115 protein-coding genes and 1 pseudogene (1 of these 116 only partly in view) are annotated in these 112,263 nt (G+C 62.0%); 70 read left to right on the top strand and 46 right to left on the bottom strand.

The window, feature by feature from the left end; translation table 11 throughout:
- Positions 1-870, bottom strand: partial view of a helix-turn-helix domain-containing protein gene (locus tag ACFRJ8_RS19685; RefSeq protein ID WP_377988061.1) — the 5' portion only. 132 nt of this gene lie to the left of the window's left edge; 870 of the gene's 1,002 nt are visible here — the first part of the coding sequence; its start codon is at positions 868-870; its stop codon lies beyond the left edge, outside the window.
- Between the two features lie 133 nt (positions 871-1,003).
- On the opposite strand from ACFRJ8_RS19685, the gene ACFRJ8_RS19680 reads away from it, so the two are divergent.
- A complete protein-coding gene (locus ACFRJ8_RS19680; protein WP_090582409.1) occupies positions 1,004-1,372 on the top strand; it encodes a VOC family protein in 369 nt (122 codons plus the stop codon).
- Positions 1,373-1,573: 201 nt separating this feature from the next.
- Here the strand turns inward: ACFRJ8_RS19680 and ACFRJ8_RS19675 are convergent, their stop codons facing one another.
- Positions 1,574-1,951, bottom strand: a complete 378-nt coding sequence (locus ACFRJ8_RS19675) for a hypothetical protein (RefSeq protein WP_377988060.1) — start codon at positions 1,949-1,951, stop codon at positions 1,574-1,576.
- Between the two features lie 396 nt (positions 1,952-2,347).
- Here ACFRJ8_RS19675 and ACFRJ8_RS19670 point away from each other — a divergent pair, with 396 nt between their 5' ends.
- Entirely contained in the window at positions 2,348-2,539 is a 192-nt protein-coding gene (locus ACFRJ8_RS19670; RefSeq protein ID WP_377988059.1) for a hypothetical protein, read from the top strand.
- Between the two features lie 63 nt (positions 2,540-2,602).
- Here ACFRJ8_RS19670 and ACFRJ8_RS19665 read toward each other — a convergent pair whose 3' ends face one another.
- A complete protein-coding gene (locus ACFRJ8_RS19665) occupies positions 2,603-3,010 on the bottom strand; it encodes a hypothetical protein (protein ID WP_377988058.1) in 408 nt (135 codons plus the stop codon).
- 245 nt (positions 3,011-3,255) lie between these two features.
- Between ACFRJ8_RS19665 and ACFRJ8_RS19660 the strand changes: the two genes are divergently transcribed.
- From ACFRJ8_RS19660 to ACFRJ8_RS19640, 5 genes are all read left to right on the top strand, one after another.
- Positions 3,256-3,702, top strand: a complete 447-nt coding sequence (locus ACFRJ8_RS19660; protein ID WP_377988057.1) for an SRPBCC family protein — start codon at positions 3,256-3,258, stop codon at positions 3,700-3,702.
- 643 nt (positions 3,703-4,345) lie between these two features.
- Positions 4,346-4,951 (top strand): helix-turn-helix domain-containing protein, encoded by a 606-nt coding sequence (locus tag ACFRJ8_RS19655; RefSeq protein ID WP_377988056.1) that lies wholly within the window; start codon positions 4,346-4,348, stop codon positions 4,949-4,951.
- Positions 4,944-5,684 carry a B3/4 domain-containing protein gene (locus tag ACFRJ8_RS19650; RefSeq protein ID WP_377988055.1) on the top strand — a complete coding sequence of 247 codons (741 nt, stop codon included), beginning with the start codon at positions 4,944-4,946 and terminating at the stop codon, positions 5,682-5,684. The genes ACFRJ8_RS19655 and ACFRJ8_RS19650 overlap by 8 nt, the downstream gene beginning before the upstream one ends.
- Positions 5,685-5,804: 120 nt before the next feature.
- Positions 5,805-6,662, top strand: a complete 858-nt coding sequence (locus ACFRJ8_RS19645; RefSeq protein WP_377988114.1) for a DMT family transporter — start codon at positions 5,805-5,807, stop codon at positions 6,660-6,662.
- Positions 6,663-7,205: 543 nt separating this feature from the next.
- The gene (locus tag ACFRJ8_RS19640; protein WP_377988054.1) at positions 7,206-7,898 is read left to right on the top strand and encodes a hypothetical protein; all 693 of its coding nucleotides are present in this window, start codon (positions 7,206-7,208) and stop codon (positions 7,896-7,898) included.
- A 519-nt stretch (positions 7,899-8,417) separates the two neighbouring features.
- On the opposite strand, the gene ACFRJ8_RS19635 is transcribed toward ACFRJ8_RS19640, so the two are convergent.
- The 3 genes from ACFRJ8_RS19635 to ACFRJ8_RS19625 form a co-directional block, all read right to left on the bottom strand.
- Positions 8,418-8,960: a hypothetical protein gene (locus tag ACFRJ8_RS19635; protein ID WP_377988053.1), complete on the bottom strand. Its 543-nt coding sequence runs from the start codon at positions 8,958-8,960 to the stop codon at positions 8,418-8,420.
- A 625-nt stretch (positions 8,961-9,585) separates the two neighbouring features.
- Complete coding sequence (locus ACFRJ8_RS19630) at positions 9,586-9,789, bottom strand: hypothetical protein (protein ID WP_377988052.1); 204 nt, start codon at positions 9,787-9,789, stop codon at positions 9,586-9,588.
- 737 nt (positions 9,790-10,526) lie between these two features.
- Complete coding sequence (locus ACFRJ8_RS19625; protein WP_377988051.1) at positions 10,527-11,144, bottom strand: GntR family transcriptional regulator; 618 nt, start codon at positions 11,142-11,144, stop codon at positions 10,527-10,529.
- A gap of 288 nt (positions 11,145-11,432) precedes the next feature.
- On the opposite strand from ACFRJ8_RS19625, the gene ACFRJ8_RS19620 reads away from it, so the two are divergent.
- From ACFRJ8_RS19620 to ACFRJ8_RS19570, 11 genes are all read left to right on the top strand, one after another.
- A complete protein-coding gene (locus tag ACFRJ8_RS19620; RefSeq protein ID WP_377988050.1) occupies positions 11,433-12,203 on the top strand; it encodes an HpcH/HpaI aldolase/citrate lyase family protein in 771 nt (256 codons plus the stop codon).
- Between the two features lie 56 nt (positions 12,204-12,259).
- Entirely contained in the window at positions 12,260-13,060 is an 801-nt protein-coding gene (locus ACFRJ8_RS19615) for a carbon-nitrogen hydrolase family protein (protein ID WP_377988049.1), read from the top strand.
- 370 nt (positions 13,061-13,430) lie between these two features.
- On the top strand, positions 13,431-14,765 hold the full coding sequence (locus ACFRJ8_RS19610) for an ABC transporter substrate-binding protein (RefSeq protein ID WP_377988048.1): 1,335 nt from the start codon (positions 13,431-13,433) through the stop codon (positions 14,763-14,765).
- A gap of 8 nt (positions 14,766-14,773) precedes the next feature.
- Positions 14,774-15,721 carry an ABC transporter permease gene (locus ACFRJ8_RS19605; protein WP_377988047.1) on the top strand — a complete coding sequence of 316 codons (948 nt, stop codon included), beginning with the start codon at positions 14,774-14,776 and terminating at the stop codon, positions 15,719-15,721.
- Positions 15,721-16,587 carry an ABC transporter permease gene (locus ACFRJ8_RS19600; protein ID WP_377988046.1) on the top strand — a complete coding sequence of 289 codons (867 nt, stop codon included), beginning with the start codon at positions 15,721-15,723 and terminating at the stop codon, positions 16,585-16,587. Before ACFRJ8_RS19605 ends, ACFRJ8_RS19600 begins: the two co-directional genes overlap by 1 nt.
- Positions 16,588-16,589: 2 nt before the next feature.
- Entirely contained in the window at positions 16,590-18,260 is a 1,671-nt protein-coding gene (locus tag ACFRJ8_RS19595) for an ABC transporter ATP-binding protein (RefSeq protein WP_377988045.1), read from the top strand.
- Between the two features lie 326 nt (positions 18,261-18,586).
- Positions 18,587-19,969, top strand: a complete 1,383-nt coding sequence (locus tag ACFRJ8_RS19590) for a glutamine synthetase family protein (RefSeq protein ID WP_377988044.1) — start codon at positions 18,587-18,589, stop codon at positions 19,967-19,969.
- A complete protein-coding gene (locus ACFRJ8_RS19585; RefSeq protein ID WP_377988043.1) occupies positions 19,950-20,711 on the top strand; it encodes a gamma-glutamyl-gamma-aminobutyrate hydrolase family protein in 762 nt (253 codons plus the stop codon). The genes ACFRJ8_RS19590 and ACFRJ8_RS19585 overlap by 20 nt, the downstream gene beginning before the upstream one ends.
- Entirely contained in the window at positions 20,692-22,059 is a 1,368-nt protein-coding gene (locus ACFRJ8_RS19580) for an aldehyde dehydrogenase family protein (RefSeq protein ID WP_377988042.1), read from the top strand. The genes ACFRJ8_RS19585 and ACFRJ8_RS19580 overlap by 20 nt, the downstream gene beginning before the upstream one ends.
- A 26-nt stretch (positions 22,060-22,085) precedes the next feature.
- Positions 22,086-22,865, top strand: coding sequence for a 3-oxoacyl-ACP reductase (locus ACFRJ8_RS19575; RefSeq protein ID WP_377988041.1), 780 nt, complete (start codon positions 22,086-22,088; stop codon positions 22,863-22,865).
- 411 nt (positions 22,866-23,276) lie between these two features.
- Positions 23,277-23,624, top strand: a complete 348-nt coding sequence (locus tag ACFRJ8_RS19570; RefSeq protein ID WP_377988040.1) for a DUF6221 family protein — start codon at positions 23,277-23,279, stop codon at positions 23,622-23,624.
- A 549-nt stretch (positions 23,625-24,173) separates the two neighbouring features.
- On the opposite strand, the gene nagA is transcribed toward ACFRJ8_RS19570, so the two are convergent.
- From nagA to ACFRJ8_RS19520, 10 genes are read right to left on the bottom strand one after another with little or no spacing between them, the layout of a single operon-like run.
- Entirely contained in the window at positions 24,174-25,400 is a 1,227-nt protein-coding gene (gene nagA / locus ACFRJ8_RS19565) for an N-acetylglucosamine-6-phosphate deacetylase (RefSeq protein WP_377988039.1), read from the bottom strand.
- A 25-nt stretch (positions 25,401-25,425) separates the two neighbouring features.
- Positions 25,426-26,442, bottom strand: coding sequence for a zinc-dependent alcohol dehydrogenase family protein (locus ACFRJ8_RS19560; RefSeq protein WP_377988038.1), 1,017 nt, complete (start codon positions 26,440-26,442; stop codon positions 25,426-25,428).
- Between the two features lie 20 nt (positions 26,443-26,462).
- Positions 26,463-27,467 (bottom strand): Gfo/Idh/MocA family protein, encoded by a 1,005-nt coding sequence (locus tag ACFRJ8_RS19555; RefSeq protein ID WP_377988037.1) that lies wholly within the window; start codon positions 27,465-27,467, stop codon positions 26,463-26,465.
- Entirely contained in the window at positions 27,468-28,463 is a 996-nt protein-coding gene (locus ACFRJ8_RS19550) for a Gfo/Idh/MocA family protein (RefSeq protein WP_377988036.1), read from the bottom strand.
- Positions 28,460-29,335, bottom strand: coding sequence for a sugar phosphate isomerase/epimerase family protein (locus ACFRJ8_RS19545; RefSeq protein WP_377988035.1), 876 nt, complete (start codon positions 29,333-29,335; stop codon positions 28,460-28,462). Before ACFRJ8_RS19545 ends, ACFRJ8_RS19550 begins: the two co-directional genes overlap by 4 nt.
- Before the next feature lie 15 nt (positions 29,336-29,350).
- The gene (locus ACFRJ8_RS19540) at positions 29,351-30,964 is read right to left on the bottom strand and encodes a GMC family oxidoreductase (protein ID WP_377988034.1); all 1,614 of its coding nucleotides are present in this window, start codon (positions 30,962-30,964) and stop codon (positions 29,351-29,353) included.
- Positions 30,965-31,018: 54 nt separating this feature from the next.
- Positions 31,019-31,864, bottom strand: a complete 846-nt coding sequence (locus tag ACFRJ8_RS19535; protein WP_377988033.1) for a sugar phosphate isomerase/epimerase family protein — start codon at positions 31,862-31,864, stop codon at positions 31,019-31,021.
- Between the two features lie 8 nt (positions 31,865-31,872).
- Positions 31,873-33,096 carry a sugar ABC transporter permease gene (locus ACFRJ8_RS19530; RefSeq protein ID WP_377988032.1) on the bottom strand — a complete coding sequence of 408 codons (1,224 nt, stop codon included), beginning with the start codon at positions 33,094-33,096 and terminating at the stop codon, positions 31,873-31,875.
- Positions 33,093-33,845, bottom strand: coding sequence for an ATP-binding cassette domain-containing protein (locus tag ACFRJ8_RS19525; RefSeq protein ID WP_377988031.1), 753 nt, complete (start codon positions 33,843-33,845; stop codon positions 33,093-33,095). The genes ACFRJ8_RS19530 and ACFRJ8_RS19525 overlap by 4 nt, the downstream gene beginning before the upstream one ends.
- 37 nt (positions 33,846-33,882) lie before the next feature.
- Entirely contained in the window at positions 33,883-34,998 is a 1,116-nt protein-coding gene (locus ACFRJ8_RS19520) for a sugar ABC transporter substrate-binding protein (RefSeq protein WP_377988030.1), read from the bottom strand.
- Positions 34,999-35,270: 272 nt separating this feature from the next.
- On the opposite strand from ACFRJ8_RS19520, the gene ACFRJ8_RS19515 reads away from it, so the two are divergent.
- From ACFRJ8_RS19515 to ACFRJ8_RS19505, 3 genes are all read left to right on the top strand, one after another.
- Positions 35,271-36,326: an ROK family protein gene (locus ACFRJ8_RS19515; protein ID WP_377988029.1), complete on the top strand. Its 1,056-nt coding sequence runs from the start codon at positions 35,271-35,273 to the stop codon at positions 36,324-36,326.
- A 171-nt stretch (positions 36,327-36,497) separates the two neighbouring features.
- Positions 36,498-37,388 carry an ROK family protein gene (locus ACFRJ8_RS19510; protein WP_377988113.1) on the top strand — a complete coding sequence of 297 codons (891 nt, stop codon included), beginning with the start codon at positions 36,498-36,500 and terminating at the stop codon, positions 37,386-37,388.
- Positions 37,389-37,491: 103 nt separating this feature from the next.
- The gene (locus ACFRJ8_RS19505) at positions 37,492-38,268 is read left to right on the top strand and encodes a glucosamine-6-phosphate deaminase (RefSeq protein WP_377988028.1); all 777 of its coding nucleotides are present in this window, start codon (positions 37,492-37,494) and stop codon (positions 38,266-38,268) included.
- 189 nt (positions 38,269-38,457) lie between these two features.
- On the opposite strand, the gene ACFRJ8_RS19500 is transcribed toward ACFRJ8_RS19505, so the two are convergent.
- A complete protein-coding gene (locus ACFRJ8_RS19500) occupies positions 38,458-38,787 on the bottom strand; it encodes an Lsr2 family protein (protein ID WP_377988027.1) in 330 nt (109 codons plus the stop codon).
- 2,024 nt (positions 38,788-40,811) lie between these two features.
- On the opposite strand from ACFRJ8_RS19500, the gene ACFRJ8_RS19495 reads away from it, so the two are divergent.
- From ACFRJ8_RS19495 to ACFRJ8_RS19485, 3 genes are all read left to right on the top strand, one after another.
- Positions 40,812-41,582 (top strand): ParA family protein, encoded by a 771-nt coding sequence (locus ACFRJ8_RS19495; protein ID WP_377988026.1) that lies wholly within the window; start codon positions 40,812-40,814, stop codon positions 41,580-41,582.
- Positions 41,579-42,049 (top strand): hypothetical protein, encoded by a 471-nt coding sequence (locus ACFRJ8_RS19490; RefSeq protein ID WP_377988025.1) that lies wholly within the window; start codon positions 41,579-41,581, stop codon positions 42,047-42,049. Before ACFRJ8_RS19495 ends, ACFRJ8_RS19490 begins: the two co-directional genes overlap by 4 nt.
- Positions 42,050-42,233: 184 nt before the next feature.
- Complete coding sequence (locus ACFRJ8_RS19485; RefSeq protein WP_377988024.1) at positions 42,234-42,563, top strand: XRE family transcriptional regulator; 330 nt, start codon at positions 42,234-42,236, stop codon at positions 42,561-42,563.
- On the opposite strand, the gene ACFRJ8_RS19480 is transcribed toward ACFRJ8_RS19485, so the two are convergent.
- Together ACFRJ8_RS19480 and ACFRJ8_RS19475 are read right to left on the bottom strand one after the other, a co-directional pair.
- The gene (locus tag ACFRJ8_RS19480) at positions 42,547-44,226 is read right to left on the bottom strand and encodes a MarR family transcriptional regulator (RefSeq protein WP_377988023.1); all 1,680 of its coding nucleotides are present in this window, start codon (positions 44,224-44,226) and stop codon (positions 42,547-42,549) included. The two genes, ACFRJ8_RS19485 and ACFRJ8_RS19480, sit on opposite strands and share 17 nt — an antisense overlap.
- Before the next feature lie 364 nt (positions 44,227-44,590).
- Entirely contained in the window at positions 44,591-45,208 is a 618-nt protein-coding gene (locus ACFRJ8_RS19475; protein ID WP_377988022.1) for a hypothetical protein, read from the bottom strand.
- Between the two features lie 106 nt (positions 45,209-45,314).
- On the opposite strand from ACFRJ8_RS19475, the gene ACFRJ8_RS19470 reads away from it, so the two are divergent.
- The 4 genes from ACFRJ8_RS19470 (at position 45,315) to ACFRJ8_RS19455 (ending at position 48,459) form a co-directional block, all read left to right on the top strand.
- Complete coding sequence (locus ACFRJ8_RS19470; RefSeq protein ID WP_377988021.1) at positions 45,315-45,845, top strand: hypothetical protein; 531 nt, start codon at positions 45,315-45,317, stop codon at positions 45,843-45,845.
- The gene (locus ACFRJ8_RS19465; RefSeq protein ID WP_377988020.1) at positions 45,845-46,831 is read left to right on the top strand and encodes a hypothetical protein; all 987 of its coding nucleotides are present in this window, start codon (positions 45,845-45,847) and stop codon (positions 46,829-46,831) included. Before ACFRJ8_RS19470 ends, ACFRJ8_RS19465 begins: the two co-directional genes overlap by 1 nt.
- Positions 46,832-47,400: 569 nt before the next feature.
- The gene (locus tag ACFRJ8_RS19460) at positions 47,401-47,982 is read left to right on the top strand and encodes an alpha/beta hydrolase family protein (RefSeq protein ID WP_377988019.1); all 582 of its coding nucleotides are present in this window, start codon (positions 47,401-47,403) and stop codon (positions 47,980-47,982) included.
- Between the two features lie 81 nt (positions 47,983-48,063).
- Complete coding sequence (locus ACFRJ8_RS19455) at positions 48,064-48,459, top strand: hypothetical protein (protein WP_377988018.1); 396 nt, start codon at positions 48,064-48,066, stop codon at positions 48,457-48,459.
- Between the two features lie 116 nt (positions 48,460-48,575).
- Here ACFRJ8_RS19455 and ACFRJ8_RS19450 read toward each other — a convergent pair whose 3' ends face one another.
- Positions 48,576-48,890, bottom strand: a complete 315-nt coding sequence (locus ACFRJ8_RS19450; RefSeq protein ID WP_377988017.1) for an ArsR/SmtB family transcription factor — start codon at positions 48,888-48,890, stop codon at positions 48,576-48,578.
- 101 nt (positions 48,891-48,991) lie between these two features.
- Here ACFRJ8_RS19450 and ACFRJ8_RS19445 point away from each other — a divergent pair, with 101 nt between their 5' ends.
- The 13 genes from ACFRJ8_RS19445 (at position 48,992) to ACFRJ8_RS19385 (ending at position 61,889) form a co-directional block, all read left to right on the top strand.
- Positions 48,992-50,044: a CHAP domain-containing protein gene (locus ACFRJ8_RS19445; RefSeq protein WP_377988016.1), complete on the top strand. Its 1,053-nt coding sequence runs from the start codon at positions 48,992-48,994 to the stop codon at positions 50,042-50,044.
- The gene (locus ACFRJ8_RS19440; protein ID WP_377988015.1) at positions 50,041-50,565 is read left to right on the top strand and encodes a hypothetical protein; all 525 of its coding nucleotides are present in this window, start codon (positions 50,041-50,043) and stop codon (positions 50,563-50,565) included. The genes ACFRJ8_RS19445 and ACFRJ8_RS19440 overlap by 4 nt, the downstream gene beginning before the upstream one ends.
- A 35-nt stretch (positions 50,566-50,600) precedes the next feature.
- A complete protein-coding gene (locus ACFRJ8_RS19435) occupies positions 50,601-52,013 on the top strand; it encodes a chromosome partitioning protein ParA (RefSeq protein WP_377988014.1) in 1,413 nt (470 codons plus the stop codon).
- A 35-nt stretch (positions 52,014-52,048) separates the two neighbouring features.
- Positions 52,049-52,663: a DUF6668 family protein gene (locus ACFRJ8_RS19430; protein WP_377988013.1), complete on the top strand. Its 615-nt coding sequence runs from the start codon at positions 52,049-52,051 to the stop codon at positions 52,661-52,663.
- A gap of 11 nt (positions 52,664-52,674) precedes the next feature.
- A complete protein-coding gene (locus ACFRJ8_RS19425; protein ID WP_091254934.1) occupies positions 52,675-52,944 on the top strand; it encodes a TrbC/VirB2 family protein in 270 nt (89 codons plus the stop codon).
- A 26-nt stretch (positions 52,945-52,970) separates the two neighbouring features.
- Positions 52,971-53,723 carry a hypothetical protein gene (locus ACFRJ8_RS19420; RefSeq protein ID WP_377988012.1) on the top strand — a complete coding sequence of 251 codons (753 nt, stop codon included), beginning with the start codon at positions 52,971-52,973 and terminating at the stop codon, positions 53,721-53,723.
- A gap of 1 nt (position 53,724) precedes the next feature.
- Positions 53,725-55,035, top strand: a complete 1,311-nt coding sequence (locus ACFRJ8_RS19415) for a hypothetical protein (protein WP_377988011.1) — start codon at positions 53,725-53,727, stop codon at positions 55,033-55,035.
- On the top strand, positions 55,022-56,530 hold the full coding sequence (locus ACFRJ8_RS19410) for an SCO6880 family protein (protein ID WP_377988010.1): 1,509 nt from the start codon (positions 55,022-55,024) through the stop codon (positions 56,528-56,530). The genes ACFRJ8_RS19415 and ACFRJ8_RS19410 overlap by 14 nt, the downstream gene beginning before the upstream one ends.
- Positions 56,530-58,119: a helicase HerA domain-containing protein gene (locus ACFRJ8_RS19405; protein WP_377988009.1), complete on the top strand. Its 1,590-nt coding sequence runs from the start codon at positions 56,530-56,532 to the stop codon at positions 58,117-58,119. The genes ACFRJ8_RS19410 and ACFRJ8_RS19405 overlap by 1 nt, the downstream gene beginning before the upstream one ends.
- A 28-nt stretch (positions 58,120-58,147) precedes the next feature.
- Positions 58,148-59,917 (top strand): type IV secretory system conjugative DNA transfer family protein, encoded by a 1,770-nt coding sequence (locus ACFRJ8_RS19400; RefSeq protein ID WP_377988008.1) that lies wholly within the window; start codon positions 58,148-58,150, stop codon positions 59,915-59,917.
- A complete protein-coding gene (locus ACFRJ8_RS19395) occupies positions 59,914-60,345 on the top strand; it encodes a DUF4913 domain-containing protein (protein ID WP_377988007.1) in 432 nt (143 codons plus the stop codon). The genes ACFRJ8_RS19400 and ACFRJ8_RS19395 overlap by 4 nt, the downstream gene beginning before the upstream one ends.
- Before the next feature lie 48 nt (positions 60,346-60,393).
- Positions 60,394-61,452, top strand: a complete 1,059-nt coding sequence (locus ACFRJ8_RS19390) for a YhcG family protein (protein WP_377988006.1) — start codon at positions 60,394-60,396, stop codon at positions 61,450-61,452.
- A gap of 134 nt (positions 61,453-61,586) precedes the next feature.
- Positions 61,587-61,889 (top strand): DUF4193 domain-containing protein, encoded by a 303-nt coding sequence (locus ACFRJ8_RS19385; protein ID WP_377988005.1) that lies wholly within the window; start codon positions 61,587-61,589, stop codon positions 61,887-61,889.
- 37 nt (positions 61,890-61,926) lie between these two features.
- Here ACFRJ8_RS19385 and ACFRJ8_RS19380 read toward each other — a convergent pair whose 3' ends face one another.
- Positions 61,927-62,163, bottom strand: coding sequence for a hypothetical protein (locus ACFRJ8_RS19380; protein ID WP_377988004.1), 237 nt, complete (start codon positions 62,161-62,163; stop codon positions 61,927-61,929).
- Between the two features lie 494 nt (positions 62,164-62,657).
- Positions 62,658-63,425 (bottom strand): DeoR/GlpR family DNA-binding transcription regulator, encoded by a 768-nt coding sequence (locus ACFRJ8_RS19375; protein ID WP_377988003.1) that lies wholly within the window; start codon positions 63,423-63,425, stop codon positions 62,658-62,660.
- 343 nt (positions 63,426-63,768) lie between these two features.
- On the opposite strand from ACFRJ8_RS19375, the gene ACFRJ8_RS19370 reads away from it, so the two are divergent.
- The 8 genes from ACFRJ8_RS19370 (at position 63,769) to ilvC (ending at position 71,153) form a co-directional block, all read left to right on the top strand.
- Entirely contained in the window at positions 63,769-64,866 is a 1,098-nt protein-coding gene (locus ACFRJ8_RS19370) for an ABC transporter substrate-binding protein (RefSeq protein WP_377988002.1), read from the top strand.
- Complete coding sequence (locus tag ACFRJ8_RS19365; RefSeq protein ID WP_377988001.1) at positions 64,867-65,943, top strand: ABC transporter ATP-binding protein; 1,077 nt, start codon at positions 64,867-64,869, stop codon at positions 65,941-65,943. It begins immediately after the preceding gene.
- A gap of 38 nt (positions 65,944-65,981) precedes the next feature.
- A complete protein-coding gene (locus ACFRJ8_RS19360; protein ID WP_377988000.1) occupies positions 65,982-66,671 on the top strand; it encodes an RraA family protein in 690 nt (229 codons plus the stop codon).
- Positions 66,661-67,578: an ABC transporter permease gene (locus tag ACFRJ8_RS19355; RefSeq protein ID WP_377987999.1), complete on the top strand. Its 918-nt coding sequence runs from the start codon at positions 66,661-66,663 to the stop codon at positions 67,576-67,578. Before ACFRJ8_RS19360 ends, ACFRJ8_RS19355 begins: the two co-directional genes overlap by 11 nt.
- The gene (locus ACFRJ8_RS19350; RefSeq protein ID WP_377987998.1) at positions 67,578-68,372 is read left to right on the top strand and encodes an ABC transporter permease; all 795 of its coding nucleotides are present in this window, start codon (positions 67,578-67,580) and stop codon (positions 68,370-68,372) included. Before ACFRJ8_RS19355 ends, ACFRJ8_RS19350 begins: the two co-directional genes overlap by 1 nt.
- Before the next feature lie 39 nt (positions 68,373-68,411).
- The gene (locus ACFRJ8_RS19345; RefSeq protein WP_377987997.1) at positions 68,412-69,224 is read left to right on the top strand and encodes a carbon-nitrogen hydrolase family protein; all 813 of its coding nucleotides are present in this window, start codon (positions 68,412-68,414) and stop codon (positions 69,222-69,224) included.
- A gap of 67 nt (positions 69,225-69,291) precedes the next feature.
- The gene (locus ACFRJ8_RS19340; RefSeq protein WP_377987996.1) at positions 69,292-70,131 is read left to right on the top strand and encodes a creatininase family protein; all 840 of its coding nucleotides are present in this window, start codon (positions 69,292-69,294) and stop codon (positions 70,129-70,131) included.
- The gene (ilvC, locus tag ACFRJ8_RS19335) at positions 70,128-71,153 is read left to right on the top strand and encodes a ketol-acid reductoisomerase (RefSeq protein ID WP_377987995.1); all 1,026 of its coding nucleotides are present in this window, start codon (positions 70,128-70,130) and stop codon (positions 71,151-71,153) included. The genes ACFRJ8_RS19340 and ilvC overlap by 4 nt, the downstream gene beginning before the upstream one ends.
- A 460-nt stretch (positions 71,154-71,613) precedes the next feature.
- Here the strand turns inward: ilvC and ACFRJ8_RS19330 are convergent, their stop codons facing one another.
- From ACFRJ8_RS19330 to ACFRJ8_RS19290, 9 genes are all read right to left on the bottom strand, one after another.
- Positions 71,614-71,835 carry a hypothetical protein gene (locus ACFRJ8_RS19330; protein WP_377987994.1) on the bottom strand — a complete coding sequence of 74 codons (222 nt, stop codon included), beginning with the start codon at positions 71,833-71,835 and terminating at the stop codon, positions 71,614-71,616.
- 22 nt (positions 71,836-71,857) lie between these two features.
- A complete protein-coding gene (locus ACFRJ8_RS19325) occupies positions 71,858-72,538 on the bottom strand; it encodes an HAD family hydrolase (RefSeq protein WP_377987993.1) in 681 nt (226 codons plus the stop codon).
- Positions 72,513-72,899, bottom strand: coding sequence for a RidA family protein (locus tag ACFRJ8_RS19320; protein ID WP_377987992.1), 387 nt, complete (start codon positions 72,897-72,899; stop codon positions 72,513-72,515). Before ACFRJ8_RS19320 ends, ACFRJ8_RS19325 begins: the two co-directional genes overlap by 26 nt.
- Positions 72,900-72,938: 39 nt before the next feature.
- Positions 72,939-74,192 (bottom strand): NAD(P)/FAD-dependent oxidoreductase, encoded by a 1,254-nt coding sequence (locus ACFRJ8_RS19315; RefSeq protein WP_377987991.1) that lies wholly within the window; start codon positions 74,190-74,192, stop codon positions 72,939-72,941.
- Positions 74,189-75,631 carry an NAD(P)/FAD-dependent oxidoreductase gene (locus tag ACFRJ8_RS19310; protein ID WP_377987990.1) on the bottom strand — a complete coding sequence of 481 codons (1,443 nt, stop codon included), beginning with the start codon at positions 75,629-75,631 and terminating at the stop codon, positions 74,189-74,191. Before ACFRJ8_RS19310 ends, ACFRJ8_RS19315 begins: the two co-directional genes overlap by 4 nt.
- A 14-nt stretch (positions 75,632-75,645) precedes the next feature.
- Positions 75,646-77,061 carry an FGGY family carbohydrate kinase gene (locus ACFRJ8_RS19305; RefSeq protein WP_377987989.1) on the bottom strand — a complete coding sequence of 472 codons (1,416 nt, stop codon included), beginning with the start codon at positions 77,059-77,061 and terminating at the stop codon, positions 75,646-75,648.
- Positions 77,058-78,599, bottom strand: coding sequence for an amino acid permease (locus ACFRJ8_RS19300; protein WP_377987988.1), 1,542 nt, complete (start codon positions 78,597-78,599; stop codon positions 77,058-77,060). Before ACFRJ8_RS19300 ends, ACFRJ8_RS19305 begins: the two co-directional genes overlap by 4 nt.
- Before the next feature lie 292 nt (positions 78,600-78,891).
- The gene (locus ACFRJ8_RS19295) at positions 78,892-79,668 is read right to left on the bottom strand and encodes a DeoR/GlpR family DNA-binding transcription regulator (protein WP_377987987.1); all 777 of its coding nucleotides are present in this window, start codon (positions 79,666-79,668) and stop codon (positions 78,892-78,894) included.
- 136 nt (positions 79,669-79,804) lie between these two features.
- Positions 79,805-80,701, bottom strand: a complete 897-nt coding sequence (locus ACFRJ8_RS19290; RefSeq protein ID WP_377987986.1) for a LysR family transcriptional regulator — start codon at positions 80,699-80,701, stop codon at positions 79,805-79,807.
- 185 nt (positions 80,702-80,886) lie between these two features.
- Between ACFRJ8_RS19290 and ACFRJ8_RS19285 the strand changes: the two genes are divergently transcribed.
- The 8 genes from ACFRJ8_RS19285 to ACFRJ8_RS19250 all read left to right on the top strand — a co-directional run bounded on the left by ACFRJ8_RS19285 (position 80,887) and on the right by ACFRJ8_RS19250 (position 89,610).
- On the top strand, positions 80,887-81,726 hold the full coding sequence (locus ACFRJ8_RS19285; protein WP_377987985.1) for a polysaccharide deacetylase: 840 nt from the start codon (positions 80,887-80,889) through the stop codon (positions 81,724-81,726).
- Positions 81,727-81,758: 32 nt separating this feature from the next.
- Complete coding sequence (locus tag ACFRJ8_RS19280) at positions 81,759-82,757, top strand: sugar ABC transporter substrate-binding protein (protein ID WP_377988112.1); 999 nt, start codon at positions 81,759-81,761, stop codon at positions 82,755-82,757.
- A 65-nt stretch (positions 82,758-82,822) separates the two neighbouring features.
- Positions 82,823-84,325, top strand: coding sequence for a sugar ABC transporter ATP-binding protein (locus ACFRJ8_RS19275; RefSeq protein ID WP_377987984.1), 1,503 nt, complete (start codon positions 82,823-82,825; stop codon positions 84,323-84,325).
- Positions 84,322-85,314, top strand: coding sequence for an ABC transporter permease (locus ACFRJ8_RS19270; RefSeq protein ID WP_377987983.1), 993 nt, complete (start codon positions 84,322-84,324; stop codon positions 85,312-85,314). Before ACFRJ8_RS19275 ends, ACFRJ8_RS19270 begins: the two co-directional genes overlap by 4 nt.
- A complete protein-coding gene (locus ACFRJ8_RS19265; protein ID WP_377987982.1) occupies positions 85,311-87,614 on the top strand; it encodes a penicillin acylase family protein in 2,304 nt (767 codons plus the stop codon). Before ACFRJ8_RS19270 ends, ACFRJ8_RS19265 begins: the two co-directional genes overlap by 4 nt.
- Positions 87,611-88,345: an SDR family NAD(P)-dependent oxidoreductase gene (locus ACFRJ8_RS19260; RefSeq protein ID WP_377987981.1), complete on the top strand. Its 735-nt coding sequence runs from the start codon at positions 87,611-87,613 to the stop codon at positions 88,343-88,345. The genes ACFRJ8_RS19265 and ACFRJ8_RS19260 overlap by 4 nt, the downstream gene beginning before the upstream one ends.
- A gap of 17 nt (positions 88,346-88,362) precedes the next feature.
- A complete protein-coding gene (locus ACFRJ8_RS19255; protein WP_377987980.1) occupies positions 88,363-89,073 on the top strand; it encodes an SDR family NAD(P)-dependent oxidoreductase in 711 nt (236 codons plus the stop codon).
- A gap of 330 nt (positions 89,074-89,403) precedes the next feature.
- Complete coding sequence (locus ACFRJ8_RS19250) at positions 89,404-89,610, top strand: hypothetical protein (RefSeq protein WP_377987979.1); 207 nt, start codon at positions 89,404-89,406, stop codon at positions 89,608-89,610.
- Between the two features lie 76 nt (positions 89,611-89,686).
- Here the strand turns inward: ACFRJ8_RS19250 and ACFRJ8_RS19245 are convergent, their stop codons facing one another.
- On the bottom strand, positions 89,687-90,469 hold the full coding sequence (locus ACFRJ8_RS19245; protein WP_377987978.1) for a hypothetical protein: 783 nt from the start codon (positions 90,467-90,469) through the stop codon (positions 89,687-89,689).
- Positions 90,470-90,589: 120 nt separating this feature from the next.
- Between ACFRJ8_RS19245 and ACFRJ8_RS19240 the strand changes: the two are divergent.
- Positions 90,590-90,725: pseudogene (locus ACFRJ8_RS19240) on the top strand (PDDEXK nuclease domain-containing protein); the annotation flags it as partial.
- A 447-nt stretch (positions 90,726-91,172) separates the two neighbouring features.
- Here the strand turns inward: ACFRJ8_RS19240 and ACFRJ8_RS19235 are convergent.
- From ACFRJ8_RS19235 to ACFRJ8_RS19220, 4 genes are all read right to left on the bottom strand, one after another.
- Positions 91,173-91,574: a nuclear transport factor 2 family protein gene (locus ACFRJ8_RS19235; protein ID WP_377987977.1), complete on the bottom strand. Its 402-nt coding sequence runs from the start codon at positions 91,572-91,574 to the stop codon at positions 91,173-91,175.
- Positions 91,575-91,816: 242 nt separating this feature from the next.
- A complete protein-coding gene (locus ACFRJ8_RS19230; RefSeq protein ID WP_377987976.1) occupies positions 91,817-92,227 on the bottom strand; it encodes a nuclear transport factor 2 family protein in 411 nt (136 codons plus the stop codon).
- A gap of 86 nt (positions 92,228-92,313) precedes the next feature.
- On the bottom strand, positions 92,314-93,312 hold the full coding sequence (locus ACFRJ8_RS19225) for an alpha/beta fold hydrolase (RefSeq protein WP_377987975.1): 999 nt from the start codon (positions 93,310-93,312) through the stop codon (positions 92,314-92,316).
- Positions 93,313-93,362: 50 nt separating this feature from the next.
- Positions 93,363-94,100 (bottom strand): SDR family NAD(P)-dependent oxidoreductase, encoded by a 738-nt coding sequence (locus ACFRJ8_RS19220; RefSeq protein ID WP_377987974.1) that lies wholly within the window; start codon positions 94,098-94,100, stop codon positions 93,363-93,365.
- Positions 94,101-94,238: 138 nt separating this feature from the next.
- On the opposite strand from ACFRJ8_RS19220, the gene ACFRJ8_RS19215 reads away from it, so the two are divergent.
- On the top strand, positions 94,239-94,769 hold the full coding sequence (locus tag ACFRJ8_RS19215; protein ID WP_377987973.1) for a TetR/AcrR family transcriptional regulator: 531 nt from the start codon (positions 94,239-94,241) through the stop codon (positions 94,767-94,769).
- A gap of 502 nt (positions 94,770-95,271) precedes the next feature.
- Here the strand turns inward: ACFRJ8_RS19215 and ACFRJ8_RS19210 are convergent.
- Positions 95,272-95,883 (bottom strand): TetR/AcrR family transcriptional regulator, encoded by a 612-nt coding sequence (locus tag ACFRJ8_RS19210; protein ID WP_377987972.1) that lies wholly within the window; start codon positions 95,881-95,883, stop codon positions 95,272-95,274.
- A 365-nt stretch (positions 95,884-96,248) separates the two neighbouring features.
- Between ACFRJ8_RS19210 and ACFRJ8_RS19205 the strand changes: the two genes are divergently transcribed.
- From ACFRJ8_RS19205 to ACFRJ8_RS19165, 9 genes are all read left to right on the top strand, one after another.
- A complete protein-coding gene (locus tag ACFRJ8_RS19205) occupies positions 96,249-97,061 on the top strand; it encodes an ABC transporter ATP-binding protein (protein WP_377987971.1) in 813 nt (270 codons plus the stop codon).
- Positions 97,062-97,069: 8 nt separating this feature from the next.
- Positions 97,070-97,732, top strand: coding sequence for an ABC transporter permease (locus tag ACFRJ8_RS19200; protein WP_377987969.1), 663 nt, complete (start codon positions 97,070-97,072; stop codon positions 97,730-97,732).
- On the top strand, positions 97,729-98,391 hold the full coding sequence (locus tag ACFRJ8_RS19195) for an ABC transporter permease (RefSeq protein WP_377987967.1): 663 nt from the start codon (positions 97,729-97,731) through the stop codon (positions 98,389-98,391). Before ACFRJ8_RS19200 ends, ACFRJ8_RS19195 begins: the two co-directional genes overlap by 4 nt.
- 78 nt (positions 98,392-98,469) lie before the next feature.
- A complete protein-coding gene (locus ACFRJ8_RS19190) occupies positions 98,470-99,387 on the top strand; it encodes an ABC transporter substrate-binding protein (RefSeq protein WP_377987965.1) in 918 nt (305 codons plus the stop codon).
- Between the two features lie 326 nt (positions 99,388-99,713).
- Entirely contained in the window at positions 99,714-100,985 is a 1,272-nt protein-coding gene (locus tag ACFRJ8_RS19185) for an MFS transporter (protein WP_377987963.1), read from the top strand.
- Between the two features lie 318 nt (positions 100,986-101,303).
- Positions 101,304-101,807 carry a flavin reductase family protein gene (locus ACFRJ8_RS19180; RefSeq protein ID WP_377987961.1) on the top strand — a complete coding sequence of 168 codons (504 nt, stop codon included), beginning with the start codon at positions 101,304-101,306 and terminating at the stop codon, positions 101,805-101,807.
- A 136-nt stretch (positions 101,808-101,943) separates the two neighbouring features.
- A complete protein-coding gene (locus tag ACFRJ8_RS19175; RefSeq protein ID WP_377987959.1) occupies positions 101,944-103,251 on the top strand; it encodes an NtaA/DmoA family FMN-dependent monooxygenase in 1,308 nt (435 codons plus the stop codon).
- A 357-nt stretch (positions 103,252-103,608) separates the two neighbouring features.
- Positions 103,609-103,824, top strand: a complete 216-nt coding sequence (locus ACFRJ8_RS19170; protein WP_377987957.1) for a hypothetical protein — start codon at positions 103,609-103,611, stop codon at positions 103,822-103,824.
- Positions 103,825-103,983: 159 nt separating this feature from the next.
- Positions 103,984-104,358, top strand: a complete 375-nt coding sequence (locus ACFRJ8_RS19165; protein ID WP_377987955.1) for a DUF427 domain-containing protein — start codon at positions 103,984-103,986, stop codon at positions 104,356-104,358.
- 676 nt (positions 104,359-105,034) lie between these two features.
- On the opposite strand, the gene ACFRJ8_RS19160 is transcribed toward ACFRJ8_RS19165, so the two are convergent.
- Positions 105,035-105,277 (bottom strand): hypothetical protein, encoded by a 243-nt coding sequence (locus ACFRJ8_RS19160; RefSeq protein ID WP_377987953.1) that lies wholly within the window; start codon positions 105,275-105,277, stop codon positions 105,035-105,037.
- Here ACFRJ8_RS19160 and ACFRJ8_RS19155 point away from each other — a divergent pair.
- The gene (locus ACFRJ8_RS19155; RefSeq protein ID WP_377987951.1) at positions 105,276-105,518 is read left to right on the top strand and encodes a hypothetical protein; all 243 of its coding nucleotides are present in this window, start codon (positions 105,276-105,278) and stop codon (positions 105,516-105,518) included. The genes ACFRJ8_RS19160 and ACFRJ8_RS19155 overlap by 2 nt on opposite strands.
- A gap of 254 nt (positions 105,519-105,772) precedes the next feature.
- Here ACFRJ8_RS19155 and ACFRJ8_RS19150 read toward each other — a convergent pair whose 3' ends face one another.
- The 8 genes from ACFRJ8_RS19150 to ACFRJ8_RS19115 form a co-directional block, all read right to left on the bottom strand.
- Positions 105,773-105,895 carry a hypothetical protein gene (locus tag ACFRJ8_RS19150; protein WP_377987949.1) on the bottom strand — a complete coding sequence of 41 codons (123 nt, stop codon included), beginning with the start codon at positions 105,893-105,895 and terminating at the stop codon, positions 105,773-105,775.
- A 267-nt stretch (positions 105,896-106,162) separates the two neighbouring features.
- Complete coding sequence (pdxS, locus tag ACFRJ8_RS19145) at positions 106,163-107,071, bottom strand: pyridoxal 5'-phosphate synthase lyase subunit PdxS (RefSeq protein WP_377987947.1); 909 nt, start codon at positions 107,069-107,071, stop codon at positions 106,163-106,165.
- A 176-nt stretch (positions 107,072-107,247) separates the two neighbouring features.
- On the bottom strand, positions 107,248-107,445 hold the full coding sequence (locus ACFRJ8_RS19140; protein ID WP_377987945.1) for a hypothetical protein: 198 nt from the start codon (positions 107,443-107,445) through the stop codon (positions 107,248-107,250).
- A gap of 60 nt (positions 107,446-107,505) precedes the next feature.
- Positions 107,506-107,715, bottom strand: a complete 210-nt coding sequence (locus ACFRJ8_RS19135; RefSeq protein ID WP_377987943.1) for a hypothetical protein — start codon at positions 107,713-107,715, stop codon at positions 107,506-107,508.
- Positions 107,716-107,925: 210 nt separating this feature from the next.
- Positions 107,926-108,405, bottom strand: a complete 480-nt coding sequence (locus ACFRJ8_RS19130; RefSeq protein ID WP_377987941.1) for a GNAT family N-acetyltransferase — start codon at positions 108,403-108,405, stop codon at positions 107,926-107,928.
- Positions 108,405-109,790 (bottom strand): APC family permease, encoded by a 1,386-nt coding sequence (locus tag ACFRJ8_RS19125; RefSeq protein ID WP_377987939.1) that lies wholly within the window; start codon positions 109,788-109,790, stop codon positions 108,405-108,407. Before ACFRJ8_RS19125 ends, ACFRJ8_RS19130 begins: the two co-directional genes overlap by 1 nt.
- A 4-nt stretch (positions 109,791-109,794) precedes the next feature.
- The gene (locus ACFRJ8_RS19120) at positions 109,795-110,766 is read right to left on the bottom strand and encodes a carbon-nitrogen hydrolase family protein (protein ID WP_377987937.1); all 972 of its coding nucleotides are present in this window, start codon (positions 110,764-110,766) and stop codon (positions 109,795-109,797) included.
- A gap of 409 nt (positions 110,767-111,175) precedes the next feature.
- Positions 111,176-111,799 (bottom strand): TetR/AcrR family transcriptional regulator, encoded by a 624-nt coding sequence (locus tag ACFRJ8_RS19115; protein WP_377987935.1) that lies wholly within the window; start codon positions 111,797-111,799, stop codon positions 111,176-111,178.
- A 101-nt stretch (positions 111,800-111,900) separates the two neighbouring features.
- Here ACFRJ8_RS19115 and ACFRJ8_RS19110 point away from each other — a divergent pair.
- On the top strand, positions 111,901-112,263 hold a 363-nt coding region (locus ACFRJ8_RS19110), incomplete at its 3' end, for a carbon-nitrogen hydrolase family protein (RefSeq protein ID WP_377987933.1).

The following is a 112,263-nucleotide window of genomic DNA, read 5'->3' as shown; positions in this document are numbered from 1 at the left end:
GAACGCCTTGCCGCCTCGGATCCTCCGCTGTGCCTCCAACGCGGGCAAGACAAGCGAGTCTTCGCCGGTGTGGAGCCGAAGCTTCCGAATATTGCGATCTACCGACTGAGCATTCTGAGTCATCTCTCTGCCGCTGTCGGTGTCCACCCATTCGATCCAATCGCGCTGCTTCCACTCTTGGCCAGTGCTCGACATGACCAGGATCTGCATAGTGTCTGCCCAGCGGTTCCCCGCTTGCACGAGGTCTGTGACAATGTCTCGCAGCTCGCTCTTCCTTGTGGCCTCACCCAACGCGGCGCCCTCTGCCTCGGAGCCGCTGAGCAACCGATCCTGCAACATCTCCAATTCGGCACGAGAAGCACGCTCGGTGGCTCCTGGCCGCCGCACAAATATCGTCCCTTCTGAAACCATGGGCCCCTTCGCCGCCTGATACGACTTCTGCAACAAGGCGATGCGGTCACCATCGCGCGGTGGCTCCACCGTTACTACGAGCACTGTCACATCGTTGAACGTCAGAGTTCGAGCGTCCCAATAAGGCCACCCGTGCCCCGTGTAACGATGAATGGCGTTTAGGAGCTCTGCACTGTCGGGGACTTGTTGTCCTTCAAGCGACCCTGGTTCGACTCCGACTAAGACGTAACCCACGCCCTCGAATGAGGCGGCCGCGACGGCGACGGGACGATTCGCCAACCCGAGAATCGCGCGACTAATGGCGAACGAGGCTTCTGCGCTAGTGAGGTCGGTGTATGCCGACTTCCATTCGATGGATCGACTCTCGTCCTCGGGCGCTGCCTCGAAGACAGCTTGAATGAGCGACTGTACTTGGTCGGGGGTGCGGAGCGCACGAGAGGTGTCAATTGAAAGAACCACATCACGATCCTGCCAGTCATTCTGTGAAGTCGGTAGCCGAGCTGACCGTCCGTAAACCGGTGGTTCAGCGGACGCCCTGGTGACCGCACGGATTCTTCACCGGGCAGGGGTCCGGCTCAGTAGAGTGGAACGCATGAGTCTTGAATGGGAACAAGTAATTGTCGATTCGGCACGACCGGCTGAGCTTGGACTTTGGTGGGCCAAAGCTTTGGGTTGGGTCGTGACTTTGGAAGCTGACGATGAGTTCGAAATTCGTTCTGCACCGGACCGGTTGCCAGGGTTGGTCTTCGTGCCGGTGGCAGATTCGAAGGTAACAAAGAATCGTCTTCACCTCGATTTTCGGCCAGACGATCCAGCGGCCGAGGTCGAGCGGATGGTCGCTCTGGGTGCCCGCAGGGTCGATGTTGGTCAAGGCGAGCGGCCGTGGACTGTACTTGAGGATCCAGAAGGCAACGAGTTCTGCGTTCTGGGAGCCCGAAAGAAGGCCAGTACCGACAGTTGAAAGTTCGGACAGACCACGGGGGCGCCCGTCAGCGAATCCTTTACCGGGCGCCGCCGAGAGTGAGCGTGACCAGTAACGGTCGTATTCGTGCGCTGGCCACACCGCATTGTCCGCGCAGCCGCACGTGAGCAGAGGCGCATCTCATTACCGCCGATACGAAACGCCGAGGCTAGTCGACGCACCGGATCGCGTCGCAGACGTTCACGGCTGGGCGTGACGCTCCAACGCGTCCAGAGTCGTCTCGGGCGATGTGTTGAAGCAGAAGGTGATTCCGGGCGATTCCGCATTGCACACGTTGATGATCCGTTCGAAGAGCTCGGTGTACTCCGGGATCATCCTGATGCCGCCCCCGATCATCACGAGGCCGAAACGATCACGACCGAACGCCGAGCGAATCTCTGCTTCGGCCTCGTCCGCGGAGGTGCCGATGAGGCAGTTGACGGCGTCGAAGCCGGCGGCCGTAGTGGCCCCGAACCCCGCTTCGATCCGTTCGGTCATCGTGGCCTCGTCGAGGCCAGGAGGCAGCTTGCTATAGTCGAGGGCTCGCGCGTGGATGCCGATCATGAGGATTCGAGTCATGGGCCTCATTGTGGCATGCACGCCTCACCAACGAATTAGCCAAACCGCACCACCAATCAGGCGGGCCCGCTGGATCCTTGCTCGACCCGCCCCGCCCCAGATGAGCTGTTCCTGTAGTGCAGAGGACTGCTGACGTTCCGTGCAGACGACTTCGAAAAATGACATCGGTGGGGCCGGCCCCAGGTTGCGACCGCCCGTTAGACGGTCCCCCACCGCGACACCCTCAACGTGCTCCCCCGCCGCGAAAAATCCCATACAGATACTCAGGTTCCAGATTCGCGTATACCCCGCCCGAAAAACTATCGCGCTTTGGTACCTCAACTGCATCACTTTGGAAGTGCAGAGGCCTGCGGGCGCGAGCGGGCGATGAAACGGTGCGGGCAGCATGGGGAAAGCATGGACCAGAGAACGAGAATATTGATCGCCGTCGCCGGCATTGCCGGTCTGAGTGCGCTCATACAGCTGCCGTTCGTGATCACCAAGCTCTCGGTCATTTTCTGGCCAGATCTTCTTGGCGGAATCATCGCCGCTGTAGTCACAGCCATTGTGGTGGTCTTTCTCCGCCGGCATCTTCGGCGTCCGGTATGACCGACGAGGAGTCAGACCGCCGCAGACATGGGCGGCTCTCCGGAACCGCCGGCCTAGCCTCGATTAAGCTGATGCGCTCTCGTCGGTCCGGCTGAACACCCATCGCACGCCGCCTCGCGCGAGCATGAGAACGATGATGAGTGCAGTCACTTGAAAGAAGCCGCCGAGACGGACAGCGTCGCCGAATGCCAGGTCAACCAGTCCGAGCACCATGAATTTGCTCCCCGGGAGCACCAGCAACAGGGTGATCGCGCTGACGATTCGAACCCGTCGAGTATCAGCCGACCGTATCCGCCCAACGATCTTCTTCTTCGCCCACAGCACGACTTCAAGGACGACCTTCAGCAGAATCGCCGTCAAGAGCGACAACAGGAATGTTTCGGATATGACGTCGGGAAACAGCTGGATGAACACTCCCAGTACCACGAGATAGACCAGCACGTCGACGAGATCTATCGGGCGGATCCGCATCCAGCGAGTATATCGATAGCGCCCGGACCGCCGTCCTGCCCGCGCGTGACACGCTGCACTGCGGCTGGACGATCCCGCGGATCAGCAATTAGTCCTTTGGGCGAGCCAGCCGGGTTTTAGCGGAAACGGTCGATTTGGACAGGTTCATTCGTAATTAGCGGTGCGGCCGTTTTCGCGGAGCATTCTGGAAACCCGACCTAGGCGAGCAAATCGCCGACAACGTAGGGGGCTGTCATAATCTGAGGATGGCCGTCTCCTTCGAATGCACAACGCGGACAAACACACCCAAGTCGGAATTGTTTGATCTTGCCCGCAACATCGATGCCCACAAAGACTCGATGGCGCGATCACGGGAGGATGCCGTCGCCGGCGTCAGGTCCGGCCTCATCTCCTTGGGCGAAGAAGTGACCTGGCGGGCGTGGCATTTCGGGATCCCGATTCGGATGACGAATCGGATCACCCAGATGGAAGCGCCAGATCATTTCGTGGATGAGCAAGTCAAGGGACCCTTCCTCCGGTTCCGGCACCTCCATGAGTTCAGCGAGGATTCGGAGGGAACCACGATGGTTGACCGGATCGAGTTCGCGGCGCCGTTCGGACCCGTTGGCCGACTGGCCGAGAAACTGGTTCTGGCCCGATATCTCCAGAAGCTCATCGAGAAGCGAAACCAGCACCTCACGGCAAGGCCGTAGCGCGGATGATCAATATCCGCACTGTTCACTATCCCGTAGGCTGCGCAGATCGTTGTGGAGCCTGGCGAGGCTCGTCTATCGAAGCACTACGTGGTTGTCACAAAATCCGTTTCAGATAGGACAACGAGTACCAGCGGCCACGGCAATGGTGGGTACGTACGGACGCACCCAACCGCCTCCGCGACCTGTAAGCATGAACGCCGCGAGAGATGCCGAGACCACGCGTGTTCTGACCCGTGAAATCCGGTGCACGGTGGCCGGCGTTCAGGAAGCTTCCCCTAGTGGTGCAAAAAGGGTCGTATTTGACCTGCCCGCGCGATACGTTCCCTTAGACAAGTCCGAGCGCTAGGCTCTCGCCCATGAAGCCTCGGGCAATCCTCGCTACGGCCCCTGCAGATGGTCGTTGTTGTTGTTGCAATAATCGTTGCTTGGATCCTTTGGCAGCCCGCCGTGGAACTGTTGTGACGCTCACTCATGCGAGTACGGGGGACGGAATCGGTCGTTATTGAAGTGCCCAGGCGAGAAACGCTAGCCTCGCCGTCGGTGCCCGGCAGCGAACGTAGCGTCCGTTTTGGTCCGCTTGATATTCCACGCCGAACGAGATCCGTAGTCCAATGCACTAATAGTGCACTATGATGCACTTATGGATGAGAGTACAACGACCTTGGCGTTGGCAATCGGCGCCAGGGTTAAGCAGGAGAGGCAGTCGCGGGGCTGGACGCTTGATCAGCTGGCGGAGTCTGCCGGGGTAAGCCGCAGGATGGTGGTCAACGTGGAGCAGGGTGCCGCGAATCCCAGCGTGGGAACCCTGCTGAGGATCAGCGACGCGCTCGGTGTGGGGCTGCCGGCGTTGGTCGAGCCGCCGCGGCCGAAGCCGGTGAAGGTCACCCGCAGTGGTGAAGGCGCTGCTTTGTGGATCGGTGAGTCCGGCGGCCGCGGGGTGTTGGTGGCAGGCACCGAGTCGCCTGACGTGGTTGAACTGTGGGACTGGACGCTGGGTGCGAGAGACCGTCACGTGAGCGAGGCCCACACCTCGGGCACCAAGGAGCTCTTGCAGGTCCAGCAGGGCACGGTCACGGTGGAGATCGCGGGCCAATCGGTCAGCCTCGATGCCGGCGATGCGTTGACGTTCCCGGGCGACGTGGCACACTCTTATGCCAATCCGGGCACGGAGCCGGCGAGGTTCTCCCTGGCCGTCTTCGAGCCGGGCGTGGCGACAGGACACCGGCCGGAGGCGTCCGATGCCTGAGTCGGGCATGCTTCAGGAATTCCTCGACGGCGGCCAGGTTGACCCCGCCGTTTTCGCGCTGCGGCCCGGCTACCGGGCGTTGCTGCTGGCCGTTGACGGACTCGTCCCGGGCCCGAGTGACCAGACCAGTGACGAGATGCTCCAGGCGGCGGAGACCTCAGCCCGCCAGCTGCTCAGCGACGGGCCGGTCGAGCAGCTTCCGCACGTCGCAGCCTGGCGCGAGGCTTACCAGGGCTTCGGAGCCAAACCCAGCCGAACGCGTAACAGCCTGGAGGCGCTCCTGCGCCGTGCGGTGTCTGGGTTGCCCCGGGTGAACCGTCTCACCGACTTCTATAACGCGGTTTCGGTGCTCCATCAGATCCCGCTGGGCGGGGAGGACCTAAACCGCTACAGTGGTGCGCCCCGGCTGGTCCGCGCCACGGGCAAGGAACCCTTCGATACCGCCGCCGACGGCGCCGCGGTGATCGAACACCCGGAACCTGGCGAGGTCGTGTGGTGCGACGATGCCGGGGTGACCTGCCGGCGCTGGAACTGGCGCCAGGCACGCCGTACTCAGCTCGGCGAGGACACCACCGCCGCACTGTTCATCCTCGACGCTCTCGAACCCATGACCGATGAGGCGCTCCACACCGCAGCCGAGGACCTGGCCGCCAGGCTGTCCCTGCTCGGTCCCGACGTCCGCGTCGCCCGCCGCCTGATAGCCGCCGGCACGCCAGCCAACGAAAGAGACTGACATGCTCATCCACCCCCGGATACACGCGATCGCTGACCGGCTGGCCCAAGGGGACCAGTCGTGAGCCAACGTGTCCCCAAGAATGTCCCGGTGCCGCCGTGGGGGCTGGCCGTTGCCGCCATGCTCTCGGTCCAGCTGAGCTCCGCCCTGTCAGTAAATCTCATTGCCGCGGTGGGGCCGGCCGGAACCGCCTGGCTCAGACTCAGCGTGGGAGCACTCATCTTCCTCGCCATCGCCCGCCCCCCGTTGCGCACGCTTCGCCGCCCCGACATCCCCGTGCTTCTGGGGCTGGGTGTCGCCACCGGACTGATGACCATCGCGTTTCTGGCCTCCATCGAACGCATCCCGCTCGGCACCGCCGTCGCGATCGAGTTCCTCGGTCCGCTGACCGTCGCCGCGGTTCGCGCCCACAGCGCACGGGTGCTTATCTGGCCAGCCCTGGCGCTGCTCGGCGTCGTCCTGCTGACCGAACCCTGGGCCGGTGCTATCAACCTCGCCGGTATCGGGTTCGCTGGGCTCGCGGCCATCGGGTGGGCCGCCTACATCCTGCTCACCCAACGGATCGGCGACCGCTTCACGGGCATCGGTGCACTCTCACTCACCGTTCCCGTCGCCGCTGCCACGGCAGCGGTCGTCGGCATCCCGCAGTCCGCCGGACACCTCACCCTCGGTGTCCTCGCAGCCGCCTTCGGACTGGCCGTCCTGATGCCGGTGCTGCCGATGGCGCTCGAGATGCTCGCCCTGCGCAGGATGACGCCCACCGCGTTCGGCACCCTGATGGCCCTCGAACCCGCCTTCGGCGTGCTCCTCGGGCTGCTCGTGCTCCACCAGCAACCCTCGCTAGTCCAATTCGGCGGCATCACGCTCGTCGTCCTCGCCGGCGCCGCCGCGCAACGCGGCGGCCGACGGCAACCGCACTCCCGCGAACACACCGGACCCCGCATGGACCCAGCACTCATCGACCAAGGGCCGAAGTAGGCGACAGTTCTCCAGCCAGGCCGGTCCGCCAGACTGTCGCTGCGCGAGAATTCCGAGATTGAGGTGCCCGCGCAGCCCAGCCCGCCCAGGCAGCGGCCGGCGCCTCAGACTTCGCTTCCCTGTAACCTCCCTGTAAGCAGCAGAGACGGTGGTTGAACAGATCCATGGGTACCGGCGAACTCCACCGCGGCCCATTAAGGTCCGCGGCGACATCGCAGATTCCGGCGCTGGCGGGCAACCCGAACAGGACCTCGCCCGTCGTGGACAACAACCAAAAGATGTCGCAGACACAGGCAAGGCAGAGATGGCCCGAACCCTGCGACGGACCACATCGGAACCCCTCGGCCGGCAGCGCCAACAGACCCCGTCAGTCGCTGCGGCGCGGAAACCCGCATCTGACTTCTGGGGGAGTGTCCTGCGTCGGCCTCTCGCAACGGAGTTGGGCGACCTGACCCGACGTTCCCGCAAACCAAACGTCCATCTGCTCTCGGCTCAGTGCGCGCCCAGGCCGGGATGGACCGCAGCCCTGCCTAGACTCGGTGGATGTCTAAGACTGCAAACCTGAAGGACGGCGCCGAACACCGCTGGCCGGCCGTAATCGGGCTGCTCATCGCACTGGGCCTCTATGCCGCCCTTCCGAGCGCCTTCCTGCCGGCCATCCGCTACACGGTGGTGGGAATCGGACTTGTGATGCTGATTCCCCTGCTGATCCTCAACCCCCGCCGCCTGCATAAAGAGACACGCTGGTCCAAACGATTAGCCACGGGCCAGGCACTCCTCCTCGTCGCCGCCAACGGCGTCGCCCTGGTGCAGCTCATCATTTTGCTGACCGACTCCAGCGGCGGCGACGGGCGCACACTCCTTTTGGCAGCACTGCAGATCTGGGTAACGAACGTCATCGCGTTCGCCCTGGTCTTCTGGGAGCTGGACCGCGGCGGACCGGTCGCACGGCGCAACACCCACCGGGACAACCTCCCGGCCGCGGACTTCCGGTTCCCCCAAGACGAAGACCACGACGCCGTCACGGAAGTGGCGACACGGTCCTCAGTCAAGAGCGGCTGGGTCGCTTCCTTCGTGGACTACACCTATTTCTCCCTGTCCAACTCCATGGCCTTCAGTCCCACCGACACCATGCCCCTGTCCCCCCGAGCCAAAATGATGATGGGACTCGAAGCCGCCGGAGGATTCGTGCTCCTGGCCCTCGTGATTGCCCACGCCGTCTCCCTGCTGGGCTAAGCCTCGGCCCGAGACGCTTCCCGCCCTCCCGCGCTGGACCCCGGCGGCCGCCCGCGCCAGCGAACGGCCCAAAGGCTGGGCGTGTGGTCCCCGGTGAGAACAGGCTGAACTGGAGCGCCGGGAAACCGTGAAAGTCGTCTGCGGTGCAATCATCGGACCGATGCCGGGCCCTCCGAGGTCGCCACCGGCCTGGTTCTGGACAGCGAACTGCGGATCGTCAGCCGGTCCTCCGTCAGCTGCGGGAGTGTGAAGCGATCGCCCGCACAGACTCCCTCACTACGGTTTTCGCTTGCCCAACGGCGTACCTCTCCATGTGAGGCATCGATCCGCTCGGGCGGGCACAACTGGTAACGCACCGCGCCGATTGAGACCGCCATCAGGCTTAGGCCTGCTGGCGTAGAAGCAACCTTCGTCATGGGGCTTACCCTAGCGCCCACGACAGGACGCACGGCGACCGATCCCTGATAGGACGTCCGTTCAGGGATCCTTCACCGGCACCGTTCTCGCATGGACGTCCACCTATGCCGGGCTAAGCTCAATCAGCTGCGGGGCCAGGCGAAAGACAAACCGGTCATCGGCGGACCACGGATGCTCGTCGTCACATCGAAAGCCACGCAGCCACGCTTGTCCGTCAACGACGCGAAGATAGAAGCCCTTGGGATAGTCGTCGTCTTCACTCAGCGCTTCGGCGCCCACCGTAAGGGCGCCGATGGGCGCCCTCCCTGAGGACATCACCGAACCAAGAGATGTCGCCTGCTCGCTCAGAGCCATGCGTAAATAGGGCCCCGTATCCGCCGGGCAGAGCAACAAGCCCTGTTGCTGCGCACTGTCGAGGATCTGGGGAAGAGTCACCCCATCAGGAAGCCCCAAGTCGGCGACCGTACGCTCGGTGACCACAATGGCGCGTATGGCCCTCTTGTCGAAGATGGCGTCCTCCAACAAGGTTTCAGCGTGCGCGTTGAGAAGGACACCTCGCGAGCCCAGCCTACTCATCAACTCAGCTCGGGATAGCCCCCCCCCGACAGAAACCCCAAGCCGTTCAATGTGAGCTGTCTCTGCCATGGCTTTCCTATCCGTGAGGGTGTGCTGCGAACGGACCCGTGAACTCTACAGGTAGGCAGGGTTCAGCGCGGAGCGAGGCACGGCCGGCGGCGCCGCTCAGACTCGAATCGCCCCGCCCGTAAGCCGGACCTCATCCGCGCCCGCACCCGCGAAGGCATGCAGGTCGCCCGGAGCACGGTGTACCGCATCGTCCAACGCACCCCGTAGTCACCGCGTCAATCAAAACCTCAGCAGTCCCATTCTTGAGGACACCCTCGAAAGAGCCCCCAGCACTTCACAGCGGCGTTGACCAAGGCGATGCACTAAAGGACAGGACTGCTTATTCAGCCGGATAGCCAGGCTGCCGCTCAAGGAACGCCTTCACCCGTTCAACATACTGTCGGCAGTAGAGCCTGTGCTGCTGTTCATATTCGTGGAAATATCCGGCGGCCCCGGCTGGCAACGTGAAGTACTGCCCGTGTTCGAGGACCGTTGCACCACCGTCACCATCACGCAGTGACGTCCGTCCCCGCGCAGCTGGATCCTCTCCCCCCAGGGTCCTGGTGATCGCCAGCTCCTGCGGAACCTCTTCCGTCACTTCCAGGGCTGAGACACGTTCCAGTCCGTCCCGGATCGAGATGAAAACTTAGACCTCTCCCGCACCCTCTATGCCCGGCGCCTTGAAGCCGCGCACAATGTCTGGGTCCATGAGAACACTGTTCTCCGGCGGCTTGATGAATTCCCAAACCTGCCGACGTGTGGCAAAGATTGCGGTACAAGCCGATACGTAATGCATGGCAGATTCTGCCGTTGGCGGGGTGACCTTCTTGCGTTCGAACAGAGGACTCATGGCGAGAGTGTTTCACCGTCCGGACTGTCCAACAACGCGACCCGCTGGGGTGTCATTCGGACGGCGTCAACAACGATCGTTTGACTAGCTGCCTTGAAGGGGCTTCCAGGGGCCTCTGACTGCCGAGGGAGTAAGCACGAGAACCCGGATATCCCATCACAGCCGGCAACTCTCCGTATTCTCTCAATCCCGAACAATTGGCTGTTGTGAGACAGTCCCTTTGTTGGACGGCATTTCGAGACAGCGCCGGCCCTTGTGGTGCCGAGAACTCCTCAGGCCCCCGGCGATCCGCCGCCAGTCTCATTAATCGATCGTTTGTGAGACTGAGGTGCGCCAAGGATTGCGCCAAGGATGTGCGACAGTGCCTGCCACTGGCCCGCTGGGAACACGACGAGCATCCCCGAGGTTATTCTGCAGGTTTTGGGGAACATCTTCATTGAAGATAGCTCCGGAACGAGGGCGCCCGCGTGAGTCGCCGCATCCGAAGAACTGATCCTGGCGTTCCACCACCTAGGAACTGCGATGCCAAACTCAACTGGAGCGCCGCACCGCATTTTCACCACGCTGGGGGAACTTGGCCGTAACTGCGAGTGGGGTCAGAGACAATTGTCATACCGGGGCCGCCAAACCTGTCACCGTCAGAGGGCGCCGCAGCCCCAGTCGTCCACACCCAAGCTAGGCACTCCCGTACACCGGTCTGACGCTAGGGCAGCTACACCTGCATGCTGCGCTCACCATCAGTCGTCGGCGGGTAGAGCAGACATGATTTCAGAGATTGGCCGAAGGTGGAGCTCCAACAGACGGAGCCCGGACTCCGCATCGTGACTTGAGATGGCATCGACAATCGCGCGGTGCTGCTTGTTGATGATCTCGACCCGCTCCGGTCGAGCCGTCAGTGCCCGGACGGCCACTCGCTGTTGGCGGGAGCGGAGAGTGTCATAGAGTTCTGTCAGAACTGTATTCTCAGCCGCGGCCACGATTGCCCGGTGAAAGCGCCGGTCGAGGAACGATACGGTGAACCAATCCAAAGCGTCACTGGCCTGCTCCATCTGCTCGATCAGGCCTAACATCTCGACCGGCACTCTGCGCCCTAATGCACACATCACAGTGAGGGCGTGGCCTTCTATGAGTAGCCGAGTACGGTAGACCTCCTCCAGTTCCCGCGAGGTCACTGTACGAACTTGGGCGCCCTTGCGCGGCAGCAAACTTATGAATCGCTCAGCCGCCAGCTGGTGGAACGCCTCGCGGACCGGCGTACGGGAAACGCCGACAGCCTCACAAACCCACTGCTCATCTAAAAAACGACCAGCTTCTATGCTGCCCCTGATGATTTCATCACGCAGCCACTCGTACACACGGATCCTGGCAGGGCCAGCGGTTGTGGGAGGAGGTGCCTCAAAAGTCGTCATCGTTACCTTCTCCTTTAGTGGGAGCCTCGCTTGTATACGCGTCGTATGCGCAGCTCACAAACCGAGGACATGGCCTGTGCCACATTGACCCAACCCCCTTCCCCCTCCTACTAGATTGACACCAAACCGGTCATATCTCAAGTATCCCTTGTGTATACGTGGCGGATATGTTCTTCTTTAGTGACTGCAGATGTGGCGTAGAACACGCACATTCTTTTGATGAGGAGATATTAAATGCATGTTGTTCCCGCCAACCGACAGTTCGCCATCTGGCTGTCAGACCCAAGCTTTGCGGCCGCCGAGATAGCTCGCGGAATCGGTTACGGGGCCGTCGTGCTGGACATTGAACATGGCTCTTTCGACCTCGCTGACCTTGAGCGCTTCATTCCTTTCCTTAAGTCCATCGACATGGATGTCATCGCGAAGGTCCTGGGTCCAGAGCGGGGACCGATCCAGCAGGCGCTCGACTTCGGTGCCAATGCGGTCGTCATTCCACACGTCGAGAATCTGGCCCATGCAAGGGCCGTAACGGCTTTCGCGAAGTTCCCCCCGCTCGGGGACCGTAGTTTCGCCGGTGGCCGGACCAGCTCCTATGGCGGCTTTACGGACGAATGGGTGACCCTGCAGGACGTACAGACCCGCTGTTATCCCATGATCGAGGACGCCGGCGCGCTGGAGGACGTGGAAGCCATTCTCGCTCTGGATACAGTCGACGGCGTCTTTGTTGGCCCGTCCGATCTGTCTCTGCGTCGAGAGCGTGGGGCGTATTCACGCACCGAGGGCGACTTCGCGGATCTGGAGCGGGTGGCCAGGGCTGCGGCAGCAGCTGGCAAGGCCTGGGTTCTGCCTGCCTGGAGCCTCGAGGAAAAGGAATTTGCGCTCCGGAACGGTGCAGATCAGCTGGCACTGATGATGCAGCACGGCGCCCTCGTTGCCGGTTTTACAGCTCCGTATGAGCAGGCTCAGGCTCTTGCCCACTCGCTCGTCGCCCGGGCTGCCGTCTAGGCAGAATGCCACCCGGTTCTGATACGCACTGGGTTTCGCACAAAAGGAGAATTTTCATGGTCAACATTGCAGTAGCCCAGTTTGCTCCTGGCTTGGACAAACAGCAGAACGAAAAAGACATTGCGGAACTCGTCAGCGAGGCCGCCCAGCTGGGCGCCCGTCTGGTGGTATTGCCTGAGTACGCGATGTTCACCGCACCGTCCATGGACGGGAGCTTCCTGGACACGGCAGAACCTCTGTCAGGACCTTTCGTCACCGGCCTCTCTGAGTTGGCCCGTGAACTCTCCATCTTCGTTGTTGCGGGGATCAACGAAGAGCTTGAGGGCGGAGAGCAGATCTCCAACACTCTGGTTGCGGTCGGACCCCAGGGTGGGGTGGTCGCGATCTACCGGAAATTGCACCTTTACGACGCGTTCGGTTACCAAGAATCCGCTCTTGTGCGCCCTGGCGAGATAGAAGCGCCGGAAACCTTCGAGATCGATGGTATTAGCTTCGGAATGCAGACCTGCTACGACCTTCGGTTCCCCGAAGTCACCCGCAGGATCGTCGACGCCGGCGCGCAGGTGCTTCTACTTCCGGCCGAGTGGGTGCCTGGTCCTCTGAAAGAAGACCACTGGACCACGCTGCTTCGGGCAAGGGCCATCGAGAACACAATCTATGTCGCCGCCGCCGATCAGTGTGCACCAACAGGGGCCGGCAACAGCATGATCGTTGACCCAATGGGTGTTGTACTCGCGTCATTGGGCGAACAGAAGGCCGTGGCAACCGCTGAACTCACCGAAGAGCGTCTGCGGACCGTCCGGCTAAAGAACCCGGCACTCGAACTTCGACGATTCACGATCGCAGCCAACTCCTGAGACGTCTCGTCATCGTCCCCCGACACCGCAGTTTGAGACACGGGGAAAGACCATCCGAACCGGACCCGTTCGTCCGTTTCAAAACTTGAACCTTCCGGAGGCATACATGTTTGGAAAGAAGTTTGTTCGGCCGGCCACAGCCAGCCATGGCACTACGCGGCGCGCTTCGCGTACAGCCAGCCTGACCGCGTTGGCCGCTGCCAGCGTGCTTGCCCTGAGCGCCTGCGGGGGTGGCCCCAGCGCTGATAGCAGCGGTGGAGGGATTCAAACGCTGCGGTTTGGAATATCGAATGAACCAGCCAGCCTGATCACGGGCGTTGACCAAGGCACCGTCGGCAACACCATGATGACGCTTATTCATCGCGGCCTGATGACATACGACAAAGACGGCAAAGTCATCGAAGGCCTCGCAGAGTCAGTCGAAATGACCGCACCCACCACGTACACGTTCAAGTTGCGCCCCAACCTCACGTTCCATGACGGGTCTCCGGTCACTGCCGGCAACGTCAAGGCATCCCTGGAGTACTACGCGAACAAAGCCAACGGCTCCACGCTGTACGTCGGCCTGCAGGACATCAAGAACGTCGAGGTCCTCGACGACCGGTCCGGCGTCATCCACTTGGCTGGCCCCAACTCGGCCTTCCTTGAATACCTGGCTATTCCCACTGCAGCCATCGTCCCGGACAAGTCGCTGGCCAAGGACGTCCCGAACCAGATCGGCGCAGGACCTTTCGTCCTTGGTGAACACAACCGCGGCGTCAACCTCGTGCTGAAGAAATTCGACAAGTACTACGGTGCCAACGACGTCAAACTCCCCGGCATCGACATGTCCTTCTACAGCGACGGCTCTGCCCGCAGCAACGCCCTGCTGGGCGGAGACGTCGACATCATCGACTACGTTCCGTGGCCCGACTATGACAGGGTCTCCGGCACGTCCGGCATGACACTCGACGCCCAGACCGGGCCGCTGCAGTTCATCCAGTTCAACGTCACCAAGGGTCCCTTCGCCGACGCCAAAGTCCGTCAGGCCGTCGCCTACGCCCTGAACCGGGAGAACGCCGTCGAGGCAGCGTTCCAAGGACACGGCGAACCACTCACCGGCGTGAAAATTCCGGAAAGCAACCCCGCCTACGACCCGGCCAATACGGGACTATTCAGCTACGACGTCTCCAAGGCCAAGAAGCTACTGTCCGAAGCCGGGTACCCGGACGGCTTCGAAGCCAAAATGCTGACGACCTCGCAATACACGTTTCTGCAGGACACGGCCCTGTCCGCCCAGGCAGACCTGGCAGCCATCGGCATCAAAGTCACCTTGGACGCCCCCGACTGGTCCACCCGCGTAGCCAAGGGCAACACCGGTGACTATGATCTCGCGGTGGCCGGCGGGGCCGGAATCGTCGCCGACCCCACCTACATCAAGGGCCTGGTCTCCGGGCCTAACAGCTTCCTGCGCAGCTTTGGCTACGACAATCCGGCACTGAACGCCAAACTGGACGAAGGCCTGCGGGCAACCGATGACGCGGCTAAGAAGTCCGCCTACAACGACGCGCTGAAGATCATGCAGGCGGATGTGCCCTACGCACCGATCAACACCCGCGAACAGGCGTTCGCCTACAACTCAAAAGTCAGCGGATTTAAGAACCTTCCCGGCTTCCTAAGCTTCTACAGCGGGTACACCTTCGCCGATATTTCCCGCGCCGAATAGGAGCCAACGTGACGTCGTTTATCCTGCGCAGGGCGGGTATGGGAGCCCTGCTGGTCTTCCTTGTCCTGACCCTCATCTTCTCCGCAATTCGGCTGATTCCCGGGGATCCGGTCGAGCTGCTGCTGTCCAGCGGAAACACCAGCGCGGACCCGGCAACCGTGGCGCGCATGCGCGAGCAGCTGGGACTGAACGGTTCACTGCCGATGCAGTACTGGAACTTCCTGACGGGGATCCTTACCGGTGACCTGGGCCAGTCCATCCGCACCGGCGACGCCGTGGCCGACTCGATCGCACAGCGTCTCCCCAGGACTCTTGAACTGGTCATCTTCGCCACGGTGATCTCCATGGCGGTCGGCATTCCGCTGGGAGCATGGGCGGCCGCCAAAGGCGGCTTCGTTGACAGCGTAGCGACTGTCCTGACCAGCCTTGGCGTAGCCCTTCCCGTCTACGTCCTCGGCACACTCCTGATTCTTGTCTTCTCCCTGACGCTCGGGTGGTTCCCCGCCGGCGGCTTCACCACCTGGCAACAGAATCCGGGCAGGCACTTCCAACTGCTCATCCTGCCAGCCATTGCACTGTCACTCGGTTTCACCGCCATCATCGCCCGGATGACCCGATCCGCAGTTCTTGAAACCATGGACCAGGACTGGGTTAGAACCGCCACCGCCTTCGGGCATACACCCCTTAAAGTCTTTCGCCGACACGTGCTCCGGAACTCCATGACGCCGGTGACAACCGTCATCGGGCTGGGATTCGGCACGCTCCTCGGCTCGACCGTCCTGGCGGAGCGAGTGTTCAACTATCCGGGCCTGAGCAGCCTTCTGGTCGAATCGGTCTCCAACCGTGACTACGCCGTAGTGCAAGGGATCGTGATCATCATTGCCCTGCTGTTCATCCTCATCAATATTGTGGTCGATGTTATCTACGGCCTCCTCGACCCGAGAGTGAGGCACTAATGGCAACAGCACAACTGGAAGCCCCAGGAATGCGGGCCGCCAAACTGCGGCAGGTCATGGGTCCCCTGCGGACGGCAGCCCTCGTCTATGTCGTCGCCATCGTCGCCGTGATGATCTTGGCACCTGTCATCGCACCCGCAGATCCGCTGGCCCAGGACATTGCAAACAAGCGGCTGTCGCTGTTCGCTCCGGGGCACCTGCTCGGCACAGACGAACTGGGCAGAGATGTCCTGTCGCGCATCATGTATGGCGCCAGGATCGAGCTGTTCATCGCCCTTGGCGCCACGGTCTTCGCAGCGACCGCCGGCACATTCATGGGTATTGTGGGCGGATTCTTCGGAGGAGTAGCCGAGACCGTCACCATGCGACTGGTCGTCGACGTCATCCTTGCGTTCCCGCCTATCATTCTCGCCCTTCTCGCCGTCACCATCTACGGGCCGGGCCCCCTAACCCTGATCTTGGTGATGGGGGTCCTGTTCGCCCCCACCTTCGCCCGCATCACCTACGGCCAGACGCTGTCAGTGAAGCGGGAGGAGTACGTGGAAGCAGCACGGGCTTTCGGAGCGAAAACGCCCGTAACCCTGTTCAAAATTGTCCTGCCGAATGTGTCGGCACCCATAATCGTCCAGTTCTCCCTGACCATGGCCCAGGCAATTCTCCTCGAATCAGGGCTCAGTTACCTGGGCCTCGGCGTCGTCCCGCCTGAGCCGTCGTGGGGGGCGATGGTTGCCGAGGGGCAGCGCTTCATCACCAGCGATCCCATGGGCCTTCTCGTGCCAAGCGCCGTCCTCGTTCTTACGATTCTGGCGTTCGGCCTACTCGGTGATGGTCTCCGTGCCTACCTCGATCCGAAATCAAGGAAGTAATCATGAGCGCTCCCATACTGGAAATCTCCAGTCTGTCGGTTGAATTTCGGAACGGCAACGGTTGGAAAGCTGTCACATCCGACGTTTCGTTGTCGATCAACCGCGGCGAAACAGTCGCCCTTGTCGGGGAATCAGGCTCAGGCAAGTCGGTTACCGCAATGTCCGTCCTGGACCTCCTGCCCAGGAACGCCAGACGGGTGGGATCCATAAAGTTTCACGGCGAGGACCTACTCACCGCAACTGAGTCCAGGATGCGCCAGTTGCGGGGTCAGGGAATCTCCATGATTTTCCAGGAGCCAATGACTGCACTCAACCCGGTGTACACCATTGAAAGCCAGCTTTGCGAGGCAATCCTCAGCCATAGGAATCTGTCCCGACAGGAAGCTGCCGAGCTGGCGTTGAAGCTTCTGCAGCAGGTTCATATGCCAAACCCAGAGACCAAGCTCAAACACTACCCACACCAATTGTCGGGCGGCCAGCGGCAACGAGTGATGATTGCCATGGCGATCTCTGCCGAACCAGAGCTGCTGATCGCGGACGAGCCCACCACTGCGCTGGATGTTACCGTGCAGGCGGAGATCCTGGACTTGCTGCTGGAACTTCAGCAGAAAATGGGGATGGCTATCCTTCTGATCACTCACGATATGGGGGTCGTGGCAGACGTCGCTGAACGCGTCTTCGTTATGTCCAACGGCCACGTCGTAGAGCAAGCCACAACTGAACAGCTCTTTGCGGCCCCCCAGGCGCTATACACGCAGGACTTGCTAAGTGCCGTGCCTTTCCTTGGCCGGGGCAATAACAGGAGTGCGGTGATCCAGGAAGTGGAGACCACGCCAGAAGAGATGCCTTCCGGCAGCGTCCTCGAGTTCAAGAACGCTGTCGTCGAATACCCGGGCCACCGGCGGCAGACGGCGTTCCGGGCTGTGGACGACGTTTCGTTCAGTCTCAAGCCCGGTGAGATCCTCGGACTCGTCGGGGAGTCAGGCTCCGGCAAGACCACCATTGGCAGGGCTGCCATTGGGCTGATTCCCTCCTCCGGGGGGTCCATCCTGATCAACGGAGAAGACATCGGATCTGCGGACGCCAGGAGGAAGCGGGAAATACGAAAGAGTGTTTCGATCGTATTTCAGGATCCTGCCTCGTCGCTAAATCCACGTGTCACCATCGGTCGAAGCGTGACGGATCCCCTTCGCTGGACAGGAACCGAACTGAACGGCAAGCAGCTCGACCAAAAGGCCAAGGACCTGCTGGACAGCGTCCGGATTCCCAGTGACTGGTCCAGCAGGTATCCGCACGAGTTATCTGGCGGTCAGCGACAACGCGTCGGCATAGCAAGAGCCATCGCCATCGATCCGCTGCTTATGGTGGCCGATGAGCCGACCTCCGCACTTGATGTTTCCGTTCAGGCGTCCGTGCTGGAACTCCTCTTGGAGCTGCAGAGGACAATGGGTTTTTCCTGCCTGTTCATCAGCCACGACCTGTCGGTCGTCGAGAGGCTTTCGAACAGAGTGGCGGTGCTAAGTAGAGGAACAGTCGTAGAAATCGGCGATACACAAAGGATCCTTCACAACCCGCAGCACCCCTATACCCAAAAGCTTCTTGCTGCGGCGCCTGTTCCTGATCCAGTGGTCCAACGCCAGAAACGCCTCGAGCGAATGTCACTCGTGAGCTAGCCGCTCACCGAAATACTCCAGAGAAAGACCCAAGTCTCGCCAGGGATGAGGGACACCGGGCGTCATCACCACGAACTTGATCGAGCCGTCACGGCATACACGACGTCGGTCGCCGAGGACTCCCACCAACCACACTGGCGGCAATGTTCGGCGCCTAACAGGGCTGGTCCTGAAGTCGCCACCGAGGCGTTCGCGCACTCCCGCAGAAGATCGCACGACCGTTGCCCAAGAAGCGGCGACGAGCTATGAACCACGCCCGCCGACCGTCGCCGTCGGCGCACACTCATTCCCCTCCATGACCGATAGATGGAAGTTACGGAAGCAAAATGACAAATCAAACAATCGGAACATCCGTGCAAGGCCAACTGAGTGTCGAGGAACTGCGGGCCCTCGTCGCAACGGGCGAGATTGACACAGTTGTTGTCGCAATCACCGACTCCATGGGTCGTCTGCAGGGTAAGCGCTGTGGAGCCCGGTCCTTCCTTGAAGATGTCCTGGGTCACGGGGCGGAAGGCTGTAATTACCTCCTCTCCGTAGATGTGGAGATGAATACCATCGAGGGATACACCATGTCGTCCTGGGAGAACGGCTACGGGGACATGGTCATGCGCCCGGACGCGTCCACTCTGCGGCTCGTGCCGTGGCTGGAGGGCACGGCCATGATCCAGTGCGACATCCTCTGGCTCGACGGCAGCCCCGTTAGCCAATCGCCGCGGCAGATCCTTCTAGGCCAGATCGAACGCCTAGAGGCGCTGGGTTACCGCGCTCACATCGGCACAGAACTTGAGTTCATCATGTTTGATGACAGCTATGAGGAAGCTTGGGACAAGAAATACGAAGGGTTGACGCCTTCAACCCGCTACAACGTGGATTATTCACTACTGGCCACGGCAAGGCTGGAACCGGTGATCCGCAGCATCCGGACCGGAATGGAGAAAGCCGGCCTGATCGTGGAATCTTCCAAAGGCGAATGCAACCTTGGCCAGCAGGAGATCACCTTCCGCTACGCGGAAGCGCTGGCTGCCTGTGACAACCACGTCTTTTACAAGAACGGGGCCAAGGAGATTGCTGCCCAGCACGGGAAGAGCATCACGTTCATGGCGAAGTACAACGAGCGGGAAGGCAGTTCATGCCACATCCACTTCAGCCTGACTGATTTGGATGGCAAGCCCGTGCTTGCAGGCGACGGCGAGCACGGCTTCAGCCCTGTCATGGGACACTTCGTCTCCGGCCAGTTGGCGGCGATGAAGGAAATGGCCTACTTCGTGGCGCCAAACATCAACTCATACAAGCGATTTGTCGAGGGCAGCTTTGCTCCGACAGCAATCGCGTGGGGCCTGGACAACCGCAGTTGCGCACTGCGGGTGGTTGGGCGCGGCCCTAGCCTCCGCGTTGAAAATCGCGTCGGAGGCGGAGACGTCAACCCTTACCTGGCAGTTGCGGCACTTATGGCTGCAGCAATCCATGGCATCGAGAACAAGCTTCCCCTCGGGCCGATTGTGGCCGGTAATGCATACGAGTCCGATGCAGACCGCATTCCCACCACCCTGCGCGACTCCCGTGCCCTGCTGGCTGATAGCGAGATCGCCCGAAAGTCCTTCGGCGATGAAGTGGTCGATCACTATGTCCACGCCGCTGGGGTCGAACTGAAGGCTTTTGATAGCGCCGTCACGGATTGGGAGCGCAAGCGTGCCTTTGAACGTCTCTGATACTTACCGCCCCCGGATCGGGTTGACCACTTACTATCAGGAAGCTGCCTGGGGTGTCTGGAGGGCAGATGCTGCCATCCTTCCAGGAACGTACGTGCAGGCCGTGGTAGCAGCAGGCGGCACTCCGGTTCTCCTACCGCCCGTGGGTACGGACCCGACCGTCGTCGACCTCCTCGACGGCCTGATCATTTCCGGCGGCAGCGATGTTGACCCGGAACAATATGGCGCAGAACCGCATGAGTTGACTCGTGCACAGCCTGCCCGGGACGAGCACGATATCGCCCTGACACGTGCAGCACTGGCTGCGGGGTTACCGCTCTTCTCCATCTGCCGGGGAGTTCAGATCCTAAACGTGGCACTGGGCGGGTCCCTCGTCCAGCACATACCCGACGTAAACCCCGAGGCCACCTACCAGCCGGCGCCAGGTGTCTTCGGCAGCGTGGAATTCACGACGGTCGCGGGAAGCATCAGCCGCTTCCTGCTGGGACCACGTGCCAGCGCGCCCTGTTACCACCATCAGGCCGTGGATCAGATCGCAAACGGGCTTCGCGTCACTGCCTCTGCCGATGACGGCACGATCGAGGCGCTTGAGACGACGTCAGGAGGATGGGCACTTGGGGTGCAGTTCCACCCGGAGCAAGACCCTGCCGACCTCCGGCTCTTCAAGGGGTTCATCGAAGCCGGAATTAATTATCGCAATGAACGAATGGAGAACGCTGCCAATGTCCCCCAGCACGTTTGACGTCCTAAATCCGGCAACGGAAGAGGTCATCGCCACAATAGACCTCGCCACGCTTGAAGATACTGACAGGGCTATCGAAAAGGCTGCCCGGACTTTCGAAACCTGGCGCCACGTGGCCCCCGCCGACAGGGCCCTGCTGCTCCGCCGTTTCGCTGCGGCAGTTGACGCGGATTTGGAAAACCTAGCCCAGCTTGAGGTACTCAACGCCGGCCACACCATCGGTAATGCCCGTTGGGAAGCCGGAAACGTCCGGGACGTCCTCACCTATTATTCTGCCGCACCGGAACGCCATCTCGGCCAGCAGATTCCCGTGGCAGACGGGATCAACATGACTTTCAACGAACCCCTCGGTGTTGTGGGAGTCATCGTCCCCTGGAATTTTCCCATGCCAATCGCGGCATGGGGTTTCGCCCCCGCCCTGGCTGCCGGCAATACGGTCGTTCTGAAACCAGCTGAACTGACCCCGATGACCGCAATGCGGATCGGGCAGCTTGCCCTGGAAGCTGGACTCCCCGACGGAGCACTTCAGATCATCCCCGGCAAAGGGTCAGTAGTGGGCGAACGGTTCGTCACCCACCCGGCAGTACGAAAAGTGGTATTCACGGGTTCCACCGCTGTAGGAAAACGCATCATGGCCGGCTGCGCTGAACAGGTGAAACCCGTCACCTTGGAGCTCGGGGGCAAGAGCGCGAACATCATCTTCGCGGACGCGGACCTCGAACAGGCTGCCGCCGCGGCCCCCGGAGGGGCCTTCGACAATGCCGGCCAAGACTGCTGCGCCCGCTCTCGAATCCTTGTCCACCACAACGTGTACCAGAAATTTCTCGAGCTCCTGGAACCCGTCGTGAAGTCTCTGGAGGTTGGCGATCCCCGCAACGAATCATCTTTCATGGGTCCCCTGATTTCAGCCGCGCAGCACCGCACGGTGTCGGGCTTTGTCCCCGACGGATCACCCATCGCATTCCAAGGGACGGCCCCCGCCGGCAAAGGATTTTGGTTCCCGCCCACCGTCCTGACGCCTTCTCCAGAAGACAGAGTGATGCGGGAGGAGATCTTCGGACCCGTCGTGGCTGTCATTCCGTTCAAGGACGAAGCCGACGCCCTTCGCCTGGCCAACGATTCTATCTATGGCCTTTCGGGATCAATTTGGACCAGAGACGTGGCACAGGCCCTGCGAATGGCGCGCGGCCTGGAATCGGGAAACCTCTCGGTCAACTCCCATTCATCCGTCAGGTACTCCACGCCATTCGGAGGCTTCAAACAGTCCGGACTCGGCCGAGAGCTCGGACCCGATGCCTTGAACGCCTTCACCGAAACAAAGAACGTCTACATCTCGACCCGCCCATGACCCACCGCCAACCTAAGGAAGTCAAAATGAGGGAAGTCATATCCAACCGTCTCAAGGATCGCAGCGCCGTCATCACCGGTGGTGCCAGCGGCATCGGCTTGGCAACCGCCCGCAGATTCGCCGCGGAGGGGGCGAATGTCGTCATCGCCGACGTTGAACCCACCGCTGGCCTCCGCGCTGCCGAAGAAGTCGGCGGCATCTTTGTTAAAGTCGACGTGACTAGCGAAGAAGACGTCAAAAACCTCTACGCAGTGACAAATGAGACCTACGGCCGCGTTGACATCTCCTTCAACAACGCCGGAATCTCCCCCGCAGACGACGCATCGATTCTCGATACCGGCATCGATGCCTGGCGGAAAGTCCAGGAAGTCAACCTCACCTCCGTGTTCTACTGCTGCAAATACGCACTGCAATACATGCAGGCCCAGGGCAAGGGGTCCATCATCAACACCGCGTCCTTCGTGGCTGTCATGGGGGCCGCCACCTCGCAAATCTCATACAGCGCCTCCAAGGGTGGCGTTCTCGCCATGAGCCGCGAACTTGGCGTCGAATTCGCCCGCCAGGGGATCCGCGTTAACGCCCTCTGCCCGGGCCCCGTCAACACCCCGCTCCTGAAAGAGCTCTTCGCGAAGGACCCCGAGAAGGCCGCCCGCCGACTCATCCATGTTCCGCTTGGACGTTTCGCTGAACCCGAAGAGCTGGCCGCCGCTGTGGCGTTTCTGGCCAGCGACGACTCATCGTTCATCACCGCCTCAACCTTCTTGGTCGACGGCGGTATCTCCGGCGCATACGTCACCCCCGAGTGATGCGGTGCCCGCCTTGCGACGTCCAGGGGCCTGGAAATCGCACGGCGGGCCCACCATTCCAGCATTCCTGAGCTGATAGGGCAGGCCGCAGCATATTTTGAAAGCCAGGACCCAACGCCAGCGTGCTGTGCGGTCTGCGCGAAGCTCCGGTTGGAAGCGGCGACCTCCGGGTAACCGGCGCGGAACACGACGCGGACAAAGAACACCGGAATCATCGCTGCGCGTGCTGCCGTGATCGCACGCCCAGCGCCGCCTGCGTGCCAGCGCGTTCGACAATGCCGCCCTGAAAATCCATAACGAGAAGAACGGTTCGGGGAGAAGTCATGCGTAACAATAGACAGCCCAACCTCCACGGCGGAGCGAGCGAGCATCGGATCCATTGCCGGCGGACGCAGGTGGAAGACTGTCAGCATGAATCTTGTCGATTTCCTTGAGGCACGTATCACCGAACAAGAGGCCAGCCTCCAGGGCCGGAACTTCGTCGGTGGCCACGACGTAGACACGGTCGTGAGCGACGATATGGCGGTTCCGCCGTCCCTTACCGAGGCGATGCTTGCGGAATGCGCGCAGAAGCGAGGGATCCTGGCTGATTGGGAGGTGGTTGCCGAGGCGGAAGGTATCACAGACCCGGCAGACGCTGAGGGGACGGTTGCTGTCGCCCGCCGTTCCATGCTGATCATCCTCGCCGCTGGCTACAAGGACCATCCCGATTACCAAGACGAATGGGCGCTCTGCGGTGACGACGAGCGGCTTCCGTGAACAGTAGCCAAGGCTGGCACCAGTTGGATCAGCGCTACGATCCACAGCGTCTTTCGGAGGCTTGCCATGGGCGGGTCAGAAACGGTCGTTATTGAAGGTCTCGACGGAGCTTCTCCACTGGCGTTCCCCTGAGAAATGGCTGAGGGCAGTCTCTCTCAGCAAGCTGGACAATCCGCCTTAAGCTCAGGTGCTGGGAGCGCTGCCTCTCCTCGCACGCATCCACGGGCCGACAGTCAAGAACCGTGATGTGAAGGGCAGCCAATATCGGCTCAGCGGCGCCGCTCGAGGGACCATCACGGTGGCGTCCGGGGGCTTTCCCGAACGGTAGCCACCTCCGGATTTAGGAACTAACAGATCGCGGTCACTCGTCCGCTTAATCTCAGCAAAGGATCCTTTTCTAAGACCGCTAACTCGCCGACAATGCCTCGTTACACAGTCCGGTCCGCTCTTCGTCGCCGGCAAGCTTTTGGTGATGGTCAAACACTATGCCTCGGCACCTGTTGTCCCTGTGCCGCCCAATGGTTCAAAAGTCGTCCCTCACGCTTGGGGCTAGCGTAGGCGGGATCCTGCTGCCCACACCTCCTGGACTTCAAGCTCGGCGTCGAGCAGCACCGCATCGGCAGCGTAGCCGCTGGACAGCTTCCCCAGCTTGTGCCCGTATCCGATGGCTTTGGCGGGAATCTCCGTTAGCGCCATGGCCGCAGCCGCTATGTCCAGTCCCACCACTTTCACAGCATGGGCTAATGCGGCATCAAGTGTCAGGGTCGATCCGGCCAGCGCGCCGCCCTGGGTCAACACCGCCCGGTTGCCGCGTACGGTGACCGAAAGTGCTCCCAGATGGTATTCCCCGTCCTCCGCGCCGGCCGCAGCCATCGCATCACTTACCAGAGCCACCCGACCTGGCGCTGCGGCGAAGGCCATGCGCACCACGTCGGGGTGTACATGGACGCCGTCGTTCACAATTTCCAGCGTCACGCCGTCAGTCCGGATTGCGGCAGCTACGGGTCCGGGAGCGCGATGGTGCAGTCCGTTCATGGCGTTGAAAGCATGCGTCAGGACGGTCGCCCCCGCGTCAAAAGCCGCCATCGCGACACTGAAATCTGCGTTCGTGTGGCCGACGGCTACCGTCGTTCCCTGCGCTGCCCATAACCCAATCGCCTCCATCGCCCCGGGTAATTCCGGCGCCAGCGTAATGTGCCGGATCAGCCCTGCCCCCATAGACATCAGCTCCGCGTTGGTTTCGGGATCCGGCACACGCAGGCTGAGCGCATCGTGGGCGCCCTTATGCCCGGCATCCAGGAACGGGCCCTCCAAGTGGACCCCAAGGACCAATTCATCGACCGCCATCAGTTCCCCGGCAGCGGTGATCTGCTGTCTGAGTACGGGTAACGGATTGCTCACGAGCGAGAGCACGGAGCGGGTTGTTCCATGGCGTCGGTGCAGGTCCAGCGCTAGGGGCGCGTGATCGGCAGACTCAAAGGAATACCCTCCGCCCCCATGGCAGTGGATGTCCACGAATCCCGGAAGAAGCCACTGTCCAGCCGCGTGGACAATCTCAGGCCTCGGCCCGGGGGCACCGTTCAAATGGCGCTTCCAGCTGTCGCCGGTTCCGACAACGTCGATCGTTTTTCCCTCGAATGCGATCCAGGCATCTTCGATGACCTCTCCGCCCGTGACCATGCGGGCGGAGTGGACGAGGACACTCGGAGATTTCCGGTTATCACTCGTCTCCGCGTGGCCGTCGCGTTGTCCGGTCGCTGCTGCGAAGTGTTCCAATATGGTCCTTAGCTATGGCGGTCGGTCAGAGTGTCAGGGACTCGGCGGCCCCGGGACGGATCTGAAGTTTGCGGCCGGTGCCCTTGCGGAAGGTCTCCATGGCCGTGTCATAGTCGTCCAGGGCGAAGGCGTGGCTGAACATCGGCTTAACGTTGATGGCGCCCGCCGTAAACATCTCTACCGCTCGTCCGAAGGTGTGTCGCGCCGCCATGGATCCGACGATGTTGATTTCGTCTTTAGTGATGCTCAGTGGCGAGTATCGGGCCTTGGCATCGACGGCGGCGACTCCGAACTGCTGAAAATAGCCGCCCGGCTTCACCCGAGGCATACCGTCTTCCATGGCCGCAATGACCCCGGTGCAGTCAATGACAACGTCCCAGTTCTCGCGATCGAGCTGATCGGCGCCGGTAGCAACAATGTCGACGCCGACTTCCTTGGCGAGCTGCAGGCGGCTCTCATTGGGGTCCACGACGCTGACCGAGGCCGCGCCGGCGCGCGGAGCGAGCTGAGCCAGCAACAGGCCCATGGTGCCGGCACCGTAGATCAGGTAGTGCTCACCGATTCTGCGCGGAAGGATGTCAAGGGCCCGGATAGCGCAGGAAATCGGTTCGATCATTGTGGCGTCATAGAGGTCTGCATCCGGGGCCAGGGCGTACACGTTTTTCGCCGGGGCGAGGAGAAGCTCCGCCGAGGCGCCGTGGCTGCTGATCACTCCCATCGAGTCCCAGTTGCGGCAAAGGTTGTTACGGCCGTTCAGGCAGTACTCACATTCCCCGCAGGTCATCGTTGGATCGACCGCCACCCGGTCCCCGATCGAGAATCCGGTGACAGCCTCGCCGATTGCTTCGACGGTGCCTGTGGCCTCGTGGCCGGGAATCATCGGGAATTGGCCGCCGAGGTAGTCGCCCTCGAAGACGTGGATGTCCGTGCCGCACATTCCGACTGCTGCCACCCTAATGAGGACGTCCTTGGGACCTGGGGTGGGGTCTGGCAGGTCTTTGACCATGAGTTGGCCAGGTGATTCGAATACAACCGCGCGCATCGGGTTGGCTCCTTCGTAGGTTAGGTGAACAAATCAGGTGAGAGACGGACGGGAACGCCGGTGGAGGCAGATTCGAGGGCTGCAATGGCCACCGCCGTCGCGATCAGGCCGTCCCTGCCGGACACCGCCGGTTTCCGGCTATCCCGGATGGATGCAAGGAAATCGTCGATCATGAGCTGGTTGGTATCCAAGCCCCACTGAATCCAGCCGAAGTTCTGGTCCCCACCGAACTGGGTCAGCCGCTGGCTGAAGAGGTCGGCGTCGGCCGTTCCGCCGTCGCCGACCACGGAGAGAGTCATACCGCCCCACGTTGGATAGTTCAGCGGCCTGTTCCAGCTGCAGTCTATGGACGCGAAGACGCCACCGGGGTATGTGAGCATTACGAGTCCGGATGTCTCCACAGTCACCGATGCGGAGTGGACGATGCGGTTGCTGACCGCGTAGACCTCCTCCGGTGGTGTGCCCATGATCCAGCTATAAGCATCGGCGAGGTGGACGATATGGTCCATCATCGCGCCTCCCCCTGCCAGTGCGCCGTCGGCGAACCACGAGCGCTCCCGCATGGGCATGACGCTTTGATTGGTACCGGAGAAAGCCCGCGCCTGCCCGAGTTGTCCGCTGATGACCAGATCCCTCACTTGGCTGAGGGACTTGTCGAAGCGCAGGGGGAAGGCGGTCATCAACGGGACCCCTGCCTCCCGGCAGCTGCGGACAATCGCCCGCGAGTCCTCCATGTCCACCCCGAGCGGCTTTTCGCACAGGACGGCTGCACCGGCCCCGGCCGCCTTTTCCACCAGTTCGCGGTGGTAAAGGGTTTCGGCACAAACGAGCACGCCGTTGACGCCCTGCGCGAGCAGCTCGTCGGCGTCCGAGTAGTAAGCCACCTCGTATTTGCGCGCCCAGGCGGCCCCGCGGGCTGCGTCCCGGTCGTAGACGCCAACGACCTGGGCACCGGCCTCGCGCAGGTTCCGGATGTAGGCGTCAACGTGCAGATGAGCCACGCCCAAAATGCCTATGCGCTCCACTTATTCACCTTTTCCTATTGATTCAATACGGACAGGCTGACCGGTGCGCGCGGATTGCCGCACGGCCGCCGCCAGCTGAACTGCCGCGAGGGCGTCACGGGGCGTGATGGCCGGATGTGCTGTTCCGTCAACTACTTCCAGGAAATTCTGCAGCTCCAGTTCGAACGGGTTGGCCGCCAGCGACACGTCGCCGAGACCTGTGCTGCAGTCGTTCCGTTCTTCGTGCAGCCGCAGGGTCAGCGGCGTGGTTTCACCCGATGAGAATCCGAGAATGCCGTGTTCGCCTGCGATTTCGAAGCTTGTCCGGAATTCCGGCGCGGGGCTTGACCAGGAACTTTCGATATGGGTGATAGCACCACCAGCGTGCTTGAGTATGGCGATGGCGTGGCCACGCGACTTTGGCGCTGACTTGGCGAAGACCGAGACCACCTCTCCGGCGATCCAGCGGGCATAGTCCAGGTCGTGGATCATTAGGTCGAACGCGATTCCGCCCGATTTGTTGTCGTCCTGGAACCAGCTCGCCTGGCCGCGTTCCGGGGCAAACGACAGGCGGGAGAGCCGAAGCACCGCCGGTTCTCCGATCCGGCCGGCTTCGACGGCCTGCCGTGCAGCCGTGTATTCCGGGCTGTAGCGGAGAATGTGTCCTACGTGCAGGTGCACGCCGGCCTCTTCGAAGGCCCTAATGACCTCCAGCCCCTCGTCTACGCTGAGGGACAGCGGCTTTTCACAGATTGCCGGCTTGCCCGCCGCCGCCACTGCCAAGGCAAATTCTGCGTGGAGATGCGTTGGCGCGCAGATGTCCACTATGTCCACCGCCGCCAGAAATTCCTGGAGGTCGTCATACATGTCGACTTCCAGGTTGCCCAGATACGCGGGTCGGAGCGTTGTGGACCGTGCAAGAACGGCCGACGGGGCGGAGCCGATAGCACGCCAGGCGGCCGTGTGAACTTCGCCCATGAACCCCGTGCCGATGATTCCGACTCTTCGTTCGCTCACGCCAATACGTCCTCGCGGGCTGAGGGGATGGGGTCGTTGCGGAAATCCGCCCATTCGGGGTGCTGCTTCAGCCGACGCCGGATGTCCTCGTAGGCGGCAATGGACCGGCGGAGTTTCGAGTAAACGTCCCCGCCCATGGAAAATCCCTGGACGCCAATCGGCCCCGTGAAGCCGGTCTTCTGAAGCAGGCTCAGCAAATAGAAATTGTCCTGTTCACCATCGTCCAGGAGCTCGATCGTGGCATCCGTGCCGTTGTCGCTGGGAACGCGGCGGCTACCGCAGAAGTTTGCCCCGGACAGGTAGGGGCTGATGCGTTCCAAGGTCCGTTCCGGATGTTTGCCGTCCGTGAGGTACCAGTGGTGGCTGGAGAATGTGATCTTGAGGTTGGGGTGGTTGACGGCAAGGCACAGGCGCATGGCGTCGTCGAGGGTTTCCATCCAGCATCCGATGTGGTGGTACAGGGACAGCGTGATGCCGCGCCGCTCGGCGATGGCCAACAGGTCCCTCAACATCCTTTCCACGGCCGCATCACCGCGGGGGTCGGAATTCGTGTGCGCCTCCGGGCTGCCGAGGATGGCGAAGTCGACGAGCGTACAGCCTTCCATCGTCTCCAGCAGCTCGGAAACCCGGCGCACGCCTTCGGCGTCGTCCGGACCCGACACCGAGGCGTAGACCCCCGTGACCTCGATGCCGAAGCGCCGCTTGATTTCCGGAATCCTCGCGACATCTGCCCAGGCGTCATCGCTCCACAGGGTGAGATTGATGCCGTCGTAGCCGAGCTCGGCCAGCATCTCGCATTTGGCCTCGAGATTGTAGGAGCCGAGCGAGTTATAGAACCAGGTGTCCAGCGCGAACAATGCATTCTTCTTCATGATCCGGTATTCCTTTCAGGCAGTCCGCGCCAGGTCGTGGGATTCGTCTGTGCTGGAGTCTGGGACGGTTATCCCGCGGGCCATCGCCACGAGCCGTTCGGCAACCATGACGATTGGCAGCATGGGGTTAGCGGCGGGGATGGTGGGCAGAACCGAGGCATCAATGACGCGCAGGCCTTGGCACCGGTAGACGAGGCCGCTTTGATCGACCACTCCCCCGTTGTCAACCGACGCCATTTTGCATGTGCCGGTGAAGTGGTAGCCCGAGGCGATCGTCCGGTGGATGGCCGCATCCAGTGCATCGTCGTCCGCTACAGTGTCGGCATCCATGCCCAGCGGTTCCTCCAGCAGGCCGGCCAACGGCGCCGCCGTCAGCACCTGCCACCCGCGTCGGACGATCTCTCGCATGACAGATAGATCGATCGGATCCGAGAGGTATCTGGGGTCCACGAACGGCAGCACGGCAGGGTCCGTAGAGGTGATCTGGACGACGCCCGTGGACCGGGGCTTGTTGATGACGCAGCCGACGCCGGCCACGTTGTCCAGCCCCTCGTTGCCGGCTCCGGCCATGCCGCGGGCGCCGTCTCCGGTGGTGCGCACGTTAAGGTAGCTGAACATCGTCAGCTGGGCATCGAGGCTGTCCGGCTGCTGGCTGGTGGAAAATCGCCATACCGCCTGGAGGCTGGCGTCGTCAGGAGTCCAGGACCCCTCACGGGGAGGCGCCATCAGGGGCACACAGCTGTGGTCGGCCAGATTTTCGCCCACGGGGAGGTCCGAGACGAGCGGAACGTCCATTGCGGCGAGGAGCCCGGAGGGCCCGACACCGGACCGCTGGAGCAGGGCTGGCGTCACAATGGCGCCAGCGCTTAGTACCACCTCACCGGCCGTGATGGTGGTGCCGTCGGCCAGTTCAACCCCGATCGCCCGAGCACCGTCGAAAAGTACGCGCGAGACCAGGGTCTCCCCGCGCACAGTGAGGTTTTCACGGTGACGGACCGGGTTGAGATAGGCGATAGCGGTGGAGATGCGGCGGTTTCCGGCGCGGCTTTGGGGCACGGGGCCAACACCCTGCGCGTCGGGGGCGTTGAAGTCCCAGCAATCCGTCGCTCCTACACTGCGGGCACTGTCCACGAAGGCCTTCTGCAGGCGCGCGAGTTCTGGCTCCGCGGTTCGTGTGATCGGGTAGGGACCGCCGCGCCCGTGGATGCCGGCACCGGGAGCAGTATCGTCCTCCAGGTCCCGAAAGGCTGGGAGCACCTCGTCCCAGGACCAGCCGGGGTTGCCGGCGGCAGCCCACTCTGCATAGTCGGTGGTGGCTCCGCGAAGGGCCAGGGTGCCGTTAATGGCAGAGCCGCCGCCGATGAGCCGGGCCTGTGGAACCACAATCGTCGCACCATTCATTTCGATGTTGAGTCCCCAGTCATGGCGGGGATCGACCTCGGGTGCGTGGCCGCGCATTGGAACGTAGCGCGATTCATGCACGCCTTCCGGCGTTGCTTCATTGGTGGGGTAGTCCGGCCCTGCCTCCAGCAGCAGGACCCTGGTGTCCGGAGTTTCGGTGAGACGTGCTGCAACGACGCAGCCCGCTGTTCCTCCGCCGACGATGATGTAGTCAAATTCATTACTCACGAGATGGCCTTCCTGACCATAGTTTCTTTCGTACGCGGGCCTGCCTGGCGGCCGCTAGTTCTGGTTCCAGCCGAATATTCGATCCATCGAGGCGGAAGCGTTGTAAGCACTTTGTTCGGGATGCCACCGGTACGGGGTCACTTCCGCGGAGCAGTAGTCGTTGAACCCGACTTTCGTCAACGCCCGCAGGACCTCCGGAAAGTTCACGTCGCCGGAAAGAAGGTCAACGAAGGAACTCAGTCCTCCGGGATTGGTGCGGTAGTCCTTCACATGGACCTTGACGATCCGGTGCCCCAGGATCTCGATCCATTGCTCGGGGAATCCCGTTCCGAGCGCATTTCCAATGTCAAAGTACGAACCCACGTAGTGACTGCCGACTTCGTCGAGGAACTCGCGCATTTCCCGGGGGGTGGTCAGGAATCGGTTCCACACGTTCTCTACTCCGATGCGGATGCCTGCCGCCTCAGCGAAGGGCGCCAGCTCGCGAAAGGCGTCCAGGGCGCGGTCATAGGCGTAGTCGTAGCGCACAGTCTCCGCGTCCGGAATGAAATCCACCCCCACGTAACCCGGTACGACCAGTACCGTTTCGGCCCCAAGGACTTTGGCGGTCTCGATCTGGACCTTGGTTGCATCCACTGCCTTCTGGCGGATTACGGGGTTGTCGCTCACCAGGTTGTACTGCAGCTGCAGCATTGTCGCGAGAGAATGGATTTCGACACCGAGGTCTTCCGCGCGCGCCCTCAGGACGCGCAGTTCATGAGGGCTGCTTTCGAGGCTGAGCTCCCCGGTCTCCGCCAAAACCAGTTCCAGACCTTCGAAGCCGGCCGAGTGAGACAGCTGAAGGGCTTCCTCAGGTGACGTTCCGGGCGCAAAGGACCAGAAGTTGATTCCCTTTTTCATATTTGTCCCTACCTGCTCTGCCGGCGCCGCATGACGGCATCGAAGATGACCGCAGCAATCAGCACTGCCCCGGTGATCATGTACTTCACAGGCGAAGGAAGCGCGAGCAAGTCCATGCCATTGGAGATCGATCCGATCACGAGCGCGCCAAGAACTGCCGACCAGACACTGCCGCGACCGCCGAAGAGGCTGGTGCCGCCGATGACTACTCCGGCGATGGCGTTGAGGAGGATTTCTCCCGCACCCGATGTTTCGTTGACCGCCAGGAGCCGGGATGCCGAGAGGATCCCGCCGAGGGCAGCGAAGGTCGAGGCCAGCATGAAAACGATGACCGTCGTTGTCTTTACATGAATGCCCACGCGTGCCGCGGCCTGCGCGTCCCCTCCGACGGAGAACAGCCGCCGGCCAAAGAGCGTGCGCCGGCAGATGAAATCCATCAGCAGCACGAGTCCCATGAGGATCAGCACGCTCAGCGGGATGCCGCGGCTGGCACTTAGAACCAGGACGGCAGCGATCAGGACCACCGAGATGACGGTCAGCCGGATGATGTCTGCAGCGGCGGGCGAGTTGGTTAGTCCCAGTTTCGCGCGTTTTGCCCGCGTCCTGAAGGTGCGGAGGGCCATGGTCGCAACCAGGAGCAGCGTCAAGACCCAACCGACCCAGGGGGCGAAGAACGAACTGGTCAGACCCTGCAGCCCCGGATCCGTAATGTTGATGGCACCGGTATCGCCCAGCAGCAGCAGCTGCAGCCCCTGCCAACCGATGAGCCCGCCCAATGTGACCACGAAGGACGGTACGCCGAAAGTGGAAATGATGAGACCGTGAACGAGGCCGACGACGGCACCGCAGGCCAGTGCCAAGAGGATTGCCACCACTGCCGGATACCCCTGCGAAACGTTCAGCACGGCCATCAGGGACGCCGCCAGACCGCTGACGGTACCGACGGATAGGTCGATCTCACCGATCAACAAGACGAGCACAACGCCAATAGACATCGTCGCGACCGCCACGATCTGCAGGGCAAGGTTTGTCAGGTTGCTTGGGGACAGGAAGGCTGGATTCAGGCTATAGAACACGCCCCAGATCACGGCCAGCCCAATAACGACCTGGAGGACACCGACGCGTGTCGCGTCGTCAGTCCTCACGAGGCTCCGGAGCCTGCTTGCCAGCGCGGGGCTGGCCCCACCCGGTGATCCGCCGAGCGGGGTTCTCACTGGTGTTTCTGTGCTCATGCTGCTTCCTTCGGCGTAGACAGCTGGGTGCCGGTGATGGCAGCTACTACTTCGTCCTGGTATTTTTCCTCGCCGGGGTATGATCCGGCGTTCCGTCCGAGCCGCAGGACTTCGATGCGGTCCGCGACCGCGAAGACCTCGGCAAGGTTATGGCTGATCAGCACCACTGCGAGGCCACGTGCCTGGAGCCGGCGGATGAGGTCGACGACCTGGGCCTTTTGTGCGACGCCGAGGGCAGCAGTGGGTTCGTCGAGAATGACGAGCTTCGGGTTGCCGAGGAGGCACCGGGCAATCGCAACCGATTGACGTTGCCCGCCCGAGAGACTGCTGATGGGCACCCGGAGCGACCGTGGAAATACGGACAGCTCCGCCAATAGAGCAGTGGTTTCCCGCTCCATGGCGAGTTCGTCCAATACGGATCCCCGATGCAGTTCCCTGCCCAAGAACAGGTTGGCAACAACGTCGAGGTTGCTGCAGACGGCCAGGTCCTGATAGATGGTCGCAATACCCAGATCAACGGCGGCGAGCGGGCTGTCCACGTGCACCTGCTGGCCTTCGAAGACCATCTCGGCGCTGTCCGGAATCACCGTGCCGGACAAGACCTTGACGAACGTGGATTTACCGGCCCCGTTGTCGCCCACCAGTGCAACGACTTCACCCCTATTGATAGTGAAGGACACGTCCTCCAAGGCACGGATCGTTCCATACGATTTGGTGACAGATTGAAAGCTTAGGAGGGTTTCACTCATGACCCCGTGACTCCTTTCGTCGAGTTAGGGTGTCGGGCTAGAGTAGGCCGGCCTTGGCGCAGGCGTCCTTGTAGTCCGGTGTGCAGATGTCGTCCAGCGTCCAGAAGCCCTTCGGCTCGATCATGTCGGCAACTTGATCAATGGTGATGACGTTGTTGGACCAAAGGTAGGTCGGGATCTTGACGCCGTCCGGGCCGTCGACTTCACCGTTGATGAGGTTGGTGGGCGGAGTCTGTCCCTGTGCCAGCGCCGATGCGATTTTGGCCGTGTTGGCGGCGAATTCCTTGATCGGCAGGTTGATTGTGTTGTACTGCTCGCCGGCCAGGATGCGCTGCAGGGCTGCAGCGGCGCCGTCTTGCCCGGTGATCAGGCGGGTGGACGGGTCAATTCCATTTGCTTTCATGGCGGCGATCACACCACCGGCAAGCTGGTCGTTGGCCGCGTAGACGCCGACGAATCCGTCCTTGCCCACCTTGGTAATGGCCTGGGACATCTGGTTTTGGGCGTTTTCTGCCGACCAGTCCTTGGTGTCATATTCCGCCGCGATGGTGAAGTTGGTTTTATCAAGCACGGAGTGAGCGCCAGCCTTGTACTTCGAACCGAAGGCATCTGAAGGGGAACCGTTCATAACGATGAGTCCGCCCGAGGTGATGCCCTTGGCTTTCAGCCCGTCGACAAGGCTCTGGGCCTGCTGGGCACCTATGCCCGCAATGTCCGTCGTCACGCCGTAGTCAACGTTTTTGCTCTGGATGATGCTCGCATAGCTGATCAGCTTGGCACCTGCCGCATGCACCCTGTCCACGATCTGCTCCGCAGAACGGAAATCGACGGGAGCCAACACCACGACGCTGGCCCCGTTCGTTACTGCTGCTTCGGCTTGCTGCAGCTGCGTGCTGGCGGAGCCCTTAGCGTTGTAGGAAGTGACGGTGCAGCTGTTGCAGGATTCCTTCACCGCGGCCTCGAAGACGGGCTTGTCCTGCTGGTCCCAGCGGGCGGTCACCAGATCGGGAAGGAGCAGCGCAATTTTTCCGCTGGGGGCTGTGGCTGCTGGGGAATTTGAGGGCTCGGCGCATCCGCTCAGTCCAAAGCCGGCTAATGCGAAAACGGCCAACGCAGCGGCGGCAGACCGGTAGTTACGATAGGTTCTAGTCAAGGGAAAACCTGCCTTTCTTTCGTCATTGAATATCTAATGCGGGGCCTTGGAGGGCTTGAAATCATGCCGGACTGGGCCTTGGATTACACAAAACCATCGGGTAGTTTGTTCTTGTGAGAACAAACTACCCGACAAGTACTCCTGCGGCAATACCCCTCCTTGGCTCAACTGCCGCCGGACGGATGCTGAGCGCCCTTCGTGCGGACGGTCCGATGACTCGGTCGGACGCTACTGCGGGGGCGTCGCTGGCGCGGAGTGCAGCGGGGAAGGCAGTGGATGCCCTCCAACGACTGGCCCTGCTCCGCGCCGGCTCGACGGTCGGAGACGGCACGCCCGGCCGCCCATCCGCAACACTTGAAATAGTTGGTTCCGGTGCCGTTGTCATCGCGTGTGTCCTCAGCTCCAACGGGCTGGAGCTGGCCGTCGTGGACCTGAGGCGCAAGATTAAGCTGCGACGATTCGAGTCCTTTGACGCCATCGGCCTGGTTCCCTTGGAGACGCTGACGAGAATCGCGGGGACGATAAATGAGGTACACGCGTCTTTGGGGAGTACGTGTGTGGGCATCGGCATCTCCGTGCCGGGCGTTTTCGACGCGCATAGCGGCGTCGCTCGTGCGGTGCTTCCTTTGGGATGGCGCAACATCCCGATGGCCGCTGTCCTGGATGACTCGTTACCCGCAGATGTGCCTGTCCTGATCGCACATGATGCCACCCTCGGGGCGCTGGCGGAGTTCCGTATGGGAGCAGGACGGGGGGCGCAACGGCTTCTATATCTGGCGGGACAGCAGATCGGTGTGGGTTCCGCGCTGATCCTGGCCGACGAGCAATCGGGCCGATCCGATCACCCCCTGCAGGCGGGACACCTGATCGTCGATCCTTCAGGACCCCAGTGCAGCTGCGGATCCAGGGGCTGTTTGGAATTGCTGGTTGACGGCCGGGCCATGGTGGCTGCAATGAGCGACGTCTCGTCCGCGCCCTCCTCAATGGATGCCGTGCTCAGCGCCCTCAGCCAGTCCACTGCAGTACCCGCGGCCATGGATCGAATCGTCGATCATTTGCAGGTCGGCCTGATCAGTCTCGTCAACACCCTCTCACCCGATCGCGTCGTTTTTGCAGGGACATTGTCACCCCTGATGTCGAGATTTGAGGAACGAATGAACGCCGCGCTGGAGCTCTCTGTCGTTGCCCAGATACAACCGGTAACACTTGTCGGTTCCACCTTTGGCGACGCGCAGATCTTCGGTGCCGCGGAGCTCGCCTTTGAACCACTGCTCCGGGATCCGGAAGGTCTCTTCAAGCGGGTTAGCCGTGCCACGGCAGAGTCCTGAGTACGTCCGCGCAGGTGATGTGCGCGCCATGAAAAATTTCGCTATCCCTGCGCACCGCGCGACGCGGAAGGGAGGAGCAGGATGCTAGGTGGAACCGATGCCGGCACCGCTGCAGGAAGGGCGGGCGCAGCCCTGCCCCGAAAGCTGAATCTGGGACCAGCGAACGGCTCGGTGCTCGCCTTCGACGTCGGAGGGACCACCGTCAAGGCTGCCCTGATCCATCCGGACGGGACCATGAGTCCGGTCCGGAGAATGCCCACCCCCGTTGCCGGGGAAGAAACGCCCGGGCGCCTCTTGAACCTCATTGAGCGAACCGTCCACAGCTTCTCGCAGGAGCGCGAGGGTGCGGGCCGCTGTGCGGTCGCTGTCGTTGTCCCCGGGATTGTTGATGAGGACGCCGGCACCGGTGTCCTCGCGCACAACCTTGGTTGGAGGGATGTCCCGTTCCGGTCGATATTCGAAAAAAGACTTCAAATGCCCGTCTATTTCGGCCATGACGTTCGCGCCGCCGGCCTTGCGGAATACCGCCTTGGTGCGGCTGCCCGGTATGAGAATGCGGTCATCATGGCATTGGGCACCGGAATAGCGGCAGCGCTTTTTGTGGATGGCAGGATCTGCGTCGCGCAGGGTAGGGCCGGGGAAATCGGGCACCTCCGTGTTGCCGCCCACACGGTATGCGTCTGCGGAGCGACGGGTTGCCTGGAAGCCATTTCATCGGCCGCGGCGATCGCTCGAAGATACAGCACCCGTTCCGGAAGCCAGGTAGCGGGCGCGGATGAAGTAGTCCGTCGCCTGCGGGACGGCGACCGGGCCGCCGAAGTGGTCTGGCGGGAAGCCGTCGAAGCACTGGCGGAAGCGATCGTTCAGATTTCGGCGCTGCTCGGTCCTGAGGTCATGGTGCTCGGTGGCGGGCTGGCCGAATCCGGTCCGAATCTGTTCCAGCCACTCGACGACGCTCTTTCAGTGTTGGGAGCGACAACGCTGCCCCTCATTCTTCCTGCGTCACTCGGCGAGGACGCGGGAGTAATCGGCGCCGCAATTGCCGGACGCCAGAAGCTTTAGACCAGCCCCCTCCGTCCGCACGATTTCTGAACACGTGCAGCGACTCATCTGACCCATCATCCTCAACTGGGCCGACCAGCGGCCAGCAGCCGAAAGGAGCACCATGGAAATAATCATCGTCGAAACGCTTGAGGAAGCCGGAGAAATCGAGGCGAAACGGCTGGCGGAAACTATCGCCGAAAATCCGGAAACCGTCCTTGGCCTGGCTACAGGATCGTCCCCACTGCCTCTGTACCAAGCGCTGCGCCGACACGTGTCAGCGGGCCTGAATATGCGCAGGGTGAGCGGCTTCGCCCTGGACGAATATGTTGGGATCGCCGCGTCGGACGAGCGGTCGTACACCGCCACAATTGAGCGTGAAGTGACCGGGCCACTCGGACTGAATCCTCAGCTCGTGCATGTTCCCGAAGGCGGCGCATCAGACCCCCAGCAGGCCGCAGACCGCTACGAGCTCGCGATCAAGTCGGCTGGAGGCATCGATGTCCAAATCCTCGGCATCGGAAGCGACGGTCATCTGGGCTTTAACGAACCCGGCTCTTCGCTCGCCAGCCGCACCAGGATCAAGACTCTGAGCCAGCGGACCCGGGAAGATAACGCCCGGTTCTTTGCCACCCTTGAAGAGGTCCCGCGACATTGCATAACCCAAGGCCTGGGAACCATCATGGATGCCCGGCATTTGCTGCTGTTTGCTCAGGGAACTGCAAAGGCCGAGGCCATCGCGGCGGCACTCGAAGGCCCGGTTTCAAGCCGGTGCCCGGCTTCGGTCATCCAACTGCATCCATCCGCGACTGTGTATGTCGACACATCAGCCGCCGCCCGGCTAGAACTCGCAGATTTCTACAAATACACCTACACAAACAAGCCCGGCTGGTCCCGCTAAAGCGCGGCCATTTCGAAAAAGAGGCACAGGTCCCCGGCCCGACGGGACCGCTCGGCGACCTGCTAGGACCGGGACCGACGCATCATTCTGGATGTGTCACTTGGTCCCAATGCCGATACAGCGCCTACGTCGCGTCACCAGCAGCATCGCATTTCACTTCAGGGCGGCGCCTCCGCCTGGGTGTTCGAGCTATCGTTGGGCAGCGTCGTACGCCTGTTTGATGGCCTGGCTGATGCGTCCACGCGGGCTGGGGTTGTATCCGTTCTCCGCTGCCCACTTGCGGATCTTCTGAGTCTCGTCCCTACTCATCGACAGGGCACGCCCGGCCCTTGGACCGGACGAGCCGCGCAGACGCCGGCCCTTCGAGGCGTACCGTTCCAGCGTTCCCCGCAGCTCAGCGGCGTGATCTGATGAGAGGTCAATTTCGTAGTCAGTGCCGTCGACGGAAAACCGAATGGTTTCCTTGGCGTCCTCCCCGGAAAGATCATCGATGAGCTGGACATGGATTTTGCGGGCCAACAGGGCGTCCTTCGCTCTTGGTTCAAGCTGCCGTCTCCCCCACAGCCAACGCCAGCCTTGCCCTCAACACTATTTCACTTCCGAAAACCACGTCGAGCGTCGCGCTGACTTCATAGACCCTCACGGCAAAGTGTCAGGAAATACCAACTCAAGTCCCAAGCTGCCAAAATCACGGGTGGTCATCTGGCGTCAGTCAGGGTATGCCCTAGGCTGACGATATTTGAGCCTGCCTTGGAACATGATGTAACCACAGCGCGCCCCTGGGCTCTCTGCCCCCCACTCGCGAAGTCACCGACTCCTTACACCCATAAGTAATTGACCCTGTTACTGGCCCGCCGGCAGGCCACTTCGATGAGCAGCAAATGGATAAAAGAATGAGGAACGAACGGACAATCATCGACTCGCTTCTGGCCAGAATGGCACGTGGTTGGGGCGTCGACAGGGACGCGAGATCCATCGTAGGCGGCAAGACCCGCCTCACCGACCCGGATTCTCGAAGATCAATTTCCATCGGGATCATCCTCAAACTACTGCTCAGGGGGTAAAGGCCCGGTGTTCTGGGACGAAGCACCGTGGTTCCATGACCCCGTCCCTTCGGACGCCTGGGGCGGAGACCCGCGGGAAGCCACACGCCGTATCGAAGCGCTTTAATGGGATTGGAGACACAACAGCGACCGGACTGGAGGCGGGCAGTTCGCCGACACCGAGCATTCGGACGCCGTGGCGGCCCTCGTCCCCGCCGCCCAACGGTTAAGGTCAATCGCTGCGACCGCAACAAGCAGCAGTCCTGGCAGCGTCAGCAGGAAGTCCTTGACGCGCAGCGGGATGAGCTCGCCTCAGAGATCCGCGATGCGGCCACGGCATCGGCCGCCATCGACATGCTCGATGTGCTCCCCCAGGCCGCCACCCTCAACTCCCGCAGAGAGTTCCGAGGCCACCTTCGTCGAAACCGTAGACGCAGACTGTAACCCCATCGTCAGCGAAAACGACCTCTGCGACTGGGACAACCCCTCGTCTAAGGACCGATCCTTCCAGGCCTCGACCCACCGCTCTGAGGAACGCCTCGAAGCCTCCGAGCTGCCAGTCGTACGCTGGGTCGACATTGACGTCGATGACGCCATAGCCAAGGCCGCTGCATGGCTCGAGTCAGCACCGTCTCGGGTCGGGCAACATCGACTTGAGGCCCTGCCTGCGCGCTGCTCGGTGCAGGACGACCTGTCGGGCGGCGGCCGGAAGCGAACTGGATTAGATGCATGCATGAAAGCAGGCTTGCATTCAAGCCTGCTTGCTTCATGACTGTAAGCATTCCAGCAGAGCAGCACATGGTGTCCCTGAGGGCGTCAGCATACTTTCCACAAAGCATGCGTTCATGCATGAAAGAAGGAACGAATGCCTGCATGCCCTCGAGTGCCGGCATTGCATGCCAGCAAGCTGTCTTGCATGAATGCATGAAGGAAAGCTTGCTGGCATGCAGGCCGTTCCTCTCGGCGTGCCATACCCGCAAGCTGAAATGCATGCTGTCGTTCCAGCTTGCTTTCATGCATGAATGAAAGCTCCCCCTGCAGGGCGGTCCACCGGGCAAGCGAGCTTTCACGCATGAATGCTTGCTTGCCTTCTTGCATGCTGGCCTGGTCATAATCTCGCGTGGTTCTTGGGCTGGTATTAACCGGATCGAGTTAATTCGAGGCCCGAAAGAAAGCCTTCCTGCAAGCTGGCTTTCAGGCATTCCTGCTTGCGTGCCTGCCAGCCTGCTTGCTGGTATTCATGCATTCACGCATGAATGCATGAATAACAACCGGGCTCCAAGGCGTCCCACCTATACTGGTTGGCGGCGGCGGAGACCCCCGTTTAGGACTACGAACAGCTGAACAATAGGGGCAAAACCGCTGGAACACAGGGACCGGAGTGGTGGTCCTTCATGCATGCATGAAGGACAGCTGTCTTTCATGCCAGCTTGATCACACTGGGGGAGTGGTCGGCGTGGCTCCTTGTAACGCACATGTGTGCCCTGAAAACTGGAACGCATGCAAACAATCATGGTGTACAGCGAAGCCGGCGGCGCCACCAAAACCACATCAGCGGTCTCCTTGGCCGCTGTTACCGCGGCATCCGGACGCAAAGTAGTCCTGGTCGATCTCGATCCGCGAGCAGCGGCAACAAAGTGGATCGGCATAGAACCGAAGGAAGAAGGCCTGCACGTCGGGGCTATCCTGGGCGACACCGACCCTGAAGGCTGGGCGGAAGACCTGGCTGTAGAATCCAAATGGTTCCCGAACCTGCGCGTGGTCCCGTCCGCCCGGAGTGTCTCCAACCGGGAAGCTGACCGCGCCGATCATGCCGAACTGCGTCTGCGCACCTCGCTCATCGGGATTGACGCCGATGTCGTCGTCATCGACTGCCCAAACCGCCAGGGCGGTCCGCTGACCCTGTCGGCACTGAACGCTGCCGACACGATCGTGTACGCCGCCGGGGCCACCGTCGACGGTGTGGACGGCGTGGCAGGGGCCCGCAAGAGCGTCGAGCAGTTCCGCATGTCCCGTAAGCGCATCGGCGCTCCGGACAACCTTTCCGAGGCCGGCATCATCGTCGGCGCTGTCGCCTCCACTGTCATGTCGCGCATCGCGGTGGCCAGCATCGAGGAGATGCGCGAAACCGGAATGCTGCTCACCCCGCTGGTGCCGCACCGGACCATCGTCCAGGAAATGCGCATGACCCAGGAGTGGTATGGGGACTATCGGAAGGGCCTGCCCGTCGTGGAGGCCTACAACGAGCTGATGAAGGAGATCGTCCGATGACTGAGGGACTCAAAGACCGTCCTGCACTGCTGCGCCGCACACCCCGGCCGGCTCCCGATGAGAAAGTCGACCCTGTCGACTACTCGCCGGCGGCCATCGCTCCTGCACCCGAGGTGGCGCCAGTAGCCATTCCGGCAACGACGCCGGCAAGCGGGGGAGGGGACCCGGTTCCAGCGGCCGCCCCGGTACAGACTCACACCGAGACGGCGGAAGAACCTGCAATGCAGCCGGCGCCGGTCACGGTCCCTGCCCCGGCGCCCCGTGCGCCGCGCCAAGCTGCACGGACCCCGAAAGCGTCCAAGGCGCCGACCTCGAGGAAGTCCAGCCGCCGAGAGGTGACGTTCCCGCTCAGCACAAGGATTTCCGAAGAAGTCAGCGACATCCTCTACGCCGCCGCTGAGGACGAGGACATCTCCGTACGGGAAGCGATCGAACAGGCAATCAAGGCTCGCTGGGGCCGGGACTAGGGAGTGGCCGTCGGGTAGATGCTTGCTTTCATGCATGCATGCATGCATGCATGCATGGTTCCGGCAGCCACTGCGGGCCAACACAGGGGAGTGGTCGGCGCTGGGTTGGAGTATCTTGAGTGCCCTGGAGTCCGATCCCAATCCAATACGGCCGCGGACGGGTCCGAGGTACGAGCCCCGATCCATGCCGAAAAACCCCCGCGACTTCGGGAGAAAGCGCAGTCCGGCGTTCGTCGAAGAAACGCCTGAGAACTCCAGGTCTGTACCTGGCGCGATGACACAGCACGCCTTCGCCAAGGAGACTCATTTCGCGTTCGACGAGCGAGGAATGAGCATGGGTGATCTCTCCGCGGCCACCGGGCTTAATTACCAACGTCTTACCCGCATACTGCGGGGGAGTGCCATTATGCGTGTCGATGATATCGGGATGATCTCAAGGGTGATACCCGAGGTATTCGAGGCGGGCGTCGCCGACATGGTGAAGTTGGCTTCCGCGCTTATCCAGCACGACTGAACGCGATGTCGGAGAGGGCCCAGTCATCGGGCGGACCCTCGAAGGCCTCCCATGGGTAGTCCTCAACGGGGGAGAGGAGTTCGGCGACGGTGTTGACGTTGCTGGCAAGCCATTCGCGCCAGATGATCCGCTCGATCCGGTAACGCTGCAGCTGCGCGGCGACGGCTTCGAGCACACCAAGGTGTTCGGCGAGCTGCCTCAGCGACGTCGTTGCCACCACCGACCAGGACTTGCCGGCGTTCCGTGTCACCAGGTTCCAGGCTGCGAGTATTTCCAGGGCTTCGTTGACCGCTGAGCGGGAGAGCCGGGTGACCCGGACGAGGTCGGTGATCGGCAGTGCGGGGGAGTGCTCCAGGGCTTCGTAAACGAACGCGGCCGGCAGGCCCAATTCCCGGAATGCCGGGCGCAACGCGTGGATTTTTCCTTTCCGCCAGGACGCATCCTCGGCCGCGTTCTTCAGCTCTTCGGGGACGGTGAGCATGTACAGATCGCCCTTGGTCCCGCGGGCTTCCTCGACCAGGGTGATGAGGGGATCTTTCTCCGCCCGGAGGGCCTTCAAGTGCAGGGCCACGGTCGTGTGGTCGAGTCCGGTGGCGACAGCGATGGAGCGGACACCGAATTCAATGAACCGGGATGCTGTCATGTGGGCCGCCTCCCCCAGCGATCTCAGCACCATTCTTCGTGCCATCCCTATCCGGGATTCCGTGTAGTTCACTTCCCTGATTCGTAGCGCATTCCGCCAGCTCCGGATGAACCGATGCTCAGCATCGGGGTTCGAGTTTTGGTTCAAGCCCTTTAGTGGTGGCCCCTGTGTATTTGGCTGGCTTGTGGGGGATCTACGGACATTGTTATTCCCGTCCCCGTTTGAGGGGTTTTTGCTCAGGTAGGCGACCGCGTTGATCCAGTCACGACGCAGAGCCGGGACGCGGTGGCGGGAGGCATAACGGGCATAGAAGGAGGCGAGCCCTGACCAGGTCCCCTGCATCATCCGGCGCTCTACATCCACGAGCTCGAGGCCGGCGGCCGCGGCCCCGGTGACAATCGCCTGGCGGGCATCCGAATCGGAGGCGTACCGGTTCGAGTCGTAGATTCCGGTCTGCGCCATGATCTGCATGGTCCGGGACATCCGTCCGGCCGGGTGCGTGACCGCCGGGGCTTCGTCGGCCACGGGAGTGAAGGTCGTCTCGAGCCGCAGCGCCCGGACCGCGTTGATCTCCCCCGCCAGGTCAGCGTTCATGGCCGCCCAAATGCCGGCGGAGTTGGGCCGGCGGGCGACGTCATAGGCCATGGACAATGACATGGCGAGTTCCTGGTGGCCGCCGCGCTTGTGCGGGGAACCGGGTGTGCGCATGCAGCCGTGCAGGAGGTTCTGGTGCGGGGTCTTGTCCAGGGTCCGGTACCGGGTGCCCAGCGCCTCGACAAGATCACGCGCTTCAGTGAAGGTGACCCGCTGCGCGAGCGGGATGTAAACGTGGCGGCCGCCGTTGGGGGAGTAGTCCTCAATCCAGCGGGCACCGACCGAGTGCAGCCAGGTCTGGACGGCCCGGACGTCAGCCAGAACCCAGTCGACGCCGGCTACCGAGGAGTCGAAGTCAAGGAATACCGCAGCACAGGTGCCGTCTTTTCCGAAGATCCGGACCGCCGCAGGGAGCATGGGCAGCATCTCACTGAGAGTGCGCTCGTGCTTCTGCGGGTACGTCTTGCCCGCATCCCGGGAAAGACGAACTCGAGGCTGACCTGCGAGGATAGGTGCCAAGGCAGCCCATGCCTGAGCGGGGCTGTGCGTAGGGGATGGCTCGCGCGACACGCCAGCGCCGTATATGGCTGGCAGCACGCGGGCGTGCTGTTGTACGATGATCTTGTTCCTGACGAGGGAATGACTAAGGACCGATCTTGCAGGATCGGTTTTGCAATACAAATGAAGCCCTGTGAAGGTCTTCCATCCGATCTACGATCTGTTCGCCGGCAAGCTTCCCGGATCGTGGATCTTCAGCTTCGAAGGCCCGCCTAGTGCGGGCCTTCTTCTGTTATGAGGCTATGCGGATCGGCAGTTCCTCCTGATGCGCGAAATGATCCAGCAACGCCAGATCTTCGCGCAGGGACCGGTCGACGGCGGAGGAAACGTAGTCAGTGACAGTCATGCCTTTGGCGGCAGCGATCATCTGAACGTCCTCCGCGGTCTTAGCCTGCGTGCGGAAGCCAATGTATTTGCGTAGGCCCTTGCTGGGTCGTCCGCCTCCACGATTGATTACTGCGCTCATGGTCATGTCCTTTGAATCTCGCACAACCTGCGGTTGTGACTGCTTCATCGCTGGTGCTACTTGCAGTCGACCACTTTGAGGTTTCTGTTTACAGCTATCGACTGAGTCGAAATTAGCACTGCTTTCGGCGGCATCCGGGGATTTGTTTACAGAAACCGACTCCGCGTGTCGCGTCACCTTTTCTTGGGCTTCGCGGACCTGGCGCTGAAACACTCTCTTCTGGGTGGGATGACAGCCAGGCCTGCCGGCGTGAGTCGCTCTTCCAGCGGCCGTGCCGAACTGGAAGATGGGTTGCGGAGGGGCTGAACTCGAACCCATCGTGGGTGGCTGCGGCGTCGGGGCGGCGGTCATGCGCATCCTTCCTTCCCTGGCAATGACGATCATGTCTGAGATCCGCTTGATATGGTTGGGCCCGTTCTGCCCGGGATATGCTGGATCCTCCACCAAGCTAAGACATGTTTGAAACATGTTTCAACCTAGTCTATCCCCGATGAAGCTACTGAAGGGTCATGTTGTTGTGACGCAAGCTCTGCGTTCTCTGTCTGTATCTACGTCTGAGCAGGCCTTCCGTGATGCATCCTGTGCATTCGCAGCCCTGGAACTGCCCGGAGGTCTGACCCTGAGTCTGCTTCTGAGTGTCATCGAAGACATCCGAGGCAAGCGAATCCGAATTCGTGCCACAGAGAAGCTGGTCGGCACCTCAATCTGTGGGCTTTGGCTGCCGGGGGCGAAGGTGGAATGGGTGTTTCATCCCCCAACGCCCTGGGAACTTCAGCGTCAGCAGTTCATTCTTCACGAGCTTGCTCACATGATCTTGGGCCACGACACTACTCCGGGAGCGGGCACAGTCCTGAAGAGCGGCTTTCGTGGCTTGTCTCCGGAGGTTGTGCGTAGGGCCCTCATGCGGACCGAATTCCAAACCTTGGAAGAAGCAACGGCCGAGTACCTTGCCGATCTCATGGCTGAGGCGTTGAGGGCAGGACCTGGGGAACCGGGCGCCTTCGAGGAAGTCTTCGGCTGATGGAGATCATCGCAGCGGGGCTGATGGTCAGCCTGACACTCATCGTCATCGCTTCACGCGGCCAGGGTAAGGACACCAGCATCCTATGGGCCTCAGTGCTGATTTCCGTGTCCATGGTCCTCAATATTAACCCTGTTTACCTGCTCGCAGATGGGTGGTTCGGCGGGAGGAACTATGCGGACCTTGGAGCGAACCTTCTCCTGTTGACGGGTGTCTATTTTCTCGCCCGGGCCATTCAGCGGGCTGCACAGCCGGCATCCTACGGCAGGAAATCCTCGTACGAGGCGTCGGCCAAAGCTGGACTTGTGAGCACGTCGATGTTGGCATCCGTCCTGTTCATTCTGATAGACGCTCCTGTAACCTCGACGTCGTTCATGCGGGATTACGGAGGGCAGTGGGCGGCGTGCCTGTATTCAGCTGGCCAGTATCTCTACATAGGCGCGGTCATGGCCGCCGCAGGCTGGACTTGCGTGCGCTTTCGGAAGGCCTGGACCACCGGAATCTACACCGTAGCTTTCGCGCTCGTTGGCTTGGGATGCCTGTCCGCCGTTCTGCTCGTCGTTGATGTGCTCATACTCGATGCACTTCACGTGCTCGGTATGATTGAGGCGCTCTCCGCCCTATCTGGAATCTATGCGGTGTTGAATTCGGCTACGTTCCTTTTTCTTTGCACCGGTATGGCTTTACCTCCCGCCAGCCGCAAACTCGCTGCCATCTACGAAACGGCGCGAACCAGCTCGGTGCTTGCGGGTCTGGAACCTGTCTGGGGACAGGCGGTAGCCGGGAATGCCGGGCTGACGCTGGATCTTGGCGTGGTTCCGAAACGCCCGGACCGCCGGCGCAGCGAGCTTCACCGCATGATTGTGGAGATCCAGGACTCCTTGGCCCGGGATCCCGAAGCAAGGGAAAGAATTGGCGCCGAGGGCCTCGGAAAACTGGCCAGCGCCTCCGCCCACCTCGAGCGGCTGTCGTGGCGTCCCCGCTGAAGGCTGTTGCCTGGGCCGGGCTACTTGGGGCCGCGGGCGCCCTTGTCGGTGCGGCATGGGCGGCCCGTCAGGCGACTTCAGCGACGTACAGGCGCCGCTATGACATCGCCCCTTTGGCAATTTCCGATAGCGAGATCGAGCTCCCAGCCACAAGACATACGCTGGCGCCGGGCCAGTTCGGCCTGCAGCTCTCGGCAGGCGGGCCGACGGCAGTCATCGGTCCGGTCATATCCACCCGTGACGGCAAAGTCACGCGGGGCCTCCTTCATCGGCCCGCGAGCCTGTCCCTGGAATCCAGGGGACGGTGGAGTGGCATTGTCTCGGCCGATCCATCGTCCGTTGCAGCTGACGTGGTCGAGACTTTTGTCGAGACTGCTCTCGGCCGAGCCCCTGCCTGGATGATCGACCGGGGAACTAACCGCTGGGCTATTCATGTCCATGGGCAAGGAAGTACCCGGGCACAGACGCTGCGTGGGGTTGAGAGCGCATCGTGTCTGGGGCTCAGCTCATTGGTCATCTCATATCGGAATGACGGCGAGGGCCCTCCCTCAGGGGACACTAGATCTCATTTGGGCGAATCGGAATGGCGCGATCTAGAAGCAGCTCTTCGGTTTGTTGTCGAGCGCGGCGGAACTGAATGTGTGGTGTTCGGCTGGTCGCTCGGGGCAACGATGGCTCTAAATACCGTGCAGCGGTCGTCGTTGGCAGAGAAGATTAAGGGCCTCGTTATGGTCTCGCCGGTATTGGTCTGGGAGGACGTGCTGCGTGCCAACGCCCGCCATCAACGCTGTCCTCAACTCCTTGGGTCCCTCATAGCCAGACTTTTGGCGCTCAGAGGCTTCAGCAGACTGGCCGGCCTCGAGGGTCCGTTGGAGGTGCGGGGTCCTGACCGGGTCAGATTCCAGAGCGCCCTGCATTTACCGGTCCTGATCCTCCACAATAGGAATGACTGGTCCGTTCCTTTTGAAACGTCCGCCCGCTTCGCACAAGCACATAAAGACCGGATAGAACTCGTGGAGTTCGACTGTTCCGGACACACACAAGAATGGAATTCCGACCCGGTAGGGTGGAATCTAGCTGTCCGCCGCTGGTTCGAATATTGGTTCCCGCCGGGTCCGGCCGGAGAACAAGCTGCGGCAAACGGCGAATGAAAATTGGATGGGGTTGAATTTATGGTTGGCGGTGATAGTCCCCGCGATCGGCTAGAGCGGGCGGAGACCCTTGCTCGCAAGGTGAATCTCCTCCTGGACGTCGTGGTGGCCGAAGGCGGAGAACCCTATGAGTTCGCCGACATCCAGGCAGGTGTGCGCGAAAACGGGTACGAGCTTTCTCGAACGCGCTGGTGGCGAATTCGCTCCGGCGAGTCGCCCGATACCGTCCCCAAAGAAGCCTTGGTCGCGATGGCCAAATTCTTCGAAGTGGAACCGGCATACCTGACCGATGAATTCGGGGAACTCCCGGAAAGGATTGAGCGGGAGCTGCAGCTTTTGAAGAAGATGCGCCGGAACAAGCTGAAGAACATCGCGGCCCGAACTCTCGGCGACATCGACATCAAGACTCTCGAGGCCATCAACGCACTCTTGGACGATGTGGACGCCTACGAAAGAAACGATCCCGAACGCGACTGAATCATGGTTGAAACATGTTTCAGTCCTGCTATCGTGGACATGTGCCCACCGCGATAAGTTGTACGACCATCCACCGAGCACCGGCGTACCGCCGGGGCGCACCGGGAAAGTCGCAGTCACATGCCTTCGACATAGCTGGTGTACTCCTGGGTGAGCTCTCGGACCCGATCGGGTTGAACCATATAGACGACATCCTTGCCGTGGCGCATACCTGCCGGGGGATCGGTCTGCACCAAACCCGCCTCGGCGAGAAAATCGAGGTGTCGGTTCAGGCTTGGTCGGCTGATATCGACCGCACTCTGCAGACGCCCGATGGTCGACGGGCCGAGCATCGACAGGTGGCGCAGAATATCCACCCGGGCACGGTTGCCCATAAGACTGATTGCCGCCTCAACTTCGGGCGGCAGTTTTGGTCGAATCAAGCTTGGCATGGATCCATCTTGCCTGACGTAATGACGAACCAATATCTCTTCTGCCGCTTCACTCTATTACTAAGCAATAGAGTTGGTAGCGGTCTGACCCTGTGGTCCGCATGAAACCGAAGGGACTACTGATCGGTGGGGTAGTCCTTGTGCCGGCGATCTTGTTGAGTCTGGTCCTGTCGATGATTCTGCTCTTCGGGTCGCCACCGTCAGCGGCCGATTGCAGCCCCGCGGTTTCTCTCTCGATCAGCGCCGATACCAAGGTCGACGGGTACTCAACGGAGCAGCTGAAGAACGCTGCAGCCATCCTGAATGCTGGCAAGACCCAGGACCTTTCGACCAAGGGTCAGATGATCAGCGTGATGGTGGCCCTGGGGGAGTCCGGCCTCCGGGTGCTGGACATCGGCGACGGCGCCGGGCCGGATTCCAGAGGGCTGTTCCAGCAGCGGGATAACGGCGCCTGGGGTTCCTACGCGGACCGCATGAACCCGTCCATCAGCGCGTCCAACTTCGTCAGGGCCCTGCAGAAGGTCGAGGGCTGGGAGCTGCTGGACCCGACGATCGCTGCCAACCGCGTCCAGCGCAACGCGGACCCGTATCACTACCAGCGTTACTGGGACCCGGCCGTCAAGATCGTCCAGGCCCTCTCGGACGCGCCGTTCTCCCTCAGCGGCACCAACTGTGCGATTCCCGGTTCGTCCGGCGCGGGAGATGACCTGCCGTGGGCCACGGCCGCCATCTACCAGCCGAGCGCTCTGGGGATGTTCAACCGGGAGTGCGTGGACTTCGCCTTGTGGCGGGTCAACCAGCAGCTTGGCAGTACCAGGGCCCCGTACAAGATCCTCAACAGCACCTTCCGCCCCGACGGCAGCAACCTCGGCTCGGCACTGTCCTGGCGGGACGGCTGGAACGCTCGCGGCTGGCCCACAGGCTCCGCCCCCCGTGCCGGTGCGGTCGTCTGGTACGCACCGGGCGCCGGGGGAGCGGACCCCACCTATGGCCACGTCGCCGTGGTGAAGGCCGTCAACGCCGACGGTACCTATCTGGAAGAGGGCTACAACGGCAACCCGGCCCCGGAGGACCACAAGTACTACACCCGCACCGTGGACAACCATGTGCCCAGCGCGTTCCTATACGTGCCCGGCTCAGAGGAGAAGAAGTGAAACGTACCCTGACAGCCCTGGCCGCCGTGCTCCTGTGCACGGCGTGCGCCCCGCCGTCCACCGGCGGCGGTCCGGAACGCCAGCCCGTCCCCACGTCCCCCGCAGTGACTTCGGTGGCTCCCTCCCTGAGTACCGGGGGCAGGTCCCAGGCACCGGGAGGGACCGTCCCGCCCACGTCAGGCATTGCCTGGGATGAGGAGAGTAAGACCGAGGCGGCCGCGGTCGCGACCCGGGCCATGGCCGACTACGCCCGCCCTGGCACCGACGCTGCCTTGTGGGCGAATGACTTTGCCCGCTGGCTCACCCCGCAGGCGACTGCCGACTACTCCATGGTGGACCCGGCCAACATTCCCGTCTCCCGGGTGACCGGGCCGGCGACGCTGGCCGTGGATGAATCCAACGGCTACGGCGTCACCGTCACGGTCCCCACCGATATCGGCCCCTACACAGTCCAGGTGCTGCGCACCACCAAAGACTCCACCTGGAAGGTCAACCGGCTGACGCCTCCCGCTGACCGCTAACCCAAACCATCCCGCTCGAGAAAAGGAAGAAGCTCATGGGTCTCAATCCGACAGAGGTACTGGCTTTCCCCAGGATCCGGGCCATCGTCCGTGACAACGGCACCGCCGACGTCGTGGTGGCCGGGAACTCCCGCACCGTGGCACCCGCAGGGTCCCTGCAGCAGCTCCGCGAAAACGCCCTGGCCCTCGTGGTTGGGGAAGCGAAGACGCTGAACCGGGCCGTCCGGGTGGCCATTGATGACTCCGAAGGCCACGGCGAACTCATCGTCAGCCCCGACGGCAGCAAGGAATCCGTGACCTACACCCCCAAACCCGCGCAGCGCCGGGCAGCGGCACCTACAACCACCGCAGCGCCCGTGGCGGCGGCCGTCATCGAAACGCTCCCGGTCGAACCGGCCCAGCCACAGACCGACACGGCCAACACCACAGCAACGACAGGAACGACGATGACGCCCGTCACCGCAACGGCACCGGCAGTGGAGGAAGCCCCGACCCGCCGGAGCCTGAAAGAAACCTCCTTCCTGGTCAGCGCCCCGGTGCTGGAGCCGGCCACGCAGGGCTGGCGCGGAACCCTGACCCGGCTGGGGCTTCGGATGGATCCCTCGGCCGGGGAGATGGCCGAACGCGAGGACATCCGTACGGTCAGCCAGCACTGGCCCGGCCCCCGGACCATCGCCGTCGTCAACCGCAAGGGCGGGGCTAACAAGACCCCCACCGTGGTGATGCTCTCGGCCATCCTCGCCCGTTACAGCGGCGCGGCCACGGTCGCGTGGGACAACAACGAATCCCAGGGCACCCTCGGCTGGCGGACGGAAAACGGCTCCCACGATCGGAGCGTCCTGGACCTGATCGATGCCTCCACCGAACTGCTCTCCCCGTCCACGAACGCGGCCGAAATCGCCAAGTTCGTCCACCACCAGACCGCCGACAAGTTCGACGTTCTGCGCTCGGATGAAAACGAGGAAGGCGACCATGAAGTCACCGCCGAGGAAGTCGACATCGCACACCAGGTCCTCACCCGCTATTACCGGCTTGTGGTCATGGATTCGGGCAATACCGCCCGGGCTGCGAACTGGCGGCGGATGATCGATCACACCAACCAGCTGGTCGTCCCCGTCACCGCCGTCGAGGACCGTGCAGAGGCTGCACGGCTGACGCTGCAGACACTGGAATCCCGGGGCGGGCACGACGCGGAGCTGGCTCGCAACGCCGTCGTGATCGTCTCGGAATCCACCGACGCCAAGCGCAGCATGAGCGGGGAGTCCCTGAAGCGGGCCAAGGACGAGGCCCAGCGGATCGCTGACGGCTTTGCCCCCTTCGTCCGGGCGGTCGTCCGGATTCCATACGATCCGGCCCTGGTCAACGGACCCATCCGCTATGAAGCCCTCCAGCCCGCAACCCAGCGGGCGTGGCTCGCGGCCGCGGCTTCCGTCGCCGCCGGGTTCTAAAACTACTCACCAACGGACTTTGAAAGGAGGAAATCGTGCAACAGTCCCTGAACCCCTGGATCACCCACCCGACTCCGGCCGACGGCGCGGACACCGCAGCACCGGAAGCGCACGTGCCGCAGGCGGCCGTGATCAGTGCACCGCTGAGGGGAATGGTCGAACCTGACGCCGCAGACCGTCTGGCCCGCCACACCGTCTCAGGCTCTGCAGCGCTGTGGGTCACCGGCGCCCACGGTGGATCCGGTGAAAGCCGCATCGCTGACCTCATCGGCGGGGCGCGGGCGACCGGTCACTGCTGGCCTGTCCGCCAGGACGGCAGCAAGCCCCGGGTGCTGCTGGCCTGCCGTGCAGACATGCGCGGGCTGACAGCCGCCCGGAGCGCCCTGACGCAGTGGGCATCCGGCGCGGCACCGGAGGTTGATCTGCTCGGCCTCGCCGTCCTCGCGGACGCACCGGGCAAGACTCCCAAACCCTTGCGTGACTTCGCCGCCATTGTCGGCGGAGGGGCGCCACGGTACTGGACCCTTCCCTGGGTGGAAGCGTGGCGGCACGGCGACTCGACCACCCCGCCACCGGCCCGCGACTACCAACGCTTCATCTCTGACTTAACCGCCCTGGCTACCGACACCACACCAAGCACCACCAACTGAAAGGTCTCACCATGAACCCCTTCGCTGTACTTGACGGAAGCGTCATCCCCAACCCCACCCCGGTCGTCCCGGAGCAGGCCAAGGGCCTACTGACTGTCCTGAACTGGGCCTCCGGCATCGGGCTGGTCCTCGGCGTCCTGGGCGTCATCATCGTCGGCATCGGCATGGTCATCCAGCTCCGCCGCGGCGAAGGCGGCGAGTCCATCGGCAAGCTCGGCTGGGTTCTGGCCGGCTGCATCATCATCACCGGCGCCTCCGGCATCGTCCGCGCCTTCGTCTAAACCCGCAACTACCGGAGAGGTTCATCATGAGCGAATCCACCCACAGCAGTACCGAACGCAGCCCGTTCGCCAAGCCCGGATTCATCTTCTCGGCCGTCCTGGTCCTTGCACTATTCGCAGCCGTCGTCGTGATCTTCTTCCTCCCCAAGGCAGACAACACCGTCCAGCCCACCCCGGCCTCATCGGCGGCCGGTGCCTCCTCGGCGCCAACAAAGTCAGCCGACGCGGCGGCAAAGAGTGTTTGCGGGCTGCCCTCAAGCACGGAGACAGCTCTGGGCGCAGCACCGAAGTCCAAGTGGGAACTCGTCGGCAAAATGGCAGCCCCCACGGACCCCAAGACCTTCGGCCCGGGCGTGACAGATGGAGATGGGTTCCGCTCCTGCTTCGCGGATTCCCCCACCGGCGCGCTCTACGCGGCCGCCAACATGATCGCCCTTGGCTCGTCCGGGACGCAGGATGAGATCAAGCTCGCCGAAAAGATTCTGGTGCCGGGTCCCGGACGCGACGCGGCTATTAAGGCGGCCAAGACGCGGACATCGACTGCGGGGAGCAGTGAGACCGCTCAGGTCAGCGGCTTCCTGCTCAAGTCCTACAGCCCGGCTGAGGCAGATGTCGATCTGGCTATCAAGCTCCCGAACGGTGCGCTGGCGCATTCTGTCCTTTCGCTTCGCTGGATAGCCGGAGACTGGAAGGTCAAGGCCTCTGATGATGGTCAAGTATTCAATAGCGTCGCCCAGCTCAGTGATCTGAGCGGTTTCATCCTCTGGTCAGGCGTCTGACATGGCTGAATGCAGCTTGGGGGACATGACGTGCGTGGCGGGCAACATCGCCTCCGGCGCGGTCAATGACGCCATAACGAATCTGTCGAAGTCGATCCTGGAGGGCATGAGCCAGATGGTGACCACGCTCTCCACTTTCTGGGTGTCCATGCCCACGGCCAACCTCGCATCCCAGGACGGGCTCACCCCCAGTCCTGTGGTCGGGTTCGTCAACTCGGAACTGGGCTACTGGACACTGGCTTTGGCGGTTTTGTCGGTCATCCTTGGGGGCACCCGGATGATCTGGGAGCAGCGCGGGGCGCCGTTGAAAGACCTGCTCCGGTCCCTGCTGACCCTCACGCTGGTGTCCGGCCTCGGGCTGGCGGTGATTTCTATTCTGGTGATCGCGGCCGATGCGTTCTCGGCCTCGATCATTGACCGGGCAACCGACGGCAAGGGCTTCGCCCACGCGATGGCCATCCTGGTGATGACGAACCAGACCGGGGTCGGGGTCTTCATTCTGATCATCCTGGGCCTGGTGGGTTTGCTTGCCTCGATGGTGCAGATCGTCCTCATGATCGTCCGCGGCGGCATGCTGGTGATCCTGGCCGGCATCCTGCCGACCACGGCTGCGTTCACCAACACCGAGATGGGACGCCAGTGGTTCCAGAAAGCCATCGGCTGGACCATCGCCTTCATTCTCTACAAGCCCGCCGCGGCGGTCGTCTACGCCGTGGCCTTCAAGCTCATGGGATCCTCTGGCGGCAACGTCCTGCTCGGATCCATTACCGGGTTCGCCCTCATGATTGTCGCGCTGCTGGCACTGCCGGCGCTAATGCGCTTCGTCACCCCGATGGTGGGAGCTGTCGCCTCCGGTTCCGGCGGGGGAGCAGGAGCGGCGGTGGGGGCCATGGCCACCGGTGCTGTCTCTATGGGCCGTTCCGGCAGTGGACGCGGCAACGCATCGCCGACACCGGCCAGCCAGCCCGGCCAGAGCGCCAGCGCCCAGGGCAGCAGGGGCGCCGGCGGCAGTAACGGCGGCAACGGCAAACCCACCCCTGGCTCAACGGGCCCCGGAGGGGCGCCCGGCAAGGGCACCACCGGAAGCGCCGCTACCGCCGGGGCAGGCACCTCAGGCTCAGTCGCAGGGGCAGGCGCGGGCACCGCCGGTGCAGGGGCCGCGTCGGGAGCGGCGAAAGCCGCCGGCCCGGCCGGACTCGCCGTCGCCGCCGGAGCACAAGCAGCGTTAAAGGTGTCTCAGGCCGCACAACAAACCGCGCAGGATTCAACCGGCCAATCAGGATCGATGGAGGGCCCCAGTGGCAGCAATTAATATCGAATACAAGGAACCGTCCTACGGCAATTGGCGCGTTCCCCGTTCCGCCGGGCTGGGAAGTCTGGGCGCGATCGGCACCGGCATCGTCATGACCGGTCTGCTGGCCGGCATTATCACCTTCGCGTTTCTTGGTCTGCTGCCGGGCCTGAGTGTCCTTGCCGTCGCGGGCTTGCTCGTGCTGCTGCTGACGGTCAAGGACAAGCACGGGCAGTCCATCGTGGACCGGTTCGCGACGCGGATGAACTTCCGTCTCGCCCGTTCGTCCGGGACCAACCTTTACCGTTCCGGTCCGCTCGGGGTCACCGGGTGGGGGATGTTCCAGCTTCCCGGCCTTGCCGCGAAGTCCCGGCTGTATGAGTTCAATGACTCCTACAACCGCCCGTTCGCCATGCTCCATGTCCCCACCACGAACCACTTCACCGTGGTCTTCTCCACCGAACCAGATGGTGCGTCCCTGGTGGATCCGGAACAGGTCGACGCGTGGGTAGCGAACTGGGGCGGCTGGATCGCCGGCCTCGGCGACGAAGCCGGTTTGGAAGCTGCGGCCGTGACCGTGGAGACCGCCCCGGATTCCGGTTACCGGCTGCGCAATGAAGTCGAAATGAACATTCACCCCGACGCGCCCGACGCCGCGAAGGCGATCCTCCGCGAGGTTGTCCGCACGTACCCGGAAGGCTCGGCCACCGTGCGGGCGTGGGTGTCCCTGACCTTTACCGCCGCGCTGCGTTCCGGGTCGCGGAAGCGTGAACCCGAAGATGTCGCCCGGGACCTGGCCTCCCGGATCCCCGGGCTCGGTGCCCGGCTGCAGGCCACCGGCGCCGGGATCGCCCGGCCGATGTCCGCGCAGGAACTCTGCGAGGTCGTCCGGACCGCTTACGACCCGCCCGCGGCGTTGATCATTGATGAAGCCCACGCCGCCGGGTCCCCGGTCGCCCTCACCTGGGGCGAGGTCGGTCCCTCTGCGACGCAGGCGAGCTGGGATGATTACCGGCACGATGGCGCATTCTCTGCCTCCTGGACCATGACCGGAGCCCCGCGCGGGTCGGTGAACTCCTCCGTTCTGTCCCGGCTGCTGGCCCCGCACGGGGACATCGACCGCAAGCGCGTCTCTCTGCTCTACCGTCCGCTGGATTCGGCCCGGGCCGCCGCCGTGGTCGAACGGGACCAGAACAACGCCAACGCCCGCATCACTTCCGGGGGCCGGCCCAGCGCCCGTGCCCTGGTCGATGCCCGCTCCGCTGCGCAGACCGCTCAGGAGGAAGCCCAGGGCGCCGGTCTGGTGAACTTCGGCATGGTCGTCACCGCCACCGTCACCGACCCCGCCCGGCTCGCCGACGCGGTCGCCGCCGTAGAACAAACCTCCGGCACGGCCCGGGTGCTGCTGCGCCGGGCCTACGGATCCCAGGACACCGCATTCGCCGCATCCCTGCCGCTCGGGCTCGTCCTGCCCAAACACATCCTGCTGCCCACCGAATTCAGGGAGGCCCTGTAATGCAGAAGCTCTTTCGACGGAAGAGGAAGAATCCGCTCCTTGATGGTGTGGAATCCGAAACCCGTGACCGCCGCGCAGCCACCGGTCGTCCGACCCGGCTGCGTGTCCCCGGGTCCCGCGGCTGGGGCGGCCGCGGGGGAGGGGCCGCGGCCCTGGTCCCGGCGGTGCGTGAATACCGGGGGACCACGGTGCAGGTCTGCGGGCTGTGGCCGTTTTCCTCGGGTACGTCCTCGCCCATGGTCGGCGTCCCGCTGGGCCGGCACGAGGAAACCCAGGCCACCGTCTGCTGTGACCCGATCAGCTGGTTCCAGCGCGCCCACCTGATTTCCAACCCCTCCGCGTTCATCCTCGGCAAACCCGGTCTGGGGAAGTCCACGCTCGTGCGCCGCATGATGCTGGGCCTCTCCGGCCAGGGCGTCCACCCGCTCGTCCTCGGGGACCTGAAGGGCGAACACGTGGACGCCATTAGCGCCATCGGCGGGCAGGTCATCGAACTCGGCCGCGGCCGGGGATATCTGAACATCCTCGACCCGGGCCAGGCCATTGAGGTCGCCCAGCTCCTCGAGGAGCGCGGCCACCATGAAGCGGCCGTACGGGTCCGGGCCGACGCCCACGGCCGGCGCCTGAACATGGTCGTTTCCCTCATCACGATCAGCCGGAACAACCCGCCCACGGATCAGGAACAGACCATCCTGAACCGCGCCCTGCGCGTCCTGGACGACACTTTCGACGGTGTTCCGGTCCTGAAAGACCTGCTCGACGTCATCACCGCCGCCCCGGACGAGCTGCGCCAGGTCGCGCTGGACCGCGGGGATATGGCCGTCTATCTGCAGGAAACCCGGGCACTGGAAGCAACCCTGCTGGGCCTGACCGGGGGCGGGAAGCTCGGGGAAATCTTCTCCCGGCACACGACCAACCCGATGCGCCGTGACCGGGCCGTCGTCTTCGATGTCTCCAGCATTGATGAGACCGAAACGGACCTGCAGGCCGCCGTTCTGCTGGCGTGCTGGTCCTACGGCTTCGGCACCGTTAACGTCGCCAACGCCCTCGCCGACGCCGGGCTGGAACCGCGGCGGAACTACTTCGTCGTCCTGGACGAGCTCTGGCGGGCACTGCGCGCCGGCAAGGGCATGGTGGACCGGGTGGACGCCCTGACCCGCCTCAACCGCTCTGTCGGCGTCGGGCAGGTCATGATTTCCCACACCATGTCCGACCTGCTGGCGCTCCCTGCAGACGAGGACCGGATGAAGGCCCGTGGCTTCGTGGAACGCTCCGGCATGGTCATCTGCGGTGGACTCCCCGCCGCCGAGATGCCGCTGCTGACCGCGGCGATCCCGCTCTCGCGGCAGGAGCAGCAGAAGCTCATCTCCTGGCAGGACCCGCCGGCCTGGGACTCCCGCGGCGGCGACGTCGAACCTCCCGGACGCGGGAAGTTCCTGATCAAGGTCGGCGGCCGCCCCGGCATCCCCGTCCAGATCGGCCTCACCTCCATCGAGGCGTCCCTGAATGACACCAACAAGCGCTGGCACGCCCCGGCAGAGTCCCTGGCCGAAGCGGCCGCTCCGGTCCGGGAAGAGGGTGCGGCGTGAGTGCTCCGGTCCGGGAAGAGGGTGCGGCGTGAGTGCTCCGAACCGTAAAGGCACAGGGTTCGGTGACGGGCTGGGGATCTGGCTGGCCATCGGCTCAGCTATCGTCATTGGGGGCGGCAGCTGGGTCTCGGCACATCTTGGATCCTGGATGGCCGGACTTGCCGCACCCCCTGCCCACCCGATTGATCTGGTGGCCGGGCTGGTCAAGGGCCGGGTGCCCTGGCCTGTCCAGTCCACCATCGTCGCCTGGGTGCTTCTCGGAATATTGATTGCCCTGACGGTGACAGTGCTGGTGGCCCACTCCAGAATGGCGCACAAGCGCACCCGAGTGGATAAGGCCGCCGTCCACATGGGCCGCGGCAAAGATCTCGATCACCTGGGCACCAAAGGCGCCACCGCCACCGCCGTGCGTCTCGGCGTAGAAAACTCCACAGGCGTGCGGCTGGGCCGCAGCGTCGCCGGGAAACGCCCGCTCTGGGCCTCCTGGGAGGACATGCTGATCCTCATCGCCGGTCCCCGAACCATGAAGACCACCTCCTACGCCGTCCCGGCAATCCTGGACGCACCCGGCGCGGTGATCGCCACATCGAACAAGCGCGACATCGTGGATGTCACGCGCCCGATCCGGGCTGAGGCCGGCCCCGTGTGGGTCTTTGATCCGCAGGCCGTCGCGGAAGAAGAGTCCACCTGGTGGTGGAACCCGCTCTCCTACGTGAAGAACGAAGCCACGGCCGGGAACCTGGCACAACACTTCGCCAACGGCTCCCGGGAACCCGGGACCAAACCCGATGCCTACTTCGACCCGGCAGGGCAGAACCTGCTCAAAGCCTTCCTGCTCGCCGCCTCACTCGACTCCGCCCCGGTCACGCAGGTCTACACCTGGCTGACCCGCCCGCACGACGAGGCCCCCGCAGAACTGCTGAGGACCGCCGGCTATGACCTGCTCTCGGACATGGTGATGGGCCACATCCGCGAACCGGAAAAGCAGCGGGCCGGTGTCTACGGCACCGCCCGGCAAATGGTCTCCTGCCTGACCGACCGCGAGGTCAGCCAATGGGTCACCCCGCTGCGGGACACGACCGTGGACACCGACCCGCGGCCGCAGTTCGTCCCCGAGGACTTCGTGCGCGGCAAAGGCACGCTCTACAGCCTCTCCCGCGAAGGCGCCGGCACCGCCGGGCCCCTCGTCACCGCCCTGACCGTCGCCGTCGTCGAAGCGGCCGAAAAGTACGCCACCTCCCAGCCCGGCGGACGGCTCGCCACCCCGCTGCTCGGGATCCTCGACGAGGCCGCGAACGTCTGCCGCTGGAAGGCGCTGCCGGATCAGTACAGCCACTACGGCTCCCGCGGCATCATCCTCATGACCATCCTGCAGTCCTGGTCCCAGGGCGTGGAGGTCTGGTCCCTGGAAGGCATGCGGAAACTCTGGTCCGCGTCCAACGTGAAAATATACGGCGGCGGCGTCTCCGAAGTCGGCTACCTCGATGAGCTCTCCCGCCTCATCGGCCAGTACAGCTACATCAACGTCTCCCGCAGCCACAGCAAGACAGGGTCCTCATCCTCCCGGCAGGAGAATAAAGACGAGATCCTGTCCGTCGCCGACCTGACGGCACTGCCGAGGTTCCGGGCCATCCTGCTCGCCTCCGGCGCCCCGGCCACCATGATCGAAACCATCCCGTGGATGAACGGCCCCCACGCCCAAAAGGTCAAAGACTCCCTCGCCACCCCGGAGAAAGTACGTCGCGAGACGGTGGCCGTCCCCGCGCACAACCCATGGACGGACGGTGACCCATCGTGAGTGCGGAGTTCGGGGACGCATTCGGCGACGAAGAGGCCCAGCCCGCACCGAGCGGCCACAGCCACGACGAACCTGAACCCGAGCTGGTGTACTCGAGCGCAGTGGAGTTCTTCGCCGAGCTCCTGGCCCAGTCCTACGCCCGGGAAGTCAACGAAGGCGCAACCTTCGCCTGGTGCCCCGAATGGTACAAACACCCCGAAGCCCTGATCCGCATGGAAGCCATCTGGCGGGCCTGGGAACACCTCCGCCTGGAGCCAGCCCTCGGGATCAGCACCTGGTGGCTGAACCACGCAGACCCGCACATGCGCGTCCTCATGGACAAAGAAGGGCCCTTCAAGAAATGCGCCTACGACGGCCACAAGACACCACTGGCGGAGAAGGGAGCACTGCCCCACGTCATACCGGAGGCTGGAATCTTCGGCGACTAGACCCGCAGTGGTCCCGGCACCCTGCGGCCGCTCTTTAGGATGGAGCCCATGACCGAACCGCGCGACCTTGCCCTCCCCACCGGATACACCGATCTTCTCGGCGAGCTCAAGGACCGGGTGCGGGCCGCACGCACGACGGCGCTGCGGACCGTCAACACCCAGCTGATCGAGCTGTACTGGTCCATCGGACGAACGATTCTGGAACGCCAGGCCATCGATGGCTGGGGGAGCGGGGTCATCGGCAGGCTGGCGGAGGACCTGGGGGCCGAGTTCCCTGACATGACGGGTCTGTCACGGTCCAATCTGCAGTACATGCGCAGCTTCGCGGAGGCCTGGCCCGCGTTCGATGCAAATGTCCCACAGCCTGTGGGACATTTGCCCTGGGGCCACATCCGCACCATTCTGGACAAACGGCTGGAGCCGGAGGCACGGGACTGGTACGCCGCGGCCGCCGTGGAGTACGGCTGGTCTCGGAATGTGCTCCTGAACATGATTATGAACAAGACCCTGGAACGCACCGGGGCGGCACCGTCGAACTTTAAGCAGCAGCTCGTTGCACCGGATTCGGAACTGGCCCAGCAGATTGCCAAAGACCCCTACAATTTCGAGTTCCTGGGCCTGTCCGGGGAAGTCGCCGAACGCGACCTCGAGAACGCCTTGACCAGTAGGATTACCGAGACCCTCCGCGAACTCGGCCCCGGGTTCTCCTTCGTGGGCCGGCAGGTCCACTTCGACGTCGACGGTGACGACTTCTACGTGGATCTTCTTTTCTTCCACATCGAGCACTCCCGGTACGTAGTCGTTGAGCTGAAGACTGGCAAGTTCCAGCCAGAGTACGCCGGCAAGCTCAACTTCTACGTCGCACTCGTCGATGACGTGCTCCGGCGTCAGCACCATAACGAAACCATCGGAATCCTCATCTGCGGCACCAAGAACGACCGCAGCGTCCGGTACAGCCTAGGACGCTCCACCTCGCCCATGGCGGTCGCCGCCTACACCTACGACAACCTTCCCCCGGCCGAGCAACAGGCACTTCCCAACGAAGGGCACATCGTCGCAGCGCTGGAATGGGCCGAACCCGGGACCGCGGCGGCGCAAGACGATTAGGACTCCCGGGACTGCGCTAGGACGAGTTGTCGGGCCCCATGTGGCCTGCCAGTCCCCGCCGCACGGGAAAACCGGGACCCTTGCATGCGTTGCGTTCCCGTCAGCTAAGAACGCCAGAAAAGAGAATGACCCCGGTGGCAACCGATTACGACGAAGTACGTTCCGACGTCAAGGAATCACAGGACCGCTCCTTGGAGGCGCTGCAATCCGCCAATGCCCCGGATGCCAACAGCGTCGTCCGTGAGCTGGACGAATCCGACGCACTGGACGACACCATGACCCCCGGCGGGGAATTCGTCGCCGAGGAACTCATCGTCCAGGTGATTCCCCAGGCCGAGGACGAGTTCAAGTGCTACTCCTGTTTCCTGGTCCGGCATCGGTCCCAGCTCGCGCGGGAAAAGAACGGCCACTCATACTGCGTCGAGTGCGAAGGCTAGGACCACCCCGCTCCAGATGCCGGGGCCGAACCCGTTTCTATCCGTGAGTCGCCGGCTCTTCGCGCCGTTCGTGGGTCTGCCCGTAGGGGACATCGCGGCTTACGACGACGGTGTAGCTGGTGTAACCGTGCTGGGTAACGAGGACGCCGTGTCGGCGTCCCTTCATGGCGTGTTCGCGGGCGATCTCTACGGCGGCGTTCAGGTCGTTCTCGACGGTGTCCGGGTCGTGGGCGGTGACTTCCAGGACGACGTCCGAGTGGCGCTTGATCATCATGGTCTCTTTCTCGGCGGATGTGCCGGGGCTCTCAGTGGGCACGGCTTCCGGGGTCGGGCACAGCCGGCGAGGCGGGAAGCGGTGGTTCCAGAGGGGTTGCCCGGCATTTTCTGATGGGGCGGGGCCGGCCGTAATATCGGCGGCTGGATCGGCGGAAGCAATCTCCTGCGGATCTGCAGTCAGTCTGGATGATCGGTGGGCCGACCGCAATACAAAGTCCAAAAAAGTCGGCTGTGGGTGCTCGACGACGACAACAGAGAGTCCGAGATCATGACGCTGGTCAGGGCCGTCAGCGGGACCTTGAAAGGAGTCGCGACCGTAGTTTTGGCTCCTCCTGAACGCCGGACTCACCACGATCATCAACGTCTTGGAATCGTCTTGACCGATACGTGGCTCGGTGCCTTCCAGGCTCTGTAAGTCGAATGCCGCCAATAGCGGATCATATGTCGGCCTAAGGCGATTGACCGGATGCACCAAGCGGATTGTTTAGCCTCCTATGCAACGATGACGACGCCGTTGCTCTGCTCAAGGGCCTCACGTAGGTCTGCTGGTGGTTCCGAGTCTGTGATCAGGCCTGCCAGATCCTGGATTCCAGCTACCCGGTGACGCGCAACCTTGCCAAACTTCGAGGAGTCGGCCAGGACGTAGGACACGGCCGAGTTCTGAACGATCACCTTCCGCGCCGAAGCCTCTTCCAGATAGAAGTCTGTGAGGCCGGCGGCGGCATCGATTCCACCTGAGCCCAGAAAAGCGATGTCTGGGTGCAAGTCTCTGAAGAAGTTTTGGGCGTTCGAATTGGACAACGCCATGTCCCCACCGCGGAGCCTTCCACCGGCGACATGGACCACCAGATTTGGGTGGTTGGAGAGCTCGATGGCTACGAGCAAGGAACTTGTTGCCACAGTGCCTCGAAAATCGAGCGGTATCGCCCTTGCCACACTTAGCGCCGTCGTTCCGACATCCAGGACGATGAATTGGCCGGGTTTGAGGAGCGCTGCGGCAGCCTTTCCGATCCGTTCCTTCGCGAGGCTGGCCACATTGGTTCGTTCGGCGAAGGACGGTTCTTCACCGGGAGGTAATGGCAGGGGAGTCGTTGCACCGCCGTGAACCCGGGAGAGGAACCCGCGCTGTTCGAGCAGGGCAAGGTCCCTCCGAATCGTTTCGTGGGAGACCGCAAGGCTCAGGGCTAGGTCTTCGGTACTGACCACTCCGTTGCCACGGACCTGTAGCACGATCTGTCGCTGTCTCTCAGCTACGAGCATCGGTGCCCGTTTCTGAGGTTTTTCGTGGGTTCATGTCAATCAGTATGTCCGCCGATGAGTGGACTCGCAAGGCAGAAGATCACGGTTCGAGCCCCAGATCAGCCGTTGGCAGCAACGGCTGACGATGACCACGCGCCTAATATCCGGCGGTATTCAGCGGAGAAAGGTCAAACAATCACTAGACCGCAGGCTCTTCCGCGGACCCATTTTGCCGTGCTCGGCGTCACCCGCCTCTGTAACCCTTGACACACAGGTATCCACAGCTTCAGAATAAGAACCACAAAAGTCCACGCTTTCGGGCAAGACTGGTCACCTTCGCATCACTTATCCCCAGGAGCATGAATTGATCAAGAGCAAATGGCGTCTCATTGGCACGGCGCTTCTCGCCCTGCCTGTCATGGCCGTCACGGCCTGCGGGGGACCCTCCGTCGCCCAGTCCACAACCGGAGATGCAGTCACCGGTGATCTGGTGTTCAGCATCTACCCCGGTGTTTTCCAGGACAACTACGTGAAGTCCGTGGTGGAGCCCTTCCAACAGAAGTTCCCGGACGTGAAGGTTTCCTTCGTCCAGGCCCGTACCAGCGCTGAATCGCTCGCCTCGTTGCGGGCCGAGAAGGCAAACCCGAGCGTAGACGTCTCCCTTCTGGACTTCGCGGTGGCCCGCACAGCCAACAGCGAGGGCATCTTCCAGTCCCTCGACCCCGCTGCCGTCCCCAATCTCGCCGATCTGGATCCCAAAGCACGCGTTAACGGCGACATGGGCGCCGGTGTGACATTCGACAGTGTTGCCCTCATGTACAACACGAAGGCCGTTTCCAAGGCTCCCGACTCGTGGAAGGCCCTCTGGGACGATCCCGCAGCTGACGGCAAGACGGCCATCATTGGGCCGCCTGACCTGACGAGCACGGTCGGCCTGACCGTCATCACCACGAAGATGGAAGGCGGCGACTACACGCAGTCGGTGGACAAGGGCATCGCGAAGCTCGCACAGTTGGCCCCGCGCGTGCAGACATGGAATCCCCAGCCTGACCCGTACACGATGGTCCAGAGCGGCGACGCCAACTTTGGTGTCGGATGGAACGCCCGGGCGCAGCTCTTTGCTGACGGGTCGAACGGGGCCATGAAGGCGGTTCTTCCCTCCGAAGGGACCATCCTGCAGATCAACACGCTGAACCTCGTAAAGAATTCCCCCAACCCCAAGGCAGCGCAGGCGTTCATCAATTACGCTCTGAGCGCTGAGGCGCAGGCTGAATTTTCCAAGCACATGTCCTACGCACCGACCAATACCAAGGCCGAGCTGCCAAGCGACATCCTGGCAAAAATTCCTGTGGCCGATCCCGCCAAGGCGGACCGGATTATCGCACCGAACTGGGACGTCATGGTTTCCCAGCGGGACACTTGGGCAACGCGCCTCAAGACAGAAGTAGTGGGTGCGAAGTAAATGCCAAGCACGTCCGGCTATCTTCAAATAGATTCCCTTACCAAACGGTACAAGGAGGGGACCGCGCCGGCAGTGGACAGCGTTTCCCTCAGCGTTGACGAAGGCGAGTTCCTGGCTTTGCTGGGACCGTCGGGATGCGGCAAGACCACCACGCTGCGGATGATCGCCGGCCTGATCGACCCCACGGCTGGCACAGTTAAGGTGGCCGGCAAGGACATCACGCACGCCCCGGTCTACAAACGCTCCGTCGGCATGGTGTTCCAAAGCTACGCGCTGTTCCCCCACTTGGACGTCAAATCCAACGTTGCCTACGGCCTGCAGATGCGCCGCGTGCCCAAGGCCGAGATCACGACCAAGGTCCTGGAAGCTCTCGAATTGGTCAGGTTGGGCCATCTGGCTGACCGGCGTATCACCGCACTTTCGGGCGGCCAGCAGCAGCGCGTCGCACTGGCCCGGGCCATCGTGATCAACCCCCAGCTGTTCCTCATGGACGAGCCGCTGTCCAACCTTGACGCCAAGCTGCGCGATGTCATGCGCAACGAAATCCGCGGAATACAGCAGCGTATGGGCATCACCTCCGTCTTTGTCACCCACGACCAGGGGGAGGCGCTGACAATGGCCGACAAGATCGCGGTCATGTCTGAGGGAACCCTGGAACAGTTCGGCACCCCGAGTGATATTTACGAACGGCCCGCAACCCGATTCGTGGCTGAATTCGTGGGCCAGGCGAACCTGGTTGAGGGCGCCACGTTCGTCCGCGCCGGTTCTGCAAGCATGATCGAACTGCCGGGTGCCGGCCGCCTCGCTGTGCCCCGCGTTTCGGGGACGCAGCTGAACGGAGCAACCGCAATGATCCGTCCCCACCAGCTGCAGGTGCGATCCGTCGCGCGCGATGGTGACATCCCGGCGCGGATCCGATCCTCGGTGTACCTCGGTGACACCATTCAGTACGAAGTCGAGGCGGGAAAGAACATTCTCAAGGTGCAGATGTTCGCCGACGGAGCCCCGGCACTCGCCGTGGGGTCAGAAGCCGCCGTAGGCGCTTCAACCGACTGTGTACATTTCATCGCGGCCTAACTGCCCCGCCGTTATCTTCAAGGCTTAAGGACCTCCATATGACAATCATCGAAAAACCGAATGGACCTCAGATCAACAGGGAGCTCCAGGAAAAGCTCGCCCGGGTCAGCTACCCGACGCTTGGCCACTTTCACGAACGAGGATTCGTAGACTCGGGAATCCGTTCCCACTTGCCCGGCAGCAAGATCCTCGGCCGTGCAGTTACGGTCCAGATTCCGGGTATTGATTCCGCGTTGATGCACCGCGCGGTTGCTTTGCTCGAGGCTGGAGACGTCCTTGTCGTTTCCACGGGTGGAGACCGACGCCATGCCCCCGTGGGTGAAGTGGTCGCCTACGCAGCCAACGTGGCAGGTGCTTCCGCGATCATCATTGATGGCGTGATGACAGACGTCAATGAGGTTGCCCGCATCGGCATCCCGGTCTTCGCCCGGGGAACGAGCCTTTTGACGACCAAACTCCTGGGCCTCGCCCAAGGTGGAATCAACGTTCCTGTCGTCATCGGCGACGTCGCGATATCCGCGGGGGACATCATCCTGGCAGACGACAACGGTGTGCTGGCGATCTCCACCAGCGACGCCACCGCACTGATCGACACAGCGCTTGAATCCGACGCCAACGAAGGCCAGCTCCTGCGCGCGCTCGATGAGGGCGTTCCGTTGCCGGACGTCACGATCGCCAACCGTGTTCTGGCAGACGCCCTGGGGCTGGTGGACAGCCGTGTCGACTAATCTGGCCTTCAAGCAGGAGGCGCCTCCGGAAGCACCCCCCGTCGGCGCCAAGAAGCAGCGCAGGGACTGGACCTCACAAGTGAAGCTGGTTCCCGGGCTTGTGCTGCTGGGCATCGTTTTTGGAATCCCGCTCGCCTGGCTCCTGAGAATGTCGTTCAACACCGGCCTCGCCGGTGGGGCAATCCAGGAGGGACTCAGTTTCGACTCATACGCGACGTTCTTCGAAAGCGCCTTCAATCTTGAACTGATCGGCCGAACATTGCTGCTCGGCCTCGCCGTTACAGCAGGCGCATTTCTCCTGGGCTACCCGCTGGCGCTGTTCCTGTTGCGGACCCAGTCCAAGTGGAAAAGCATCCTGTTGGTCCTTGCCCTGGCACCGCTGCTCACCAGCGCCGTCGTCCGCACCTTCGGATGGATGGTGATCCTGGGCGACCGGGGAATCATCAACCAGGCTCTGCTGTCCATCGGCTTGATCTCCGAACCCTTGAAACTCGCCAACAACGAACTCGGCGTCACGATTTCCCTGATCGAGATCCTGATGCCGTACATGATCCTCACGGTCGCCACGGGTTCCTCACGGCTCAACGATGCAGTGCTTGAGGCGTCGGCGACCCTGGGCGGCAACGGGCTCCGGACATTCTTCCGGGTGGTAATTCCGCTGACCCTGCCTGGCATCCTCACCGGATGCCTGCTCGTGTTCGTGCTGACTATCAGTTCCTTCGTCACCCCGGCACTCGTCGGCGGTGGACGGGTCTTCCTGCTCGCCACCGAAATTTACGATCAAGCCGTCCAATCGCTCAACTGGCCCCTAGCCTCGGCTATTTCCTTCATACTCATCGCCCTGTTCGCTGGAGTCCTCGTCGGCTATCAGCGCCTCATGGCCCGGCTGGACTGGAACCGAAACTGATGTCCAAGAATCCTCTTACCCGGTGGTCAGTCCGAGGCGGCGTAGCACTGATCTACCTGTACCTGCTCGCACCGATCCTGATCACGGTGATCATCTCGTTCTCGGCAGACAACATCCTGAGGTTCCCGCCTACCGGCTGGAGTTTCAAATGGTATGCGACGCTCTTCGCAAACCGCGATTTCATGGGGGCCTTCCAGGTCAGCCTGATCGTGGCTGGAGGCGCCGCTCTCCTGGCAGCCGCTGTCGCCATCCCTGCCGCCCTGGCAATTGCCAGGGGCCGGTTCCGCGGCAAGGCGGCCGTCGAAAGCTTCTTCCTGGCCCCACTGCTCGTCCCGGCCATCGTGGTCGGTCTTGGACTGCTGCTCGTCTTTAGCCCCATGGGACTCAAGGGCACATACCAGGGCCTGATCCTTGCCAACGCCGGCTTGGTTATCCCCTACGTCATCCGCACCACCCTGCTCAGCCTGACCACCATGGATGCCAGATGCGAGGAAGCGGCGCAGACACTCGGAGCGCGACCCTGGGCGGTATTCCGGACCGTAACACTGCCGTTGATCTTCCCCGGCGTCCTGTCAGGTGTCGTGCTGGCGTTCCTCCTCGCTTTCGACGAAGCCGTGGTCAGCCTGTTCCTCGTCTCAAGCCGCGTACGCACGCTGCCGATCGCCATGTTCGACTACGTCCAGACGCGTACGGACCCCCAGCTGGCGGCCGTGTCAACGTTGCTGATCGCTTTCAGCCTCATCATCGTCGTCGTCATCGAACGCATCATGGGCCTGCGCCGCGTTCTCCACTAGCCCGCGCGCCATCAAGCCCCCCTTACAGAAAGGCATGCAATGACTCTCCGCATAGCCGCAGCACAGTTCGCCGCATCCCCGGACAAGAACGACAACAGGGCCATCATCGCCTCCCTGGTTGCCCAGGCCGCCGCCGAGGGCGCACGGCTCGTGGTGCTTCCCGAGAACGCCATGTACAGCCATCCGGATTCCTCGACCGATCTCTATCCGATCTCCGAATCCATGGAGGGCGAGTTCGCGTCCTTCGTGACCGAAACAGCGCGAACCCACAAGATCTGGATTGTCGTCGGAATGACCGAACGGATCGTAGGTTCCAGCAAGGTCCACAACACTCTGCTGGCCGTCGATGACGCAGGCCAGGTGGCCGCTCATTACCGCAAAGTCCACCTCTACGACGCCTTCGGCTACCGCGAATCAGACTCCGTGGAACCTGGCCCCATCGTCGACGCAGCAACGTTCGATGTGGACGGCGTCAAGGTCGGTCTTATGACCTGCTACGACCTGCGCTTCCCGGAATCCGCGCGGCGACTGGCCGATACCGACGTCCGCCTGATCGCGCTGCCGGCCGCCTGGGTCGCCGGACCAATGAAGGAAGACCACTGGTGGACTCTGCTCCGGTCCCGGGCCATTGAGAATACGGTCTACGTCATCGCCTCCGGGCAGACCGGCCCGGTGTGCGTCGGTCAGTCATCGGTGATCGACCCTTCCGGAGTAGTGCTGCGCTCCGCCGGGCCGCAGCCTGGAGTGATCACCCAGACTGTTTCCAACGAAAGCGTCGACGAGATCCGCAAAATCGTACCGGTCCTGCAGCATCGCCGGTTCACAGTCGTGGAGAGGTCGCTGCATGAGTGAGTACCCAGCCCCCGCAGGCCGCCTCTTCGCCGATCGGACCACACCCGGTGCGCGACTGCTCGGCGCCATGAGCTGGACCGACGCAGCTGAAGCCGTCCGTGCGAATCCGGTGGTCCTGCTGCCGATCGGTGCGATCGAGCAGCATGGAGCGCATCTGCCTCTCGACGAGGACGCACTTGTCGCCGACCACGTAGCGAAAGCGATCTCGTCAGCCACAGGCGCCATTGTCGCTCCAACCATCCCCTACGGGCATTCACACAATCTCCGTGGATACACCGGAACCATCAGCCTCCCTCAGCAGCTACTCACCGATCTGGTCGTCGCCGTAGCCTCCGAGCTGGTCCGTCACGGATTCCGTCGCATCGTCCTCGTCGACGGTAATGGCGGAAACCTCGGAGCAACCGCAGCGGCCGCGTTTGAACTACGGGACAAATTCGGGATTTTGGTTGGCCGGGTGTACCCCTGGGGACTCGGCTACGCCCTCATGCGCGACGCATACGAGAACCCCGACCTGGTGTACGGGCACGGTGCAGAGCCGGAGCTGTCCGCCATGATGGCGATGTTCCCGGACGAAGTGCACATGGAAAAGGCCACCACTCCGGAACTAAAGACCTACCAAGGCTGGACGCCGGCCAGTTACATCCAGGCCTCCATCCCGCCCCACGGATTGCCAGGGGAGATCTTCTGGGACTTCTCGGACGTGTGCCCGTCCGGAGTGACTGGCGATTTCGGTGAAGCTTCGTCAGACACCGGAAAAGTATGGATCGACCGCGTGATCGGATTCTGCATCGATTACGTCCGTGAATACGATCGAAACACGGACCACGGACCCGGAAACGACCGGACGGAAAGCCCTTCTGCTGCGCTTGCTGCAGCCAGCCTTACCAATCAGAAAGTAATGAAATGACAGAACTGTTTTATGACGACGACGCCGACCTGTCGATCATCCAAAGCCGAAAGGTCGCAGTTATCGGTTACGGCTCCCAAGGCCACGCCCACGCGTTGAGCCTGCGGGACTCAGGTGTTGACGTGCGCGTAGGCCTTAAAGAGGGGTCAAAGTCAAAGTCAAAAGCCGAGGAAGATGGCCTCAGGGTTCTCTCTGTGTCCGAGGCAGTCGCCGAAGCCGACCTGATCATGGTCCTGACTCCGGACCAGATCCAGAGGTTCGTTTACACCGAGGAAATTGCGCCGAACCTGAACGCAGGGGACGCCTTGTTCTTCGCCCACGGCTTTAACGTCCGGTATGGCTACATCCAGGCCTCTGCTGACGTGGACGTCGCCCTCGTTGCCCCGAAGGGCCCCGGACACATCGTCCGTCGCGAGTTCGAGGCCGGCCGCGGCGTACCGGCCCTCGTCGCCGTTGAGCAGAATGCCACCGGCACAGCCCGTGAACTGGCCCTGTCCTATGCCAAGGCCATCGGCGGCACCCGTGCGGGTGTCATCGAGACGACCTTCACCGAAGAGACCGAAACCGACCTCTTCGGTGAGCAGGCGCTCCTCTGTGGGGGCGTATCCCACTTGGTGCAGTACGGTTTCGAGACACTGACCGAGGCCGGATACCGGCCCGAGGTCGCATACTTTGAGACACTCCACGAAGTGAAACTGATCGTTGACCTGATGGTCGAAGGCGGTATCGCCAAGCAGCGCTGGAGCGTTTCGGACACGGCAGAGTATGGCGATTACGTCTCCGGCCCACGGGTCATCACGCCGGACGTGAAAGAAAACATGAAGGCCGTCCTGGCGGACATCCAGGATGGAACATTTGCCGAGCGGTTCATCGAGGACCAAGACGCCGGAGCACCGGAATTCGCGGCCCTGCGCAAGAAGGAAGAGGGCCACCCGATCGAAGCCACCGGCCGCGAGCTGCGCCGGCTATTCTCCTGGGTCCACAGCGACGACGACTATGTTGAAGGCACAGCTGCCCGCTAAGCGGACGACTACGCCTGCTGTCTGCCCGTGATTAACGGCAGACATAAGAACACCCAGGGCCAGCGCCTTGGGTGTTCTTATGTCTTGCAGCGCCGCGATGTCGAATCGTTCACCGTTGTGGTTCTGGGGGTTGTGCGCTCTCAGGTTTCGGGCATCCCACCGTCCAGTAGGCATGCGGTTGGCCCGTATCCAGACTTACCAGCCCCGTGGACCAAGCATGAAGGGGGAGTCCCGCCCGGAGTTAGGGATGCGGATACACGCCGCACAGATCGGCAAGGGGAATACGGTGTAGGAGATTCGAGCCATCTGTTGAAGGGCTTTCGGGAGTCTTCAGGCACCGACCGACGCCTGAAGGTGGGAGTCCGATGTGCAGTGTGCGCAGCGAGCATCAGCAGCGTTCCCGTGGCCCAGAGGACCCGACGGACACCACCGACAGGTAAATCCGATAAGGGGAAGCAGGTCATCCCCACACAACCACGGTCTCGTCATGGGTGTCGACGAACTGCCGCAGCTCGGCGCCGTCGGCCGCGAGCCAGAATCCTTTGCCCGAAGGCATGACTGTCTCAACGCGACCTTCGCGGATGTCTGAGCCGCAGCGGTGGACCTGAACGGTGTCACCGGTCTGAACCGTCCACGGACGCAGCAGTGGTGCCCACCCGTCGGGATGCGGATTGTGAGTCATTGACGTTCCTTCGATCTAGAGGCTAGCGCCAGGTCACGGAGATCACCTGTCGTGCTCCCGCCGTGAGCAGAGTGGTGGATCGCCGTCCCGCGTTCACGATGACGGTAAGCCGGGCCTGCCTTGCGGTCGGCAGGTCACTTGCCGAGTCTGTGTAGAAGGTGGCTTGCTCCAGGCTGAAGCCGGCGGCGCGGATGGCGGAAAGTTTGGCTGCGCCTACGTTGTGCGGCTTCAGGCGGGGAGTTCGGCCCGTGAACTCCAGCCTTGAGGCGATGAGCGGAACATCCGCAAGACCGATGGCGTCGAGATACGTACGGGCTATCACTTCCTCGGAGGCGGTGACTACAGCGGTTCCCCCCACATCTGAGGCGTGGCGGCACTCTTTCACTGCCTGCTGGACAACGGCTGGGCCTGAAGCAAGGGCTGTAGCTACCTTTCGTGCCAGCTGGTCGTAGGTGTCCCGGTTGAGTCCGCGCAGGGCGACGGAGACGAGGCATCGATTGATCCGCGCGCGGGCATGGTTCTCCGAAGGCGTGAGCAGCGCTGCGAGGAAAAGTGGGAGTACTGCCAGGAGCTGCAGGGGACGTTGCCGCAAACGGCGGCTGATCAGAGCGGCCATAGTGTCCGTTCTGATCAGCACGCCGTCCAGGTCAAAGAGGGAAATGTCTCCCTCCGAAGGATTACTGGAGGAAAGCGTCGGCTTCAATTTCGACCAGAAGATCCTCGGCTGCCAGCGCTCCAACTTCAACGACGGCGGTCACCGGACGGATGTCACCGAAGATTTCGCCGTGGACGGCGCCAACAGCGTCGAAGTCGGCGATATTGGTCAGATAGATGCGGGTGCGGATGACGTCGGCAAAGCCTCCGCCTGCTTCGGTGAGTGCCTTCTCAATGCGCAAGAAGATTTCGCGGGCCTGGGCCGCCGCATCGCTCCCGCCAACAGCCCCGGCTGCCGATCCTGCGGTAGTGCCGGCGACGACGACCTGGTTTCCTACCCGCACTGCACGGGAGTAACCGAGTACGGGCTCGCGGGATGAGCCGGAGGAGATGTTTTGACGCTGGGACATTTCTGCCTTTCGTAGGGTTTTACTGTGGGGTCTGTTGGGTTAGCGGGCAATGCCTACGCTGACGGGCCCGGCTTCCCAGTCGATTCCGCGGAGCATATCTGAGGGAACACGGAATACACGGCCGGGCGCAGCGGGCCACATGAGCCGCTTGCTGGCGATGACTTTGCCTTTTTGGCGAAATTCCACCTGAGGGAAAGGAACGTATTCGTCGCTCCAGAGCAGGAGGCGTCCGCGTGGGGGGGCGGAATCGTTGCGGTGCAGCATTGACGGGGCAATCCAGCGCAGAGGCGCTTCGGCCGTGAGGCGGATCCCGACGCCCTTGGCTCGTTCACCGGCGAGGTACTTTACGACGTTGTCGGCCACGGCTGCACCGTCCAGGGCGGCCACATCGGCAGTGTCTACTGGGTGGAGCATGTTGCCGATGGCGAAAACACCGGGTGCGCTGGTGCGCAGCGAAGCGTCCACCACGGGGGCTTTGCTGGCAGTGTCGATGTCGAGACCTGCGGCGCGGGCGAGTTCATTGTCGGGGATCCAGTCACCGGTAAGGATGACGGTGTCGCATTCGATTACCTGGCGCTCCTTCGTGTCCAGGTTCTCGATTTCCACACCCTGGACGTTGGGTTTGCCGAAGATGTTGGTGATTCTTGTGCGGGTGGCGACTTTGGTTCCGAACATGATCTTGCCGGGGCCGCTGAAGAAGGAGTACGCGTCGGGCTTCGGATATTCAGTGGTCATGAGGACGGTTTTGCATCCGGCATGCTGCAGGGTCACGGCGGCGGACCAGCTGACGAGCTCGGCACCGACGATGACCGCTCTCTTTCCTACTTTGCCGTGTTTAAGGTGCACGATGTTCTGCAGGTGACCCGTTGTGTATGTGCCTTGGCCGCGGTCTCCCGGAATGAGGCGGGCAGGGCGGGGTCGTTCGCGGGCTCCGGTGGCGAGAATGACGACGTCCGCATCAACGCGCACACGGCCGGCGGGCATGGTGACGTTTACTGATCGTGGACCCGCCCAGTCCGTGACCATGGCGTTGGTTTCGATCCGTGCGCCGGCCGCCGTGGCACGGTCAAGGAGGATCTTGGCGTACTTGGGGCCGCTGATGAACTTGCCCATATCCCGGATGCCATAGCCCGGGTGGTCACTGTGGCGGGGGATTCCGCCGGCAGCGCTTTCCCTTTCCAGGACCAGCACTTCGCCCTTGACCTTGGGTGCCAGTTCGGCCGCGGCCCGCAGGCCGGATGGTCCTGCGCCGATGATCAGGACGGCAGGAGTGAGCACTTGGCCGTTAGTCACTTCTTTACCCCCGACAGTGTGTGGGAAGCGGCGTGCGCACAGCCAGCCGACTTGCCCTTGGTGTCCAGCATTTCCTTGACCTCGGCGCCACAGAAGAAGCCCTGGCAGCGGCCGTTATGCGCCCTCGTACGTCGGCGAAGCCCTTCAATCGTGGTGGGCGGGATCGGTGTGGCGAAGGTGTCGCGGATTTCGCCGGCCGTGACTCGTTCGCAGAAACAGACGATTTTGCCGTAGGCGGCGTCGGCAGCGATGCGGGCGGCGTCCTGGTAGGGACGTAGGAAAGCCTCTCCGATGTTCGGCATCTGGGGCGGTTCCGGAAGATCAGTGCGTTCGACGAGCTCGATGGCGCCCGATTCCTTCAGCAGGCTATAGACGTATTCAGCGACAGCAATGCCTGAGGTGAGGCCGGTGGAGCGAATGCCGCCCACCAGAACGTACTCCTGTTCCGTGTCTACTTCGATCAGGTAGTCGGGGTAGTCGCTGGCGGCTCGAAGCCCGGCGTACGTGGCTGTGATTTCTTCATCCAGAAGAGCCGGCATGAGGCGTTCACCCTTGCCGCGCAGGAAGGCGAAGCCGCTCTCGGACGTGCCCGTTGCCTCACGGTCGTTGAGGTCCTCGGCGGTTGGGCCCAGCATGACGTTGCCGTAGATGGTTGGACTGACCAGCACGCCCTTACCCAAGGCAGTGGGGACGGGCAGGACGATCTTGTCCACGAGAGGGCGGGCCTGCTTGTCATAAACGAGGAGCTCACCGCGGCGGGGGGTGAGGTGGAAACGGTCGTAGCCGAACAACGTATCGATGGTGTCGCCACCGAGCCCGGCGGCGTTGATGACCCATCGGGCGCTGATGCGGTCGATGCTCGTCAAGAGTTGCGTGACGCCATCGGTCCGTTCGATGTCGGTAACGCGCCGACGCAGCAACACTTCGGCACCACGCTGGACGGCGTCCGTGGCCAAGGCCAGATTCGTGGTCCAGGTGCAGATGATGGATTCATCCGGAACGCTCAACCCGCCGAGGACTCCTTCGCCCAGATTAGGCAGAACCGCGTATACGTCCTCAGCAGTGATGATCTCCGTCTTGGCGTAGCCGTTCTTTTCGGCCTTCTCCTTCAGCGCCGGAAGTGCGTCGATCTGTTCCTGGTCCCAGGCGACAAGGATGGCTCCGGTGTGCTCCACAGGGATGCCGGTGGCCTTGGCGTAATCGGACAAGAGATGGAATCCCTCGTGGACCATCCGCGATTCCAAGGTTCCGGGCTTGGCGTCGAAACCGGTGTGCAGAATGGCGGTGTTGGCTTTGCTGGTACCTTCGCCGACGTCCTCGCGGGCATCGACGATGGCAACGGTCAGGTTGTACCCGGACAGTTTGCGCGCGATTGCCGATCCGACAATTCCGGCCCCGATGACCGCGACATCGTAGGTCTTGGCCTGTGTTGTGCTCACGTTTTTCTCCTTGCTTAATGAGCGGATTCGGCAGCGGCGCGCCAGAGCGCCCGGAATTCGGCCGCCTCGTCGGCGGACCACCTTGGTTCATAGACGGTGCTGGGTTGCCACGGGATGACCGCGTCCTCCAAGCTCCTGGAAGGCTCAGCGGCAACCCTGGCCAGGGCAGCAGCCCCGAGGGGAGTGGCATGCTGGGAGGGATAGACGGCGATTTCCATCTGCATGAGATTGGCGACCGACTGCATGAGCACTTTGCTCTGGGTCAGTCCGCCATCGACGCTCAGCCTTTGAAGCGGTCGGCCGATGTCGGTCGCGATGAGGTCCCCAAGTTCGGCGACCTGGGCGGCGATTCCTTCCAGAACGGAAAGCACCATGTGCTCGCGGCCGGTGGAGAGAGTCATACCCGAGAAGGTGGCCTTAGCGTCCGGCCGCCACCAGGGGGCGCCCAGTCCAGCCAGCGCCGGGACGCTGAGGACCCCTTCGGAGCTGGATGCTGACACGGTGTCCAGTTCGGAGGCTTCGTTGATGAAGCCGAGCTGCTGCAGCCAGCGGACGGCTGACGCTGCGGTGTAGATCTGTCCGTCGAAACAATACGATGCTTTGTCTTGGACGTTCCACGCGACAGAGGCCGTCAGACCGGCAGAGGAGCGCGCGGCGGTTGTGCCGGTGTTGGCCAGCAGGAACGCGCCGGTGCCGAAGGTGCATTTGGCTTCGCCGGGGCGCAGGCATCCCTCAGCGAGCAGTGCTGCCTGCTGGTCGACGATCAGCCCGCCGACAGCCATGACGCCACCGAAAGCTGTGGTGGCTCCGGCTATTTCGTCGGATTTGAGGATTCGGGGGAGCCGTTCGTCCTCCAGACCAAAGATTGCCAGTAGTTCCGGATCCCAGTTTGTGGAGTCCAGGTCGGTTGTGAGTGACCTGCTGGCTGTGGAAACGTCGGTGACGAATTCGCCGGTGAGCTGGTGAATGAGCCAACTGTCCGATGTCGTCACGACGCCCTCCCGGGTGACGTTCCGGCGGATCCAGGCCTGTTTGGGCGCCGAGAAGTAGGGATCCAGAACAAGCCCCGTGCGGCGGGCCACGTCGTCCCGGTGCTCAGCAAGTTCCGTGCAGATGCTCTCCGCCCTGCGGTCCTGCCACACGATCATGTTCGACAAAGGCTTTCCAGTGGCGGGATCCCAGGCGAGGACGGTTTCGCCCTGGTTGGCCAGGGTGACGATGTCGATGAGGGCGTTGGACTGGGCAACTGCTGCCCGTCCGGCCTCGAGGACGGAGTCCAGCAATTCCTGGGGGGCCTGTTCCACGCCGCCACCGGGAAGGTAGCTGGGGCGGACCCTGCGCTCAGCTAGTCCGAGGATTTTTCCGTCACCGTCCACAACGGCAGCTTTGGTTCCCGATGTTCCTTGGTCGATGGCAAGAACGGTGGTCATGCCCGGTTCCCTTCTGTGTGTTTGGCGTCTGCGTCCAATTCTGCGTCTATTGAGTGCATGTCCGGCATGGCCAGCCCCGCGGGTCCTCCGCGCTTGATGAGGAGGAAGATCAGGTAGATGGCTCCCAGTCCGACCATCAATGCGACGTAGATCCATGAACCTGTGAAGGATGCATCTCGGAATATCGAGAGGACGAATACCAGCCAGGTGGAGGCCAGAATGATGACCGGCAGCTCGAAGCGTCCAAGGGTGAATCCTCGGCTGGGCGGCAGGCTTTTGCGTTTGACGATGTAGAGAAGAACGGTGGCGGCGTAAATGACGGCCGGCAGCAATGTTGCCGCGGCGAAAAGGCTGAAAAGGGTGTCGGTCTGCAGGGCGAAGACGGCCAGGATGAGCTCGGCGAGGGTGAACATCAGCCAGGTTGCCGAAGTGGGCGTTCCGTGGCGGGGTGAAACCTTGCGCCACTGTGCATGCCCTGGGAATCGGTCATCGCGGGACATGGCCCAGACCAGACGGACCGCCGTCATCAGAATGACCATTCCGCAGGCAAAGATGGCGACGACGACCATGACCAGCAGTGCGGTGCCGATGACGGGACCCAGCACGCGGTTGATGACGTCGGCCACGGGGGTTCCTGATTCGGCCAACGAAGCGGGGTCTCCTGCGAGCATGGTGATGGCGATCAGGAACAGGAAGCCGAGGGTTCCCGAGGCGATGACGGCCTGGGCCATTGCGCGGGGTACGACGCGGGCCGGTTCCTTGGTTTCCTCCGCCAGGTTGGCCGCTGATTCAAAGCCGACCATCGTGAAGGCGCCCAGCAGCGTGCCCATCATCCACGGGCCCACCTCGGTCAGTGTGCCGAAGCCCATGTAACCATCGGCGGGGATGGCGCCTGTAGAAAAGAGGTTGCCGACGTTGAGCTCCTTGGCAGCGAAACCAACAACGAACAGCAGGACAACAAGCAAAACCATGCCGATCAGTTCGGCAGAAACCGCCCAGTTGTTGACGCGCTCGGTCCACTTGGTGGAAAACGCAACCAGCAGTGCTTGGAGCAGGATGACAATCGCCGTGATGAGCCAGGCGTTGGCCGGGGTTCCTGTGTATCCGAGGAGTACAGGCAGAACGGTGGAAGCGATGGTGTAGTCGACCGCCACGACAACGATGGCCAGGAAGGTGAAGGACATCCATCCCATGATCCAGCCGAGGACCGGGTTGGCCAGCCTGGACATCCACTGATAGGAGTACCCCGTCACGGGGATACGGGCGGCCAGGGAACCAAAGATAAAGGCCACCATGAGTTGTCCGATGGTAACGATCGGCCAGGTCCAGATGCCAGCGGGTCCGGAGCTGTTCAGTACCGCGCCGTACGTGGTGAATATGCCGGTCGCGATAGATACGAAGGCGAACGCCACGGCAAACGAGGCGAATCGGCCGGTGCCGCGCTTCATTTCCTGCTTGTAGCCAAAGTCAGCGACGTTGCTGCCCTGATCCGCAGCGGAGGCGCTAGCCTGCGTGCCGTTCAGTGGATTGTTCTGCATGGGGATCTCCTCGGGGGCTCCCTGATGTTCTTGGTCATGGGATCAGCTTGCGCTGGGAACGCCGTCTTCAGCGCGAATCGTGCCTCCGAATGTGCGTTTAGGGCCTCAACCACGTCTGTTTGTGCATAGTTGACCAGATGTGTGGATTGTTGAGGATTCTTGAGGAAAAGTATGGAACGAATTGTGGCGAGCGTCAAGTGCTCATGTGGGATCCGTCACAATACGTCTTCCGTTAAACGCCAAGCGCCCTCCGGGGGCTTGAGGCCACCTGCAGGGCGCTGTACTCCGGCGGCTAGCCGGTTGCGAGGATAAGCTGGACGCCGCGGCGGTCCAGCTCGTGGACCAATGGATCCGGAGGAGCGCTGTCGGTGATGACACCGGTGACGTCAGTGATGTCGCAGACATGGTAGGGGGCTACTTTCCCCACCTTGCTTGAGTCTGCGACGATGTACGCCCGGCTGCTGTTACGCAGCATCTCCTGCCGCGTGGCCGTTTCATCCCGGTAGAAATCCGTCAGGCCTTCGCGGACGGTCACTCCGCCGGATGACAGGAACGCAACATCCGTGTTCAGCTTTCTGAAAAATTCCACGGCCTGGGCGTTGGAGCACGCCAGGTCTCCTCCGCGGACCCATCCTCCTGAAAGCAGGACATCGAGGCCCGGCCGCCCGGCCAATTCAGCAGCCACTAAGAGGCATGGCGTCGCCACGACGCCTCGGAAGTCCTTGGGCAGGGCTTTGGCGATCTGCAAAGAAGTTGTCCCGACATCGATGGCCACGATGTCACCGTTCTTCACCAATGCGGCCGCCGCAGCGCCGATGCGGGCCTTGGCTTCCCGTTGTTCATCTAGCCGGATGTCGAAGGGTTCTTCGGTTTTGACGTGTGATGCGTCGGCCAGGCTCATGGCACCGCCATGCACCCGCACCAACTGGCCGTTGCGTTCCAGGAGGGCAATGTCGCGACGGGTGGTTTCGCCGGAAACACCCAGGCGTTCGGCGATTTCGTCGGTGGACAGGACGCCGGAGCCGTTAAGTTCAGAAAGTAGTCGGGCGCGACGGGCTGCCGGTAGCACTAAGGGTCTCCTTTGGTAGGTCTCTGACCTTAGGTTACGTCTCCCGCCGGTTGTTTCCGGCGATTGTTCGTAAGGCCTTTTACGAAGTCAGGGAACGGCTGTGCTCATTGGGCGAAGGACCTTTCCCGTTCGCTCTTCAGGACATGTGTGCGGCCGGCGCTTCAAATGACGGCCATGGGGGGTTCTCGGACAGCCATCTACGCAGCGCCAGCGCTACAAGCCGCAGCTCCGCGGAGGCGAAGTGGTGGACATCCCATGATGCGTACAGTGTGATCGTCACTGGCTCCCCACCCGCGTAGGCAGGAATGGCACGGAGCCCAAAGCGCTGAGCTTCGGTAACAAGCGCGTAGCCGTCGGTGCTCGCAGCCACAGCCTGCGCGACAGATCCGGTGGACAGCTCACGGATGAGTATCGGAGGATCAAAGCCCATCGTGGCTTCAGACACCGCCGCCCGCACTCCGCTTCGTGGGACCATGACCTCCTTCTCCGCCAAGGCCTCCAAATCACCGCGAGCAGCGTCACCGAAGAGACCCTGCGCGGGTTCCCGGCACTGGATCATGACCGGGATTCTCGCCACTGCTAGCTGGTGCCGATGTGGCGGAGGAGCTAGCGAACTGACCGCGAGGTCAACGTCCTGATCGAGCAGCTGGTCGACTTCGCCGGCCGGGACGATATGCAGGTCAACGATTGGCGCATCAGTTCCGGCCATAAACGGCGTGAGCACGCCTTCTGCGGTCGCGTGAGGGCAGCCGACACGGAAAGACGGGATGCCCAAGTAACGGGATCGCATGATGTCCTCGGTTTGCTGAAACCGCGTCAACAGTTCGCCGCCGAAATTGAGAAGAGTTGCGCCTGCCGCCGTAAGTGCCATTCCGTTGGGAGTCCGTCGAAACAGCCTTAGGGAAAGCTCCCCTTCGAGTCGGCTTATCTGCTTCGATACGGCTGGCTGGGTCACGTGCAGTTTCGCGGCGGCAGCACTGACAGATCCGGTCCTCGCGACCGTCCGAAAACATTCAAGGTCCCGTCTGTCCATTCCTTGAGGTTATACCGATGGCGCTATTTTGTCATTCGACAGAATGATCCAGAGGGTGGAAAGGTTGAACCTACCCGGATATGCGACGCACATCACTTGCGTCTTATCCCACATCCCATGGCGATCCACAGAACACAAACCCATATGTGGTCTGGGCGCGTAGGCAAGAAGCGAAGGCGGCAAAGATGGCACTACTACTCCCCGACGGCAAGCGTCTGGCAGTGAACATTGGAGTGGATTTCGATGCGCACGCGACGTGGATGGGAACGTTTGGGCAAACCAGCCCCGGGTTCCTGTCGCGGGGCGAGTACGACGCGCTCGTGGGACTCCCGCGTGTACTGGAGGCCCTGCGCGCGCAGGGCGTTATAGGAAACTTCTTCACGCCGACGCACACCATGTCCACGTTCCCACAGGCGTTCGAGAGCGTGCTTGAGAGCGGTCATGAGATCTCCGCCCACGGGTGCTGGCATGAGCCCATCATGAAAATAACCCCGGACGAGGAGCGGCGGTTGCTTGCCCTGCAAATCAAGCAGCACGAACAAATAGTGGGCAAGGCTCCCCGCGGCTACCGCTCCCCGGCATGGGACTTCACGGACCAGACCCTGGGCCTGCTGGAGGAATTCGGCTTTGAATGGGACTCATCCCTCATGGGTCGTGACTTTGAGCCGTACCGGCCCCGCCCCGTCATTCTGGACTACGAGAACGGCAACTCGTTCGGGGACCCCAGCCATCTTCTTGAATTCCCCGTTTCCTGGTACCTGGACGACTGGCCGGCTACTGAACACATTCCCGGCGTCAGCACCGGTTTCGAGTCGCCCCGAGCGATCTACGAACGGTGGAAAGCGCACATCGATTTCGCCTACACCCGCGTTCCCAATGGTCTGGTGTCAATAACCGTTCATCCGCAGGCCATCGGACGGCCGCACAACTTGTTGATGTTCGAAGAGCTTCTCGACTACGTCGCAGGACTCGAAGGTGTGTGGTTCACCAATCTGAGTGCCCTTCTTCCTCACTGGACCGACTAAACGTACAACCCTCAATGCAAGGAAAATTGACCATGAAGTTGAAACACCGGATTTTTGGTACGGCCCTGGCTGCCCTGTCCCTGACGCTGCCTCTTGCGGCCTGTGGTGGCGGAACTACTCCCGGTTCCTCCGCCGGAGGCGAGAAGAAGCTGAATATCGGCGTCTTCATCCCTGCGAACAGCAATGCCTACCTTCAAGCGGAAGAAAAGGCCGCAAAGCAGGTCGGCGACGAGCTTGGAGTGAACGTAACCGTCATCACCAGCAACTGGAAGACACAAGACCAAAACACCGCCTTCCAGCTAGCCCAGCAACGCAAGACCTACGACGGCTGGGTTGTGAACGCCATCTCGCCGTCCGACCAGTGCAACGGAATAAAGAAGGCAGCCAACGGCGGCATCCCCATCATTATCGCCATTACCGCTATCTGCGGTGACGGCGGGTACACCGAGGGCACGGCGGGCTTCGTGGGCGAGCAAAACAGCGACGGATACAGCAAGTGGGCCGCACATATCCTCGCCAACACCGAACCAGGACCTGTCTCCCTCATCACCGGACCGCCTCTGGACTTTGTGACTGACACGACCACCGCGGCGGTCAAGGAGGGATTTGCCAAGAATCCTAAGTTCACTCTGGCGGCGGTCGAAAATACCGACTACTCCACGGACGCCGCCTTCAAGGCATCGCAGACCTTCCTCAACGCCAACAACGGGCTGAAAGCGATCGCCAGCAATTATTCCGGCATGACCCGCGGCGTCGTGCAGGCGGTGAAACAGGCCGGCAAGCAGGACGGTGTCCTGGTGTACGACAGCAACGGTGATAACTGGACGAAGGAACAGATCCAGGCCGGAACGATCAAGGCGGCGCTTCCTGGCATGCCCTACACGGACATTAAGCTGTCGATTCAGCTTCTGGTCGACAAGATCAAGGGCAAGGACGTCCCGAAGAACACCAACCCGCTGGATACACTCACGTTCCCCGGTGCACCGTTGATCACCAAGGGCAACGTCGCGTCGTGGACCCCCGAGTACTAGAAGCACCTGGCCCGGCCTGCTTCGACGGGCCACGCCACCTTCACCCCTTTGTTAGAGGAAATTTGATGAGTCAAGCCATTGTGTGCACCGACGTCAGCAAACGTTATGGGCCGTCCACGGTCGTCTCGGATGTGAGTATCACTGTCGAAGAAGGTACCGTCCACTCTCTGGTCGGAGCCAACGGCGCTGGCAAGTCCACGTTGCTGGGCATCATGAGCGGCCGCACTGCTCCGAGCTCTGGCCATGTATCCGTGCTGGGGCATGACCTTAAAACGGGCAGCCCTGTCGAGGCCCGTCGCGCCGGACTTGCCGCCGTGTACCAGGAGTTGACGGTGCTCCCCGCTATGACAGCAGTGGAGAATGTCTTTCTCGGTCAAGACCTGACATCCGGTGGTTGGTTGAAAAAGCGCGAGATGGTCAAGCGGTTCAAGGATCTCTGTGACGACTTCGGCGTCACCTATGACCCCCACGAACCCGCCCGCGGCCTTACCGTTGCAAAGGCCCAAATCCTTGAGATCCTCAGGGCCGTCCAGTCTGGTTCGCGGATTATTCTTTTCGACGAGCCAACGGCTGCGCTCTCCGAACGTGAACGCCGCCATTTTCTGGACCTCGTCCGGGAACTGAAGCGGCGCGGCATCACCATGGTGCTTGTCACCCACAACCTCGGTGAGGTCCTGGAAGTCAGCGATCACATCACGGTCATGACAAATGGCCGCACGACGGCCGAAGGGCCAGTGTCGTCGTGGACCCGGCCGGCCTTAGTTGAAGCGATGACAGGTGTGCGCGCCGCCGAAAGGGAACCCCAGCGGGGGGCCAATGTCGGAGACATCATTCTTGAGGCTACCGATGTCGGACTGCCCGGCGCCATCAGCGGGGTGTCCCTAACAGTGCGTGCCGGTGAAGTCGTAGGCCTTGCCGGGTTGGTGGGCTCCGGCAGATCCAGTCTCCTGCGGTCTTTGGCTGGAGCGGAACCGGCCAGTTCGGGGTCGCTGCGCATTCGCGGGCAGGCGGTAAGGTGGCCCCGGCGCGTGCGTGCCGGGCTGCGCCTGGGCATTGGGCTCATTCCCGAGGAACGCAAGACAGAGGGCTTACACCTTCAGATGTCGCTGCCGGACAACGTCACTCTCGCCCGGCTTGGCGACGTGTCGCGCTTCGGGATCGTCCGGCCAAAGGAGCAGTTGGCGGTGGCCAGGAAGCTGCTGACCGACCTCGCGCTGAGCCGCGAGGTGGGATCCTACCCGGTTGGGTGGCTCAGCGGCGGCAATCAACAAAAGGTCGCGGTCGCGAAATGGCTTTTTCGGGATCCGGACGTCCTCCTGGTCGATGAGCCGACCCGTGGCATTGATGTCGGAGCCAAGGCAGACGTTCTCGATGCGATCCGGGAAGCGGCCAACCAAGGTAAAGCGGTCATTGTAACCAGTGCAGAGATCGAGGAAGTCCTCGAGATCAGCGACCGCGTAATCGTAATGAGTGAAGGTCGGGCCGTGGCCGAAATCGACCTCCACACCCAATCTCCAACTCCTGGCGACATTCTCCACGTCGCCTTCGGCGTCAAAGGAACATCATGAGCGGCAGCAAGACAATAGCCCCCGATACCTCTAACCCCACGGTCTCCAAACGCGGGTGGTTCTCCCCCGAGCGCATCCTCGAATACTCGATGCTGGGGGTTTTGGTTGTGCTCGTCATCGCTGCGACGGTGATATACCCAGGGTTCCTGGATCCTGGGAATCTGCAGATCGTCATCACCCAGTACGCCCCCTTGGGAGTCGTCGCGGTAGGGATGACGTTGGTGATCATCGCCGGCGGTTTCGATCTGTCCGTCGGTGCCGTTTTCGCGGCGGCGGCAACTATCGCGGCTGCACTGTCGCCTCAGATCGGCGTAACTTCGGCAATCCTTCTCGCACTGGGCGCAGGCATCGTGCTTGGAGCCATCAACGCCTTTTGCGTCACGGTTCTCAAGGTCAACCCCTTCATCACCACACTTGGCACGTCATCCCTGTACTCCGGCGGGGTGCTGTTCTTTACCAACTCAACAGCCTTCAGCGATACCAACGACGATTTTCAGTGGCTAGGTACAGGGGCAACCCTTGGCGTCCCAAACACCATCATCGTGCTGGTCCTGACGTTCGCCGCGGGCGTTCTCGCGTTGAACTTCACAAGTTTCGGCCGAAGTATCTACGCAATCGGCGGCAGCAAGGAAGCTGCCAGGCTCTCCGGAATCCATACCAACCTCGTGCAGGGCTCGACGTATGTCATCAGCGGTTTCCTGGCTGCCCTTGCAGGCGTTCTGACAGCCTCCCAGCAAGGTGCCGGACAAGGCTCCATGGGCGCCAGCGTCGCATTGGATGCCATCGCCATTGTTGTGATTGGTGGCACGTCCCTGGTTGGCGGCGAAGGAAAGCTTTGGCGGACCGCCGTCGGCCTTTCCGTGCTCGCCATTCTGGACAACATCTTCTACAGCCTCGCTGTGGACAGCAATGCCCAGCTCATCGTCAAGGGAGCCATCGTCATCCTCGCCGTCGCGGCCGACCAGCTCGTCAAGCGGAGACAGCGTTGAGCTCATCCTCGTTTCCAAAAAACTCAATCCCGACACTGGAAGCACCGGTTACCGTACGAGTTGATTCATGGGGCATCTCGCACATTGAAGCGGCTTCATCCCGCGACGTCTTTCGGGCCCAGGGCTGGGTCCATGCAGCCGACAGGTTGTTCCAGATGGACTTGTGGCTCCGCCGCGGGCTCGGACGAATGGCCGAGGTATTCGGTGAGGGCTTCGCGCAACGGGATCGGGCCGCGCGCCTGTTTCTCTACCGACAAGACGCAGACTCCGAGCAGAAGGCGTACGGCGAACACGGCGTGGATGCTCTCCGATGCTTTGCCGAGGGGGTGAATGCCTTTATCGGTGCAGCGGCCGAGGATACGATCCTGTTGCCCCCGGAATTCCACAAGGTCGGCTATCAGCCCTTGCAGTGGAAGGCTGAAGACATCTCCCGTATCCGATCCCACGGCCTCTTCGACAACGTGATTCAGGAAGTCGACCGGGCTGAGACGATCCGCGCATTTGGCGAAACAGTCGAGAATCTCCGGCGGGTCCGTGAGCCCTCCTTGCCGCTTGTGATTCCTGAGGGTCTGGACCTTTCGGCCATCGGACCTGAAATACTTCAGGACTATCTGCTGGCAACCTCTCCCGTTGTCATTGACGGTGTTCCTGCTATGGCGTCTGCCCGAAGCGAAGGGAGTAACAACTGGGTGATCTCCGGATCGAAGACCGCCACGGGGCGGCCGATTCTGGCGAATGACCCGCACCGTTCGTTGCCGCTCCCGTCGCTGCGCTACCTCGTGCATCTGAAATGCCCGGATTTCGACGTGATCGGCGCCGGTGAACCGGTCCTGCCCGGTATCTCGATAGGACATAACGGCAAGGTGGCCTTCGGCCTCACGATCTTCCCGTCCGACCAGGAAGATCTGTACGTCTATGACCTGAATCCTGATGATGCGGGCCAGTATAAGTGGCAGGGAGGCTGGGCTGCGTTCAACGTGGTCCAGGAAACGATCGAGATACGTGACAGCGAACCTATCGAGGTAGAACTCTTGTTCTCAACGCATGGGCCTGTGCTCCACGTTGATAAGGAAGCGAACCGCGCGTTCGCCTTACGGGCTGCCTGGCTGGAACCCGGCGCCGCTCCATACCTTGGAAGTCTCCGCTACCTTACGGCGAACTCGGTAGAAGAGTTCCTCACGGCCGTTGACTCCTGGGCGGCCCCAAGCGTCAATCACGTAGTCGCGGATGACAGGGGCAACATCGCTTGGGCGCCGCGGGGACTTATCCCTCGACGGCCAAATTGGGACGGAACCCTTCCCGTTCCTGGCGATGGCAGGTACGAATGGGACGGCTTCCTGGATCCGCATGAACTTCCGAGCGCGATAAATCCACCAGCGGGGTGGCTCGCCAGCGCGAACCAGTTCAATCTTCCCGATGACTGGGGCCTGAACCCGGTCACAACCGAGTGGTTGGCCCCTTTCCGCTACCAAAGGATCGCGGAAGAGCTTGAAGGCGCCGATCAGTGGGGAATCCAGGAGAACGCTGCACTACAAAACGATGTGCTCAGCCTGCCCGCACGCACCATCGTTGAGGTACTCCGGAAACACCAGCCTGAGAATCTGACCGAGGCCGCTCAGGCGGCAGTTAAAAGCATGCTGTCTTGGGATTGCCGGATGGATCACGATTCCGAAGCCGCAGCCCGTTTCGAGCTCTGGTTCCGGGAGCACTTGAGGCCACTGCTGCTGCAGTGGGCGTTGGAGGGCGTGGCGGAGCCTGACAAAGCGTCTGCACACATTGAGAGGACAAGGCGTGAAGACAACACCGGAGACGCCCGCGTTGATCTTATGATCCTCGATCAGCTCGAACGAGAGCCGATCGACCTTCGCGCGATCCTTGCCAGGTCCCTGGAGGCCGCGGCGAAGCATTGGCCAGACGTGGGAGAAAGCTGGGGCGACATTCATACCGCCCGATTCATCCACCCGATATGCAGCGAGGCGCCGTGGTCGCTTCCCCCCATCCCGAAATCGGGCGGCCCAGACACGGTGAATGTTTCCGCCCGGGACAAGAACCGCGTACAGACCGTCGGAGCGTCACTTAGATTGATTTGCGATGTCGGAGAGTGGGACAACTCCGTTGCCATTAATACTCCTGGCCAATCAGGGGATCCTCGATCCGAGCATTACTCAGACCTCGCCTCTCCGTGGGCTTCCGGGCAGTACTTTCAGCTCGCCTACTCCTCGGAGGCGGTCGCCGGCCTGGCCCAGGCGCAATATGTCCTTAGACCTGAGGCATCAATGAAGAACAGGAGTCTCGTATGAGCGCTTACACGAATCAGCGGACCGTCATCGTGACGGGAGCCGCCGGCAGCTTGGGCACGGCAACAGCTACCGTCTTCCACAAGGAAGGAGCTCACGTCCTCTTGGTGGACCAAAACCCTGCTGTCCTTCAGACCGCTGAGGATCTCGGGGGCACCGCAACCGCCCTTGTGGCCGACGTTGCCAGCGAGGAAGGTTGGCAGGCGGTGATCGACGCTGTTTCTGCGTCAAGCAAAAGGGTTGACGTGCTCGTGAACGTCGCAGCCGTCTACAGGCGCGGAACCATCGCCTTGACTCCGGTATCCGAGATCGATTTGCTGTACCAAGTGAATCAGCGCGCACCCCTGTTGGGTGTGCGGGCTGCCCTGCCGTATCTCAAAGAGGCCAAGGGCGCCTCGATTGTTAATGTGGCGTCCACAGCCGGGATCACCGGGGATCCGGAGATCGTGGCTTACACGGCTACGAAATGGGCGGTGCGCGGCATGTCCAAATCGATGGCGGCCGAGCTTGCTCCTTCAGATATTCGAGTGAATAGTGTCATCCCGGGCCTCTTCGATTCCGCAATGGCACAGGCAAACGGTGAAGACGTCAACCGCAGCATTCTCGCCAGAACGTTCCTGAAGCGCCTCGGGACGTCTGAGGAAGTGGCAGCGGCGATCCTCTTCCTGAGCTCCGAGGGGGCCTCCTACATTACGGGGGCAGAAATCGTCGTTGACGGCGGACTTTCCGTCTAGAAGCTAAGGAGAACAACTTGAGCAGGCTTGCCAACAAAATCGCGATCGTAACCGGTGGCGGAAGCGGCATCGGCGCCGGGATAGTGGACGAATTCCGCAAGCAAGGGGCCGTAACCATCGCCGCCGACATAACCTTCTCCGAGTCCACGGGCACGGAACGGTACTTGGACGTCACCGACGAATCGGCCTGGATCCGGCTCGTCGAGGACGTAACCACAGAGCATGGCCCGCTCGGCATCCTCGTCAACAACGCTGGAACAACCGGATTCCAGCCCTTGGACGAGCTCGACCGCGCAGAGTGGGACCGGATCGTCAACGTCAACCAGTTGGGAACCTACCTGGGCATCAAGGCCTGCATCCCATCGATGCGGAAGGGCGGGGCGGGGTCCATCATCAACGTTTCCTCTATGTTCGGCTCAAAGGCCGTACCCGCCCTCGCCGCTTACCAAGCAAGCAAAGCCGCAGTTCTCGGCATTACCAGGAACGCTGCCATCACTTACGCCGCCGAACATATCCGGGCCAACGCCATCCTTCCTGGCTGGATCGACACTCCAATGACGGCGTCACAGGACCGGCGGCTTAACCAGAGGTTTGTGGAGAGCACGCCCATGCAGCGGGGCGGCGTTCCTCTGGACATCGCCCACGCCGCCGTCTATCTGGCCAGCGATGAATCCAATTTCGTAACCGGCATTGAGCTGCCGATCGACGGAGGCTACTTGGCCCAGTAATTCCGCAGCACACTTTGTCGCGAACACATCCACGCACCCGAACTGCCCCAGTCATCAGACGATTCGCCGGAACTAGGGCAGATTTGCGCGGAGACCGTGACCCACGCCCGATTGATACCGGGCCTGTTTGGCGACCGGAAGGGACACGGGCCAATCCCAGCTCATGATGCGTCCGAAAAGCATGCCCCGCGCCAGAGGCGTCGTAGCCCCAGCGCCATCGGCATTCAGAGGAGCGCTCGGACGCCACCGCACAAAGTCAGGAGCAGACCATTGGCCTGCCCCGGCATTAGCTGGCATCACCTGCCGACAAGGGCATCGGAGGAGAACGCGATGGACGATAAAGACATACGGCTGACGGTCCAAAGCTGCTTGAAAAAAGGCGACTTAACCCTGCTGTACCTTTGGATCACATTCCGGGCAAACGGAGGCGTTGCCTGCAGAACCACTATGTACGCGTTTGTCCACGGTCTGCAGGCACTGTCGAACAACGACAGGCTCGTGTTCGGCTCGGTCGTCCAGGATCTCAAGGACAACTGATCACCCGGCGCAACAAGGCAGGCAGCGACTCACGGACTCCCGTAGTGACAGACTTTCGAGTTTCAGGCTTCATCCGTCAACCCAAAGGCTGATCAACGACCGCCACAGATTCGGATACCAGGCCGCCCGAGTGCCATTTGATGGCCTGGGTGACGCCGTCAGCCGTCCGGTGGAGGGATGCCGCGATGCTGGATGGGAGACCGGATAGGGCGCTTTTCTGTCGCATGACGATGGTGTAGATCTCTGACCAGGTTATCCATGCGACGCAGAACGGAATTGAGGCCAGCAACGCCTCATAGGCTTCGGCGGTCATTCCCGCGCGGGCGCACAGGGACTCAAGACCCACTGCAACACCGGCGTCGACCTCGTGGCGGCCGCTGCCGGTGAGCCGGATGGGTGGGGGAGTGGTCAGGACGAGCAGGAGCAAGGGGGTGCGGTTGCCGCTGTGCGCCTGCAGGCAGAGCAGCTCCCGGGGAAGCTGCTCGACGTTGAACGAGGCGCCCTTTTTGAAGCCTTTGGCCTCCACTAGAAGTTGGACCGAGGGGCCGGTCACCCACACGTCCGGCTGGACATCAATGTTGAGGGCAGGCAGCAGGAGACTGCCCGGCAGCACGTCGAGGTCAGCAGGTTCAGCCTCATTGGCGGCCGCAAGTCGCGTTTGGTCGGCGCCATGGGCGCAACGCAGGACTTCGCCGAGGAACAGGTCTCGCGGGAGGTTAGACAGGCCCTGAAAAACCTCTGCGGTCAGCGGGTTTTCCATGCCGCGGCCGCCGTCCCGGTAACGCTTCACGTTGCTGCCCTCCCACGACACCTCGTCCAGTAGCCGGCTGATGACTGAGGGTTTGTGATCAGGTTCCATACCCACACGGTAATGCCGGCCATCGGCCACCGTCCGCCTGTATGGAAGCTGACATGTCGGCCGTCGCCCTCCGTGCGGGAGAGAGCCGCCAACGGCCGGCCGATAGTGCGGTCAACGGGCTACGTCGTCGTTGGGCTCAAGACGGGCAAGTTCCAGCCCGAATACGCCGGGAAGCTCAATTTCTATGTCGCGCTCGTCGATGACGTGCTCCGGCGCGGCCACCACAACGAAACCATCGGCATCCTCATCCTGGGCCGCCACGTCTGGCGGCGGCGGAGGCTCCGACCTGGTCTGACTTCACGGACCAGGTCCTCTGATGAACCGTTTGCCTACCGACTCGATAAGGTGCCTGGCAAATTGGTGCGCCAGTTAATTGAACGTGACGGCAACTTTTTCTGGGACGAGGAGGAAGCCCGCCGGGCCGACTGGGACCGTCGGGGAAGCCGTTGTGTCCTGGGCTGCCGGGAATGAACCACCCTGGCTGGGGGCGACGCAGCGATTCACTGTTAGATGCGGAGCATCCTGAGACGATGCAAAAGCGATTGGTGCCCAAGTAGCCGGGACATTTTCAAACCGAGGTCCCTTACCAGCCGTTTTGCCGGTTCAGGGACCTCGACGTGGCTCGGGACCGGCTCCGCGTGTGGCGCCTGTGAATCACTTCGGAACCCATCAGTGGCATTTCTAACCCGTGGAGGCTGGAGATTTACTCCGGAAAGGAGTCGCCGAACATGGGTAGCCCACTAACTGAAGCGGCCTGGGTTGCCTCGTCCTCGACGACGTCCCAATGTTCTGCGAGTAGTCCGTCTTCCATCCGAACGGTGTCTACCACCACCCAGGCCGATGGAAGACCATGCCCGGAGAATCGTCCCCGGACGAATACGGTGTCTCCGTCTGCCATGATCGTCTCCAACTCATGCTTGAATCCTTCGGGAAGGCCGTGGATCATGCCAAACAGTCCTTCACGTCCTGGGGGGATGTGTGCGCTGTGTTGGATATAGTCCGCTGACCAGAATTTCTCAGCTTTTGCGTAGTCACGCTTGTTGAACAGGGTGTCGAACGCTTCGCGCACGACAGCTTTGTTTCGGTCTTCCAAAGATTCGGACATTGTCCACTCCAGTTTCGCGGGTTCCAGAAAGGCGCAACGTGCAACCTTGCCGGGTGGGTTGTGTTCATGTGTGGCGCTGGCGATGCACTCAGCGGAAGCTGCGGTGGTCCCCGGGCGGCGGACTGCCCAACGGGAAGTTCCCGGCACTGCTCGCGGTAAGTGGACTGGGCCCTTGCCGGGCGGTGGGGGAACCGCCCGGCGAGGGGTTCTAGGCGGCGTCGGGTTCGTCCGTCGCCGTGGTGTTACGCGGCGGCGCTCACTGTGATGCCGAGGTGTTTCAGCAGCGGCTGTGGCTCGAAGTACGCGACCCAGAGACTCCGTGCTTTTCCGTCCACGACCTCCCAGTGCTCCGAGATTTTGACGAGGTCGTCGGTTCCGACGACGCCGATGTTGATCAGCGCTACCGCGTTCGTCCCCTCTGCTGTGAAGCCCTCGTAGCTGAAGCGTGAGAAATCGAGGGTTTCGGACAGGTGCTCCAGTACCTGTTCTCGGAAGAACTGGGCGCCGATGTGGGCGCCTCCCCAAGGCAGGTAGTTCGGAGCGGTGACGACAAAGTCGTCGTGCAGGTACTCCCCAAATGTAGGGAGGTGGCCTTCTACGCCGGCCTGATAGTAGGCGTCGACGACGGCCTTCGTTTCCTGAATGCTGGTCACTTTCATCCTTTCGTTGTGGTCCTCTCGTGCCGAGCCGTAGGCCCAGGTTTCTGGACACGGTTGTGTCGGAGTGTCAGATGGTCGTGCTAGTCGTTCAAGAAGTCGTTCACCTCGCGGACGAAGACCTCAGGGAACTGGAACTGCGAACCGTGGTTCGAGTCGGGGAACAGCAGGAGCCGGGCGTTCGGCAGCTCCTGCTGCAGCACGTAGGAGTTGATCGTCGGGATCACGACGTCGTTGCTCCCGTTGACGACGAGGGCCGGCTGTGTGATCTGCTTGAGATAGCTGATATCGCTTCCCGGTGCACCCCACTCGCCCGCTGCGGCCAAGTGCGCTGCCGCCGCTTTGGGCCCGACGGGAGCGTCGCGGTCAATCCGCTCGTTGACTCGCGCTAGGAACGCTGCGCCTGAGGCCTGGGCTTCCTCGGATTCCCCGAAGAAGATCGGCAACCACATCAACTCCTGCGGGTCATACTCCCTGGTGAACAATTCGATCGTGTAGTCGGTGAGACTTGCCATTCCCTCACCACCGCGTGGACCAGTACCGACGAGAACCAGCTTCCGGATGAGGCCCGGGCGGTCTACTGCGATCTGCTGAGCGACTTGGCCTCCCATAGAGAACCCGAACATGTCGACCTGAGCGAGTCCCAGAGCGTCGATGAAGGACGCCGCGTCGGCGGCCATCTCGGCGATCGTAGTCTTCGCCTCTCCCGTTGTCGCTCCGACGCCTGCGTTGTCGAAGAGGATCACTTCGCGGCCCTCGGCAAGGCGGTCCGTCACCCCCGGATCAAAGTTGTCCAGGTTGCCACGGAAATGCTGCACGAGGACCAACGGGACGCCCAGGGGGGTGCCGAAGCGGCGGTAGGCGAATCTGGTCCCGCCCGCTTCGACGAACCTCGTGGGGGTCGTGTTGTGTGTTTCGCCGTTGTTAGGCATATTCGTCCTGCTTTCCTGGTGTTTCCGCGCTGTCCCGAGGCGGGCAGTTGGGGAGTTTTCCGAGTACCGCTCGGTTGCGGCGGACTGTTTCCTACTGAAGAACGTGATCGCCACGAGCCCCACCATGGCGAGCACGGTTCCGGTGAACATGGCGGAGTAGATCCCTGCGACGTCGACGATTCTTCCGCCGACGAAGGACCTCAGACCGCCGTTCGGCCACCGTCGACGGCGATGACTGCGCCCGTCATATAGCTCGCTCCGGGCGAAACCAGGAAACCGACGACGTTTGCGATCTCTTCGGGCTGCGCCGCGCGGCCGAGGAGGGTGGTCTCACCGAGCGCCTTGATGCTGGCCGGGTCCGACGCCGTATAGACGGGGCCCGGAGCAACCGCGTTAACCCGCACGCCGCTCGGGCTGTACTCGGCAGCCCACGAGCGAGTGAGTCCGACTAGCGAGTGCTTCGTCGCGCCGTACGCGGCGCCGCCCGCGAGGCCGATCAGTCCGGCCATACTGGCGACGCTGACGATGTTGCCCTTGCCACGAGCGGCCATCGCCGGCGCGAAGGCCGAAACGAGTAAGTAGGGTGCTCGTACGTTCGAATCGAACAGGGCGTCGAACGTGTCCGTTGCGAGATCGGCGGATGGTCCGAACCAGGAGAAACCGGCATTGTTCACAAGAATGTCAACCTCCCCGGCCTCGTCGACGAGCTTCCGGACACCCTCGGCGGTGCTGATGTCTGCTTGCACGAACTTCGCACGGCCGCCGGACAACTCGATCTGCTCCAGCACCTCGACTGCACGGCCAGCGTCGCGGCCATGAACCAGGACTGTGGCGCCCCGCGCCGCAAGCCCGAGGGCGACCGCACGGCCGATGCCCGATGTGGCTCCCGTCACGAGTGCCGTCTGGCCTTCGAGTTCAGTGGTGGATGTTTCAGGCATGGTCCGCTCCTTCATGAGATTTGCTTGCACAGATCCCTTCTTGTACAGATCTGTCTAAAACGAGATTAGACGGATCTGTCTAAAAGTGCAATCCCATCTCGATCATTTTTTAGACAGACCGGTCTGATTGATCCGCCCATGGGAGAGCAGGCAGCGAAGAATGAGAAGGCGCCACCTCTACAGAGGCTTTTGGCGGCCGCGGATGAGCTCTTCTACAACGAGGGCACGCACACCGTAGGCATCGATCGCGTCATCGAGAGGGCCGGCGTCGCCAAGGGCTCGCTGTACTACAACTTCAGCGGCGGCAAGGACGGCCTGATCAAGGAGTACCTACTCGGCCGGCATGCCGCGTGGGCGGCCCGGGTCGACCAGGAAGTAGCCAAGCATGAAGAACCACGCCACAAGATCCTCAGTGTGTTCGACGCCCTCGGCACAGTGTTCTCCGAGCCCGACTACCGCGGCGGCTGCGCATTCATGAACGCGCTGGCGGGAGCCCCGGAGAACGGCCCGGAGATCCAAGTCGCCGCGGACTTCGGCACTTGGCTGCAGGCCCACTTCGAGGGCATCGTGGCAGACCTCGACGTGCATACCCCCACCGAACTCACCGACCAGCTGATCATCCTCTACGACGGCGCTGTCACCGCGGCGCTGGTGGACCACACCCGCTGACCACGTCACAGCGCTGCCGCCCGCAGTGGGCGGGCCGGTGCTGGCGGGCCGACCTCTGCCACGCCTATGCGGCGACTCCGGCAGCTCACGAGCGCGACGCGGGCTGATTTGTGGCAGTCGTCCGGACTCGGTTCTGCGCAATATGACGCCTATCTACCGCCGCTCCCATGGGATCAGGGATCCGTCACTCGACGAACCGGCACCTTCGGGAATCCAGTAGTCTGCGGCCCAGCAATTCTGGTCGTACCCGGCGGCCGGACACGTGAGGCATTGCACGATTGCGAGACTTCCAATGCCGGCCGGGATGTGGCAGCTGATCGGGTCCTTTTGTGCTGTTCCGCGCCGGTTGATCTGGGACAACGAAATCGGCATCGGGCGGCGGAACAGCTATGCCGCGGGGTGGCGGCATTCGCCGGGGTTCTCGCCACCAGGATCGTGCAGGTCAAGCCCTACGATCCGGAGAGCAAGGGCCTGCCGGCACCGGCCCGCTCACTGCTGGCGGTTACGCGGTGACGTGGTCAGCGTGTGTCTCGGAGGGATGCAAGCCGAGGAGCATGGTTGCAAGGGTCTTGGCCGTCGTTGCCGTCCTGGGGGTGTTGTCCATCTGCGACGCTGTAACCGCGCCGTCGTAGAGGACCACCAGCTGGTCGGTGAGTTGGCTGGGGTTCTCCACATCGAGGTCTGCGACCATGCTGTCGAAGAGGGTGTGCAGCCAAATGCGGAAGTTCGCTGCGGCTTGAATCTCGGGGCCATTCTCCGGGGCTCCTGCCAGCGCGTTCATGAATGCGCAGCCGCGGTAGTCGGGCTCGGAGAACAATGTGCCGAGGGCGTCGAACACGCTGAGGATCTTGTGGCGTGGTTCTTCATGCTTGGCTATTTCCTGGTCGACCCGGGCCGCCCACGCGGCATGCCGGCCGAGTAGGTACTCCTTGATCAGGTCGTCCTTGCCGCCGCTGAAGTTGTAGTACAGCGAGCCCTTGGCGACGCCGGCCCTCTCGATGACGCGATCGATGCCTACGGTGTGCGTGCCCTCGTTGTAGAAGAGCTCATCCGCGGCCGCCAAAAGCCTCTGTCGAGGTCGTTTCTTCTCATTCGTCGTTGTCTGCTCTCCCATGCCCACATCATATCAGACCGATCTGTCTAAAAAATGATCGAGACTGGATTGCGCTTTTAGACAGATCGGTCTAATGTCGCTCTTAGACAGATCAGTACAAGTAATCCCGTGAAGGAGCGGCCCGGCAGAGGAATCGTCGACGTCGGGGGATCGACTCAGACAGGATGTCTCGCGACCTCCCAACGGCCGGACCGTTCGTTGAAGCGGTCGGGCCCGTACTCGAACACCGAGGGGTCTGCAGACGCGGAGTATCGCGGCACCACCCTCCGGAAAACTCGGGCTCGGGCGGCCGGCAAGCGGTTGCGAGTCCACCAATGGTCAACGCAAGTCCAACAATGGTCAACGCAAGTGATGGAGGCAACCCAATGATCGAACTGCGTTCGGTGACGAAGACATATCCCGACGGGACGACGGCGGTGGACGACCTAGACTTGGTCATCCGGGCGCGAGAGATTACCGCCCTAGTGGGCTCCTCCGGCAGCGGCAAGACCACCGTCCTCCGAATGATCAACAGGATGGTCGAGCGCACCGCAGGGGTCATAGAGATCGACGGAAGCGACGTCTCTACGATGGACCCCGTGAAGCTGCGCCGGAGCATCGGCTATGTCATGCAAAGTTCCGGGCTGCTGCCGCACCGGTCCACATTAGAAAATATCGCCACTGTTCCCCGGCTTAATGGCCAGCACAAGTCTCTGGCTCGGACGAGAGCGCTCGAATTGATGGACACCGTGGGCCTTGACCGCAACCTGGCAGACCGTTATCCGCGTCAACTCTCCGGCGGGCAGCAGCAGCGGGCCGGTGTCGCCCGGGCGCTGGCGTCCGATCCCAACATCCTGCTCATGGACGAGCCTTTCGGCGCGGTCGATCCCATTGTCCGGGCCGAATTGCAGCGCGAACTTGCACGGCTGCAACAGGAACTGGGAAAGACAATCGTCTTTGTCACCCACGATGTCGACGAAGCGTTCCTTCTCGCTGACCAGGTCGTCATCCTCGAAGAACGCGGACGAGTCGCCCAATCCGGTTCGCCGATGGACATCTTAGCGAACCCTGCGAGCGATTTTGTCGCCAATTTTATCGGGGCTGACCGCGGCCGAAGGCAATTGCACATCGAAAACGTTGACGGCACAAGAGTGCTGGTGGACGTAACCGGTCGACCCGCGGGTGTGCTGTCCAAATGAATTGGGTCATGTCAAATATCGACCTCATCTGGCAGTTGTGTCTCGCGCATGTCGCACTCTCGGTGCCGCCGGTAGTCCTGGGCCTTCTCGTGTCGGTCCCCGTTAGTTGGTTTACGGTAAGGAACCGGGCCGCCGGGGGCCCGCTTCTGATTATTGCTGGCCTCATATACACGGTACCGGCCTTGCCGCTGCTCATCGCGATCCCCGCCCTGCTCAGTACTCGACTCCTCGACCCGGCCAACGTCGTGGTCGCGCTCACCCTGTACGCCGTAGCCTTGCTCACCCGCTCGACCAGCGATGCGCTGTTATCCGTCGGCTCCGATGCAAAAGAGGCGGCCGACGCGGTCGGGTACTCCCCGTGGAGGAGATTCTGGCAAGTGGAGCTTCCCATGGCGGGCCCCGTAATTCTTTCAGGCCTTCGCGTCGTGTCGGTGAGCACGGTCAGTCTGGTCAGCCTTGGCAGCATAATCGGAGTATCCAGCCTCGGATACCTTTTCCTGAACGGGCTCCAGCGTAATATCACGGCGGAGGTTTGGACGGGAATCGTCATGTCGGTCGGGATTGCCGTGGTCTTCGACGCTCTCCTTGTTCTAACAGGCCGCATGCTTATGCCCTGGGTGGAGCCGGCCCGTAGGCGAGTCAGTTCCTTTGCGCCGGAGGTGCGACTATGAGCGTCTTCTTCGAGGCATTCCGCTGGATACTCGACAACGCAAATCATGGAGGACCCGGGGCGATCCCCGCGCGCATCGGCGAGCAACTTGCATATACCGCCGGGGCCGTGTTCGTCGCTTCGATTTTCGCCGTTCCGGCCGGCCTTTATGTCGGGCATACCGGCCGGGGCCGCGAGCGGGTCATCGCCTTCTCTGGGGCACTTCGCGCCCTTCCGGGGCTTGGTGTCCTTATAGTCCTCGCCCTCGTCGTTGGAGTTGGGTTCCAGGCACCGCTGATCACATTGGTTTTCCTCGCCGTTCCTCCCCTACTCGCCGGAGCCTACGCGGGAGTCGAGTCGGTCGACCGAAACGTCGTAGAAGCCGCGCGGGCCATAGGAATGAGTCCATGGCAGGTGCTCCTGAAGGTGGAGGTTCCCTTGGGACTGCCCCTCGTTATCGCGGGCTTCCGGGCTGGTTCCCTCCAGGTTGTGGCCTCCGCGACGCTCGCCTTCTTCGCTAGCGGCGGAGCCCTCGGCGTCTACATCAACGAGGGGATCAAAACCCGCGACTACGCGATGATGCTCGGAGCCTCGATCATCGTGACCACCCTGGCGGTCTTAATCGAATGCGCTTTCCTGGCTGCGCAATGGGCGGCAGCGCGGCGATGGAGTGACTCCTGACGCGAACCGGCAAAGCCGGTTGCATGAGCCTGACGCTCTTTTCAGACACGACTAGTACCGCTCTATAAGGAGATTGAGATGAAACAGCCGTTCAAACTGGGTCTGCTCGCACCGGTGGCCGCCATACTCGGAATACTCGCATTGACTGGATGCGCACCCTCGGGTGATCCCTTCGGCTCCGGAGGAGACTCCTCAAAGCACATCGTCGTCGGGTCCCAGACTTACTACTCCAACGAGATCATTGCCGAGATTTATGCTGAAGCGCTTGAGGCGAATGATTACGACGTTGAGCGGAAGTTCAACATCGGCCAGCGGGACGCCTACCTTCCCGCGTTGGAAAGCGGTGAGGTGACGTTGTTCCCCGAATACACGGGAAACCTCCTTCAGTACTATGACAAGGCCACGACGGTAACCTCCAGCGAAGATGTTTACAGGAGCCTCGCGGCGGCGATTCCCTCGAACTTGACTGTGCTCGAGCAGTCACCGGCCACGGATCAGGACTCCTACACCGTGACGAGACAGTTCGCCGAGGCCAACAATGTGAGAACCATTAGCGATCTTACAAAAGTCAGGCCAACGCCCATACTGGGCGGCCCAGCCGAACAGGCCACTCTGCTTTATGGTCCTGCCTGGCTCAAACATGTTTACGGGGTGACCGTGGACTTCATGCCCATCGATGATGGGGGAGGACCGCTTACCCTAAAGGCACTCAAGGACGACACGATTCAGGTCGCTAACATCTACACCGCGGACCCGAATATTGGCAGCAAAGACCTCGTAACGCTCGAAGATCCTAAAAAGGCGTTCTCGGCATCAAACGTTGTCCCACTGATCAATAAAGATCGGGCGACGCCGCAGATCAGCGCCGTCATTAACAAGGTCAGCGCGGCGCTCAGCACTGGTGAGCTGCGGGAGTTGAACGCCCGGAGCGTCAACGACCAGGTATCTTCGGCCAAGATCGCCGCGGACTGGTTGGCGGCTGAGAAGCTGTTCTAACTCCCGCCGCGGGCCCACCCCGCACCATGACAGGTCGGCGTAGAGCCCGCTGCCACGCAGGATCCCAAGCCCGGACTGCCGTGGTGAGAGGGATCAGGCCCGTACCGAGTCCCGCCTCCTCCACCAAAGATCCCACCACAAGTACCCCGAGCTTCTTGTCCACCACACGAATATCTTCCTTGACGCCGAGTAATCCGCGGTCGTCCGCTCAAGGCCTCAGGCCGATTCCTTGTTCTGCGACTGGGCCGGTGCGCTGCCGGAGCGGGGGCGCCACTGGGCCCGTGCGGGCCCTAGCGACGCAACGAATACTGCTTTAGGAGCACGCCATGGCAATCAAATCACCCCCCGTACTGCGACCGATGGCAGCTTTCGTCGGCATCTCGCTCGCCCTGGCGACGTTCTTCGTTGCCGCGGGCGCTCCGACACCCCTGCTGGTGGTATATGAACGCGAGTGGGGCTTCAGTCCATTTGTCCTCACGGTCGCGTTTGGGGTCTACGCCCTCGCAATGCTCGTCGCCCTTCTGGTCGTTGGCTCGCTGTCGGACTACATCGGACGCCGGCCGGTACTCATTGGATCACTCGGACTCGAATTGCTCTCGATGGTCATGTTTTGGTCAGCTGGCAACATCGGTTGGATTATCGCTGCACGCACTGTCCAAGGACTGGCCACCGGTGCCGCAACGAGTGCGTTCACCGCCGCCATAGTTGAACTGGCGCCGCCAAGGCATAAACGGCTGGGCGCCGTCTTTGGCACAGTCACACCCGCGGCCGGGTTGGGCCTTGGGGCATTGTTCGCTGGCATGGTGGCGGAACTCTCAGCCTCGGCGTCCACCATCGTCTGGGGAGCCCTCGTTGTAGTCATGGCAATTGGAATCGTCATAGCTCTACTCGTTGCCGAGACCGCCAAGTCCCGCCCTGGAGCAATCGCGTCGTTGAAGCCGGTGTTGAGAGTGCCGACCAAGGCGCGGCGTCAATTCGCTGTCGCGGTGCCCGCGTTGGTCGGGGCATGGATGATGGCGGCACTTTTTATGGGCCTGGTGCCGACGGTTCTCGGCAGCGCATTCAACATCCATAGCGTCGGAATCGCCGGTGCCGCGTCGTCGATCGAACCGCTGGTCGCAGCAGTGGCGGCATTCTTGCTGGGATCGCTGGCCCCGTACAAAACGCTGGCGGTGGGCAGCTGGTCCGTCATTATCGGTGCCGCAGTCGTACCTATCGCCACGGCCTCAAGCAGCCTCCCGTTGCTCTGTCTGGGCGGCGCGATCGGCGGGGTGGGCTTCGGTGCGACGTTTTCGGGCGCCATGAAGGTCATTGGTCCGCTCGCGGAAGGCCATGAGCGTGCGGGCCTGTTCACGGCGATCTTCATGGTGTGCTACCTATCGTTCGGATTGCCAGCGATCATTGCCGGGCAACTAGTCTCGCCATTGGGCGTCCTGGGCATTGCCAACGCCTTTGGTGCGCTGATCGTTATCGCCGCCGGCATCGGGCTCGGCGGCCAAGCAATACTGTTGCGGCAACGCCAATCAGCTCGACCCCTGCGTTCACTGAACAGAGCGAAACAGTCCGGGACCGAGTGTCGCGCCGACTCAAGATCGTAAGGCCGGCGGCAGGCCTCTTGCAGTTTTAGACAAATCGGTCTAGCATTTTTTAGACAGATCAGTACAAATTGCAAGTACAGAAAACCGAGGCAAGCATATGAAGGCTCTTGAGGGCCAGACGAAGGCAGCATCCCTTTGGGTCGCCCTCGCGAAGGACGGCCATGCCCGGAAAGCACTCGGGCCCTCGAGGCACATCCTCGCTGTAGTCCGGGACCGGTCTAATGCGAAGCAGCACATAGACGCCGATTTCCTGCCACGACGAGGTGGCGTCCCTCATGACGGCGTGATGTCTATCCTTGGGAAGCGAGGCGTGATCCTGTGATCGAGACACGTAAGTCCCCAACCCCGGCCGACCTGCGCCAATTCCGGGCGGCAATGGCGAACGTCGTCTCTCCGGTGTCAGTGGTGACAACACTGGACACCAGCCGACCAATGGGGACGACTGTCAGCGCGTTCGCGTCGCTCTCCTTGCACCCCCCTATGGTGATGGTGTCCTTGGATCGTCAGAGCGAACTATTGTCGCGCCTGGCTGTGGGGTCGCGTCTTGGCCTGAACGTGCTGGGCGCGCACCAGGAACAGATCGCACGTCGGTTTGCGTCAAAGATCCCGGACAGATACGCCGACACTTCGTGGCAGATCGAAGACGGTGCTCCCCGCATTCAAGGGGCCCACAGTTTCGTTTCGTTGGATGTGTCTGACATGGTCCCCGCCGGTGACCACGTCATCGTCCTGGGCACGGTATCGAGCGCATCCGGAGACAGTCGGGCCGGAGCCCCGCTGTCCTATTACCGCCAGAAATACGGCACTCATCACCCCATTTAGAAGCACCAATGGTTGCTTCTAAATGGGGCCTAAAACGCAAAGCCAGTCTGCAGCTCACGCAGAAGCGTCAGAACTCTGGCCTGTGGGGGCCGCCCCCTCTCCGTCAACTGCTCACACTCAAACACATGGAGACTTCATGACACGTCGCCAAGCACATCTCAACGCAATGCTGATCGGCAGCGGCTACCACGAGTCGGCATGGTTGGTGCAGGACCACGACCCAGTCGAACTCGCATCGTTCGAGCACCTCCAGCGCTCCGCGTTGACCGCAGAGCGTGGCCTTCTGGACTCGATCTTCTTCGCCGACACCCCGAACCTAACGCTCTTTCGAGCAGCTTTTTTCCCTCAGATCTTCTACGACCCGGTGGTGCTGCTCGCGGCTGTCGGCGCAGTCACTCAACATATCGGGTTGTTTGCTACCGCATCCACCACATACAACTCTCCTTACGAGTTGGCACGCCGCTTCCTGACCGCTGACCACACCAGCGGTGGACGGGTCGGCTGGAACGTGGTGACCACGGCCGATGCCAAGGCAGCTAAGAACTTCGGTGTCGCCGAACACCCAGAGCACGACGACAGATATGCCCGGGCCGGCGAGTTCGTCGACGTAGTCCAGCGTTTGTGGCACGGCTGGGAGGACGGAGCCATTCTGGGAGACCGTAGAAGTCGGCGGTGGGCCGACGTCGCTCGAATCCACCCGGCAGATTTCCACGGCACTTACTTCGACGTTGCCGGAGCGCTGCCGATTCCGCCCTCGCCCCAGGGGAGCCCGGTAATCGCGCAAGCGGGATCTTCACCCGCGGGCGTTGATCTGGCCGCGCGGGTGGCGGACGTCGTCTTCACACCGCAGCCGACGATCGCGGCCGGGAAAAGCTTCCGCAGCACACTGGAGGCGGCAGCTCGTCGTCACGGTCGCCCCGTCGACGACATTCGAATCCTTCCCGGACTTGCATTCGTCCTGGGCAGCACCGAGGCAGAAGCAGCATCAACGCGGTTGGAACTTGAGGAGAGCGCGGACCCTGAGCTGCGCTGGCGAAACGTGGCACACAATGCTGGGATGAACATGACCCTGATTGATCCAAGTCGACCACTGAGCGACGAGGCTGCTGCCACAGCAGAGCTCTCGACGATTGGCAAATACATCGTCGCGGAGGCTCAAAAGTCCGGCGAGCCGTTTGGCGAAGTCGCACGTCGGATGACGGGCCTGCCCGGCGGTCTCGACTTCACGGGCACGCCGGAGCAGATGGCCGATCTCATCGAGGACTGGGTGTCTGAAGGCGGCAGCGATGGCTTCACCCTCCAACCAACGATGCTCCCTGACTCACTCGATCTTTTCGTCGATCATGTGGTGCCTCTATTGCAGAAGCGAGGTCTGCACCGGACGGAGTACGAAGGCTCTACGCTGAGGTCCCACCTCGGCCTTCCTGCCGGGCCAGAGGAGTAGGGAGTACCTCGTGGCGAACTGGACGAACGCCTCTGGTGGTTTTGACAGGTGTCCTCTTAGACCAAGGGACGGGCGGCACGGAGCCGCTGCGAGCAGGCAGTACCGGGACAAGGTGCGGGGGCTAGACGGATTGGCCACTGCACGGAAGGCGAGCGAACCTGACCGACACGAGCCAATCGATTCGGCGGCGGCCTATGCCGAATTCCGTCGGCTGTTCTCGCGCTGCACTCTGATGTCGCCCCAGCCCCCGCCGGTGACCGAGGCATGGAGTAACCGCCGGCGTTTAGAGCGATGAGGCCAACGGCAGTTCTAAGAGCGCACGCGCCTGACAACCGAAATGAGAGAAGGCTTTAATCTATGGGAAACACTGTTGACCTCACGATCACGGTCACGGTTACCGACCGTGCCAGCATGGAACACCAGCTCGACGAAGCCGTCGCGGTTGCCATGACCAGGGCACTCATCGAACTGCGTCATGGAATTCTCGTTACGCGCCACAGCCCCGGCTCCATGACGGTAGGGCTCAGCGAAGCCATGCGCTTCGGCTTGACCCGTGAGCATCAAGATTGGTGAACCAACCGCGGTGTGCAGATACTCAAGCCGACGACGACCCTAATGGAATGTCCTGCCGGTGCCCCAGCGAATGCCGGAGGGACCTTCGCTGACGTCGACGGCAACAAGTGCGACCTCATCGCCGGCTAGGCAAACCAACAAAAGCAACAGGAGAAAAACATGACGACATCAGAACCCAAGATCCCCGGACCCGACCACCCGATCACCATCGATCCCACCGGCGCCCGCGTAGTGGCCCGCGTCGGTGAGCACGTCATCGCCGACACCACCATGGCCCTGACACTTCGGGAGGCGAACTACCCGCCGGTCCAGTACATCCCGCTCGCCGATGTCGACCAGACTCTGCTCGCGGCCACCGCCACCGCGACGTACTGCCCGTACAAGGGCGACGCGTCCTACTACAGCATCATCCTCGCCGAGGGCGATCTGACCGACGCAGTGTGGTCCTACCGCGAACCATACGACGCTGTCGCAGACATCGTCGACCACGTCGCCTTCTACGCTAACCGAGTGGACGTCGTCGTCGGGACCTGACCGGTTCGGCTGGCAGCTGCCTGACGGGCGTACGCGCCAAGGTCATCTGGCAGACGGGGCGGATCCGGGCCGAAACGAATACAAACGGCTCCCTTTCCTAGGGTGATGTCCGCCAGGGGACAGGCCTGCGATGTCGTGGGTCCTGAACCCGTAAAAAACTACCAGCCCGGCCGCAAGGCGCAGACCGGGCTCCATGTCCCGTCCGGGATCCAGAATCTGCCTAAGGAGAATGACATCCAATCGAGTGAGGCCGGAAAACACGCGTGATCTGTCTCAGTCGACCTGGCAAAACCCCACGTCAGCATTGCCACCTTCACTGAGACCGGAAAACTGTCCGGTCTCAACTTTGCTGTCAGTTTTGTCATCCAACCTCTTACCCTACGGACAGACCCTGCTGTCTCACCGGAACTGTTAGTGCTTCAGTGGGCCGCGTGGCTGCAGTACTGAGTTGCATGCGCGGGTTGCTCGAAAGGTGACGTTGGAGGGGCGCTTCGTTTCGTGGTGCTCTCCAAAGCTAACTTTACAGAATAGCCGCTATCGGCCTTCGCCAAATGACTCACAGACTCCGGCAGTGACAGACTTCCGGTTTTCATGCCGCACCGGTCAGCACTGGGGCTGATCTATGAAATCGACCGGCTCGTTTACAAGGCCACCGGAGTGCCATCTGATGGCTTTGTCACACCGTCAGCGGTCCGGTGGAGGGATGCAGCGAAGCTTGAGGGGGATCGCACAAGGCCCTTTTCTGCAGCATGACGATGGTGTGGATCTCAGACCAGGTTATCCACGCGACAGAGAGCGGAATCGAGGCAAGCAAGTCTTCGTAGTCTTCAGCGGTCATTCCAGCCTGACACGTAGGGCTGTGGCATTGCCAGAACTGTAATGCCAGGCGATCCACTATCTCGTGATACTGCTTGTTCATGGACCAGACTGAAACGGCTGCCCGCATGGTGGCTAAGGAAACCGTAATCAACGCAATGAACGAGCTTGATAGGCTGCGCTCAATACGGCAGCGAGGTGAAGTTGACCCTGCAGAGGCAGACAAGCATCGTGAAGCGGAGAATGCGGCCGCAGCGGCTCTGGAAGCTGCGAAGTCCAACTGGTTCCGCGCCGATCCGGAGAATGCCCCGGATCCGAAGGTCTCCCCATACATCTATCCGTGAGACCATCGCGGCCTCAATCTGTACAACTGTTCTTCCATGTGGATGGCTTTGTGATTCAGGACGGCGGCATTGCGACCTGAATGGCTGTTCGCCTGGCATAGTCGCTGGCTACCAAGTAGTATCCGGCCACAGCCCCCGGCCATCGGCCTAAATTCCGTGGCTTTGCCCTGGTTTTGTCGCAGAAAAAAATGTGTACGCAGCTCTTGACCAAGCTCACTTGTGCCGGGTCATCTCGAAAGTTGATGTCCTCCACACTAATGTTCAACGCCGTCGAACAGGGAGTGGCGTGAGGTGTGGCGCAGTTCCTCGATCACGGCGCCCAGCACGAGCATGTCGTTATCCGACAGTTCCTGCAGACCGTGGACAAAGGCGTCCATGTCCGCCCTGCCGGCATAGCCTCCGTTTGCCCTGAACCTGATCCACAGGTACAACCAAGTGAAGTCACCGTGATCCAAGCCGCTTCGGGCCCCTTGTCGTAGGTCATTGACGTCCACCGTGGTCTCCCCACTGCCGTGCCTCATGCCGAATCCCGGTGGCTTTTCGAACTCGCTCCGGTCTCTGCGTGCTGTGACAACCCGCATCTCTGAATATCTGTCGACATTGCAGCCCTGCCACGGGTAATTCACCAGTTCCGATGCTCGGTCCTACCCGCCGCGCTGGGCGAGGCGGTGCGGCTGCGGGATCTCGTCGACGTTGATGCCGACCATGGCCTCGCCCAGGCCGCGGGAGGCCTTGGCGATCTCGTCCGGGTCATCGAAGAAGGTGGTGGCCTTCACGACGGCGGCGGCCCGCTGGGCCGGGTTGCCGGACTTGAAGATGCCGGAGCCGACGAACACGCCGTCGGCGCCGAGCTGCATCATCATCGCGGCATCCGCCGGGGTGGCGATGCCGCCGGCGGTGAACAGCACCACCGGGAGCTTACCGGTCGCGGCAACTTCCTTGACCAGTTCGTACGGGGCCTGCAGCTCCTTGGCCGCGACGTAGAGCTCGTCCTCGGCCATGCCGGCAAGCTTCTTGATCTCGGCGCGGATCTGGCGCATGTGCGTGGTGGCATTGGAGACGTCCCCGGTGCCGGCCTCGCCCTTGGACCGGATCATCGCCGCGCCCTCGTTGATCCGGCGCAGGGCCTCACCGAGGTTGGTGGCACCGCAGACGAACGGAACGGTGAAGTTCCACTTGTCGATGTGGTTGGTGTAGTCGGCCGGGGTCAGGACCTCGGACTCGTCGATGTAGTCCACGCCGAGGGACTGCAGCACCTGCGCCTCGACGAAGTGGCCGATCCGGGCCTTGGCCATGACGGGCACGGACACGGCCGCGATGATCTGATCGATCATGTCGGGATCGGACATGCGGGACACGCCGCCCTGGGCGCGGATATCGGCCGGAACACGTTCCAGCGCCATCACGGCCACGGCACCGGCGTCTTCGGCGATGCGGGCCTGCTCGGCGTTGACGACGTCCATGATGACGCCGCCCTTGAGCATCTCAGCCATGCCGCGCTTGACGCGGCTGCTGCCCGTGACGTTCGTCGCGTCGTCTCGGTTGGAAGTCACTCCTTGTTGCTCCTCATTATTAGTTAGTCGGGCCGCTGAGATTGGTCCGGCACTTCATGCAGTGAACCTTTCACTGGGTCTCCCAACGGCGCGGTCGTTGCAAACTCCGGATGTGCGTGCAGCGAACGCTCTAACTGCGATGTCCGCTTCAGGCGTTCCCTGATGAATCTTGATCATTAGCCGGCAGCCTCCAGAGTGAGCCCGTACGGCACTGTCGCACTTAGTTCCGCGATGAACTGTCCTGGACCTGTCCTGGTAACCAGGATGCCGCGGACGCCCTCTGATCGGGCCAAGTGCTGGAGCTCTACGACGGCGGCGTTGAGGAGTCGGTGGGCTTCCTCGACGCTGGTCGCGGTGATGTTCTGCCGGGTCATTGCACGAAGGTCTTTCTAGGGGCGGGAAGAGGTACTGGGCTGAGGACCATGCTGACTGGATCAGGTGACGGACCTGTAGAGGCGGTGCTCGTCGGTGGAGAGCATTCTGCGTTCTCCGGTCCGCAGTTCCCGGATCCACACGATGTTGAGTTGCGGCATGGTGTCGTCCACGTAAGCGCTGTAGCGAGTGTGTTCGTCCACGTGGACGTCGATGTGATCGCCCGGTCGAAGGGCGGCAGAGTCGAGCGCGTTGCCGGTGTTGTCGGTCATGATGTCGGTCCCTTTCTCTGGGTTGCCGGTCTCGGCCAGGCTGAGTGGGTGCATGTTGTGTTGAGATCTGTCGGGGAGGGGCCGCCCGGAATTAAAGGTGGTCGGGGAGAGCTCCCGGGCGGCCTATCCGATTTAGGAGGCGGGAAATGGTGCGTGCACCGTTGTCCTGTCCAACCGAATTTAACGCAGCCTTCGCTCAGGAAGAATGGCTTAGAACTGGCCTGCCCGTTTGATGTCGTATGTGACCCAGGCGGTGGCTTGCGCCACGTCGTCGTACAGGGCCCGTGCGCGTACGTTGTCGCTGGCTGTGATCCACCGGAGTACCGAGTAGGAGCCGCGATCTGCGATTCCGCTTAGATGACCGATGAGGGCCCTGCCTGCACCAAGATTGCGCGCGTCAGGATGGGTGAACAGATCATCGAGGAAGACGCCTACCGTTCCAGATGAAGGACGGGCGAACTCCCGATAGTGTGCGAAACCGATTGGCTTGTCGTCAGCGATCGCAAGTACCGCTCGCACGCCATGAGTACCTCGCTGGATCCATTGCCATACTCGCTGTACGACTTCTTCGTCCGGTGCTAGTGAGTAGAACTCGCGGTAGCCTCGAAAGAGTTGTGTCCATTCCTCATGGTCTTCCGGAGAAGGTGGGCGAACGGTGACGTTCGCTTTTGCTGAGTCTGTAGTTGTCATTATTTTCCTTTCACCACGTCAGGTGTCGTGGTTTGTAGATCCAGTTCCGGCGGTTTCCGACGGAACCCGCGGGTCAGAACGGCCAGGTAGATCAGTCCGATCACGAGCCATCCGACGCCGAGTGTTAGTGCGTTGGGGCCAAGATTCAGCAGGAGGTAGATGTCCACGGCTGCTCCGCCCAAGGGAAAGATCAGGAACCCAAGGATTGAGACACTCGTGCCGTTCCTGCGGCACCGAACGAAATACGAGACGACGCAGATGTTGACCATCGCGAACGCCAGGAATGCGCCGAAGTTGATAAGCGACGCGGCGGTCTCCAGGGACAGCCCGATGGCCAGGAAGGAGGCGGCTCCGACCAGCAGGATGTTGAGGATGGGAGTGCGGAATTTCGGGTGCAGGTACCCAAAGAACCGTCGTGGGAGGACACCGTCGCGGCCCATGACGTACATGAGACGGGTAGCACTGGCTTGGATAACCACGCATCCTGCGAACCCTCCGAGAATCTGCAGAATGTTCAGTACATCTGCGAACGCTGTCCCGCCGACCTGGACGGACATGGTATATCCCACTGTCGATTCGTTCTCGAAAATGCCTCCGGGATGCACCAGCTGCATCACGAATGCGACAAGCGTGAAGAACGTGCCGCCGATCAGCACGGTCATGATGATGCCGCGTGGGATGTTGCGTTTCGGGTTGTGGGTTTCCTCGCTCAGCGTGCTGACTGCATCGAAGCCGAGGAAGGAATATGCGGCGATGGAGGCTGCCGCGACAATGGTGCCGAAAGTGGCAGTGGAATTCCAAAACGCGTCTGTAACCGCGAGTGGTGGTGCATCGCTGCCCCCCAAATAGACAACGCATACTGCTACAAAGGCGGCGACAACAGCGATGGCCAAAACGAGCAGTACCCGATTTACGCGGTCGATCATGGTGATGCCCAGGATGTTCACCAGGGTTGTCAGGCCGGCATTGATCAGCAGCCAGGCCCAGATGGGGACTTCGGGAAACTGCGCGTTGAGATACAGCGACTGAACCAGCCAGGCGACAACTGGCAGAAAGAAGTAGTCCAGCAGGATGGACCATCCGACGACGAATCCGACATGACGTCCGAGCAGGCGGCCAGCGTATGTATACGCAGATCCTGACGTTGGGAAGACTCGCGCCAGCTTGCCGTAGCTGAGGGCGGTGAGGAGCATGGCTCCCATCGCGATCAGATAGGCGGATGGCGCGGCCCCACCGCTGGTGCCGGAAATGATCCCGAAGGTTTGCATCACGATGGATGGCGACATGTAGCTGAGGCCGAACAAGACAACCCCAACGAGGGAGAGTCTTGTGGCCAGAGTAACTCCAGGGGCGTTTGGAGCGCTGGATTCCGTTGTCGAGGCCATGCTCCTACACCTCCAATGAGGAAAGCCGCGAAGCGGTCTCCCCCCATCTGGAAGCCGACATGTTTCCAGAGTAGAGCGGCAAATCGATCGACTCTTCCGTCTCTGCGAAGAAATCCCACGGTCGAGAGACGCTGGCAGTTCCGAAACGACGAGTATTGGAGACTTCGTCCAAGTCAATGACTTCAGTCAACACGATTGCCTCGTTGCTGTTCGAATCAATTCGCACCCGTCCGGACGGGTCGGCAAGGAGACTGCGACCATGGCTCCATGGGCCGGCCCCATTCACACTCGCGAAGAAGACTTGATTCACAATGGCATTGGCGCGGGCGATAGTGATTTCTGATGTGCGATCCGCAGTGTCCGTGGCAACGACGTTCAGGATTAGCTCTGCTCCCTTCCAGGCCAGGTGGCGGGCATGTTCTGGGAACCAGCTGTCGTAGCAGATTGAGAGTCCGACGCGACCGTAGCCGGGCATGTCGAATACGACGAACTCTGTGCCCGATGCGACAGTTTCGACCGGTCGCCGCGGGAAGATTTTTCGATACGAGGCGACGAGCTTGCCTTCGGGTGAGTAGGCGACCGCCGTGTTGTAGACGGTGCCATCGTCCGCCCGCTCATGGACGCTGCCGGGAACCAGCCAGATGCCAAGATCTCCAGCGAGCTGGGCAAGGACCTGTCCGCGCGGCCCGTCCAGCGGCTCCGCCATAGCTTCAGTGAACTCCGCGTATGAATCCGCGTCAGCCGCTCCAAGAGAGCACAAATGGAGTTCCGGGTAAACGAAGAGCGCGACGTTCGGGTTAGCTTTGACGCGCTGTTTGAGACCTTCCGCGAAGCTTTCCAGTGACTCGGCCGGGCTTTGGACCATTGCAAGGGCCAGTGGCTGTCTAGACATGATGTTCCGTTCTGACAAGGAATAGATTAAATAAAGATTAATTAACTCACTCCTTGTCGTCAAGGCTTTTCGGTCTTCAACCATGCGATGCCCCTCGATACGGTCGGTTCCCTATGTCGTAGCCGGAAACTCCAAGGGTTCGCTCCGATTGCCTCTGATCCGTGGATAGGCGGAGGCCTCTTCCTGATATGCAGAACCTCGCTCAGGAACCACTCCACGACGAGGAAGCGGCGCCCTGCGCCACGCGGCTTTGGGCCTCCGAGCCCTGCAGCAGACGAGCCCGATAGTCAGCGCCGCGGCGAAGATACCCTAGTTTGGTTGTCCGCCAATCAGACCTGGGCGGCTCCGTGCGCGGAGGGCGGTCGGTGTGACGGCTCGCAGCAGCCGGTCGCGATGTCGAGTCGAGCCGGACGCCGCCAGGTCGGTCACGCGGATCGTTCGACTTTGGCAGCAACGACGGCTCGAAGCGGCCGAGATCGACCCCGCCCGGCTTCTAAGACCGGCTCTTGTCCCCGGCAACACCAAGACTTGCTCCTGCCACCCTCTCAGCGTGTTCCAAGAGCCATCTCTCCGCATCAGCCGCGCTAATTCCGCCGGTTAGCACCATGTACGCGTAGCCGTCTTCGAGGGCAACGAAGGACCTCGCCAGGTCGTTCGGTGAACCCAGGAGCGTGAACTCTCCAGTACGAGCGCCTGCGTTGAGTATGCCGCGATATATCGCGACTTGACGGTCCGTGAAGGCTCGACTCAAAGACGCGGCGGGTTCACTGTTGAGCACTACCGAACTGAGCTCAAACAGCAATCGGACTGCTTCAAGTGAGGACTGGCTTTGAGGCACTCCGTGCGAGACGCACGCGCGAAGTTTGTCCGTTGCTGTCTGGGCTTCATCAACGGCCCGCTCCCGGCGAACGCAGTACTCATCAGTGCCCACCTCCAGAACGCTCACATACAGGTCGGTCGTGTCTGGATAGTAGTAGAGAACGCTCGCCGGAGTGACGCCCGCTTCCGCGGCGATATCGGCAAGGCGCAAATCTATGGTGCCCTTCCGCAAAATCGCCTGCGTGGCGGCCTCTACCAGCTGCTCGCGTCTCTGAGTTTGATCCTTGGGTCTGGCCACGGCTCTATCGTGCCACATGATCTACGCGACGGGTCTTGACAGCCGAGAGTTAATTAAATAAGTTTTCGTTAACTCCATTCAACGAGGAAAGGTGTCCCAGAATGTCAAGGCCTGTATCGCTGGCTCTAGCCCAGCTTCCACCCGTCTCTCAGTTCTCCGAGTTTCAAGAACGGTTGGAGCACGAAGTCCGTGCACATCCGTCTTCTGAGCTGTTTGTCTATCCGGAGTTCCACCTGGCAACTCCGCCAAACAACGAAGTAACACCCGAGTTCATCGCCGACGCTGCCGAACATCTGGACGGGCCGAGGGGGAAGGTCCTGGCCGAGCTCGCCGGGGACCTTGGCATCTGGCTGGTTCCCGGCAGCGTGTATGAGCGGGCGGACGATGGCACCGTCTACAACACGGCGGTCGCCTACTCACCCGAAGGCAAGCTCGTCGCCTCGTATCGAAAAATCTTCCCGTGG

Source organism: Arthrobacter sp. NPDC056886 (assembly GCF_042788715.1).
Lineage (GTDB): Bacteria > Actinomycetota > Actinomycetes > Actinomycetales > Micrococcaceae > Arthrobacter.
The sequence above is the reverse complement of the archived record's forward strand: the minus strand, read 5'-3'. Positions and strand labels throughout refer to the sequence as shown.

What these genes read in the sequence shown, in the direction of transcription:
- ACFRJ8_RS19680 (WP_090582409.1), top strand. Translation starts at nt 1,004, where the DNA reads ATGAGTCTTGAATGGGAACAAGTAATTGTCGATTCGGCACGACCGGCT.
- ACFRJ8_RS19675 (WP_377988060.1), bottom strand. Translation starts at nt 1,951, where the DNA reads ATGACTCGAATCCTCATGATCGGCATCCACGCGCGAGCCCTCGACTAT.
- ACFRJ8_RS19670 (WP_377988059.1), top strand. Translation starts at nt 2,348, where the DNA reads ATGGACCAGAGAACGAGAATATTGATCGCCGTCGCCGGCATTGCCGGT.
- ACFRJ8_RS19665 (WP_377988058.1), bottom strand. Translation starts at nt 3,010, where the DNA reads ATGCGGATCCGCCCGATAGATCTCGTCGACGTGCTGGTCTATCTCGTG.
- ACFRJ8_RS19660 (WP_377988057.1), top strand. Translation starts at nt 3,256, where the DNA reads ATGGCCGTCTCCTTCGAATGCACAACGCGGACAAACACACCCAAGTCG.
- ACFRJ8_RS19655 (WP_377988056.1), top strand. Translation starts at nt 4,346, where the DNA reads ATGGATGAGAGTACAACGACCTTGGCGTTGGCAATCGGCGCCAGGGTT.
- ACFRJ8_RS19650 (WP_377988055.1), top strand. Translation starts at nt 4,944, where the DNA reads ATGCCTGAGTCGGGCATGCTTCAGGAATTCCTCGACGGCGGCCAGGTT.
- ACFRJ8_RS19645 (WP_377988114.1), top strand. Translation starts at nt 5,805, where the DNA reads ATGCTCTCGGTCCAGCTGAGCTCCGCCCTGTCAGTAAATCTCATTGCC.
- ACFRJ8_RS19640 (WP_377988054.1), top strand. Translation starts at nt 7,206, where the DNA reads ATGTCTAAGACTGCAAACCTGAAGGACGGCGCCGAACACCGCTGGCCG.
- ACFRJ8_RS19635 (WP_377988053.1), bottom strand. Translation starts at nt 8,960, where the DNA reads ATGGCAGAGACAGCTCACATTGAACGGCTTGGGGTTTCTGTCGGGGGG.
- ACFRJ8_RS19630 (WP_377988052.1), bottom strand. Translation starts at nt 9,789, where the DNA reads ATGAGTCCTCTGTTCGAACGCAAGAAGGTCACCCCGCCAACGGCAGAA.
- ACFRJ8_RS19620 (WP_377988050.1), top strand. Translation starts at nt 11,433, where the DNA reads ATGCATGTTGTTCCCGCCAACCGACAGTTCGCCATCTGGCTGTCAGAC.
- ACFRJ8_RS19615 (WP_377988049.1), top strand. Translation starts at nt 12,260, where the DNA reads ATGGTCAACATTGCAGTAGCCCAGTTTGCTCCTGGCTTGGACAAACAG.
- ACFRJ8_RS19610 (WP_377988048.1), top strand. Translation starts at nt 13,431, where the DNA reads ATGACATACGACAAAGACGGCAAAGTCATCGAAGGCCTCGCAGAGTCA.
- ACFRJ8_RS19600 (WP_377988046.1), top strand. Translation starts at nt 15,721, where the DNA reads ATGGCAACAGCACAACTGGAAGCCCCAGGAATGCGGGCCGCCAAACTG.
- ACFRJ8_RS19595 (WP_377988045.1), top strand. Translation starts at nt 16,590, where the DNA reads ATGAGCGCTCCCATACTGGAAATCTCCAGTCTGTCGGTTGAATTTCGG.
- ACFRJ8_RS19590 (WP_377988044.1), top strand. Translation starts at nt 18,587, where the DNA reads ATGACAAATCAAACAATCGGAACATCCGTGCAAGGCCAACTGAGTGTC.
- ACFRJ8_RS19580 (WP_377988042.1), top strand. Translation starts at nt 20,692, where the DNA reads ATGTCCCCCAGCACGTTTGACGTCCTAAATCCGGCAACGGAAGAGGTC.
- ACFRJ8_RS19575 (WP_377988041.1), top strand. Translation starts at nt 22,086, where the DNA reads ATGAGGGAAGTCATATCCAACCGTCTCAAGGATCGCAGCGCCGTCATC.
- ACFRJ8_RS19570 (WP_377988040.1), top strand. Translation starts at nt 23,277, where the DNA reads ATGAATCTTGTCGATTTCCTTGAGGCACGTATCACCGAACAAGAGGCC.
- ACFRJ8_RS19560 (WP_377988038.1), bottom strand. Translation starts at nt 26,442, where the DNA reads ATGCGCGCGGTTGTATTCGAATCACCTGGCCAACTCATGGTCAAAGAC.
- ACFRJ8_RS19545 (WP_377988035.1), bottom strand. Translation starts at nt 29,335, where the DNA reads ATGAAGAAGAATGCATTGTTCGCGCTGGACACCTGGTTCTATAACTCG.
- ACFRJ8_RS19535 (WP_377988033.1), bottom strand. Translation starts at nt 31,864, where the DNA reads ATGAAAAAGGGAATCAACTTCTGGTCCTTTGCGCCCGGAACGTCACCT.
- ACFRJ8_RS19530 (WP_377988032.1), bottom strand. Translation starts at nt 33,096, where the DNA reads ATGAGCACAGAAACACCAGTGAGAACCCCGCTCGGCGGATCACCGGGT.
- ACFRJ8_RS19525 (WP_377988031.1), bottom strand. Translation starts at nt 33,845, where the DNA reads ATGAGTGAAACCCTCCTAAGCTTTCAATCTGTCACCAAATCGTATGGA.
- ACFRJ8_RS19505 (WP_377988028.1), top strand. Translation starts at nt 37,492, where the DNA reads ATGGAAATAATCATCGTCGAAACGCTTGAGGAAGCCGGAGAAATCGAG.
- ACFRJ8_RS19495 (WP_377988026.1), top strand. Translation starts at nt 40,812, where the DNA reads ATGCAAACAATCATGGTGTACAGCGAAGCCGGCGGCGCCACCAAAACC.
- ACFRJ8_RS19490 (WP_377988025.1), top strand. Translation starts at nt 41,579, where the DNA reads ATGACTGAGGGACTCAAAGACCGTCCTGCACTGCTGCGCCGCACACCC.
- ACFRJ8_RS19485 (WP_377988024.1), top strand. Translation starts at nt 42,234, where the DNA reads ATGCCGAAAAACCCCCGCGACTTCGGGAGAAAGCGCAGTCCGGCGTTC.
- ACFRJ8_RS19480 (WP_377988023.1), bottom strand. Translation starts at nt 44,226, where the DNA reads ATGCTGCCCATGCTCCCTGCGGCGGTCCGGATCTTCGGAAAAGACGGC.
- ACFRJ8_RS19475 (WP_377988022.1), bottom strand. Translation starts at nt 45,208, where the DNA reads ATGATCGTCATTGCCAGGGAAGGAAGGATGCGCATGACCGCCGCCCCG.
- ACFRJ8_RS19470 (WP_377988021.1), top strand. Translation starts at nt 45,315, where the DNA reads ATGAAGCTACTGAAGGGTCATGTTGTTGTGACGCAAGCTCTGCGTTCT.
- ACFRJ8_RS19465 (WP_377988020.1), top strand. Translation starts at nt 45,845, where the DNA reads ATGGAGATCATCGCAGCGGGGCTGATGGTCAGCCTGACACTCATCGTC.
- ACFRJ8_RS19450 (WP_377988017.1), bottom strand. Translation starts at nt 48,890, where the DNA reads ATGCCAAGCTTGATTCGACCAAAACTGCCGCCCGAAGTTGAGGCGGCA.
- ACFRJ8_RS19445 (WP_377988016.1), top strand. Translation starts at nt 48,992, where the DNA reads ATGAAACCGAAGGGACTACTGATCGGTGGGGTAGTCCTTGTGCCGGCG.
- ACFRJ8_RS19435 (WP_377988014.1), top strand. Translation starts at nt 50,601, where the DNA reads ATGGGTCTCAATCCGACAGAGGTACTGGCTTTCCCCAGGATCCGGGCC.
- ACFRJ8_RS19425 (WP_091254934.1), top strand. Translation starts at nt 52,675, where the DNA reads ATGAACCCCTTCGCTGTACTTGACGGAAGCGTCATCCCCAACCCCACC.
- ACFRJ8_RS19420 (WP_377988012.1), top strand. Translation starts at nt 52,971, where the DNA reads ATGAGCGAATCCACCCACAGCAGTACCGAACGCAGCCCGTTCGCCAAG.
- ACFRJ8_RS19415 (WP_377988011.1), top strand. Translation starts at nt 53,725, where the DNA reads ATGGCTGAATGCAGCTTGGGGGACATGACGTGCGTGGCGGGCAACATC.
- ACFRJ8_RS19405 (WP_377988009.1), top strand. Translation starts at nt 56,530, where the DNA reads ATGCAGAAGCTCTTTCGACGGAAGAGGAAGAATCCGCTCCTTGATGGT.
- ACFRJ8_RS19390 (WP_377988006.1), top strand. Translation starts at nt 60,394, where the DNA reads ATGACCGAACCGCGCGACCTTGCCCTCCCCACCGGATACACCGATCTT.
- ACFRJ8_RS19380 (WP_377988004.1), bottom strand. Translation starts at nt 62,163, where the DNA reads ATGATGATCAAGCGCCACTCGGACGTCGTCCTGGAAGTCACCGCCCAC.
- ACFRJ8_RS19375 (WP_377988003.1), bottom strand. Translation starts at nt 63,425, where the DNA reads ATGCTCGTAGCTGAGAGACAGCGACAGATCGTGCTACAGGTCCGTGGC.
- ACFRJ8_RS19365 (WP_377988001.1), top strand. Translation starts at nt 64,867, where the DNA reads ATGCCAAGCACGTCCGGCTATCTTCAAATAGATTCCCTTACCAAACGG.
- ACFRJ8_RS19360 (WP_377988000.1), top strand. Translation starts at nt 65,982, where the DNA reads ATGACAATCATCGAAAAACCGAATGGACCTCAGATCAACAGGGAGCTC.
- ACFRJ8_RS19350 (WP_377987998.1), top strand. Translation starts at nt 67,578, where the DNA reads ATGTCCAAGAATCCTCTTACCCGGTGGTCAGTCCGAGGCGGCGTAGCA.
- ACFRJ8_RS19345 (WP_377987997.1), top strand. Translation starts at nt 68,412, where the DNA reads ATGACTCTCCGCATAGCCGCAGCACAGTTCGCCGCATCCCCGGACAAG.
- ACFRJ8_RS19340 (WP_377987996.1), top strand. Translation starts at nt 69,292, where the DNA reads ATGAGCTGGACCGACGCAGCTGAAGCCGTCCGTGCGAATCCGGTGGTC.
- ilvC (WP_377987995.1), top strand. Translation starts at nt 70,128, where the DNA reads ATGACAGAACTGTTTTATGACGACGACGCCGACCTGTCGATCATCCAA.
- ACFRJ8_RS19330 (WP_377987994.1), bottom strand. Translation starts at nt 71,835, where the DNA reads ATGACTCACAATCCGCATCCCGACGGGTGGGCACCACTGCTGCGTCCG.
- ACFRJ8_RS19320 (WP_377987992.1), bottom strand. Translation starts at nt 72,899, where the DNA reads ATGTCCCAGCGTCAAAACATCTCCTCCGGCTCATCCCGCGAGCCCGTA.
- ACFRJ8_RS19305 (WP_377987989.1), bottom strand. Translation starts at nt 77,061, where the DNA reads ATGACCACCGTTCTTGCCATCGACCAAGGAACATCGGGAACCAAAGCT.
- ACFRJ8_RS19300 (WP_377987988.1), bottom strand. Translation starts at nt 78,599, where the DNA reads ATGCAGAACAATCCACTGAACGGCACGCAGGCTAGCGCCTCCGCTGCG.
- ACFRJ8_RS19290 (WP_377987986.1), bottom strand. Translation starts at nt 80,701, where the DNA reads ATGGACAGACGGGACCTTGAATGTTTTCGGACGGTCGCGAGGACCGGA.
- ACFRJ8_RS19285 (WP_377987985.1), top strand. Translation starts at nt 80,887, where the DNA reads ATGGCACTACTACTCCCCGACGGCAAGCGTCTGGCAGTGAACATTGGA.
- ACFRJ8_RS19280 (WP_377988112.1), top strand. Translation starts at nt 81,759, where the DNA reads ATGAAGTTGAAACACCGGATTTTTGGTACGGCCCTGGCTGCCCTGTCC.
- ACFRJ8_RS19275 (WP_377987984.1), top strand. Translation starts at nt 82,823, where the DNA reads ATGAGTCAAGCCATTGTGTGCACCGACGTCAGCAAACGTTATGGGCCG.
- ACFRJ8_RS19270 (WP_377987983.1), top strand. Translation starts at nt 84,322, where the DNA reads ATGAGCGGCAGCAAGACAATAGCCCCCGATACCTCTAACCCCACGGTC.
- ACFRJ8_RS19260 (WP_377987981.1), top strand. Translation starts at nt 87,611, where the DNA reads ATGAGCGCTTACACGAATCAGCGGACCGTCATCGTGACGGGAGCCGCC.
- ACFRJ8_RS19250 (WP_377987979.1), top strand. Translation starts at nt 89,404, where the DNA reads ATGGACGATAAAGACATACGGCTGACGGTCCAAAGCTGCTTGAAAAAA.
- ACFRJ8_RS19245 (WP_377987978.1), bottom strand. Translation starts at nt 90,469, where the DNA reads ATGGAACCTGATCACAAACCCTCAGTCATCAGCCGGCTACTGGACGAG.
- ACFRJ8_RS19235 (WP_377987977.1), bottom strand. Translation starts at nt 91,574, where the DNA reads ATGTCCGAATCTTTGGAAGACCGAAACAAAGCTGTCGTGCGCGAAGCG.
- ACFRJ8_RS19225 (WP_377987975.1), bottom strand. Translation starts at nt 93,312, where the DNA reads ATGTTCACCGGAACCGTGCTCGCCATGGTGGGGCTCGTGGCGATCACG.
- ACFRJ8_RS19220 (WP_377987974.1), bottom strand. Translation starts at nt 94,100, where the DNA reads ATGCCTGAAACATCCACCACTGAACTCGAAGGCCAGACGGCACTCGTG.
- ACFRJ8_RS19215 (WP_377987973.1), top strand. Translation starts at nt 94,239, where the DNA reads ATGGGAGAGCAGGCAGCGAAGAATGAGAAGGCGCCACCTCTACAGAGG.
- ACFRJ8_RS19210 (WP_377987972.1), bottom strand. Translation starts at nt 95,883, where the DNA reads ATGGGAGAGCAGACAACGACGAATGAGAAGAAACGACCTCGACAGAGG.
- ACFRJ8_RS19205 (WP_377987971.1), top strand. Translation starts at nt 96,249, where the DNA reads ATGATCGAACTGCGTTCGGTGACGAAGACATATCCCGACGGGACGACG.
- ACFRJ8_RS19200 (WP_377987969.1), top strand. Translation starts at nt 97,070, where the DNA reads ATGTCAAATATCGACCTCATCTGGCAGTTGTGTCTCGCGCATGTCGCA.
- ACFRJ8_RS19195 (WP_377987967.1), top strand. Translation starts at nt 97,729, where the DNA reads ATGAGCGTCTTCTTCGAGGCATTCCGCTGGATACTCGACAACGCAAAT.
- ACFRJ8_RS19190 (WP_377987965.1), top strand. Translation starts at nt 98,470, where the DNA reads ATGAAACAGCCGTTCAAACTGGGTCTGCTCGCACCGGTGGCCGCCATA.
- ACFRJ8_RS19185 (WP_377987963.1), top strand. Translation starts at nt 99,714, where the DNA reads ATGGCAATCAAATCACCCCCCGTACTGCGACCGATGGCAGCTTTCGTC.
- ACFRJ8_RS19175 (WP_377987959.1), top strand. Translation starts at nt 101,944, where the DNA reads ATGACACGTCGCCAAGCACATCTCAACGCAATGCTGATCGGCAGCGGC.
- ACFRJ8_RS19170 (WP_377987957.1), top strand. Translation starts at nt 103,609, where the DNA reads ATGGGAAACACTGTTGACCTCACGATCACGGTCACGGTTACCGACCGT.
- ACFRJ8_RS19165 (WP_377987955.1), top strand. Translation starts at nt 103,984, where the DNA reads ATGACGACATCAGAACCCAAGATCCCCGGACCCGACCACCCGATCACC.
- ACFRJ8_RS19155 (WP_377987951.1), top strand. Translation starts at nt 105,276, where the DNA reads ATGGACCAGACTGAAACGGCTGCCCGCATGGTGGCTAAGGAAACCGTA.
- ACFRJ8_RS19160 (WP_377987953.1), bottom strand. Translation starts at nt 105,277, where the DNA reads ATGAACAAGCAGTATCACGAGATAGTGGATCGCCTGGCATTACAGTTC.
- ACFRJ8_RS19150 (WP_377987949.1), bottom strand. Translation starts at nt 105,895, where the DNA reads ATGGACGCCTTTGTCCACGGTCTGCAGGAACTGTCGGATAACGACATG.
- ACFRJ8_RS19140 (WP_377987945.1), bottom strand. Translation starts at nt 107,445, where the DNA reads ATGACCCGGCAGAACATCACCGCGACCAGCGTCGAGGAAGCCCACCGA.
- ACFRJ8_RS19135 (WP_377987943.1), bottom strand. Translation starts at nt 107,715, where the DNA reads ATGACCGACAACACCGGCAACGCGCTCGACTCTGCCGCCCTTCGACCG.
- ACFRJ8_RS19130 (WP_377987941.1), bottom strand. Translation starts at nt 108,405, where the DNA reads ATGACAACTACAGACTCAGCAAAAGCGAACGTCACCGTTCGCCCACCT.
- ACFRJ8_RS19125 (WP_377987939.1), bottom strand. Translation starts at nt 109,790, where the DNA reads ATGGCCTCGACAACGGAATCCAGCGCTCCAAACGCCCCTGGAGTTACT.
- ACFRJ8_RS19120 (WP_377987937.1), bottom strand. Translation starts at nt 110,766, where the DNA reads ATGGTTGAAGACCGAAAAGCCTTGACGACAAGGAGTGAGTTAATTAAT.